The sequence below is a fragment of the Streptomyces sp. NPDC050423 genome, from assembly GCF_040655445.1.
In the GTDB taxonomy this organism is placed as follows: Bacteria; Actinomycetota; Actinomycetes; order Streptomycetales; family Streptomycetaceae; genus Streptomyces.
In genome coordinates, this window is sequence record NZ_JBFAJY010000021.1 from 18,812 (window position 1) to 122,331 (window position 103,520).

86 protein-coding genes, 1 tRNA gene and 1 other RNA gene are annotated in these 103,520 nt (G+C 71.4%); 38 read left to right on the forward strand and 50 right to left on the reverse strand.

From position 1 onward, the window contains the following. Positions 1-341, reverse strand: a 341-nt coding sequence (locus AB0I52_RS17385) for a hypothetical protein (protein ID WP_363073411.1), incomplete at its 3' end; no start/stop codon positions are given. Further along, a complete protein-coding gene (locus AB0I52_RS17390; RefSeq protein WP_363073413.1) occupies positions 338-949 on the reverse strand; it encodes a SigE family RNA polymerase sigma factor in 612 nt (203 codons plus the stop codon). The genes AB0I52_RS17390 and AB0I52_RS17385, both read right to left, overlap by 4 nt. A gap of 224 nt (positions 950-1,173) precedes the next feature. Between AB0I52_RS17390 and AB0I52_RS17395 the strand changes: the two genes are divergently transcribed. Next, complete coding sequence (locus tag AB0I52_RS17395) at positions 1,174-1,686, forward strand: hypothetical protein (protein ID WP_363073415.1); 513 nt, start codon at positions 1,174-1,176, stop codon at positions 1,684-1,686. 32 nt (positions 1,687-1,718) lie between these two features. Here AB0I52_RS17395 and AB0I52_RS17400 read toward each other — a convergent pair whose 3' ends face one another. Further along, positions 1,719-2,150, reverse strand: a complete 432-nt coding sequence (locus tag AB0I52_RS17400; protein ID WP_363073417.1) for a hypothetical protein — start codon at positions 2,148-2,150, stop codon at positions 1,719-1,721. 291 nt (positions 2,151-2,441) lie between these two features. On the opposite strand from AB0I52_RS17400, the gene AB0I52_RS17405 reads away from it, so the two are divergent. From AB0I52_RS17405 to AB0I52_RS17430, 6 genes are all read left to right on the forward strand, one after another. Next, entirely contained in the window at positions 2,442-2,777 is a 336-nt protein-coding gene (locus AB0I52_RS17405; protein ID WP_363073419.1) for a DUF5753 domain-containing protein, read from the forward strand. A 79-nt stretch (positions 2,778-2,856) separates the two neighbouring features. Next, positions 2,857-3,054, forward strand: coding sequence for a DUF397 domain-containing protein (locus tag AB0I52_RS17410; protein ID WP_363073421.1), 198 nt, complete (start codon positions 2,857-2,859; stop codon positions 3,052-3,054). 677 nt (positions 3,055-3,731) lie between these two features. Beyond that, entirely contained in the window at positions 3,732-4,196 is a 465-nt protein-coding gene (locus AB0I52_RS17415) for a phosphotransferase (protein WP_363073423.1), read from the forward strand. A 258-nt stretch (positions 4,197-4,454) separates the two neighbouring features. Then, on the forward strand, positions 4,455-5,075 hold the full coding sequence (locus AB0I52_RS17420; protein ID WP_363073425.1) for an RICIN domain-containing protein: 621 nt from the start codon (positions 4,455-4,457) through the stop codon (positions 5,073-5,075). A gap of 309 nt (positions 5,076-5,384) precedes the next feature. Beyond that, positions 5,385-5,672: a hypothetical protein gene (locus AB0I52_RS17425; protein WP_363073427.1), complete on the forward strand. Its 288-nt coding sequence runs from the start codon at positions 5,385-5,387 to the stop codon at positions 5,670-5,672. Positions 5,673-6,098: 426 nt separating this feature from the next. Then, positions 6,099-6,548, forward strand: a complete 450-nt coding sequence (locus AB0I52_RS17430; protein WP_363073429.1) for a transposase family protein — start codon at positions 6,099-6,101, stop codon at positions 6,546-6,548. A gap of 77 nt (positions 6,549-6,625) precedes the next feature. Here AB0I52_RS17430 and AB0I52_RS17435 read toward each other — a convergent pair whose 3' ends face one another. The 3 genes from AB0I52_RS17435 to hppD form a co-directional block, all read right to left on the reverse strand. Next, on the reverse strand, positions 6,626-7,495 hold the full coding sequence (locus AB0I52_RS17435) for an RNA polymerase sigma-70 factor (RefSeq protein WP_363073431.1): 870 nt from the start codon (positions 7,493-7,495) through the stop codon (positions 6,626-6,628). Next, positions 7,492-8,070, reverse strand: a complete 579-nt coding sequence (locus AB0I52_RS17440) for a carboxymuconolactone decarboxylase family protein (RefSeq protein WP_363073433.1) — start codon at positions 8,068-8,070, stop codon at positions 7,492-7,494. The genes AB0I52_RS17435 and AB0I52_RS17440 overlap by 4 nt, the downstream gene beginning before the upstream one ends. Before the next feature lie 138 nt (positions 8,071-8,208). Then, complete coding sequence (gene hppD / locus AB0I52_RS17445) at positions 8,209-9,354, reverse strand: 4-hydroxyphenylpyruvate dioxygenase (RefSeq protein ID WP_363073435.1); 1,146 nt, start codon at positions 9,352-9,354, stop codon at positions 8,209-8,211. Between the two features lie 133 nt (positions 9,355-9,487). Here hppD and AB0I52_RS17450 point away from each other — a divergent pair, with 133 nt between their 5' ends. The 8 genes from AB0I52_RS17450 (at position 9,488) to AB0I52_RS17485 (ending at position 16,082) form a co-directional block, all read left to right on the forward strand. After that, positions 9,488-9,961 carry an Lrp/AsnC family transcriptional regulator gene (locus AB0I52_RS17450; RefSeq protein WP_362966574.1) on the forward strand — a complete coding sequence of 158 codons (474 nt, stop codon included), beginning with the start codon at positions 9,488-9,490 and terminating at the stop codon, positions 9,959-9,961. A gap of 15 nt (positions 9,962-9,976) precedes the next feature. After that, positions 9,977-10,624 (forward strand): ABC transporter permease, encoded by a 648-nt coding sequence (locus tag AB0I52_RS17455; RefSeq protein ID WP_362966572.1) that lies wholly within the window; start codon positions 9,977-9,979, stop codon positions 10,622-10,624. After that, positions 10,617-11,879, forward strand: a complete 1,263-nt coding sequence (locus AB0I52_RS17460; RefSeq protein ID WP_363073437.1) for a betaine/proline/choline family ABC transporter ATP-binding protein — start codon at positions 10,617-10,619, stop codon at positions 11,877-11,879. The genes AB0I52_RS17455 and AB0I52_RS17460 overlap by 8 nt, the downstream gene beginning before the upstream one ends. Beyond that, positions 11,876-12,757 (forward strand): ABC transporter permease, encoded by an 882-nt coding sequence (locus AB0I52_RS17465; protein ID WP_363073439.1) that lies wholly within the window; start codon positions 11,876-11,878, stop codon positions 12,755-12,757. Before AB0I52_RS17460 ends, AB0I52_RS17465 begins: the two co-directional genes overlap by 4 nt. Continuing rightward, entirely contained in the window at positions 12,757-13,770 is a 1,014-nt protein-coding gene (locus AB0I52_RS17470; RefSeq protein WP_363073441.1) for a glycine betaine ABC transporter substrate-binding protein, read from the forward strand. Before AB0I52_RS17465 ends, AB0I52_RS17470 begins: the two co-directional genes overlap by 1 nt. A gap of 86 nt (positions 13,771-13,856) precedes the next feature. Then, complete coding sequence (locus tag AB0I52_RS17475; protein ID WP_363073443.1) at positions 13,857-14,495, forward strand: helix-turn-helix domain-containing protein; 639 nt, start codon at positions 13,857-13,859, stop codon at positions 14,493-14,495. Positions 14,496-14,510: 15 nt separating this feature from the next. Further along, positions 14,511-14,723: a hypothetical protein gene (locus tag AB0I52_RS17480; protein WP_363073445.1), complete on the forward strand. Its 213-nt coding sequence runs from the start codon at positions 14,511-14,513 to the stop codon at positions 14,721-14,723. A gap of 3 nt (positions 14,724-14,726) precedes the next feature. Then, positions 14,727-16,082: an MFS transporter gene (locus AB0I52_RS17485; RefSeq protein ID WP_363073447.1), complete on the forward strand. Its 1,356-nt coding sequence runs from the start codon at positions 14,727-14,729 to the stop codon at positions 16,080-16,082. Here the strand turns inward: AB0I52_RS17485 and AB0I52_RS17490 are convergent. The 4 genes from AB0I52_RS17490 to AB0I52_RS17505 form a co-directional block, all read right to left on the reverse strand. Continuing rightward, positions 16,012-16,800 (reverse strand): S16 family serine protease, encoded by a 789-nt coding sequence (locus tag AB0I52_RS17490; RefSeq protein ID WP_363073449.1) that lies wholly within the window; start codon positions 16,798-16,800, stop codon positions 16,012-16,014. The genes AB0I52_RS17485 and AB0I52_RS17490 overlap by 71 nt on opposite strands. 519 nt (positions 16,801-17,319) lie before the next feature. Further along, positions 17,320-17,961, reverse strand: a complete 642-nt coding sequence (locus tag AB0I52_RS17495) for a helix-turn-helix domain-containing protein (protein ID WP_363073451.1) — start codon at positions 17,959-17,961, stop codon at positions 17,320-17,322. Positions 17,962-18,298: 337 nt separating this feature from the next. Continuing rightward, entirely contained in the window at positions 18,299-20,317 is a 2,019-nt protein-coding gene (locus AB0I52_RS17500; RefSeq protein WP_363073453.1) for a hypothetical protein, read from the reverse strand. Positions 20,318-20,511: 194 nt separating this feature from the next. Continuing rightward, on the reverse strand, positions 20,512-22,158 hold the full coding sequence (locus AB0I52_RS17505; RefSeq protein ID WP_363073455.1) for a WxL domain-containing protein: 1,647 nt from the start codon (positions 22,156-22,158) through the stop codon (positions 20,512-20,514). A gap of 251 nt (positions 22,159-22,409) precedes the next feature. Here AB0I52_RS17505 and AB0I52_RS17510 point away from each other — a divergent pair, with 251 nt between their 5' ends. Then, on the forward strand, positions 22,410-22,961 hold the full coding sequence (locus AB0I52_RS17510) for a hypothetical protein (RefSeq protein ID WP_363073457.1): 552 nt from the start codon (positions 22,410-22,412) through the stop codon (positions 22,959-22,961). 118 nt (positions 22,962-23,079) lie between these two features. On the opposite strand, the gene AB0I52_RS17515 is transcribed toward AB0I52_RS17510, so the two are convergent. The 4 genes from AB0I52_RS17515 to AB0I52_RS17530 form a co-directional block, all read right to left on the reverse strand. Then, entirely contained in the window at positions 23,080-24,861 is a 1,782-nt protein-coding gene (locus tag AB0I52_RS17515; RefSeq protein WP_363073459.1) for a DEAD/DEAH box helicase, read from the reverse strand. Between the two features lie 151 nt (positions 24,862-25,012). Next, the gene (locus tag AB0I52_RS17520; protein ID WP_363073461.1) at positions 25,013-25,402 is read right to left on the reverse strand and encodes a Fic family protein; all 390 of its coding nucleotides are present in this window, start codon (positions 25,400-25,402) and stop codon (positions 25,013-25,015) included. Beyond that, the gene (locus AB0I52_RS17525; RefSeq protein ID WP_073738190.1) at positions 25,399-25,599 is read right to left on the reverse strand and encodes a ribbon-helix-helix protein, CopG family; all 201 of its coding nucleotides are present in this window, start codon (positions 25,597-25,599) and stop codon (positions 25,399-25,401) included. Before AB0I52_RS17525 ends, AB0I52_RS17520 begins: the two co-directional genes overlap by 4 nt. 40 nt (positions 25,600-25,639) lie before the next feature. After that, positions 25,640-27,118 (reverse strand): MFS transporter, encoded by a 1,479-nt coding sequence (locus AB0I52_RS17530; protein ID WP_363073463.1) that lies wholly within the window; start codon positions 27,116-27,118, stop codon positions 25,640-25,642. A 182-nt stretch (positions 27,119-27,300) separates the two neighbouring features. Between AB0I52_RS17530 and AB0I52_RS17535 the strand changes: the two genes are divergently transcribed. Further along, positions 27,301-27,372: transfer RNA gene (locus tag AB0I52_RS17535), tRNA-Cys, on the forward strand. A gap of 64 nt (positions 27,373-27,436) precedes the next feature. On the opposite strand, the gene AB0I52_RS17540 is transcribed toward AB0I52_RS17535, so the two are convergent. From AB0I52_RS17540 to AB0I52_RS17600, 13 genes are all read right to left on the reverse strand, one after another. Next, positions 27,437-28,876 carry an amino acid permease gene (locus tag AB0I52_RS17540; RefSeq protein ID WP_363073465.1) on the reverse strand — a complete coding sequence of 480 codons (1,440 nt, stop codon included), beginning with the start codon at positions 28,874-28,876 and terminating at the stop codon, positions 27,437-27,439. Positions 28,877-28,991: 115 nt separating this feature from the next. Next, positions 28,992-29,825 carry a M55 family metallopeptidase gene (locus AB0I52_RS17545; RefSeq protein WP_363073467.1) on the reverse strand — a complete coding sequence of 278 codons (834 nt, stop codon included), beginning with the start codon at positions 29,823-29,825 and terminating at the stop codon, positions 28,992-28,994. Then, positions 29,822-31,201 carry a diaminopimelate decarboxylase gene (locus tag AB0I52_RS17550; RefSeq protein ID WP_363073469.1) on the reverse strand — a complete coding sequence of 460 codons (1,380 nt, stop codon included), beginning with the start codon at positions 31,199-31,201 and terminating at the stop codon, positions 29,822-29,824. The genes AB0I52_RS17545 and AB0I52_RS17550 overlap by 4 nt, the downstream gene beginning before the upstream one ends. A 183-nt stretch (positions 31,202-31,384) precedes the next feature. Continuing rightward, the gene (locus AB0I52_RS17555) at positions 31,385-33,031 is read right to left on the reverse strand and encodes a helix-turn-helix domain-containing protein (protein ID WP_363073471.1); all 1,647 of its coding nucleotides are present in this window, start codon (positions 33,029-33,031) and stop codon (positions 31,385-31,387) included. 64 nt (positions 33,032-33,095) lie between these two features. After that, positions 33,096-35,441 (reverse strand): molybdopterin cofactor-binding domain-containing protein, encoded by a 2,346-nt coding sequence (locus tag AB0I52_RS17560; protein WP_363073473.1) that lies wholly within the window; start codon positions 35,439-35,441, stop codon positions 33,096-33,098. Continuing rightward, the gene (locus AB0I52_RS17565) at positions 35,438-37,105 is read right to left on the reverse strand and encodes a 2Fe-2S iron-sulfur cluster-binding protein (RefSeq protein WP_363073475.1); all 1,668 of its coding nucleotides are present in this window, start codon (positions 37,103-37,105) and stop codon (positions 35,438-35,440) included. Before AB0I52_RS17565 ends, AB0I52_RS17560 begins: the two co-directional genes overlap by 4 nt. Then, positions 37,102-37,998: an FAD binding domain-containing protein gene (locus AB0I52_RS17570; RefSeq protein ID WP_073738181.1), complete on the reverse strand. Its 897-nt coding sequence runs from the start codon at positions 37,996-37,998 to the stop codon at positions 37,102-37,104. Before AB0I52_RS17570 ends, AB0I52_RS17565 begins: the two co-directional genes overlap by 4 nt. 349 nt (positions 37,999-38,347) lie before the next feature. After that, entirely contained in the window at positions 38,348-39,991 is a 1,644-nt protein-coding gene (locus AB0I52_RS17575; RefSeq protein WP_363073477.1) for a beta-N-acetylhexosaminidase, read from the reverse strand. 1 nt (position 39,992) lies between these two features. Beyond that, positions 39,993-40,841 (reverse strand): carbohydrate ABC transporter permease, encoded by an 849-nt coding sequence (locus tag AB0I52_RS17580; RefSeq protein WP_362961337.1) that lies wholly within the window; start codon positions 40,839-40,841, stop codon positions 39,993-39,995. Continuing rightward, positions 40,838-41,812, reverse strand: coding sequence for a sugar ABC transporter permease (locus tag AB0I52_RS17585; protein WP_363073479.1), 975 nt, complete (start codon positions 41,810-41,812; stop codon positions 40,838-40,840). The genes AB0I52_RS17580 and AB0I52_RS17585 overlap by 4 nt, the downstream gene beginning before the upstream one ends. Positions 41,813-41,814: 2 nt before the next feature. After that, entirely contained in the window at positions 41,815-43,119 is a 1,305-nt protein-coding gene (locus AB0I52_RS17590; RefSeq protein WP_363073481.1) for an extracellular solute-binding protein, read from the reverse strand. Between the two features lie 229 nt (positions 43,120-43,348). Next, a complete protein-coding gene (locus AB0I52_RS17595; protein WP_073723799.1) occupies positions 43,349-43,642 on the reverse strand; it encodes a DUF3039 domain-containing protein in 294 nt (97 codons plus the stop codon). 30 nt (positions 43,643-43,672) lie between these two features. Beyond that, the gene (locus AB0I52_RS17600) at positions 43,673-44,233 is read right to left on the reverse strand and encodes a YqgE/AlgH family protein (RefSeq protein WP_363073483.1); all 561 of its coding nucleotides are present in this window, start codon (positions 44,231-44,233) and stop codon (positions 43,673-43,675) included. 274 nt (positions 44,234-44,507) lie between these two features. Between AB0I52_RS17600 and murA the strand changes: the two genes are divergently transcribed. Continuing rightward, the gene (murA, locus tag AB0I52_RS17605; protein ID WP_350996665.1) at positions 44,508-45,848 is read left to right on the forward strand and encodes a UDP-N-acetylglucosamine 1-carboxyvinyltransferase; all 1,341 of its coding nucleotides are present in this window, start codon (positions 44,508-44,510) and stop codon (positions 45,846-45,848) included. A gap of 183 nt (positions 45,849-46,031) precedes the next feature. Here murA and AB0I52_RS17610 read toward each other — a convergent pair whose 3' ends face one another. The 15 genes from AB0I52_RS17610 to ftsE form a co-directional block, all read right to left on the reverse strand. Next, a complete protein-coding gene (locus AB0I52_RS17610; protein ID WP_003968811.1) occupies positions 46,032-46,313 on the reverse strand; it encodes an HU family DNA-binding protein in 282 nt (93 codons plus the stop codon). Positions 46,314-46,654: 341 nt separating this feature from the next. Continuing rightward, entirely contained in the window at positions 46,655-48,088 is a 1,434-nt protein-coding gene (locus tag AB0I52_RS17615; protein ID WP_363073486.1) for an NAD-dependent malic enzyme, read from the reverse strand. 495 nt (positions 48,089-48,583) lie between these two features. Then, a complete protein-coding gene (locus AB0I52_RS17620; RefSeq protein WP_363073556.1) occupies positions 48,584-50,890 on the reverse strand; it encodes a UvrD-helicase domain-containing protein in 2,307 nt (768 codons plus the stop codon). A gap of 207 nt (positions 50,891-51,097) precedes the next feature. Beyond that, the gene (locus AB0I52_RS17625) at positions 51,098-51,706 is read right to left on the reverse strand and encodes a CGNR zinc finger domain-containing protein (RefSeq protein ID WP_363073558.1); all 609 of its coding nucleotides are present in this window, start codon (positions 51,704-51,706) and stop codon (positions 51,098-51,100) included. 103 nt (positions 51,707-51,809) lie between these two features. Next, a complete protein-coding gene (locus AB0I52_RS17630; RefSeq protein ID WP_363073488.1) occupies positions 51,810-52,394 on the reverse strand; it encodes a GNAT family protein in 585 nt (194 codons plus the stop codon). 155 nt (positions 52,395-52,549) lie between these two features. Beyond that, on the reverse strand, positions 52,550-53,692 hold the full coding sequence (locus AB0I52_RS17635; protein ID WP_363073490.1) for a uroporphyrinogen-III synthase: 1,143 nt from the start codon (positions 53,690-53,692) through the stop codon (positions 52,550-52,552). A gap of 129 nt (positions 53,693-53,821) precedes the next feature. After that, on the reverse strand, positions 53,822-55,153 hold the full coding sequence (locus AB0I52_RS17640) for a nitrate/nitrite transporter (RefSeq protein WP_363073492.1): 1,332 nt from the start codon (positions 55,151-55,153) through the stop codon (positions 53,822-53,824). Positions 55,154-55,281: 128 nt separating this feature from the next. Further along, a complete protein-coding gene (locus tag AB0I52_RS17645; protein WP_363073494.1) occupies positions 55,282-56,727 on the reverse strand; it encodes an acyltransferase family protein in 1,446 nt (481 codons plus the stop codon). Next, on the reverse strand, positions 56,724-58,919 hold the full coding sequence (locus AB0I52_RS17650) for a glycosyltransferase (RefSeq protein WP_363073496.1): 2,196 nt from the start codon (positions 58,917-58,919) through the stop codon (positions 56,724-56,726). The genes AB0I52_RS17645 and AB0I52_RS17650 overlap by 4 nt, the downstream gene beginning before the upstream one ends. Continuing rightward, entirely contained in the window at positions 58,920-59,597 is a 678-nt protein-coding gene (locus tag AB0I52_RS17655; protein WP_363073498.1) for a hypothetical protein, read from the reverse strand. Between the two features lie 324 nt (positions 59,598-59,921). Then, positions 59,922-60,309, reverse strand: a transfer-messenger RNA (tmRNA) gene (ssrA, locus tag AB0I52_RS17660). 122 nt (positions 60,310-60,431) lie between these two features. Beyond that, on the reverse strand, positions 60,432-60,920 hold the full coding sequence (smpB, locus tag AB0I52_RS17665) for an SsrA-binding protein SmpB (RefSeq protein ID WP_362961363.1): 489 nt from the start codon (positions 60,918-60,920) through the stop codon (positions 60,432-60,434). Between the two features lie 18 nt (positions 60,921-60,938). Beyond that, entirely contained in the window at positions 60,939-62,126 is a 1,188-nt protein-coding gene (locus tag AB0I52_RS17670) for a S41 family peptidase (RefSeq protein WP_363073500.1), read from the reverse strand. 68 nt (positions 62,127-62,194) lie between these two features. Next, positions 62,195-63,112, reverse strand: a complete 918-nt coding sequence (gene ftsX, locus AB0I52_RS17675) for a permease-like cell division protein FtsX (RefSeq protein WP_363073502.1) — start codon at positions 63,110-63,112, stop codon at positions 62,195-62,197. A gap of 23 nt (positions 63,113-63,135) precedes the next feature. Beyond that, positions 63,136-63,825, reverse strand: coding sequence for a cell division ATP-binding protein FtsE (gene ftsE, locus AB0I52_RS17680; protein WP_327337139.1), 690 nt, complete (start codon positions 63,823-63,825; stop codon positions 63,136-63,138). Positions 63,826-64,083: 258 nt separating this feature from the next. Between ftsE and AB0I52_RS17685 the strand changes: the two genes are divergently transcribed. Further along, positions 64,084-64,281 carry a hypothetical protein gene (locus AB0I52_RS17685; protein WP_363073505.1) on the forward strand — a complete coding sequence of 66 codons (198 nt, stop codon included), beginning with the start codon at positions 64,084-64,086 and terminating at the stop codon, positions 64,279-64,281. A 36-nt stretch (positions 64,282-64,317) separates the two neighbouring features. On the opposite strand, the gene AB0I52_RS17690 is transcribed toward AB0I52_RS17685, so the two are convergent. Beyond that, the gene (locus AB0I52_RS17690; RefSeq protein ID WP_363073507.1) at positions 64,318-65,898 is read right to left on the reverse strand and encodes a class I adenylate-forming enzyme family protein; all 1,581 of its coding nucleotides are present in this window, start codon (positions 65,896-65,898) and stop codon (positions 64,318-64,320) included. 4 nt (positions 65,899-65,902) lie between these two features. Beyond that, the gene (locus AB0I52_RS17695) at positions 65,903-67,438 is read right to left on the reverse strand and encodes an arginine decarboxylase (protein ID WP_363073509.1); all 1,536 of its coding nucleotides are present in this window, start codon (positions 67,436-67,438) and stop codon (positions 65,903-65,905) included. A gap of 312 nt (positions 67,439-67,750) precedes the next feature. Between AB0I52_RS17695 and AB0I52_RS17700 the strand changes: the two genes are divergently transcribed. After that, positions 67,751-69,079 (forward strand): transposase, encoded by a 1,329-nt coding sequence (locus AB0I52_RS17700; RefSeq protein WP_363073511.1) that lies wholly within the window; start codon positions 67,751-67,753, stop codon positions 69,077-69,079. Here the strand turns inward: AB0I52_RS17700 and AB0I52_RS17705 are convergent. After that, positions 69,055-71,007 (reverse strand): GAF domain-containing protein, encoded by a 1,953-nt coding sequence (locus AB0I52_RS17705; protein WP_363073513.1) that lies wholly within the window; start codon positions 71,005-71,007, stop codon positions 69,055-69,057. The genes AB0I52_RS17700 and AB0I52_RS17705 overlap by 25 nt on opposite strands. A gap of 278 nt (positions 71,008-71,285) precedes the next feature. Between AB0I52_RS17705 and AB0I52_RS17710 the strand changes: the two genes are divergently transcribed. After that, on the forward strand, positions 71,286-72,002 hold the full coding sequence (locus AB0I52_RS17710; protein WP_363073560.1) for a methyltransferase domain-containing protein: 717 nt from the start codon (positions 71,286-71,288) through the stop codon (positions 72,000-72,002). Between the two features lie 9 nt (positions 72,003-72,011). Then, complete coding sequence (gene pabB / locus AB0I52_RS17715) at positions 72,012-74,099, forward strand: aminodeoxychorismate synthase component I (RefSeq protein ID WP_363073515.1); 2,088 nt, start codon at positions 72,012-72,014, stop codon at positions 74,097-74,099. 73 nt (positions 74,100-74,172) lie between these two features. Here pabB and AB0I52_RS17720 read toward each other — a convergent pair whose 3' ends face one another. Then, positions 74,173-75,087, reverse strand: a complete 915-nt coding sequence (locus AB0I52_RS17720; RefSeq protein ID WP_363073517.1) for a hypothetical protein — start codon at positions 75,085-75,087, stop codon at positions 74,173-74,175. Positions 75,088-75,318: 231 nt separating this feature from the next. Here AB0I52_RS17720 and AB0I52_RS17725 point away from each other — a divergent pair, with 231 nt between their 5' ends. The 11 genes from AB0I52_RS17725 to AB0I52_RS17775 are packed head-to-tail and all read left to right on the forward strand — an operon-like array spanning position 75,319 to position 86,949. Continuing rightward, on the forward strand, positions 75,319-75,507 hold the full coding sequence (locus tag AB0I52_RS17725) for a lysine biosynthesis protein LysW (RefSeq protein WP_362961380.1): 189 nt from the start codon (positions 75,319-75,321) through the stop codon (positions 75,505-75,507). Further along, positions 75,504-76,385: a RimK family alpha-L-glutamate ligase gene (locus AB0I52_RS17730; protein WP_363073519.1), complete on the forward strand. Its 882-nt coding sequence runs from the start codon at positions 75,504-75,506 to the stop codon at positions 76,383-76,385. The genes AB0I52_RS17725 and AB0I52_RS17730 overlap by 4 nt, the downstream gene beginning before the upstream one ends. A 20-nt stretch (positions 76,386-76,405) precedes the next feature. Further along, positions 76,406-77,035, forward strand: coding sequence for a degT/DnrJ/EryC1/StrS aminotransferase (locus AB0I52_RS17735; RefSeq protein ID WP_362961384.1), 630 nt, complete (start codon positions 76,406-76,408; stop codon positions 77,033-77,035). Further along, the gene (locus AB0I52_RS17740; protein WP_363073522.1) at positions 77,032-78,351 is read left to right on the forward strand and encodes a DegT/DnrJ/EryC1/StrS family aminotransferase; all 1,320 of its coding nucleotides are present in this window, start codon (positions 77,032-77,034) and stop codon (positions 78,349-78,351) included. The genes AB0I52_RS17735 and AB0I52_RS17740 overlap by 4 nt, the downstream gene beginning before the upstream one ends. Then, positions 78,344-79,417 carry an N-acetyl-gamma-glutamyl-phosphate reductase gene (gene argC, locus AB0I52_RS17745; protein ID WP_363073524.1) on the forward strand — a complete coding sequence of 358 codons (1,074 nt, stop codon included), beginning with the start codon at positions 78,344-78,346 and terminating at the stop codon, positions 79,415-79,417. Before AB0I52_RS17740 ends, argC begins: the two co-directional genes overlap by 8 nt. Next, positions 79,414-81,267, forward strand: coding sequence for a M20/M25/M40 family metallo-hydrolase (locus tag AB0I52_RS17750; protein ID WP_363073526.1), 1,854 nt, complete (start codon positions 79,414-79,416; stop codon positions 81,265-81,267). Before argC ends, AB0I52_RS17750 begins: the two co-directional genes overlap by 4 nt. Further along, entirely contained in the window at positions 81,267-82,109 is an 843-nt protein-coding gene (locus AB0I52_RS17755; protein ID WP_363073528.1) for a thiamine pyrophosphate-dependent enzyme, read from the forward strand. Before AB0I52_RS17750 ends, AB0I52_RS17755 begins: the two co-directional genes overlap by 1 nt. Beyond that, the gene (locus AB0I52_RS17760; protein ID WP_363073530.1) at positions 82,106-83,050 is read left to right on the forward strand and encodes a transketolase; all 945 of its coding nucleotides are present in this window, start codon (positions 82,106-82,108) and stop codon (positions 83,048-83,050) included. The genes AB0I52_RS17755 and AB0I52_RS17760 overlap by 4 nt, the downstream gene beginning before the upstream one ends. 49 nt (positions 83,051-83,099) lie before the next feature. Continuing rightward, the gene (locus tag AB0I52_RS17765; protein WP_363073532.1) at positions 83,100-84,353 is read left to right on the forward strand and encodes an ATP-grasp domain-containing protein; all 1,254 of its coding nucleotides are present in this window, start codon (positions 83,100-83,102) and stop codon (positions 84,351-84,353) included. Further along, a complete protein-coding gene (locus AB0I52_RS17770) occupies positions 84,353-85,663 on the forward strand; it encodes a hydrolase (protein WP_363073534.1) in 1,311 nt (436 codons plus the stop codon). Before AB0I52_RS17765 ends, AB0I52_RS17770 begins: the two co-directional genes overlap by 1 nt. Continuing rightward, a complete protein-coding gene (locus AB0I52_RS17775) occupies positions 85,660-86,949 on the forward strand; it encodes an MFS transporter (RefSeq protein ID WP_363073536.1) in 1,290 nt (429 codons plus the stop codon). The genes AB0I52_RS17770 and AB0I52_RS17775 overlap by 4 nt, the downstream gene beginning before the upstream one ends. 94 nt (positions 86,950-87,043) lie before the next feature. On the opposite strand, the gene AB0I52_RS17780 is transcribed toward AB0I52_RS17775, so the two are convergent. The 4 genes from AB0I52_RS17780 to AB0I52_RS17795 form a co-directional block, all read right to left on the reverse strand. Further along, on the reverse strand, positions 87,044-87,910 hold the full coding sequence (locus AB0I52_RS17780) for a hypothetical protein (RefSeq protein ID WP_363073538.1): 867 nt from the start codon (positions 87,908-87,910) through the stop codon (positions 87,044-87,046). Between the two features lie 348 nt (positions 87,911-88,258). Next, entirely contained in the window at positions 88,259-89,365 is a 1,107-nt protein-coding gene (prfB, locus tag AB0I52_RS17785) for a peptide chain release factor 2 (RefSeq protein WP_363073540.1), read from the reverse strand. 103 nt (positions 89,366-89,468) lie between these two features. Then, positions 89,469-90,719: a serine/threonine-protein kinase gene (locus AB0I52_RS17790; RefSeq protein WP_363073542.1), complete on the reverse strand. Its 1,251-nt coding sequence runs from the start codon at positions 90,717-90,719 to the stop codon at positions 89,469-89,471. 203 nt (positions 90,720-90,922) lie between these two features. Next, a complete protein-coding gene (locus tag AB0I52_RS17795; RefSeq protein ID WP_363073544.1) occupies positions 90,923-92,566 on the reverse strand; it encodes a protein kinase in 1,644 nt (547 codons plus the stop codon). 498 nt (positions 92,567-93,064) lie between these two features. On the opposite strand from AB0I52_RS17795, the gene AB0I52_RS17800 reads away from it, so the two are divergent. The 5 genes from AB0I52_RS17800 (at position 93,065) to AB0I52_RS17820 (ending at position 103,383) form a co-directional block, all read left to right on the forward strand. After that, positions 93,065-96,820: an FHA domain-containing protein gene (locus tag AB0I52_RS17800; RefSeq protein WP_363073546.1), complete on the forward strand. Its 3,756-nt coding sequence runs from the start codon at positions 93,065-93,067 to the stop codon at positions 96,818-96,820. 252 nt (positions 96,821-97,072) lie between these two features. Then, positions 97,073-98,443, forward strand: a complete 1,371-nt coding sequence (locus AB0I52_RS17805; protein WP_363073548.1) for an ABC transporter substrate-binding protein — start codon at positions 97,073-97,075, stop codon at positions 98,441-98,443. Positions 98,444-98,447: 4 nt separating this feature from the next. Beyond that, the gene (locus tag AB0I52_RS17810) at positions 98,448-99,872 is read left to right on the forward strand and encodes a sugar ABC transporter permease (protein ID WP_363073550.1); all 1,425 of its coding nucleotides are present in this window, start codon (positions 98,448-98,450) and stop codon (positions 99,870-99,872) included. Next, on the forward strand, positions 99,869-100,804 hold the full coding sequence (locus tag AB0I52_RS17815) for a carbohydrate ABC transporter permease (RefSeq protein WP_363073552.1): 936 nt from the start codon (positions 99,869-99,871) through the stop codon (positions 100,802-100,804). The genes AB0I52_RS17810 and AB0I52_RS17815 overlap by 4 nt, the downstream gene beginning before the upstream one ends. A 404-nt stretch (positions 100,805-101,208) precedes the next feature. Continuing rightward, entirely contained in the window at positions 101,209-103,383 is a 2,175-nt protein-coding gene (locus AB0I52_RS17820; RefSeq protein ID WP_363073554.1) for a bifunctional glycosyltransferase family 2 protein/CDP-glycerol:glycerophosphate glycerophosphotransferase, read from the forward strand. Positions 103,384-103,520 lie beyond the last annotated feature (137 nt).

Genomic DNA, 103,520 nt, shown 5'->3' on the forward strand with positions numbered 1-103,520 from the left:
TTCGCGGAACCCGAATCCCAGCCCGTCATATCGATCTTCTTGCCCGAGATCATCACGGTCGTCGCGTCCGTGCTGCTCGCGGCGGCGGCGCTCGATGTGTTCGGGCTGCTGCTGGTGGTGATGGCGGCCAGGGCGGTGCCGCCTCCGGCGACGGCCACTGCGGCGGCCACACCGGCGATGAGCCCGGCACGCTTGCGGCGGGAGCGGCGCTGGATGCCGGTGGCGTCGAAGTGCGGTGCGGGCGAGTTGTTCGCGAAGTCGTTCAAGGCGGATACCAGTTCCTGCTCGAAGGAGGTGTCACCGGCGCAGCCGTCCAGGGGCCGCGGTCCGTAACCGTTCATCGGGTTCCCTTCCGGAGCTGCGGTGACGAAGGTTCGGAGAGTGCGGGCGCCTGGGCCCGGAGTTTTTCGAGGCCACGGGTGATCTGGGACCGGACGGCGCTCGGCGAGATCCTGAGGTCCTCGGCTATCTCGGCATCCGACAGGTCGTGGAAGTAACGCAGCACCACGACGGTGCGCATTCCTATCGGCAGACCTTGCAGAGCCCGGACGAGCTGGTCCCGGCTGTCGATACGCCCGTAGTCGTCACCAGGGTCCGGCCGGTCGTCGCCCGTGTCGTGCCGGGGCACGACACGGCGGAACCGCCGCCATCTGTCGTTGGCCAGATTGACCATGATGCGCCGCACGTACGCGTCCGGAGCATCCTTTTCGGCGATGGTGCGCCAGCGACGGCAGGTACGTTCCAGAGTCTCCTGGACCAGATCCTCGGCCGCCTCACGGCTCCCGGTCAGGACCAGCGCACCCCGGAACAACGCGCCGGAGCGGGCGGCGACGAAGGCGTGAAACCCCGTCCCCGGATCCGTGGACGCCTGCGCCGGAGCCGACCGGTCAGGCACGTCGGGCCGGGCCGCCTCGGACCGCAGCGAGCTCCATTGGGTTGCCAGATCCACAGCGCTCCTCCCTTCCTGTCCCCCTCTTGACGGCGCGGGCACCTGGTCTGCTGCACGCCCCCATGGAGACCTACGTCACAGAGCCGACGGAAGGGAGGAGCGACAGCGCAGGCCCGAGGCCGCTCACCGGTAGGCCGTGACACACTTCTGCCTCGAACGCGGGGGCCGATCGATCCCCGCGACTTGGCGATTGGACGACTGTGAGCAGGACGAAGTGGGCTGCCATGGCGATAGCGGTCATCGCGCTCGGGGTCACGGGCTGCGGCACGAGCGACGCCGACACCGGGGCAGCCGCCTCTTCGGCGCCGGCACCGCCCCGGCCCAAGGGCACGGGACCTCTCACGGAGAAGGTCGTGCGCGCGGACCTCGACTCCTCGGCCGCGAACGCGGGCGTTCCGGACAACGCTCCGGATTACGCCCGCTCGGCCGAGGAACGGACGGACGACTCGCTGGCGTCGTGCGGCGTCGCGTTCAAGGGCTTCGGTACCAAAACCACGCCCGTTGACCTCACCCGATTCGAAAAGGTGGTGAGCGAGCTCCGCGAGCGCGACTGGCGGCCGCCCCGGAAGGACCTCAAAGGCGCGGACGCCGTCGGCGAGACCCGGGTGGTCCTCAAACAGCGCGGCTGGTCCATGGTGGCGTCGCACATGGACATCCAGAAGGGCGTGGTCACCCTGCTGGCCACCGAAGACGCGTGCGTGAAAAGGATCGGCATCGACGCGGGTGTGCTCGGCTGACCAGCCGCCCTCATGGCTTGGCAAACGGCGCGTCAGTGGCGGACCTCGTGCACCGCGACCGCCCGCAGCAGCCCCACGCGCAGGGCCAGGAACCCGGTGTGCCCCGTACGGACCACGTGCTCGGCACACCACAGGTGCCGCACACCAACGTCCTGCGACGCGGCGGGCTCCGGGCCCTCGCCGCACGTGGTGCACTCCGTTTCGTGCACCGCCGGGCTGTCGGACGCGTCCTCGACGAGCACCCGGCCCGGCGGCCTCGGCGGCTCCGGTAGCGGCACCGTGACCAGGTGATCGACAGGCACCCGCAGCGGACGGCCTCCTCCGGCGAAGGTCAGTACCACCGCCATGCCGCCGGTCGCGTACCGGTCCAGCCGCACGGCACACACCTCACGCCACTCCCCCTGTACGTGTACGAGATCGCCGCGCCTCATCCGTACCGCGCACCGGAGCTGTTCAGACGGCATCCACCACACCCCCGTCCCCCAGGGGAAGCGCGCACTCCGCCCAGACGACCTTCCCCGGGCCGTTGCGGTCAGCTCTCCCCCACCGGTCCGCCAGCGCGGCCACGAGAAACAGCCCGCGCCCGTCACACGCGTCCAGCGCGGGTTCGCGGCCGGCCGGGCGGACGGACGAGGCGTCGTGCACCTCGATCCGCACCCCCGTCCGGCAGCCGGACGAAGCGGGTCTCGATACCTCGGACTACGCCCATGCCGTCATTTCCGCACCGCCAACAGACATGGACCAGGCCGGGGTTGATGCCATGGTCAAACCGCCCCCGGCCACCACAGTTCTGCGTCGTTCTGAGCGAAGCGGCTCTTCGCCTTCAGGTAGGAGGCGCTGCTGTCATGCGCAGGCAGCTTGAGCACCTGGCGAAGATGACGGAGCATCCGAGCGTGGAGGTACGAGTCGTCCCTGACCGTGCTGGAGCACACGCCGGCCTGACCGGATCGTTTGTACTCTTCAGCTTTCCGCACTCATCGATCACGGATGTCGTCCGTCTGGAGCATCGGGCTGGGACCTCTACCTGGAGAGTCCCAACGAGACAGAGACCTACAGGCGCGCCTATGGCTCCTTCCAAGCCACCGCACTGAGCCTCAAGGACAGCAAGGACTTGATCGCCAAGGTGCGACGAGACATGTAACAGCCACTCAAGATCAGAGGACGACCAATGTGATCAACCCCGCTGCGATCGAGACCACTCGGTGGCGCAAGAGCAGCTACAGCAACCAGGGCGGCGACTGCGTAGAGATCGCTTGGTTCACCACCCGCACCGCCGTCCGCGACAGCAAGAACCCCACCGGCCCCGCCCTCATCCTCGGCGACCGGGCCTGGGCCGCCTTCGTCGCGGACGCCAAGCAGCTTCCCTGAGCGCGCGACAACCACCACAACCAGGATGGGAGGGGACCCCTGGAGCCGCGCGGGCCCTGGGCCGGGGCTGTGCCACCAGGACGGACTCGTATCCGCCGTGTCGCTGTACGCGATGGATGTGACGAACGGCCGTCGAGCGCGGCATTCTGAGCGGCATGGAATTCCAGCCGGTTGAGCGCACCTCGGAGGCGTTCCAGCAGTCACTGACCACCCAGGAGATTGGGAAGATCGCCGCCGGGCCTTCGGACCTGCGGCCGTGCCCACCTCTGCAGTCGAGCTGAGCACGGGGGATGTACACAACAATGTCTACTGCGTGACGCTGGCCGGGCGGGCGGAACCGGTGGTCCTGCGGGTCGCCCCGGAGGAAGGCCGCCAGTTCCGCAGCGAGCGCCACCTGATGCGAAACGAGTACGCGAGCCAGCCCTGGCTTGCGGTGATCGCGCCGCTGATGCCGCAGGTGCTCGCCACGGATTGGTCGCACGAGGTGATCGGCCGGGACTGGATGATCCAGACCTGCCTGGACGGCGTCCCGGCGCCGGAGCAGTTGGGGCGTATCCGCGTACGACGCGGTCGGCGTTCTTCCGGCAGATGGGTGCTATCGCCCGTTCCGTTCACGGTGTGGCGGTCCGCACTTCGGCCCCGTCGACGGTCCGGGGCACGGAACGTGGAGCGAGGCCGTGCTCGCGTCGCTGGAGGAGATCGTCACAGACCTGGACGGTGCCGGTCTTGACTCGGACGACGTACGGAAGGTCGCCGCGGTGGCCTCGCGCGGCCGGGCCGCGCTCGACGAGGTCACGGAACCAAGGCTGCTGACCGGCGATCTGTGGACCGTCAACGCACTGCTGGACCCGAAGGCCCCACAGCCGGTGATCACCGGGGTGCTGGACTTCGATCGCGCCTGGTTCGGTGACCCGGCGGCCGACTGGACCATCCGCATGGCGACGGCCAAGGAGGACGGGCGGACCGCGTTCTGGGAGTCCTACGGCGCTTTGGACCGCTCGCCCGCCGCTGTGTGGCGCGCGAGGATCTATGAGGCCCGGCACCTGAGCGCGATCCGGCTTGAACGGCACCGGCTGGGCAAGGCGGACGCGGTCCGCGAGAGTTACGACAACCTGGCCGGAGTGCTTGGCGGCCTGGCCTGACTGGCCGGTGTGCGGATCAGATCCGCTGCCCGACGGAGGTTTCGTCAAAATACCGGCAGCCCTCGATCTCGCCCCCAACCAGCCCGAGCAGCGCCACCCGCACTCACACCAGCGCCGCTGACCATCAACCTTCAGGATGGTGGATCTTCATGGACATTGGCCTAACGGGCCGTCACAATAGCTATCGCTTCGTACCGCTGGGAATGCGGTGCGTAGCGACCAGAAGTACAGGAAACGCTAAAACAGGAGGTTTTGCACATGCGGAAGGCCTTTGCCCTTGCCATCGCCGGCATCAGCTTGATAGGGGCGTTCGCTGCTGCACCCAACGCCGCAGCCTCAGCCCCGAGCCCGGGCGCCCCGGCCCCCGTAGTGACGACATTCGACACCACAGCGCCTGTCCCTGAGTGGGCGCACAGCCTGTCGGACAAAGCAGGTACAACAAGAGCCACGGCCGGAATCGTCGCCGTGTGGGACAAGAACTTCCTCAATAAAAGGGACAACACCAAGTGCCTGGACGACAGCACCGGAAACGGGCTGCGGGTGCACACATGTAACACACCGAGCTTCAACAATGGCTTCCAGAAGTTTACGGCGGTCATGTACGACGACAGCTACATCAACTTCCAGAACGCGGCCACGGGGGAATGCCTCGACGGCAGCACTGCGCACGGTGTGCGCACTCACACATGCAGCAGCGCCAGCTACGTCAACGGTTACCAGCGTTGGTTTGTCAACGATCAGATGGATGTCTACGGATGGGTTTCCTATAGGAACGTGGCTACCGGAAAGTGCCTGGACTACAGTCCTGCCCACGGCCTGCGCCTCCACGACTGCAGCCGCGCCGCCCTCGAGAACGGCTACCAGGGGTGGAACTTCTGAGCCAACGGGGATGCCGCATTCGATCCGGGCGGTAGGGCACTCGCCCGGTGAATAGCGGATTCCGGCGATCATCTGCCGCGCAGTTCGATCCCGTCAGGAACGCCTGGTCCTCCATTGAAGATCCACCATCCTGAAGGTTGATGGTCAGCGGCGCCGGTGTGAGTGCGGGTGGCGCTGCTCGGGCTGGTCGGGGGCGAGATCATTACCAGGTGATCGTCCGTCATGGGTCTGTTTCCCCGAGCGCCCGGTGCCGACGGCCGCTTCTTCGTACGCTCCGTCTCGGAGAGCCGGTACGGGAGGGGAACAGGGATGGCGGACGTGTTGACGTGGACGATGGAACAGCGGTTTCAGCTGGAGGAGCGTGCTGAGCTGCTGCGCATGGAGCTGGCAGAGATCGAGGCGCAGGTGGCCCGGCTGGAGGCCGCCCAGGCGGTGTTCGGACAGTGGGCCGAGGAGACCGACTGCGGCGGCGGTCGTCGGCCACCACCCTCACCGGCTCCGGACCCGGACCCGGTGAGGGTGGTGGCCGGTCCGGGTACGGGTGAGATGCGGCTGGTCCCGGACCGGCCACTGAGGGTATGGGGGTGGAGGCCCTGACCTCGGAGTATCGGCGGATCATGGAGATCGTGGCCGGCGCGGACGGGCCGGTGATGGCCAAGGACGTTGCGAGGGCGCTGGGTCGTGAGCTCACGCCGGGGACGGTCGAGCGGTCCGAGGGCAGTTGCGTGAACTCGCTGACCGGGGCTGGCCGGCCCGCACCGGAGTGGGCCGCTACCTTCCCCGCTGACCGGCCGGTACGACGGCGGACCGGCTGATTCCTGCCATAACACGAGGGCCCCCGGCGGAGGTTGGTGAATCTGTGACGAAAAACCAGCCCGCCGAGGGCTCTCAGTATGCTGTCTACCGGGTTCAGCTTCCGGTGTCGAAGCGGACCCTCGACCTCGTCGGTGACCTGATACGCCGTGAACGTAATCGGCTGGGCACCCGCTGGCGCAAGGTCCCTGCGGCGCCCAGCCGTTGATCGTGCTCGCCGTCCTCCGCCATGACCAGCAGCTTTCCGACATGGCCGGCGGCAACCAGTTCTCCTCCTCCACCGTGCGCCGCTGGGTCTGGGAGGTCCTGCGTCTGCCGGCCGCCCGCGCCCCGCGCCTGGACCGAGCGTGTAAGAAGATCGCCAAGAAGGGCAGGGTCGTCGTCCTGCTCGACGGCACCCTGATCCGCACCCGACGCCGCACCGGGACGGAGAACCGCAAGAACTACAGCGGCAAGCACAAGTCCCATGGCCTGCTGTTTCTCACGCTGACCGACGAGAAGGGCAACCTGATCTGGATCTCCTCCGCCCGGCCCGGCCGGTCCAGCGAGATCACCACCGCCCGCCACGACAAGATCACCGCACACCTCCGCGAGGCCGGCTTCGTCGGCCTGGACGACGACCCCGACGACCACCCCGTGATCATCACCGGCCCCCGCTGACCGCCCGGCCACCGATCACGCGCCACGACAGCGACCCCATCGCCCGGAACACCCACGCTGCCGCCCCAGCAGCACGCTCACCTGCTGATGTCGGCCAGTTCATCGAGCCGCGTCAGCTTCCGGGGGTTCCGCACCACGTAGATCCGGGTGATCCGCCCGTCCTCCACCACGAGGCTCACCGCGGAGGATTCGCCGTCGAACTCGATCCGGCCCGCGGGTGCGCCGTTGAGCCACACGGTCGTCGTCCTGAGCACGCCCACCTTCTGGTTCAAGCCCGCGAGCAACCGCGCCACCACATCGGCCCCGTGGATCGGAGCCAGCGCGGCGGGCACGATCCCGCCGCCGTCGGCGATCATGACCACGTCCGGCGCCATCACCTCCAGCAGCTCCTGCAACTGCCCCGTCCGCAGCGCGAGCAGGAACCGCTCCACCACAGCCCGCTGCTCCGACCGGCCCACTCGCACCCGCGGCCGACGGGCCGCGACGTGCTCGCGGGCCCGGCGCGCGATCTGCCGCACCGCGGCCGCGGACTTCCCGATGGCCTCGGCGATCTCGCCGTACGGCATCTCGAAGACCTCGCGGAGCACGAACACCGCGCGCTCGGTCGGCCCGAGCGTTTCGAGGACGGTCAGCATCGCGATCGAGACGCTCTCCGCGAGTTCGACGTCCTCGGCGACATCCGGGCTGGTCAGCAGCGGTTCCGGCAGCCACTCGCCCACGTAGTCCTCACGGCTGCGCGACAGGGCTCGCAGGCGGTTGAGCGCTTGCCTCGTGACGGTCCGGACGAGGTACGCCCGCGGCTCGCGCACCTGCGACCGGTCGACATCGGCCCACCGCAGCCAGGACTCCTGCAGCACGTCCTCCGCGTCGGCCGCCGACCCGAGCATCTCGTAGGCGACGGTGAACAGGAGGCCGCGGTGGGTGACGAACGGATCCTCGGTCGTCATGACGTCGACGCCGCGCCGGAGTCCTGGGGGCGTGCGGCGAGGGGGATCTCGCAGGCTTCGGAGAGGCCCTGCGACGAGATCCCGTTCGCGTTGTTGTTCCTGGTCGCCATGTTCACGAAGGCGATGTACGCGGTGAGTTCGACCATCGCCGCCGCGCCGAGCCGGTCGAGCAGGCTCGCGTGCAGTTCGTCGGTGACGGTCGGGGGCGTGTTCGTCATGGCCTCGGCATACTCCAGGACGTCCCGCTCCAGCGGCGTGAACACCTCCGACTCCCGCCAGCGCGGCACCTGGCTCGCCTTGGTCAGGTCCAGGTTCTGATTCTGTGCCTGGAAGTAGCCGACGTCGAGACACCAGGCGCAGCCGACCTGCGACGCGACGGCCATGTGCGCGAACGACTTGAGGCTCGCGTCGGCCGCTTTCCACTCGCCCAGCCTGGCCGAGAACTCCAGGTTGGACATGGCGACCTCGGGGTTGTGCCACACCACTTCGACGGGCTCGGCCACAACGCCGAGCTGCTTGATCATGTTCTCGCTCATCTCGGTGCTGAGCTCGGCCTTCGGAACGCGGGGCGCCATGGTGTTCTCCTCAGTCGATTCGCCTGTCCGGCTGTTCGGCATGAAGACACCGCCGGGCCCGCGGATGTGACAGCCACCATGACGGCAAACGGGCGGGCCGGAAGCTCCGGCCCGCCCGCCTTCGTACCCCCGCACCGCTCAGAGGTTGCCGCGGCGCTCCTGCTCGCGCTCGATCGCCTCGAACAGGGCCTTGAAGTTGCCCTTGCCGAAGCCCATCGAGCCGTGGCGCTCGATCATCTCGAAGAACACCGTCGGCCGGTCCTGGACCGGCTTGGTGAAGATCTGGAGCAGGTAGCCGTCCTCGTCGCGGTCCACGAGGATCTTCTGCTCGCGCAGGGTCTCCACCGGTACCCGGGTCTCGCCCGCCCACTCGCCCAGCGTGTCGTAGTACGAGTCCGGGGTGTCCAGGAACTGGACGCCGGCCGCGCGCATCGCGCGCACGGAGGCGACGATGTCGTTCGTGGCGAGCGCGATGTGCTGGACGCCCGCGCTGCCGTAGAACTCCAGGTACTCGTCGATCTGGGACTTCTTCTTGGCGACGGCCGGCTCGTTGATCGGGAACTTGACCTTCAGTGTGCCGTCCGCGACCACCTTGGACATGAGCGCGGAGTACTCGGTGGCGATGTCGTCGCCCACGAACTCCTTCATGTTGGTGAAGCCCATGACCTTGTTGTAGAAGCCGACCCACTCGTTCATCCGGCCGAGCTCGACGTTGCCGACACAGTGGTCGATGGCCTGGAAGGTCCGCTTGGCGGGCGTCTCGACGATCGGCGCGGCCGCGGTGTAGCCGGGGAGGTAGGGGCCGTCGTAGCCGGTGCGCTCGACGAGGGTGTGGCGGGTCTTGCCGTACGTGGCGATGGCGGCCAGGACGACGGTGCCGTGCTCGTCCTTCACCTCGTGCGGCTCGGTGAGGCCGAGGGCGCCGTGCTCGACCGCGTAGGCGTACGCGGCACGCGCGTCCGGGACCTCGATGGCCAGGTCGACGACGCCGTCGCCGTGCTCGGCGACGTGGTCGGCGAGGAAGCGGCCGTGGTCCGTGGCCGCCTTGATGACGGAGGTGAGGACGAAGCGGGCGGAGCCGTTGGTCAGGACGTAACTGGCCGTCTCGCGGCTGCCGTTCTCCGGTCCGGAGTAGGCGACCAGCTTCATGCCGAAGGCGGTCGAGTAGTAGTGCGCGGCCTGCTTGGCGTTGCCGACGGCGAAGACGACGGCGTCCATTCCCTTGACCGGGAAGGGGTCGGCCTGCCGTGCACTGTCGGGGATGCTGTGCGTCGTCTCAGTCATGTCCGAAGGTTCTCGCCGCTTTGCAAGGTGCGCAACAGTTCGCGAAATCGCTGGGCAGTCTGTGCAGTGGATGGCCATGATGGTCGGGCTATCTGTACATGCTGACCATCGCAGGACTTCCCGGAGGCCGACCGTGGCGATCGATCATCTGGACGGGCGGCTCATCGTGCTGCTGGCGCGTGAGCCCAGGATCGGGGTACTGGAGGCTTCGCGCCGGCTCGGCGTGGCGCGCGGGACCGTGCAGGCGCGTCTCGACCGCCTTCAGTCGAATGGCGTCATTCGCGGATTCGGCCCGGACGTGGACCCGGCGGCCCTCGGCTACCCGGTCACCGCTTTCGCGACGCTGGAGATCAAACAGGGCCAAGGAGCCGATGTACGGGCGCACTTGGGCGGCGTACCGGAGGTGCTTGAACTGCACACCACCACCGGGCAGGGCGACATGTTCTGCCGGCTCGTGGCCCGTTCCAACGCGGATCTTCAGCGGGTGATCGACCTGGTTGTCGGATTTGATGGCATTGTCCGGGCCTCCACGGCCATCGTCATGGAGAACCCCGTACCCCTGCGCATCATCCCGCTCGTCGAGCAGGCGGCGCGGGACACCGACTGAGCCGAGGAGTGCCGTGTGAGCTTCTGGGAGTATCTGGGCAATCGGCACCAGCAGCTGCTCACCGACGCGTTCCAGCACGTCAGCGCCGTGTTCCAGTGCATGGTCATCGCGACCGTGCTGGGCGTCCTGATCGGCGTCCTCAGCTATCGCAGCGGCTGGGGCGGCTCGCTGGCGATCACCTCGACGGCGGCGATCCTGACCATTCCGTCCCTCGCCGCGATCGGTCTGCTGATCCCGCTGGTCGGGCTCGGTGTGGCGCCGACCGTGATCACCCTGACGCTGTACGGGCTGCTGCCCATCGTCCGTAACTCCATCGTCGGTCTGCGCGGCGTCGATCCGGCGCTCGTGGACGCGGCGAAGGGCATCGGGATGTCGCGGATCGCCCGGCTCTGCAAGGTGGAACTGCCGCTCGCCTGGCCGCCGATCCTCACCGGCATCCGGGTCTCCACCCAGATGCTGATGGGCATCGCCGCCATTGCCGCGTACGCCTCGGGGCCGGGGCTCGGCAACGAGATCTTCCGCGGTATCGCCTCGCTGGGCAGTGCCAACGCGATCAATCAGGTGCTCGCGGGCACGCTCGGCATCGTCGTACTCGCCCTGCTCTTCGACGCCGCGTACGTCCTGCTGGGGCGGCTCACCATCCCGAGGGGGATCCGTGTCTGAGACCGCGGCGGAAGCCGGACAGAAGCCCGCCGTGAACGCCACCTCCGGTGCCACCATCCAGCTGGAGAACCTGACCAAGCTCTACCCGGGCAACCCGAACCCGGCCGTGGACAACGTCTCGATGGACATCAAGGCCGGCGAGACCGTGATCCTCGTCGGCCCGTCCGGCTGCGGGAAGTCGACCACCCTGAAGATGATCAACCGGCTGATCGAGCCGACCTCCGGCCGCATCCGGATCGGCGACGAGGACGTCACCGACATGGACCCGGTGAAGCTGCGCCGGAAGATCGGGTACGCGATCCAGTCGTCCGGGCTCTTCCCGCACATGACGGTCGCGGAGAACATCGCCCTGGTCCCGAAGATGATCGGCTGGTCGAAGACGAAGGTGAAGGACCGGGTCGAGGAGATGCTCGATCTGGTCGGGCTCGACCCGCGCGAGTACCACGGCCGCTATCCGCGCGGCCTCTCCGGCGGTCAGCAGCAGCGGGTGGGCGTGGCACGGGCGCTGGCCGCCGATCCGCCGGTGCTGCTGATGGACGAGCCGTTCGGCGCGGTCGACCCGATCACCCGCGACCACCTCCAGGACGAGCTGATCCGGCTCCAGCACGAACTGCACAAGACGATCGTCTTCGTCACCCACGACTTCGACGAGGCCATCAAGCTGGGCGACCGGATCGCCGTGCTGCGCGAGCGCTCGCACATCGCGCAGTTCGACACCCCGGAGGCCATCCTCACCAACCCGACGGACGACTTCGTCTCGGGCTTCGTCGGGGCCGGTGCGGCGCTGAAGCGGCTCAACCTCACCCGGGTGCGGGACGTGGAGATCGCCGAGTTCCCGACGGTGACGGTCGACGACCCGCTCCAGTCGATCTTCAACAAGCTGCGCAGCGGCCCGCACAACGAGCTGCTGATGCTGGACCGCCGCAACCGCCCCTACAAGTGGCTGCGGCGCGGCGACCTGATGCGGGCCCGCGGTTCGCTGGCGCGGGCCGGGCAGCTGGTGCACGACACGGTGACCAGGGACGCGACGCTGCACGACGCGCTGGAGGCGGTGCTGACCGACAGCGGCGGGCGGGTCGCGGTGACCGGGCGGCGCGGCGAGTTCATCGGGGTCGTCGACATGCACACCCTGATGAACTCCGTGCACGAACTGCTGGAGGCCGACCGGCTCACCGCCATCGAGCACCAGCACGAACTCCAGGAGCTGCGCAGCCATCAGACCGTGCAGGAGCTGGAGGGCGGTGCGGACGTATGACTCCCAGCTCCCAGTCCGGCCGCCGGCCCACCGGTCCGGTCCCCGCGTCCGACCGGGACCGTCCGCCGGGCGAGCACGACGTCAAGGGCCATGCCTTCCGTGACGAGGAGGCGGAGCCCTCGCCTCCCCCGGCCCGGCCGGCCCGCCGGATCACCTGGCGCAAGCTGGTGGTGACGCCGGCGGTACTCGCGGTGGTCCTGATCCTCACGTACGTGTGGATCAACACCATCCACCTCGACGCGATCGCGCGGAACTCGCTCGCGGGCGACACGGTTGAGCTGCGCTGGTGGCAGCACGTCAGACTGACCGCCATCTCGACCTTCTGGGTGCTGATCATCGCCATTCCGCTGGGCATCGCGCTGACCCGGCCTGGGCTGCGCAAGGGCGCCCCGGTGGTCACGTCGATCGCCAACATCGGGCAGGCGACCCCGGCGATCGGTCTGCTGGCGCTGCTGGTGATCTGGCTGGGCATCGGCCCGTCGACCGCGATCACGGGCATGGTGATCTACGCGGTGCTGCCCGTGCTCTCCAACACGGTCGCCGGCCTCAAGGCGATCGAGCCGACCCTGGTGGAGGCCTCGCGCGGGATCGGGATGTCGGCGATGGGGACGCTCACCAAGGTCGAACTGCCGCTCGCGGTGCCGCTGATCCTGGCCGGGGTACGCACCGCGCTGGTGCTCAACGTGGGCACGGCGACCCTGGCCACGTTCGGGGGCGGCGGCGGGCTCGGGGACCTGATCACCTCGGGCATCCAGACCCAGCGGATGCCGGTGCTGGTGCTCGGTTCCGTACTGACGGTGGTGCTGGCGCTGCTGGTGGACTGGCTGGCCTCGCTGGTCGAGGTGGCGCTGACGCCGCGCGGACTGGAGGTGGGGTGATGGGCCCGGCGGGGAAGCGTACGAGGCGCGGGGCGCGGACCGGCGGGCCGCGGACCTGGCTGGTGGGCGCGGTGGCTCTGGCACTGGCGCTCTCCGGGTGCGGCCTGAAGAGCGGGTCGCCGATGGTCGACGACGTGACGCCGGGGTCCGTGGGGAAGGGCAAGCCGCTGAAGGGTGCCTCGCTGACCGTCACCTCGAAGAACTTCAGCGAGAACATCATCCTGGGCCAGATGATCGGCCTGATCTTCAAGGCCGCCGGGGCCGAGGTGCTCGACCGGACCAACCTGCCCGGGTCGATCAGCGCACGCGAGGCGATCATCCAGGGCGACGCCGACGCGATGTACGAGTACACGGGAACCGCCTGGATCACGTATCTGGGCCATTCGAAGCCGATCACCAACCCGCTGAAGCAGTGGGAGGCGGTGCGCGACGCGGACCGGAAGAACGGGGTGACGTGGCTGCCGCAGTCCACCCTCAACAACACGTACGCGCTCGCCATCAGCAAGAAGAACAACGCGAAGTACCACCTGAAGACGCTCTCCGACGTCGCCGCGCTGTCGAAGAAGAACCCCTCGGCGGTGACGATCTGCGTGGAGAACGAGTTCGCCTCCCGCAACGACGGGCTGCTGGGCATGGAGAAGGCGTACGGGATGTCGGTCCCGGCCGGCAACATCAAGAAGATGGACGCCGGGATCGTCTACACCCAGGTCTCCAAGTCCAACTCCTGCCTGCTGGGTGAGGTGTTCACCACCGACGGCCGGATCAAGGCGATGAAGCTCGACGTGCTGACGGACAACAAGCACTTCTTCCCCAACTACAACGCGGCGCCCGTCATCCACACCCCGACCTTCGACAAGTACCCCGTGATCGCTTCCCTGTTGGACCCGCTCAGCGCGCGGCTGACCACGGAGGTCGCGCAGGAGCTGAACGCCAAGGTGGACGTCGACGGGGACGACCCGCACGAGGTGGCGAAGGACTGGCTGGTGGCTGAGGGGTTCATCAAGGTGGGGTGAGGGGGCGGGGGCCCCGGCCGGAGTTCCAAAGAAACTGATGCAAAGAACATGTTGCAAAGAGTTCTTTGTAACTCTATGGTTGGGGCATGGCAGAGAACGAGGCCGGCCCGGACGACAGCCCGGACAGCACGCCGGCAGACGCCCCGAACATCCACATGGTGAACGCCCGCACCCTGCGCGGGCTGGCCCACCCGCTGCGGCTGCGGCTGATGAACACCCTCCGGGAGTTCGGGCCGGCCACCGCGTCCGGACTCGCCGACCGGCTCGGCGAGTCGAGCGGCGCCACCAGCTACCACCTGCGACAGCTCGCCTCGTACGGCTTCGTGGAGGACGACCCGGAGCGCGGCAAGGGCCGCGAGCGGTGGTGGAAGGCGGTCCACATGGGCACTGCCTTCGACAGCACCGCGGACTTCCTCCGCGACCCGGACCCGGAGATCCGCGGCGCCATGGGCGTCGTGCTGCACGAGATCGCCACCCTGCACACCCAGGAGCTGAACACCTGGCTCGGCACCATGCACGACTGGCCCGAGGAGTGGGTCCGCTCCTCCGACCTCAGCGACTTCAAGGTGCGCCTCACGCCCGAACTCTCCCTGGAACTGGCGGAGAAGGTCCACGAACTCATCGAGAGCTACCGGGACCGGGTCCCGGAGGGCACCGAGGGCTCCGCCCTGGTCCGCACCCATCTCCACGTCTTCCCCCGCCCCACCGACCGACCCACCGACTGAAGGGACCACCACGCCATGCATCCCGAGACGCACCTTCAGCTGCACGTCATCCGCTCCGCCGAACTGCGGCGCCAGGCCGACGACTTCCGCCTCGCCCACCCCCGCACCGCCACCCGCGCCCCGCGCACGGGCATGCGGACCCGGCTGGGCTGGACCATGGTCGAGCTGGGCCTGCGGGTGCTACCGGACCGGTCCGCCGCGCCGTCCGGCGCCCCTCGTACGGCCTAGTCCGTGGGCGGGGGGAAGAGCACGCCGGACCGGGTACCGCTCGTAGCCGTACTGGCCGCCAACTCCATATCGACAGCCGGTACTTCACTCACCCTCATCGGCGTTCCGTGGTTCGTCCTGGAGACCACCGGCAGTGCCGGCCGGGCCGGGTTCGTCGCCTTCTGCGCGACCCTCCCGATCGTCGTCTCCGCACTGATCGGCGGGCCACTCATCGACCGGATCGGCCGGCGCCGGGTCTCCGTCGCCTCCGACACGGTGTGCGGACTCGCCGTCGCCGCGGTCCCGTTGCTGTACTACGCCGACGCACTCGCCTTCTGGATGCTTTGCGTCCTGATGGCCGTCAACGGCCTGTTCCACACGCCCGGCAACACCGCGCGCTACGTCCTGGTCCCCGACCTCGCCGACCACGCCGGCACCACCCTCCCCCGCGCCGCCAGCCTCTTCGACGCGGTCTCGCGCGGGGCCAGGATGGTCGGGGCGGCGCTGGCCGGGGTACTGATCGCCCTGGTCGGCGCGGAGACCGTGCTGCTGCTGGACGCGGCGACCTTCCTCACCTCGGCCGCGCTCATCGCGGCAGGCCTGCGGGGCGTACGCGCGGCCGAGCCCGTCAAGGCCGGGGCACCCGTCTCGCTGCCCGCCTACAAGCGTGAACTGCGCGAGGGATACGCCTACTTGCTCGGCAACCGGCTGCTGCTGGGCGTCGTCGTGATGGTCCTGTTCATGAACGGCACCGACCAGGGCTGGAACGCCGTGCTGCTGCCGGTGCACGCGTCGGCCGAGCTGGGCGGGGCGCGGGATCTCGGGCTGCTCACCGCACTGTTCGGCGCGGGCGGGCTGACCGGGGCCCTGCTGTACGGGGCGGTGGGGCACCGCTACTCGCGGCGGGCCGTGTTCAGCGTCTGCGTGATCCTGTGCGGGGCGCCGAGGTTCCTGGTCGCGGCGCTGACCGGGACGACGCTGCCGCTGGCCGTGACGATGGTGCTGAGCGGGATCGCGGGCGGCGTCCTGAACCCGATCCTGGCGACGGTGATCTACGGGAGCGTCCCCGACGCGCTGCGCAGCCGGGTCTCCGGAGCGATCACCGCCGGGTGCGAGCTGGCCATGCCGGTGGGCGGGCTGGCGGCCGGGCTGCTGGTGGAGAGCGCGGGCGCCTCGGGGGCACTGCTGGCGATGGGCGGGGTCTACCTGCTCGCGACGCTGAGCCCGCTGGTCTTCCCGGCCTGGCGGACGATGGACGACGAGCCGTGCACCGGTCCGGATGAGCCCTCGGGCCCTGTGGAGCAGCCGGTCAGCAGCTCGGGACCTTGCCCCCGTGATCCAGCGCCCGCAGCGAGGAGACCGCGCCCTTCAGGGTCGTGACCGGGATCAGCCGGAGCCCGCCGGGAAGCTCGGCGTGCGCCTCCTTGCACTCGGCCTTCGGTACGAGGAAGACGCTCGCCCCGTCCCGGCGGGCCGCCTGCGTCTTGAGCGAGACACCGCCGACCGCGCCGACCTTGCCGTCCGCCTGGATGGTGCCGGTGCCGGCGATGGTGCGGCCGCCGGTGAGATCGCCCCCGGAGCCGTCGCCGTCCAGCTTGTCGACGATGCCGAGCGCGAAGAACAGGCCCGCGCTGGGGCCACCCACGTCGGCGAGGTGCAGGGTGACGTCGACCGAGCCGGGCTTCCTGCCGAGGTAGTTCAGGGCGGCGTCCACCGCCGAGTCCTGCGACTTCACCATGTCGTCGAGGTTGTGCTTCTCGATCTGCTTCTCGGAACCGCCGGTCGGGTAGACGGAGTCGCGGGGCATGACCGCCCGGTCCGTACGGAACCAGCTGTCGAGCACGTCACCGATCCCCACATCGGCGGTGGGCCCGGTCGCCACGATCGTCGTCATCCGCAGCTGGCCCTTGGTGGGCCGGGTGGGGGTGCCCTCGATGGTGATCACCGGTGTGCCGTGGTCGTCCCCGAGCACATTCGCCGTCGTACCGGGCTGCGCCAGCGTGAACGGCAACGGCGCGAAGGCGGCCACACCGAAGAGGGCGAGCACGGGGAGGGCGCAGAGGGCGAGGGTGCGGGGGCGCGAGAGACGTGTGAGCACCCGCCCAATCTATCCGGGGTTCCTTGGTGCGGGGTTCCTTGGTGCGGGGTTCCGGTCCGGGGTGCGGGGTTCCGTCCTCAATCGCCGGACGGGCTTGGGTGGCGTCGGGTGCCCCGCAGGGTGCACCTGCCCGGTGGGCGGGGGGCGGTGCCCCTCCGGGGCGTCTCCTCAAAAATGGCGTGTTCACCCGGGTCCGAGAGGGACCCGGGCCGTACGCCATTTCCTGCGGGGACTCCCCTGCACGTCCCCACCCCTGCATCACACGCGTCTGCACACCGGCCCGATGACTGCCGCAGACGCGGGACGGCCGGGTCCGGGGCCGTGCAGGGGAGTCCCCGCAGGACGACGAACAGATACCCGGGTCCGTTTGCGTACCCGCCGCACGTTCGTCGTCCGAGGAGACGCCCCGGAGGGGCACCGGACCCCCACCCACGGGTAACGCGCACCCTGCGGGGGCACCCGCACACACCAAGCCCGTCCGGCGATTGAGGACGGAACCCCGAGCCCAGGGAACCCGCGCTAACGCAGCGCGTCCGCGACCTCGCGGGCCGCGTCCACGACCCGGGGGCCGACCCGTTCCGGGACCGCGTCCGCGAGCATCACCACGCCCACGCTTCCCTCGACCCCCGTCACCCCCATCAGCGCGGCCGCCGCGCCGCTCGCCCCGGCTTCGAGCTCGCCGTGGGTGAGGGTGAACGCGGTCTCGCCCACCGGCTGCTGCCGTGCGGCGAGGATCGCCCTGCCCGCCGCACCCCGGTCGAGCGGGTGGCGGAAGCCGGCCCGGTACGCCACGTGGTAGTCCGTCCAGGTCGGTTCGACGACCGCGACCGCCAGCGCGTCCGTGCCGTCGACGAGCGTGAGGTGGGCCGTGGCACCGATGTCCTCGGCCAGGGAGCGCAGCGCGGGCAGCGCGGCCTCCCGGACGAGGGGATGCACCTGACGGCCCAGGCGCAGCACGCCCAGGCCGACTCTGGCCCGGCCGCCCAAGTCACGCCGGATCAGGGTGTGTTGTTCCAGGGTCGCGAGCAGACGGTAGACCACTGTGCGGTTGACGCCGAGTTTGTTGGACAACTCGGTGACCGTCAGTCCGTGGTCGGTGTCGGCAAGCAGCTTGAGGACACGCAGTCCTCGGTCGAGCGTCTGCGAGGTCTCCGCGGTCACGACGCCCTCTCCTCTTTGGTGAGCGGCAGCGGCTGATTCCCACGGATTGTGCGTCACCGGTCCCAGCGGCGACGCACGGAGAGGCCGCCGGCCTGGCCAAGGCACCGGCTGCGCTCCGCGGCGGCGTTGCCACGGGGCGTTCACATTTTTGGGACAGTAGCGAGCCAGTCCGCTCAGCGGAAGACCTCGTCCAGAATCCGGGCGCTCCCGGAAAAGCGTTTGTGCCGGACGAGCATAAGTGCCGGTCAGCGGGGCGTCGGCCGAATGGCGCACATCTACGCGCGTCCATGTCGGCCGACTCCCTCGCGACGCTCCGTACACCGGAGGTGAACCAGCGTTAACTCACGGTGAACAATTGCTGGACGGTTTTTCCGTTCACCAGTACTTCGCAGGCCCGGATCGACTTCGTCGCGGGGTCCCGGACGGTGAAGTTGAGGGCGAAGGTGCTGTCGAGTCCGATGATCCGGGTGACGTAGGAGTCGGCGGTCTGCTTCCCGTCCGCGGTGCGTCCGGTCACGGAGACCGTGGCGACGGGCGCGAAGCCGCGGCCCGTCACCTGGACCACCGTGCCGACCGGCCCTTCGGGCGGCGAGAGCGCGAAGGACGCCCCGGCCGGGACCGTGCCGTCCTGGACGGTGAAGGCGGCTGTCTCGGTGCGCGGGTTGACGAGGACCTCCCGGACCCGGATCGCGACGGTGTCGGCCGCGTTGACGGTGAAGGTCTGCGAGAACGCCCCGTCGAGGCCGACCACCTTGGTCCGCACCGAATCGGAGGTCTGTGAGCCGTCCGCCCGCAGCCCGACGATCGACACGGTCGCCACCTTCGCGAAGCCCTGTCCGAGAACGGTGACCGCGGTGCCCTTCGGCCCGGCCGCCGGGGTGAGGACGACGAAGGTCGGGGAGACCGTCAGCTGGGTGAGCGCCTCCGAGCCGCCCGCGGTGACGCGGAGCGCGTACACGTCGCGCGGGGTGGATCCGGCGACGGTGACCGTACCCGTGAGGGTGCCGTCGGCGGTGATCTTGAGGGTGGAGCCGCTGACGCGGGCCGCGTCGCAGCCGCTGCCGTCGGCTGCGCACAGCGCGGCGGCCGGGGTGACGCCGGACGGCCAGCCGTCACCGGAGACGCCGATGGCCCCGCCCGGTTTGACCTTGGCCGTGCCCGCCGAGAGTGTCGCGGTGGTCTCGGTCACGGTGAACGGCGCGGTCAGTACGGTCGCCGGGTCATTGCCCTCGTCGACCTGGATCGCGGCGATCGCCGGGTCCGAGACGGTGAGCTCGACGCTGAACTTCCCGTCGGACCCGCTCTTCACGTAGACAGCGGTGTCGTCGAGGGTCGCCCCGCTCGCGTCGAGGGCGACGGTGTTGATCCACCGGTCCTGGAGGTAGTTGCTCCCGGTGACGGTGATGACGCCGCCGACCGGCCCGCTGCCGCGGGACAGCGCGATCGCACGCGGCCCGTCGGGGACGAAGGCCCGGACGGTGAGGGGCGCGGTCGCCTCCTTGGTACCGTCGCCGACCTTCAGGAGGTACGAGCCGTCCGGCACGGCGCCCGCCTCGGCGAGCACAGCGTTGCCGGTCAGCTGGCCGGAGGCGTCGATCACGAGGGTGGAGGCGGCGAACTTGGCGGGGTCGCAGCCGCCGCCGTCCGCCGAGCAGAGCGACGGTACGGGACTTGCGGACGGTGTCCACCGGCTGCCCGCCAGGGTCACCGCGGTGGACGGCCGCACCGGGGTGGTGGGGGCGATCAGCGTGGGCGGCTGCCCGGCGCTGCCCTCCGCGGTGACGGTGCCGATGGACCCGCCGCCGGCGGTCACGACGCACGGTGTCTCGTAGTTGGAGCCGAGGACCTTCGTACGGGTCAGATTGCGCAGCGGGGTGAAGGAGATCGGCCCGCTCGCGTCGGCCGGGATGAGGAAGTCCCCTTCGTACGGCGGGATCTCGATCGGCTTCCCGGACGGGACGTCCAGGGAGACCTGGGGTCCGGTGACGGTCACCGTGCCGGTGGCGCCGCCGGACATCGCGAGGTCGAGGCTCGGGGTGGTGGGTACGTCGCTGAGGCTGAGCCCGCTGGTGGCGGGGGACGGGCCGAGCGTCACCTTCGCGTGGACCTTGCCGCCCGGGTCGACGACGTCGGGCGTGAGCTCGACGTTCATCTCCTGCGGCCCGGTCGCCTCGCCCTGGCCGGCCGGCAGGGTGCAGTGGACGGTCGGGGTGACCGTACCGGCGTGTGCGAGAGGTGCCAGGGCGGCGGATCCGCCGGTCCAGACGAGCAGGGTCGTGGCGCCGAGGGCGACGGCGCGGCGTAATGCCGAGCCGCCCGGCCTTCTCGGGACGGCGGGTCTGCGATGCGCGAACATACTGCTCCTCCAAAGGAAGCGGAATGCGAATGATCCGAATACGAGTGATCCGAACGCGGGTGATCCGAATGTGGACGGCCCGAACTCGGAAGGTCCGAACGCGGAAGGTCCGAACGCGGAATGGGAAACGCCCGTCCGCTCCATTGCCGTATGGAGCAGACGGGCGTCCGGACGGGCTTACCCCAGCGACCCCGTTACAGCAGGGTCAGGGTCAGAGTGGCGCTGTAATCTCCGGGCCGGGTGAATTCGGGAACCGTGAGCGTGAGACCGGCATCGGCGTCGAACCGGCCACCGGTGAACGGACGTGATCCGTCCGGATCCATCCGGCACAGGCTCGCCGCCCCGCTCCCGAGCGCGGCGGGCGATCCGGCGACCGGCGCCCCCGTGCTCCCGGACTGCGCGGTGCAGGCCGGTGTCCACCGCACGGCGTCGGCCGCGATGGTGTTCCCGTCGGCGCTCCTGAAGCCGGTGAGGGTGGCGGTCAGCGACCATCCGCTGTTGACGCCGCGGGCGTCCTCCACCTCGACCCGGTTGAGCCTGGCCTTCTGCACACCGGTGTCCGTGCCGAGCACCGTGGTGCCGAAGTCGACGGTGTCACCGGCCTGGGTCATGGACAGCGTCCCGGCCCTGACCTCGGTGGTCAGCCGCTGTTCGCTCTCGCCGCCGCCCCCGCCGCCACCCTCGGTGGTGACGGTGAACGGCGCCGTGCGTACGGTCGCCGGGTCGTTGCCCTCGTCGGCCTGGACGGCGACGACCGCATCGGAGATGACGGTGAACTCGACGGCGAAGGTGCCGTCCGGACCGCTCTTGACGTAGACCGCGCTGTCGTCGAGCCCGCTGCCCGCGGCGTCGAGGCCGATGATGTTGATCCAGCGGTCCGGGTTGTAGTTCCGCCCGCTGACGGTGACCACGCTGCCGACCGGCCCGCTGTCCGCGGACAGCGCTATCTCCCGGTTGCCGGCGGCGACGGCCTTGACGGTGAGGGGTGCGGTCGCCTCCTTCGTGCCGTCGTTGACCTTCACCTCGTAACTGCCGTCGGGCACCGCCCCGGCCTCGCCGAGGGTCGCGGTGCCGGTGAGCGTGCCGTAGGAGTCGATCCTCAGGGTGTGCGAGGCGAACTTCAGCGGATCGCAGCCGCCACCGCCCACCGCGCAGAGCGACGGTACGGGGGCGGCGTCCGGCGTCCACTGCGAACCGCGCAGCTTGACCGCGGTGTTCGGGCGCACCGGATCGGCGGGAGCGGTCAGGGTGGCGGGCTCGGAAGCGGAACCCTCCGCCGTGACGGTGCCGACGCTGCCCACGTCGCCGACGACGTCGCACGGTGTCTCGAAGACCGAACCGAGCACCTTGGTCTGGGTCAGGGTGCGGACCGGAGCAAGTGAGATCTCACCGGAGGCGTCCGCCGGAACCAGGAAGTCGCCCTCGTACGCGGGGATCTCGATCGGTTCCCCGGCCGGGACGTCCATGGTGAACTCGGCGCCCCGCACGGTGACGGTACCGGTGGCCCCGCCGGACATCGCGAGGTCGAGGCTGGGGATGGTCGGCACGTCCTCCAGGGCGATGGCGCTGGTGGCGGGGGACGCCCCGAGCGTCACCTCGGCGTGCACCTTGCCGCCCGGGGCGACGACCGCGGGCGACAGCACGACGGTCATCTCCTGCGGCCCGGTCGCCTCTCCCTGGCCCGCGGGCAGGGTGCAGTGGACGGTCGGGGCGACCGTGCCGGCCGCGGCCGCCGCGGCGTGGTATGGCGGGAGCGGCGCGGCGGCCCCGACACAGCCCAGCGACAGTACGAAGCAGGCTGCGAGCAGACCGGTCACCCCGGGTCTTCGACGTCGGATCACCTGACACCCTTTCATGGCCCATTGATTGCGCATATTGAGGAGGTCACGCGCAGAGAAGTCAAGAGAGACCGAATTGATCCTTTCGGAAATGCCCGAAAAGCATTTCAGCACGCGTTTCCTGCACATCTGTTGACATCTTCGAAGATCACCGTTTCACTGCACCCGACATGCCGGGCCCGGCACGCAGATCCGCAGGCTGGTGCAGCTACAGCGAATCTGCGGAATTCAAACCGGAAGGAGTTCCACCCGTCATGTCGATCTCTTCAGGCCACACCCCGAGCCGAAGACGCCTGCCGCTGGTGCTGGGCGCGGCGTGTTCCGTCGGCGCACTGCTCGCGCTGTCGTCCCCGACGGCCTCGGCCGTCACCCCGCTCACCGCGACGGCGAGCTACGACTGCGGCTCCTGGGGCAAGGGTCTCGCCACCCTGACCGCCGCCGACTCGGGCACGAGCAAGACCATCAAGATCACCTCCACGGCGATCACCATGCCGACCGGCACGAGCGCCGACCCGAACAGCATCACCACGACGCTGACCCTGGCCAAGACCTCGGGCGGCGTCACCAGTCAGGTCCAGTTCTCCGCGAAGACCAACCCCGGTCTGAGCGGCGGCAACCCCATCACCCTCGGCCCGCTGAAGCTCAGCTCCGGCACCCTCGCGGCCGGGGACAGCACCGACTCCGTGGTGCTGCCCACTCCCCCGACCACCTCCAACTGGTCGCTGCGGATCGTGGCCTCGTCCCCGACGTCGGCCACCGTGCCGTGCGTGGCGACGACCGCACAGTCCGCCGCGTTCCTCTGGTAGCGGCGGCCCCCTCATGACACCGGCCTCAGCCCCATGAAGCCGGCCCGCTCATGACACCGGCCCGGGGCGAGGACTGCTGTCCTGTACCCCGGGCCGGTGCCCGCGTGCTCCGGTGGGCTCACGTCATACGGGTGGCCCACTCCTGGACCTTCTTGATCCGCTGCTCGATCTGCCCGGCCGTGGCCTCCGCGCTCGGCGGCCCGCCGCACACCCGCCGCAGCTCGGTGTGGATGACCCCGTGCGGCTTGCCGCTCTGGTGCGTGTAGGCCGACACCATGGTGTTCAGCTGCTTGCGCAGCCCCAGCAGCTGCTTGTGCGTGACCACCGGCCGGTCCTCGGCCGGCTTCTCCAGCAGATCGGCCTCGGAGGCCGGCTTCTGGCGGCTGTGCGCGATCTGCCGGGTCTGCCGCTTCTGGAGCAGCAGCTGCACCTGGTCGGGTTCGAGCAGCCCCGGGATCCCGAGGTAGTCCTGCTCCTCCTCGCTGCCCGGGTGCGCCTGCATGCCGAACTCGGCACCGTCGTACAGCACCCGGTCGAAGACCGCGTCGGATTCGAGGGCCTCGAAGGGCAGCTGCTCCTCGGTCTCCTCGTCCTCCAGCTTCTCCGCGTCGGCGAGGAGCTTGTCCTCCTCGGCGAACGGGTTCTCCTCGTCACCGCCCTTCTTGGGCTTGTCGAGGACGTGGTCCCGTTCGACCTCCATCTCGTTGGCGAAGTCGAGGAGCATCGGGATCGTCGGCACGAAGACCGAGGCGGTCTCGCCGCGCCTGCGCGAGCGCACGAAGCGGCCGACGGCCTGGGCGAAGAAGAGCGGCGTCGAGATGGTGGTGGCGTACACACCGACCGCGAGGCGCGGCACGTCGACGCCCTCCGACACCATGCGGACGGCGACCATCCAGCGCGATCCGTCGTCGGTGAACTGGTCGATCCTCTTCGACGCGGCCTTCTCGTCGGAGAGGACGACGGTGGCCTTCTCGCCGGTGACCCTCTTGAGGATCTTGGCGTACTCGCGGGCGGACTCCTGGTCGGTCGCGATGACCAGACCGCCCGCGTCGGGAATGCCCTTGCGGACCTCGGTCAGCCGCTTGTCGGCGGCGCTGAGCACATTGGGGATCCAGTCGCCGGTGGGCGCCAGCGCGGTGCGCCAGGCCTGCCCGATGGCGTCCTTGGTCATCGGCTCGCCGAGCCGGGCGGCGATCTCGTCACCGGCCTTGGTGCGCCAGCGCATGTTGCCGCTGTAGCTGAGGAAGATCACCGGGCGGACGACGCCGTCGGCGAGCGCGTTGCCGTAGCCGTAGGTGTAGTCGGCCGAGGAGCGCCGGATCCCGTCGTTGCCCTCCTCGTACACGACGAAGGGGATCGGGTTGGTGTCGGAGCGGAACGGCGTACCGGTGAGCGAGAGCCGGCGGGTCGCCGGGTCGAACGCCTCCTGGCACGCCTCGCCCCAGGACTTCGAGTCACCGGCGTGGTGGATCTCGTCGAGGATCACCAGGGTCTTGCGCTGCTCGCACCGGTTGCGGTGCAGCATCGGGCGGACCCCGACACCCGCGTACGTGACCGCGACCCCGTGGTAGTCCTTGCTCACGGGGCCGGCGCTGTAGTCCGGGTCGAGCTTGATCCCTATCCGGGCGGCGGCCTCCGCCCACTGCTTCTTGAGGTGCTCGGTCGGCGCGACGACGGTGATCTGCTGCACGACGTGGTGGTGCAGCAGCCATGACGCGAGGGTCAGCGCGAAGGTGGTCTTGCCGGCGCCGGGGGTCGCGACCGCGAGGAAGTCGCGCGGCTGCTCCTGGATGTACCTCTCCATGGCGCCCTGCTGCCAGGCTCGCAGCTTCCCGGCCGTACCCCAGGGGGCGCGGCCGGGAAAGGCGGGTGAGAGGTGGTGGGAGGCGGTAGTAGTCACGGTCTCCGGTTCGGGTCTCTCGGGTACGTGGGGCGCTGTCCGCACGGGCCGGGACGGGCACCCACGCGATACGACAACCGGGCCACCCTACCGGGGGGCGGGGTGCGATCCGCCCTGGACTCCGCCACCCCGGGGCGAATTGCGACGGCTCTCACACGTGGTCGGCGACCAGGTCGCGCAGCCCCTGGGAGATGACCTTCACCTCGTCCGCCTCCCCCGTGGCAACGGCGATGACCAGGCGTTCCGCCGCGTCGATGTCCGGGCGGAGATCGACCCCGTTCATCGCGAGGAAGGTCACACAGGACAGCCAGGCGGTGCGTTTGTTGCCGTCGAAGAGCGGACGGTTGATCGCCAGGGACTGGAGCAGCGCGGCCGCCTTGTCCACGACGTCCGGATACGCCTCCTCGCCGAACATGGCCGCGGACGGCCGATGGGCCGCCGATTCGAGGAGCCCGGCGTCGCGGACCACGATCTGCATGTCAGGGCAGGCGTGTTCGGCGATGACGAGGATGTCTTCGGAGGACAGGTAGATACAGCTCACTTGAGCCGCTCCATGAGCTCGCCCCACTTGGCCGCCTGCTCCTTCGCCGTCTTGCGGACGATGGCCTGCTGGGCGGTCCTGGCCAGGTAGTCGTCCACGGCCTGGAGCAATATGGCGTGCATACTCGTCCCCTCCTGCTCGGCACGCTGCTTGAGGGCTTCGGTCTGGTCGTCACGAAGACGCAGGTTCATGGCCATACCAGAACGGTACCACCACGTGGGGCCAGACTGGTACCACTCACGGCTCCCGCACCCGCGTCGCCACCCACGCCCCCACCAGCGCGACCCCCGCCATCGGCAGGAACACCACCGCGAACGCCCCCGGATGCGAGCCGGACGCCCCCGCCTCGACGGCCTCGTGCACGGCCCCCACCGCTCCCCCGCCGAGCGCGCCGAACGCCGCGCCGCCCGCGGCCAGGAGCAGGGCGTTGGAGAGCCCGTCGGAGATCTGCAGGGCCGCGGAGTTCGCCCCCGCCTCCTGCGGCGCGGACAGCTTCAGCAGCAGCACGCTCGTCGACGCGATCACCGCGCCCATGCCGAGGCAGCCGACCGCCCAGGCCGCGGCGACCGTCCAGACCGGCACCCCGTCGATCAGCACGGTGGGCGCGGCCGCGATCGCCAGGGCGACCAGCACCATGCCGCCCACCATCAGCCGCTCGCGGTGCGGCTCCAGGCGCGGCCGGGACTGCAGGAACGAACCCAGCGCCCAGGTCGCGCCGCCGGCCGCGAGCGACAGCCCGGCCATCGTCGGGGACAGGCCGCGCTGGGTGACCAGCATCAGGGGCACGAACGACTCGGCGGCGATGAACGACCCGGCCGCCACCCCGCGCAGCAGCACCACCGAGGGCAGTCCGCGCGCCGCGCGGCCGGTGCCCGGGGGCAGCAGTCCGCGGACCGCGGGGACGAGCAGGGCGATCCCGGCGGCGGCCGGCAGCAGCGAGAACCAGTTCCGCTCCTGCCCGGCGTACTGGAGCAGCCCCGCACCCAGCGAGATGGCCAGCGCGAGCACGATGCGCCGGCGGTCGAACGGCTCGACGGGCGCCGCCGGATCGGCGGACCCGGACGCCATCCGCCGGATCGCGGGGAGCGCGAGCGCCAGCGGGAAGACCACCAGGACCGGAATGCCGACGAAGACCCAGCGCCAGCCCAGGTGCTCGGTCACGCTTCCGGAGGCCAGCGGCCCGACGACGGACGGGATCACCCAGCTCGCCGCGAACCCGGCCATGATCGCCGGCCGCAGCCGCTCCGGGTAGGCCCGGCTGACCACCACGTACAGCGCGACGATCACCAGCCCGCCGCCGAGTCCCTGCACGGCCCGCCCCGCGATGAACATCCACATGGTGCCCGCGGTCCCGGACAGCAGCAGGCCCACCCCGAAGGCGGTGATCCCGGCGGCGAGCGGCCCCAGCGGACCGCGCCGGTCGGCCCACTGGCCGGAGAGCACCATGGCGAAGAGGCTGGTGGTGAAGTACGCCGAGAACGCGAACGCGTACAGCGGGATGCCGTGCAGCTCGCGGGCGGCGACCGGCATCGCGGTCCCCACCGCGGTCGCCTCGAAGGCGATCAGGAACACGACGGAGACGATGCCGATGCTGAGCGCCCGATAGGTCCGCCCGAGCACCCCTTCCGGTACCGCGGCGACGACGGTCTCATGCAGGTCATCGGTGTCATCGGTGCGGGCCGAGACCTCGGCGTCACGCGGTTCCAGGGCGGTCATGAACCCTAGAGTAAGGGGCAAAACCCACCATGGCCCCTGTCCCGGGTCGGTCCGGTTCTGGTTCCTTGGTCGTAGGACCGGACGGCCGGGCGTGAACGGCGTGTGGCAGTCGCGTTGCGGGGCCGTCCGCACTCTTGGCGCCGGGACCCCCGGAGCATACGGTCGGGAACAGAACAACGCACGGCCGTGTGCCCGAGAGGCTTAGGGGCTCGACTGCAACTCGAGTTACACCGGTTCGATTCCGGTCACGGCCTCGGTGGAGACGCAGACCGCCCGCCCCTCATCCGTGAGGGGCGGGCGGTCTGCGTTCGGCGGGGGTCAGCGGGTGGACACCGAGTCCGGCTCGGGGGCGCCCTCGACCGCGGTCACGGCCGGCGCCGGACGGCTGCCGCGCGCCTTGCGCACCGCGTAAGCGACGAGAACGACGGCCAGACTGCCGACGCTGGTGAGCAGTTGGGTGCGCTGGTCGGCGATGACGGCCATGGCCACCAGCACCGCGGCGAAGCCGGCCATCACCACCCAGGTGAGATACGGGAAGAGCCACATGCGCAGGGTCAGCCGCTCGGGCTCCTCGCGCTCCAGCCGGCGGCGCATGCGCAGCTGGGACACGCCGATCATGAGGTACATGAAGATGGCGATCGCGCCCGAGGAGTTCACCAGGTAGGTGAAGACGGTGTCCGGGGACAGGTAGGCCAGCAGCACCGAGAACCAGCCGACCGCGGTCCCGGCGAGGATCGCGCGGACCGGGACCTGGCGCTTGTTCGTCGTCACCAGCCAGGTGGGGGCGTCGCCGTGGGTGGCCAGCGCCCGGAGCATCCGCGAGGAGACGTAGACCGAGGAGTTGAGCACGCTCAGCACGGCCGTCAGGATCACGACGTCCATCACGACACCCGCGCCCGGCAGCCCGATGATGTTCCAGGCCGCGACGTACGGACTGGTCAGGACCTTGGCGCTGTCCCACGGCACGATGGTGACCACCAGGACGATGGAGCCGACGTAGAAGAGGATGATCCGCCAGATGATCCCGGTGGTGGCACGGGCCACCGAGCGCTCGGGCTCCTTGCTCTCGGCGGCGGCGATGGTGACGATCTCGGCTCCGCCGAACGCGAAGATGACCACGACGATCGCGGAGAAGATCGCGGTGAAGCCGTTCGGTGTGAAGCCGCCGTGCGCGGTCAGGTTGGAGAAGTCGAAGGACGAGCCGGGCCAGCCTCCGAAGACGTAGAGGCCGCCGACGATCAGGAAGGCCACGATCGCGGCGACCTTGACGGAGGAGAACCAGAACTCGAACTCGCCGAACGACTTCACGGAGAGCAGGTTGGTCGCGGTCATCACGACCATCAGGCCCATGGCCAGCACCCAGAGCGGCAGCCCGATCCACGCGTGCAGGATCGCCGCTCCCGCGACGGCCTCCACGGCCACGATGATGACGTAGTAGTACCAGTACAGCCAGCCGATGGTGAAGCCCGCCCACGGCCCGATGGCGGTGCGGGCGTAGTCGGCGAAGGAGCCCGCGGACGGCTTCGCCACGACCATCTCGCCGAGCATCCGCATGGTGCACAGCACCAGCGCGCCGGCCAGGCAGTAGGACACGATCGCGGCGGGCCCGGCGGTCTTGATCACCGAGCCGCTGCCGACGAACAGTCCGGCGCCGATCGCGCCGCCGATCGCGATCATCGACATGTGGCGGTTGCGCAGGGAGCGGCTGAGTTCCGGTTGCGGGCTCTGCGGCTCTCTCTGCGGTGCGGATGAAGTCATGGCAGCTCCAGTCGTGGGCAACGTCGTACGGGGGCGCGGGACACCCCTCGGGGCAGGGGCGCGCCGTCGAAGCGGCGCGGCCGGGCGGCCTGTTCCGGGCCCGGCCGCGGTGTTCTCAGGTCCAGTCGCCCTCGCGACCGCCGCCGATCACCCAGCTGAGCGCCCGGAAGCGGCGCAGCGCCGTGACGGCGTCGGGGGTCTCCATGCGGATGGTCCGGGGGCCGGACAGTTCGACCCCGGACAGTGCGCCCGCACGGTCCGCGAGGTGCGGGCTGTCCACGTCGACCTCCACCACGTGCGGTGCGGGGCGCGGGGTGGGACGGGGCGGGGGCGCCGAGAGGGCCGCCGCGGCCTCGCGGCGGATGTCGGCCGCCGTGACGGCGGGGGTGCGGCAGACGGCCGAGTGCCGGGAGATCGCCTTCTTCACGGTGACGGTCCGGCAGCCGGGCGCGTACCCGGCGGCTTCGCGGCAGGTCACGTCGTCACCGGTGACCAGGACGACGGGGACGCCCGCCTCGGCGGCGACAAGGGCGTTGAAGTGCCCCTCGCCGGCCGGCTCGCCGTCGATGCGGACACCGAGGATGCTGTGCGAGAGATAGGTGTGCGCGAGGACACCCTGTTCGCCGGCACCGGTGTGGTAGCCGACGAACGCCACCGCGTCGATGCCCTCCTCCAGTCCTTCCATCATGCCGAGCGGCTTGTGGCGGCCGACGATCAGGACCGCACGCGGGTCGAGTTCCTCGATGAGCACGTTGTCCATGCCGCAGTGGGCGTCATTGACGACGATCTCTTCCGCGCCCGCGTCGGCGAACCCGGCGACCGCGGCGTTGACGTCCCGGGTGAGCAGCCGGCGGAAGCGTTCGTAGCGCGGTGTCCCCGCTGCGACGTCCGCCGGGGAGACGGTGCCCGTCGCCCCTTCCATGTCGGCGGATATGAGAACACGCTTCACCCCGCCACCTCCTTGTTCGTTCCTTGCTCCGGACCGTCCGCGCACAGCGCCACGAGGGCGTCCGCGTGGGAGAGGCCGCTCTCTTCGACGACTTCGCGCACGCTCTGGGCCTCACGGACCAGGGCGAGACGGACCTTCCCGGCGAAATCCATGCGATATCCGTACACAGCCGGTCTGGGCAGGGAATTGTATGAGAAGTGCGAAGAGAAGTAATACGCCCCTGTGTCGTACAGCGCCACCACGTCCCCGGGGTCGACCGCCGGGAGTTCGCGGGCGGTCGCGGTCAGGTCCCCGGCGAAGCAGCACGGTCCCGCGATGTCCACGACCTGGAGCGGCCCCTCCTTGGGGCGGCCCGCGGCGTCGAACACGCCGACGCGCAGGGGCCATGCCTCGGGCATGAACACGGTGCGGGTGGCCACCTGGGCTCCGGCGTGGGTGACCGCGATCCGCCGGCCGCCGGCGGACTTGGTGTACTCGACGACCGAGCCGATGGTGCCGCTCTTCGCCAGCAGCGAGCGGCCGAACTCGGTGACGAGGGTGTAGCGGCCGTCGAAGAGCCCGGGGGCAGCGGCGCGCAGTTCGGCCACGTAGTCGGTGTAGGTGGGGCGGTCGTCCTCGCTGTCGAAGTTGACGGGCAGGCCGCCACCGATGTCCAGGCCGGTGATCCGGGCGTGCCCCAGCTGTTCGTTGATCCGCTCCGCGAGCTCGTACGCGGCACCGACCCCCTGGGCGATCAGCGGCAGCGGGCAGCCCTGGGAGCCGACGTGCGCGTGCAGGCGGTTGAGCCAGGGCCGCCGGGCGAAGGCGTCGATCACCGCGTCGACAGCTCCCGGGTCGCGCAGCGCGACACCGAATTTGGACGTCGCGGTCGCGGTGCTCATCGCCCCGATGGCGCCGGCACCGACCTGGGGATTCACCCGCAGGCCGATGGGTCCGGCCGGCTCGCGTCCGGCCAGCAGCCGGTCGACGCGCGCCAGCTCCTGGAAGTTGTCCAGGTTGATCGCGATGCCGTGCTCCAGCGCGAACTCCAGCTCCTCGACCGTCTTCGCGGGGCTGTCGAAGACCAGCCGGTCCGGGCTGAAGCCGGCGGCGAGGGCCTGTTCCAGCTCGCCCGGCGAGGCCACTTCGCAGCCCATGCCGGCCTCGGCGAGCAGCCGCAGTACCGGCACCAGTCCGCAGGCCTTGGCCGCGAAGGTGTGGTGGACCGTGGCCGGCCCCTCGAACGCCTCGTTCAGCGCGTCCACCGCGGCCAGCACCCCGTCGACGTCGAGCAGGCCGACCAGGGGCGAGCCGGGGCCGAGCAGCCCCTCCTCGACGGCACGGGCGAGCGCCGCCTCTCGGGCGCGCTTGCGCTGGGGGGCCGGACCGGATGTCACCTGAACCACACTCCTACGTGATGGACCGCTCGTGCGCCGCGCTCAACAGGCCGCGGGCCGTTGTGCCCAGCTTCGGTGCGCGGAGCCCGGCATGTCTTCGTCGTTCACGACCAGGACCGGCCGGATCGCCTGTCCGGCCCAACAACTTAATGATCATGAAATACGTCATCGGGCCCGGCGTCCTCAGCCGTCGCGGCGGCCCAGCCGCAGCCCGACGTCCGCCAGGAGCCGCACGGCCGGGTCGGCCAGGTCCACGCCGAACAGCTCCCGGGCCCGGCGCAGCCGGTACCTCAGGGTGTTGGGGTGCACGTTGAGGCGACGCGCGGCGGCGGCCGTGTCGCCGAAGGCGTCGAGGTACCCGGCGACCGATTCGCCGTACCGCGCGCCGTGCGCCCGGTCGTGCTCCAGCATCGCGTGCACCGGCCCCGACAGCGTCTCCCACAGCGGCTCCACCCGGTCGAGCAGTCGCAGCACCGCGGCCTCGGCCGCCACCTCCGCGTACGAGGCCACTTCCGAACCGGCCCCGGCCGCGGGCAGCCGCGCGGCCCGCTCCGCCAGCACCCGTACCACCAGCTCCGCCGCCTCACGGGAGGCGGGCAGGTGCGCCAGGTCCGTCACCACGGGCCCGGCACCGGCGAAGACCACGCCACGGGGTACCGAACGGGCCGTCGCCAGCAGTGTGCGGGCGGGGTCCGTCTCGCCGTCCGCGGCCGGCACCAGGGTGTACAGCCGCTGTCCCGACCGTGCGGTCACACACCCCGGGCGGTAGGCGGCGGCCTGCAGCGCGAGGACGTCGAGCACCCGTTGCACGACGTCCCCGGGCGCGGGCTCCCGGCCTTCGTACACCTCCGCCACCATCACGGCGTACGGCCGGCCCCGTACGATCCCGACGTCGTGCGCCGCCTGGGTGCTGCCCGCCAGGAGCGCGTGCACCGCCCCCTCGCGCGCCCGGGTGGCGGCCCGGCCCCACGTCCGGTGGTGCGACAGATGCGGGACCGCCGCGCGGCCCGCCGTCCGCAGCGCCGCCACCGCGTCCTCGGCCAGCGGACGCCCGTCGGCGGCGGCCCAGATCGAGCCGAGCACTTCGGATCCGTGCCGCACCGCGACGGCCAGCCGTTCGGCGTACCGGTCGTCGGCGGGGCGCCGCACTACGTCGTCGGTGTTCCACAGGGTCTGGAAGAAGCCGCTCTCCCGCAGTTCGACGACCCGCCAGCGCGGTACCTCCTGGCCGAGGATGGTGAGGCGGCGCATCGGATCGGGCTCGTGGTCCATGCGCGAGTACGCCAGCACCCGCGACTGCGGGTCCTCGATCGTGATCGCGCCGCCGACCAGGTCCGCCACGGTGTTGGCCAGGCCCGACAGATCTCCCAGCCGCAGCCCGTCGACACCGCCCGCGCCCCCGGCCCCGTCCGCGACGCTGTGCACCAACGCGGTCCGCAGCCCGCCGAGCACCTCGGTCCAGCCCTGTCCGGGCCGCCGGGTCAGCAACGCCGTACGCCCCCGCTCCGCCGCCTCCAGCAGCGCCGCCCCCGGCCCCCGGACGCCGCGCCGCATCACCACGGCCACCGCGCCGGCCCGGTCCGCGGCGCGCAGCACGTCGACCGCCTCGGACGAGGCGACTTCCACACCGACGGCGAGCAGCACCAGCCCGGTGGCCGCCCAGACCTCCTCGTCCCGCTCCTCGCCCGGGTCGTGCAGCACCACGTCGGACACGGGTACGCCGGTGCCGCGGGGTGCCACGACCACGTCGAGCGTCCCGGCGGCGATCAGCGCGAGGAGCTGCGCGAGCGTGGGGCCGGGTTCGGGGCGGTCCGTCGCGGAGAGGTGCATCGGCCCATACTCGCCGCACGTCCCCGCGGCCCGCCATGTCCCCCGTCACGCACGGGGGACCGGATCAGGACCTGGCTGCCGCGACCGCTGCCTGGGGCCGGATCGGGAGCCGGTTGATGGGGCGGCCGGTGGCCGCGCGGACCGCGGCGGCCACGGCGGCCGGGGACGTCACCACGGGGGCCGCGGAAGCCGGCTTGGCGCCGAAGGGGGCCACAACGTCGCGTTCCTCGACGAGTCGGACGATGCGGATGTCCGGCGCGTCGAGGGAGGTCGGCAGGGCGTAACCGGTCAGGTCGGGGTGGCGGATCAGACCGCGTGCGGTGCGGAGGTTCTCCGTCAGGGCGGTGCCGATGCCCTGGGTGACACCCGCCTCGATCCGGGTCGCCAGCTGGGACGGGTTGAGGACCCGGCCGACGTCCTGGGCGACGGCCATCTCCACGACACGGACCGAGCCGAGCTCGATGTCGACGTCCACCACCGCGCGGATCGCACAGAACGCGAGGCCCACGAAGGCGTCGCCCTGCCCGGACTCGTCGAGCGGCTCGGTGGGGTGCGGGCGGCACTGGGCGGTGGCCCAGAGCTCCTTGCCGTCCATCGCCTCGGTGACGGTCGTGGACAGCACCCCGTCGTACGAGGTGATCTTGCCGTCGGCGATCTGGAGCAGCTCGGTGGACATGCCGAACTTGTGGGCCAGCGGCTGGAGCAGCTGGGTGCGGACCATCTTCGCGGCGCGTTCGACCGCTCCGGCGGAGACCCAGGTGTGACGGCCGTGCGTGGCCGGGCCCGCCGGGGGCTGGTCGGTGTCGACGGAGGCCACGTGGACCTCCTCGATGCCCAGGGTCTCCTGGACGACCTGGCGGGCCAGCGTCGAGAAGCCCTGGCCCGTCTCGACCGCGGCGCAGATGACGGTGGCGACCCCGTCGTGGACCCGGACCGTGGCCGTGGAGACCTCGTCGGCGCCCTCGGCGCCGAGCATGTGGACCATGCCGAGCGCGTATCCGACCCCGCGCCGCACCGCGCCGGGCTCGCCCGCGCCCTCCGGGCCGCCGGGCAGCAGCCAGTCGTCCTCCGGGGAGTCCTTGGGGAGCGAGGGGAGCGGGAAGTCCCGTACCGAACCCAGGAGTTCGGCGACGGGGGCGGGGCAGGTCACGGTCTGTCCGGTGGGCAGGATGTCGCCGGTGGACAGGACGTTGCGCAGCCGCAGCTCGGCCGGGTCGATGGAGAGCTTGGCGGCCAGCTTGTCCATCTGGCCCTCGTACGCGGCACAGACCTGCATCGCGCCCTCGCCCCGGACGTGGCCGGACGGCGGGTTGTTCGTACGGACGGCCCAGCCCTCGATGAAGGCGTGCGGGACGACGTAGGGCCCGCAGGCGAACGCGACGGCGGCGGCCAGCGACTCGGACGAGGCGTCGGCGTACGCGCCCGCGTCGAGGAGGATCTGCGCCTCGACCTTCACCAGCCGGCCCTCGGCGTCCGCGTGGTGGCGGTAGCGGAGCAGGGTCGGGTGGCGGTGCGCGTGGCCGAGGAAGGACTCCTCGCGGGTGGCGGCCAGTTTGACCGGGCAGCCGGTGCGCAGGGCGAGCAGGCCCAGTGGGAGCTGGAATCCGGGGTCTTCGCGGTCGCCGGTCGCGCCGGGGACTCCGGTGACGACGACCTTCACCCGGTCCGGCTCCAGGCCGAAGCAGGCGGCGGCGAGGTCGCGGTCGGCGTGCGGGTCGGTGGAGGCGGTGTAGATCTCGACGCCGCCGTCGGGGCGGGGCACGGCGAGCCCGGCCTCGGCACCGATCGGCGCCGGGTCCTGGCGGCCGATGCGGTACAGGCCCTCGACGATGACCTCGCCAACGACCTCCGGGTCGCCGTAGCGCAGCGGGATGTGGCGGATCAGGTTGCCGTCGGGGTGCAGCGGTTCGGCGGCGAAGGCCTTCTCCGGGTCGGTGACCGGTTCCAGCACCTCGTACTCGACGGCGATGGCGGCGGCGGCCAGCCGGGCCGTGTCGGGGTGGTCGGCGGCGACCGCGGCGATCGGCTCGCCGTGGTGGCGGACCAGTTCGGAGGCGAAGACGGGGCGGTCCACGACGCGGCGTCCGTACGCGCCCTCGCCGGGGACGTCCTCGTGGGTGACGACCGCGCGTACGCCCGGCATCTCGACCGCGGCCGAGGTGTCGATCGACAGGATGCGGGCATGAGGGTGCGGAGAGCGGAGCACGGCCGCCCAGAGCAGTCCCTCGGCCCACAGGTCGGCGGCGTAGGGGAAGGTGCCCTCGGTCTTGGCGCGGGCGTCGGCCGGCGGCAGCGAGGCGCCCAGGCCGAGCAGCGGCTGCTCGGTTCCGGGCCCGTCGGGGCCGTCCAGTGAAGGAATGCTGATCGCCGTGTGGGTCGCGCCGGCCGCGGTGGCTGCGTCGTTGCTCACGCCATGCCTCCGTCCTGCAGATGGGCCTGCACACTACCCGCGCCGGGGGCCGCCTGGTGCGGGATGCGGGCCTCGTCCTGTTCAGCGGATTCCGTCGCGGGTGCCGAGGCCGCCTCGGAGGCGGCCTCGCGGCCCGCGATGACCTCGTTCACGGCGTCGAGCACGCCTCGGTAGCCGGAACAGCGGCAGAGGTTGCCGCAGAGCGCCTGGCGGGTCTCCAGCTCGCTGGGAGCGTGGTTGCCCTCCAGCAGGTCGTGGACGGTCATCGCCATTCCGGGGATGCAGAAGCCGCACTGCACGGCGCCGCAGTCGGCCAGCGCCCGCTGTACGTCGGACGGCTCGCCGTCGACGGCCAGACCTTCGACGGTACGGACCTCGCTGCCCGCCGCGGTGGCCGCGGGGACCAGGCAGGAGGCGACGAGACGGCCGTCCACCTGGACGTTGCAGGCACCGCACTCACCCTGCGAGCAGCCGTCCTTGGCCCCGGCGAGGCCGAGGCGCTCGCGCAGCACGTAGAGCAGCGACTCGCCGATCCAGGCGTCGGTGACGGGGCGGTCGGCGCCGTTCACATGCAGCAGGTACGAGGCGGAGGGGTGTTCGCTGGGCAGGTCGAGCGGGGCGGCGGGGGCGGCGTCGGGGTCGAGGTCGGGGTCCGTGGCCTCGGCGTCTATGGCGTCGGGGTCTATGGCGTCGGCTTCCGTGGCCCCGGTTTCCGGTGCCGTCTCGACGTCCGTGACCTCGGCGTCCGGTGCCGTCCCGGTGTCAAGTGCCGCTTCGACGACCGGTTCGGCGACCGGTTCGACGGTGCCGGGGGGCTCCGTGCCGGGGGGCTCCGTGCCGGGGGGCGGCGCGTCCTGGAGGGCTGCCTCCGGCGGGACTTCGTGTCCGGTGTCGTGTCCGGCCCCGTGCGTGCCGGTGGTCGGCTCCGGGGGCGGAGCGTCGGCGTTCCCGGCTCCGTCCGCGGTGTCGTCCGGCGCGTCCGGTGTTGCGAGGTCCGTCCCCTGCGGCGGGGTGTCGTCCCCGGCCGCGGGCTCCGGCACCTGTGTCGCCCAGGGCGCGGGCGCGCCGCCGGGCAGGGTGGCCGGCGGGGGCCGGTCCGCGTACCAGCCGGCGGCCAGCGCGGAGGCCGAGAACTCGCCGGACTCCTCCGGGAGATCGCCGTCGGCGACCGGGATCTGCCACTGACCGGTGTGCCCAGCCGGCTCGGCGGACTCGGCGGACTCGGCGAAGTTCCACTGGCCGGTGTCGGCCCGGTTGTCGCGGTACCGGTCCGGATACTGCTCCCCGGGCGCCTGCGGCTGATGCGGGGCCTGCTGCTGGTGCGGGGGCTGCGGGTATCCGTACGGCGTCTGCTGCTGGTTCGGGTCCGGCCAGTGCACCGCCTCGGGAGCCGGCTGGTCCGCCGCCGTGCGGCGGTCCGGCACGTCCTGCTGGTCCGGTGTCCGGACGGCCCAGCTGCCGGTGGCTGCCGGGTCGGTTCCGGCGGCCGGGGTCAGCGGAAGGATCATCGGCGGCACGTAGCCCTGACCGGGCGCGGCCAGCGGGATGTTCGCCAGGTCCTCCGGCGGCAGGTGGACGAAGGCGGTCGCCTCGGCGTCGTACTCGCCGCTCTGGGGGGTCGGCTCCCATCCCCCGTGCTGTTCGGTGTGGTCCTCGTTGCTCACGACAGTGCCCTCCCCAGTGCGCGTCGGGCCAGCGCGGCGACGGTGCGCCGCAGGTGCAGTACGGCGGGGGACAGCGGTGGCGCCTCTCCCCCGTCGGCGGGCGGTGGCTCGTCCGGGATGCAGGCGGCGGCGACGTACTCGCCGAAGGCGGCCAGCGCGTCGGGCGCCAGGCCCCGTTCGCCGTCCCAGTCGATGAGTGAGGCGATCCAGCGTTCGGCCTCCAGCGGCCGCAGCGGCATCGGCGCGATGGCGCCGACCGCGCAGCGCACTCCGCGCCGGGCCGGGTCCAGGACGATCGCGACGGAGGCGGTGGCACGGCCGGGGCCGGTGCGTCCGGTCGCCTTGAGGAAGACCTGCGGGGCGTGCAGCAGCGGAACGCGGACGAACCCGATCAGTTCGGCGGGCTCCAGCATCTCGCGGCCTGCCAGCAGGTGCGAGACCGGGATCTCGCGGCGGGCGCCGCCGGGGCCCGCGATGACCAGCTCGGCCTCCAGCGCGGCGAGCACCGGCAGGGCGTCGCCGGTCGGGGCGGCGGTGGCGATGTTGCCGCCGAGCGTTCCGGCGTTGCGGATCTGGGGCGGGCCCGCGGCGCGCGCGGAGGCGGCCAGGGCCGGAATGAGGGCGGCGAAGTCGGGGCGCCCCATGCGGGCGTGGGTGAGTCCGGCGCCGAGCAGGGCGTGGCCGTCCTGGTAGTGCCAGCCCCGGAGTTCGCTGATCCGGCCGAGGCCGACCAGCCCGGAGGGGCGCAGGAGGCCCTTGTTGACAGCCGACATCAGGTCCGTGCCGCCTGCCACGGGGACGGCGGCCGGCATGGCGCCGAGTGCCGCGACGGCCTCGTCCAGCGAGGCCGGCAGCGTGACGGACTGCGTCGCCTGCGGTGCTTGCGTGGTCAACCCAGCTGCCCCTTCCCGGTGTCCCGGCTGTCCCGTCTGTTTCGCCGTACGGTACGTGCTCAAAGCCTGGACGTGGCAACTCTGGCACATCTTCGGACCGGCCCGACGCGAGGGTCCGCGAAGGGAGTATCCGTCCCCGGCCAGGGAGATGATCCCGATTCGCACCTCTTCGGCGTGGAGTGCGAATTGCCACTATTCAGCGAGCTTGTACGACTTGCTCCGTGCCGAGGGAGAGCCACGGCAGAGCCACGGGAGCGCGCGGGAGGACGGGCAGGAAGCGGTCCCGGAACAGCGCGAAGGGGGCGCTTCCCGCTGCCGCGGCAGCGGGAAGCGCCCCCTTCGCGCGGGCTCACACGCGCGGGGGCGCTCCCTCGATCGGGCGTCCCAGGATGCCGGGCCGCCGCTGCCAGGGCAGCGGACCGCCCGGCGGCCGGTAGTCGACGCCGAGCGCGTCAAGTCGCGCGTAGTGCGTGGCCATCCGCCGCTCGAAGCCGGCGAAGTCCCGGTCATCGGAGGCGGGCAGGGCCGACCAGGCGACCTCGGCGAAGGCGGCGAGGCGCGGGAAGACCTGGTAGTCGACGCGGGCCCGGTTCTGCATGACCTCGGTCCAGACGTTGGCCTGGGTGCCGAGGATGTGCCGGGACGCCTCCTCGGAGAGGCCCGGCGGAACGGGTTCGAACCGGTACACGTCCTCCAGGGTGCGGACGTAGCCGATCGGCATCGGCTCGTCGGGGCCGCCGTCCTGACGGTGGTCCAGATAGACCTGCTGCTCCGGGCACATCACGACGTCGTGCCCGGCCTCGGCGGCGGCGATGCCGCCCGCGTAGCCGCGCCACGAGGAGACGGCCGCCCCCTCGGCGAGCCCGCCCTCCAGGATCTCGTCCCAGCCGATGAGGCGGCGGCCCCGTGCGGTGAGCCAGCTGTCGAAGTGCCGGATGAACCAGGACTGCAGCTCGTCCTCGTCGGCCAGCCCGAGCTCCTTGATGCGCGCCTGGGCCGTCGGCGACTGCTTCCACTGGTCCTTGGGGCACTCGTCGCCGCCGACGTGGATGAACGGCGAGGTGGCGGCGGGGAAGAGTTCGAGGACCTCCTCGAAGACGCCCTCGAAGAAGCGCAGGGTGGTCTCGGTGGGGGCGAGTACGTTCGGGGCGACGCCCCAGTCGTCCCAGACGGAGAGGGCGGTGGTGTCGATGACGTCGGTGTTGCCGAGTTCCGGGTAGGCGGTGATGGTCGCCTGCGAGTGGCCCGGAATGTCGATCTCGGGGACGACACGGATGTGCCGGGCGGCGGCGTACGCCACGATCTCGCGGATGTCGTCCTGCGTGTAGAAACCCCCGTGCGGGGTGTCGTCCCAGAGTTCGGAGGCCCGGTGGCCGTGCTTCGTGCGCGAGCGCCAGGAGCCGGCCTCGGTCAGGCGCGGGTAGCGCTTGATCTCGATGCGCCAGCCCTGGTCGTCGGTGAGGTGGAAGTGGAAGACGTTCAGCTTGTGGGCGGCGAGGAGGTCGAGGTAGCGCAGGACGTCGGTCTTGGGCATGAAGTGCCGTGACACGTCGAGCATCATGCCGCGCCAGGGGAAGCGCGGGCGGTCCCGGACGGTGCAGCTCGGTACGGTCCAGACCCGGTCAGGGTTCACCGGCGCCTGCCGGTAGGCCTCCGGGCCGAGCAGCTGGCGCAGCGTCTGGATGCCCCGGTGCAGCCCGGCCGGGGCCGCGGCCCGCAGGGTGACGGCGTCGGCGTCCACGGCGAGCAGGTAGCCCTCGGGCCCCTGTTCGTCCGCTGCCCCGGGGTCGAGCCGCAGCCGGATCGCCCGCCCGGCCTCGCCCCGGCCCGGTGCGAGCGGCAGCCCGGTCGCGGCGCCCAGGGTGGCACGCAGCAGGCGCGCGACCCCCTCGGTGCCCGACGGCGCGTCGATCACGGTGTCCTGATCCAGAACGAAGCCGGCCGCATCGGTGAGGTATTCGGCGCTCAGGGGCGCCGGGATCAGATTGACCACGTCAGTCCTTAACCGCTCCGCCCAGTCCCGAGACCAGGCGTCGCTGTACGAGTACGAAGAAGACCAGCACGGGAACGGTCATCACCGTCGAGGCTGCCATGATCCCGCCCCAGTCGTTCTCGTCGGGTTTGAAGAAGACCAGCAGCGCCATCGGAAGCGTCGACTGGGAGGTGTCGCTGATGATGAACGACTTCGCGAAAAGGAAGTCGTTCCAGGTCGAGATGAACGAGAAGACGCTGGTCGCCACGAGCCCGGGGAAGACCAGCGGGAAGAGGATCTGCCACAGGAAGCGGGCCCGGCTCGCCCCGTCGATGTACGCCGCCTCCTCCAGTGCGTCCGGGACGGCCTTGACGAAGCCGCGCAGCATCCAGATCGCGAACGGCAGCGAGAAGGCGAGGTGCGGCAGGATCAGCGAGCCGAGTGTGTTCAGCTGGCCGAAGTCCCGCATCAGGAAGAACAGCGGGATCGTCAGCGCCTCGACCGGCACCATCTGCGCGACCAGGAACATGATCAGCAGTGTGGTGCGGAAGCGGAATCTGAACCGGGTCACCGCCGTCGCCGCCAGGAAGGCGATCAGTGCGGAGACGATGACGACCGTGCCGGCGACGAGCAGGCTGTTGAGGAAGTAGCGCCCGAAGTCCTGCTGCTGGAAGACCCGGCGGAAGGAGTCCAGGGACGGCGAGAGCGTCCACGGCCTGGGGTGCGCGGACTGGATCTCGCCGGCCGGCTTGAGGGCCGAGAGCACCATCCAGTACAGCGGGAAGGCCACGGCGGCGGCGATCAGCAGGGCCGCGGCCTCGGCGGCGAGCCGGCCGGGCCGGCGGACGCGCGACAGGGACGGCAGGCTCACAGTTCCTCCCCCTGGCGCCTCACCAGGCGCAGATAGACCAGCGTGACCGCCAGCAGGATGACCAGCATCACGACGCCGATCGCCGAGCCGAGGCTGTACTGCGAGGACGCGAACGCCTTCTGGTACGCGTACACGTTGAGCACCAGGTTCTGGCCGGCGATGCCGCCGCCGTTGGTCATGACGTAGATCTGGGTGAAGACCTTGAAGTCCCAGATGATCGACTGGATGGTGACGACGATCAGGATCGGCCGCAGCATCGGCGCCATGACCGACCGCCAGATCCGCCACTGCGAGGCCCCGTCCAGCGCCGCCGCCTCCAGCACCTCGGTGGGGATCGCCCGGATGCCCGCGTACACGGTGACCATCACGAACGGGAACGAGCACCACAGGACTTCCAGGAGCACCAGCGCGAAGGCGCTGTAGCGCCCGTACGTCCAGGAGAAGTCGCCGAGCCCCAGCACCCGGTTGACCGGCCCGAAGTCGGCGTCGAAGAGGAAGACCCAGACGGTCGACCCGGTGATCGCGGGGGTCGCCCAGGCGCCGAGCGCGGCCATCATCAGCGCGAGCCGCGGCACGGCCCGCACCCGGGTCAGCAGGACGGCCAGCGCGCAGCCGACGAGCAGGGTGGCCAGCACGCAGAGCGCCGCGAAGACCACGGTGGCCAGCAGCACCTGCCAGAACTGGCTGTCGTGGAAGAGCGTCGCGTAGTTGCCGAACCCCTGGAAGGTGGCCGGCTCACCGCCGCTCACCTGGGCCTGGGTGTACTCCAGGAAGGAGATCAGGCCGAGCTGGTAGATCGGGTAGACCAGCAGCCCGCCGAGGAGGACGAGCGCGGGCAGCAGGTAGAGCCAGGGGGTCCAGCCGGACCGCCGGGCCGGGGAGGCCGGGGGGCGGCTCCGGAGCGGGCGGGGGGCGCCGCTGCCCGCTCCGGGTGCGCGGGGCGTCTTGTACGCCGTGCTGTTCGCCGTCATCGTCAGCCCGCGTCGGCGAACGCGGCGTCCATCTTCTTCGCGGCGTCGTCCGAGGCTGCGGCCACGCCCTTACGGCCGCTGACGATCTCCTGGAACATCGTCGGCAGGATCAGCGAGGAGTCGATCTGGCCCCAGGCGGGCGAAGCCGGGACGAACTTGGCGCCCGCACCGAGTGTCCTGACGAACGGTTCGACGAACGGCTCCTTCTTCGCGGCCGCGGCCAGCACGTCCGTGTACGTGGGCAGGAAGCCCATCGCGTCGAACATCTTCGCCTGGGTCTCCTTGCCGGTCAGCGACTTCATCAGGTCGACGGCGAGGGTGCGGTGCCCGCTGCTCTTCAGTACGCCGATGTTGTTGCCGCCCGCGAACGCCGGGGCGACGGAGTTCTCGGCCACGCCCGGCAGCGGCACGACCGCGTACTTGCCCTTCACCGTGCCGGCCTCGACGGCGGCGTGGCTGAAGTCGCCGCCGATGGCCATGGCGGCCTTGCCGGAGGCGAAGGCGGTGACGGTCGCGTTGCCGCCCATGGCGGCGCACTTGGCGGCCGGGCAGTTGGCGTCGCCGAAGAGCGAGGTGTAGGCGGCGATGCCCTTGCGGGCCTTCGCGCTGTTGATGGCCGCCTTGTACGAGGCTCCGCTCCCGTCGGCCAGTTCGCCGCCGTTGGCCCAGATGAACGGCATCGCGCCGTAGGTGTACGCGCCGCCGACGGCGAGTCCGTACAGGCCGGGCTTCTCGCGGTGGATCTTCTTCGCGGTGGAGATCAGTTCCGCCTGGGACTTGGGCGCCTCGATGCCCAGGTCCTCGAAGACGTCGGTGCGGTAGTACAGCGCCCTGACGCCGACGAAGAGCGGGGCCCCGTAGACCTTGCCGTCCACGGTCACGGACTGCTTGGCGGTCGGGTCGGTGTCCTCGGCGTCCGCCCAGGCACCGAACTCGGCGCTGACATCGGCCAGTCCGCCGTCCTTCACGTAGCCGGCGGTGTCGGTGTTGCCGTACTCGATCAGGTCGGGCGCGCTCTTGGGGTCGTTGAACGCGGCCTTGACGCGCTGGGCGCGGGTCTCGACGGGGATGTACTCGATCTCGACCTTCGCGCCCTTGTGGGCCTTCCCGAAGTCCGCGACCGCGGCGTCGACGACCTTCTCCTTGGGCTTGTTGGCCACCTCCTGGAACAGCCAGACACGCAGCGTTCCGGTCTTCTCGTCCCCCTTGGCGCCGGTGTCGGAGGTCTGCGGCGCGCAGGCGGTGACGGTGAGACCCGCCAGCACAAGCGCCGCAGCCGGGGCGGCGATTCGGGCAGAAAGCTTCATCCGGGACCCCTACCGGTAAGCGTTGCAACATATGCAACGCGCGTTTCGTTCTGCACAACTTGCAGGAGGGTAGGTCCAGACGAAGTCGCCGACAAGTGGTCTCAACCACTCTGTGACCCGCGGAAGCAGCCCGTGCAACGCCGCGGGCCCGGAACGGCGAAGAACCCCCGGGGCACGCGGCTGCGTGCCCCGGGGGTTCTCCCGGACAGGTCGGTTCTGCTGCTGCGGACTACTTCTTGTCCTTGCCGCCCTTGCCCTTGTCCTTGTCGCCGCCGGCGCCCATGGACTCGTAGATCTCCTTGCACATGGGACACACCGGGTACTTCTTCGGGTCGCGCCCCGGCACCCAGACCTTGCCGCACAGCGCCACCACGGGAGTGCCCTCCAGGGCACTCGCCATGATCTTGTCCTTCTGGACGTAATGGGCGTAGCGCTCGTGGTCGCCGTCGCCGTTCGACACCTGTGGCGTCGGCTCCACGAGGGTTCCCGTACCTGCCCCGCGATCGGGCTCAAGAGTGCTCATAACCGCCAAGCGTACTGAAAGCCCGGGGGATCAGTTCAGCGAAGGGTCGTCCGGGTACGTGGCGACCATGGCCAGTTCGCTGCGCTGACGGCGCAGGACGGCCCTCCAGAGGCCCTCCGGGCGCGGCGACGAGACGTCCCCCGGCTCCGACTCCACGACGTACCAGGCACCCTCGGAGAGTTCCGCCTCCAGCTGTCCGGGCCCCCAGCCGGCGTAACCGGCGAAGATCCGCAGCGAGCCGAGGGCCGCGGCCAGCAGCTCGGGCGGCGCCTCCAGGTCCACCAGGCCGATCGCCCCGTACACCCGGCGCCAGCCGAGAGGGCCCTCGTCCCCGGGGATCACCGCCACCCCGAGCGCGGAGTCGAGGGAGACCGGGCCGCCCTGGAAGACCACATCGGGTTCACCGGTCAGACCGGCCCAGGACGCCAGGATGTCGGCGACCCCGACCGGGGTCGGGCGGTTCAGGACCACGCCGAGCGAGCCCTCCTCGTCGTGGTCGAGGAGCAGCACCACCGCGCGGTCGAAATTCGGGTCCGCCAGGGCGGGTGCGGCCACGAGCAGCCGCCCTGTGAGCGAGGACACCTCGGTCATGCCAGAAATGATCCCGCATCTTCGGCTTTCGCGGGGCCCAAGTGACCCGGTCGTCGCCCTGGGTGCCCGAGCGCAGCTCAGGGCGCACGGGTGCACAAGGAGCGCACGGCCGGGCACCCATCCGGACGGTCACCCTCCGCAAGATCCAGGACGCGGAGCGTGTTGTGGCGGATTCATGACGTTCGTACACCCCCCGCTTTCTTACGGAAGGGGGGCGCACGGCCATTACCCTTTCGATTGGCCCCCCGCCCGACCACTCCGGAACGCGAGATTCATGACCGGCACAGACGATGTCCTGCTTGTCCACGGCGGAACCCCGCTGGAGGGCGAGATCCGCGTCCGAGGCGCCAAGAACCTGGTGCCGAAGGCAATGGTCGCCGCGCTGCTCGGCAGCGGGCCCAGCCGACTCCGCAACGTGCCCGACATCCGCGATGTGCGGGTGGTCCGCGGGCTCCTCCAGCTGCACGGCGTGACGGTCCGTCCGGGTGACGAACCGGGCGAGCTGATCCTCGATCCCACGCACGTCGAGAGCGCGAACGTCGCCGACATCGACGCCCACGCGGGCTCGTCGCGCATCCCGATCCTCTTCTGCGGCCCGCTGCTGCACCGGCTGGGCCACGCGTTCATCCCGGGGCTCGGCGGCTGCGACATCGGCGGCCGGCCGATCGACTTCCACTTCGACGTGCTGCGCCAGTTCGGCGCGACGATCGAGAAGCGGGCGGACGGCCAGTACCTGGAGGCCCCGCAGCGGCTGCGCGGCACCAAGATCCGGCTGCCGTACCCGTCGGTGGGCTCCACCGAGCAGGTGCTGCTGACGGCCGTGCTCGCCGAGGGCGTCACCGAGCTGTCCAACGCGGCCGTGGAGCCGGAGATCGAGGACCTCATCTGCGTACTGCAGAAGATGGGCGCGATCATCTCCATGGACACCGACCGGACCATCCGGATCACCGGTGTCGACCGTCTCGACGGCTACACCCACCGGGCCATCCCGGACCGCCTGGAGGCCGCCTCCTGGGCGTCCGCGGCACTGGCGACCGAGGGCAACATCTACGTCCACGGGGCGCAGCAGCGCTCGATGATGACGTTCCTGAACACCTTCCGGCGGGTCGGCGGTGCCTTCGAGATCGACGACGAGGGCATCCGCTTCTGGCATCCGGGCGGCGCGCTGAACGCCATCGCGCTGGAGACGGACGTGCACCCCGGCTTCCAGACGGACTGGCAGCAGCCGCTGGTCGTGGCGCTGACGCAGGCCGCGGGCCTGTCGATCGTCCACGAGACGGTGTACGAGTCCCGGCTCGGCTTCACCTCTGCGCTCAACCAGATGGGTGCGCACATCCAGCTCTACCGCGAGTGCCTGGGCGGCTCCGACTGCCGCTTCGGACAGCGCAACTTCCTGCACTCCGCGGTCGTCTCCGGGCCGACGAAGCTTCAGGGCGCGGATCTGGTCATCCCGGACCTGCGCGGCGGTTTCTCGTACCTGATCGCCGCTCTGGCGGCGCAGGGGACGTCCCGGGTGCACGGGATCGACCTGATCAACCGCGGCTACGAGAACTTCATGGACAAGCTGGAGAAGCTCGGCGCGAAGGTGGAGCTGCCGGGCGGTTCACTCGTCTGACAGGCTCGGGCGGACAGACGGGCGGGGGTTCGGGGCACTGCCCCGGGCCCCCGCTCGTCTGTCGCCGGGGGCCCGCAACGGCGCGCAGGGCCCTCAGAGGCCCGGAACGGCGTTCTGCGGCCCGTATGCCGAAGGGCGGCCACCCTGGTCGGGGTGACCGCCCTTCGTCGTGCCCAGGGGGTGTTACTTACCCTTGGCGGCTTCCTTGAGCTTCGAGCCCGCGGAGACCTTCACGCTGTAGCCGGCCGGGATGTTGATCGGGTCGCCGGTCTGCGGGTTACGCGCGGTGCGAGCGGCACGGTGGGTGCGCTCGAAGGTCAGGAAACCGGGGATGGTGACCTTCTCGTCGCCCTTGGCGACGATCTCACCGACGGTCTCGGCGAGCGCGGCCAGCACGGCGTCGGCGTCCTTGCGAGTCACCTCGGCGCGGTCGGCCAGGGCGGCCACCAGCTCACTGCGGTTCATGTTGTTACTCCCGTGTTCTTCTTGCCTGTGAGGCGTGAGATCGAAGCCGATGCTGCCAGGGCCCTCGGACAGTCCCCGGACTCGGGTCCGTGTTAGACCCTCGCGCCCCGTGGGGTCTCCCCCCGGACGAAGTCCTTGGGAAAGCATCCTGCCCCCACCTGCGGCGGGAAAGCCAATCCGGCACCCTCCGGAGTCACACGAAAAGCGCCACTGCCTCGTCGTGGTGACGTTCCGTCGACTCCCCGAAAACGATCCGCAGCGGGTGCGGGGCTCCGCGGGACGCGTCGCCCGCCCACCCTAAAGGGGCGTTTGGGGCGCCGCGACCCGCGACGCGCCAAACATCAGACGGACGTGGGACCCGTCACAACCGAGCCGGTCGACTTGGCGGCGTCCCGGACCGCTCCGGCGACCGCTCCGGCGACCTTGTCGTTGAAGACCGACGGGATGATGTAGTTCGCGTTCACCTCGTCCGGGGCGACGACATCCGCGAGGGCGTGCGCGGCGGCGAGCATCATCTCCGTGTTGACGGCGCGGGACTGGGCGTCCAGAAGTCCGCGGAAGACGCCGGGGAAGACCAGGACGTTGTTGATCTGGTTGGGGAAGTCGGAACGGCCGGTGGCCACGACCGCCGCCGTCTCGCGAGCCACCGCGGGGTCGACCTCGGGGTCCGGGTTCGCGAGCGCGAACACGATCGCACCGTCCGCCATGGCCGCGACATCGCTCCCGTCCAGCACGTTCGGGGCCGAGACGCCGATGAAGACGTCGGCGCCCACGACAGCCTGCTTGAGGGTGCCGGTGACGGATTCCGGGTTGGTGTTTTCGGCGATCCAGCGCAGCGGCGAGTCGGGCGCGGCGGAGACCAGGTCCTCGCGGCCGGCGTGCACCACACCGTGGATGTCGGCGACGACCGCGTGCTTGACGCCCGCGGCGATGAGGAGCTTCAGGATGGCCGTACCGGCCGCCCCGGCGCCGGACATGACGACCCGCACGTCCCCGATGGCCTTTTCCACCACGCGCAGCGCGTTGGTCAGCGAGGCCAGCACGACGATGGCGGTGCCGTGCTGGTCGTCGTGGAAGACGGGGATGTCCAGGGCCTCGCGCAGCCGGGCCTCGATCTCGAAGCAGCGCGGCGCGGAGATGTCCTCCAGGTTGATGCCCGCGAAGCCGGGTGCGATCGCCTTGACGATCGCGACGATCTCGTCGGTGTTCTGGGTGTCCAGGCAGAGCGGCCAGGCGTCGATGCCGGCGAACCGCTTGAAGAGGGCCGCCTTGCCCTCCATCACCGGGAGGGCGGCCATCGGGCCGATGTTGCCGAGGCCGAGCACCGCGGAACCGTCCGTCACGACTGCGACGGAGTTGCGCTTGATGGTGAGGCGGCGGGCGTCCTCGGGGTTCTCGGCGATCGCCATGCAGACCCGGGCCACACCGGGGGTGTAGATCATCGAGAGGTCGTCACGGTTGCGGATGGGGTGCTTCGACTGCATCTCGATCTTGCCGCCGAGGTGCATCAGGAACGTACGGTCGGACACCTTGCCGAGGACGACGCCCTCGATGTCGCGCAGGCCTTCGACGATCTCGTCGGCGTGCGAGGTGGAGGAGGCCGCGATCGTGACGTCGATCCGAAGCTTGTCGTGGCCGGAAGCGGTCACGTCGAGGCCGGTGACCGAACCACCGGAGGACTCCACGGCCGTGGTGAGCTGGGAGACCGCTGTGCCGCTCGCGGGCACCTCCAGCCTGACCGTCATCGAGTACGAGACGCTGGGCGCCGTTGCCATGGCCGAGTCCTTCGCTTTCCTTAGCTTCATTGCTACGCGGCCGGGGCTGCAAACAACGACAGACCCCGCACACGTCTTCAGATATTCGCACCTACCGGTGGGTAGCCGGTAATGACTGCCGCACTTCGGAAAGGGTTTTCCACCATACGAGATACGAGGGCTCCAGCGGAACCCCCCGACGGGCCCGCGTCCCACCCTGCACCCCCGCCTCGTCCGAGCCGCATCCGGGCCCCGTCCGGGCGGCGTCCGGCCCCGTGAACGGAAACAGACCCGCGCCACCGGGAGGTGACGCGGGTCTGTCTTCTTCGGTTGAACGGCACCGGCCCGCCATGCTCGCCTCGCGGCAAGTGGTCGCTCGAAGCGACTAAGGTTGGGCCCGGGGGCTTGGATCGAGCCGATGCCGACTCCAGGCTAACAAACACCCCGGAGAAGTGATTCCCACGGCGCGGGACGACCCGGAAAAGGCTCCTCGGCCCGCTGCCGTACCGGTGCGCGTCAGTCCCTCAGCAGGTCCGGCACCCCGTCCTCGTCGGGCAGATCCCGCTCCCCCGCCACGACCGTGAGCTGCTGCGTGGCCCGCGTCAACGCGACGTACAGCACCCGCAGCCCCGCCGGGGACTCGTCCGCGATCTCCGCGGGCGAGACGACCACCGTGGCGTCGTACTCCAGGCCCTTCGCCTCCAGGCTGCCCAGCGCGACCACCCGTTCGCCGAGCTCCGCGAGCCACGTGCGGGCCTGGGCCCGCCGGTTCATCGCGACGACGACACCGACCGTGCCGTCGACCTCGCCGAGCAGCCGCCGTGCCTCCTCGCGCACGGTCGCGGCCAGATCACCGTCCCGCACGGTCTCGAAGCGCGGCCGGACGCCCGTGGAGCGGACGGCGGCCGGTGACTCCATGCCGGGCATCGCGAGCGCGAGGACCTTGGCGGCGAGTTCGGCGATCTCCGCCGGGTTGCGGTAGTTGACGGTCAGGGTGAACCGGCGGCGCGGGCGGCTGCCGAGGGCCTCGTCGCGCGCCGCGGCCGCCTCGTCCGGGTCGGACCAGGAGGACTGCGCCGGGTCCCCGACGATCGTCCAGGTGGCGTGCCGGCCGCGGCGGCCGACCATCCGCCACTGCATGGGCGTGAGGTCCTGCGCCTCGTCCACGATGACGTGCGCGTACTCCGTGCGCTCCGCCGCGAGCCGTTCGGCCCGCTCCCACTGGGTCTCCTCCCGCTGCGGCATCAGCTCCTCCAGACCGGTGAGGTGGTCCAGCGGATCGAACTCGCGTTTGCGCTTCGGCCTGTTCGGGGTGCCGATCAGGTACTGCAACTCGTCCAGCATCGCCACGTCGTGGACGGACAGCGGCCCCTGCCCCGCGCTGTCGAGGCGCTTCAGGGAGCGCGCGAGCCGGCGCACCTCGCCCTGGTTGAGGATCCGGCGCGCCCATCGGGCGAGCCGCTTCTCGTCCGCCATCGCGGCGAGCACCCCGCGCGGGGTGAGCTCGGGCCACCACGCGTTCAGGAACTGGATGAACGGCGTCTCGGTGGAGACGTCCTCGTCGAACGACGAGCGCAGTTCGGCGGCCAGCTCCTGATCGGTGTAGCGGCCCCGGCCGGACGACCTGCTCCACAGCGCGTCCAGCAGCAGTTTGCGGGCGCGCGGGCGCAGCAGGTTGACCGGTGCGGTGCCGCTGAGGACGTTGTTCCGGATGCGCCGGAGCTCGTCCTCGTTCAGCTCGACCCGGGCGCCGAAGGCCACCACCCGCAGCCGGGCGGGCGTGACGGCCCCCTGCGGGGCTTCCTCGGGCTCCCCGAACGCCAGCTGGCCGTCGTCCCCGGCGGCCGGCCGGACCGTGGGCTGTTCCAGCGCCCCGCGGGCCGCCTTGCGCAGCACATGGAGAATCCGTGACGAGCCCTTGATCCGGGCGACGGCCGGTTCGTCGTAGGTGGTGGCGCCCGCCGTGCCCGCCGCCTCGTCCGACAGCGAGCCGACCGCACGGATCGCGACCTGGCCCTCCTCACCGAGCGAGGGCAGCACCCCTTCGGTGTACGCGACCAGCAGCGGGGTCGGCGAGACGACGAGGATGCCGCCCGCGTACCGCCGCCGGTCCTGGTAGAGCAGGTACGCGGCACGGTGCAGGGCGACCGCGGTCTTGCCGGTGCCGGGACCGCCCGAGACCTCGGTGACCGAGGCGGCGGGCGCCCGGATCACCAGGTCCTGCTCGGCCTGGATGGAGGAGACGATGTCCCGCATGGTGTGGCTGCGGGCCTGCCCGAGCGCCGCCATCAGCGCTCCGTCCCCGATGACGGGGAGCTTCTCGCCCTCCTGGTACGCGGTCAGCTCGGGACGCATCAGGTCGTCCTCGACCCCGAGGACCCTGCGGCCCTTGGAGCGGATGACCCGGCGGCGTACCACCCTGCCCGGTTCCTTCGGCGTCGACCGGTAGAAGGGCGCGGCTGCCGGCGCCCGCCAGTCGATGACCAGGGGCGCGTAGTCGGAGTCGAGGACCCCGATCCGGCCGATGTGCAGCGTCTCCGCGATGTCGGCGGTGCTGTCCTCCCGTACTGCGTCGTCGGCCGGCTCCACGGAGGTGAAGGCTCCGTCGGGGCCGCGCTCACCGTCCTTGCCGAGCAGCAGGTCGATCCTTCCGAAGAGGAAGTCCTCGAACTCGCTGTTCAGCCGGTTGAGGTGGATTCCGGCCCGGAACACCTGGGCGTCGCGCTCGGCGAGCGCTCCGGGTGTCCCGACCTGGCCGCGTTTGACGGCATCACTCATGAGAAATTCCGCCTCGTGGATCTTCTCCTCGAGGCGGCGGTACACATGGTCGAGATGTTCCTGCTCGACACCGATTTCCCGGTCCCGCAACGAATCGACAGCGGCATCCTGCGCGGCCACTGAGACCCCCTTCTGACGTGCATTGGGCAGCCGTCAACCCTATGCGACGCGGGGCCCGTCGCGCACCTGCCACGAGCATGTGATCTCGCCGGCCGGAACAGCGGCCGGCCCGAAGTGCCTACGCCGCCGGGGTCACGGACTCGCGGACCGGCCGGCCGGGTCCGCGTTGCGCCGCCGGTGCCGGGCGACCCGTTCGCGGTTCCCGCACACCTCGCTGGAGCACCAGCGCCGGCGCCGGCCGCGCGAGGTGTCCAGGTAGATCCGGCGGCAGTTGTCGCCCTCGCAGCGGCGCAGCCCGCCCAGGGCCACCGGGTCGGTGAGCAGCTCCACGGCGTCGCGTGCCACGGTGGCGAGCAGCGCCCGGCAGTCGGGTTCGGTGCTGAGCCCGCGTACCAGGGCGCCGTTCCCGGTACGCACGGCGCGCACCGCGGGCGGCGCTCCGGCGGCGAGGGAGTTGACGCGCTCCAGGGCGCCCTCGGCTCCGCGGCCGCCGAGCTGCGCGGTCAGCAGCCGGTCGACGGCGGTCCTCAACTGGCGGAAGAGCACGAGCCAGTTGTGGTCCAGGGCCGTGAGCCGGGTGCCCTGCGGCACGGCCCCGGAGGCCACCAGCCAGTGGGCGAGCCGCTCGGGCCCCTCCAGCGGATCGGGGGCGTCGGCGCTGCCCTCCCCCGTCGCCACCAGGTCGAGACAGAGCCGCCCGGCGTCGAACCGCCAGTCGCACGAGCCCTTGCGCGTTGCCATGCGCATGTCACCGCCTTGGGTCCGTCCGACGTCCACACCAGAGTGCCCCTCCCGAACCCCGCCCGTAACCCCTGCCGCCGCGCGGACCCCGGCAGCCGGGCTCTCAGACGCCGCGCGCGACCGGTTCCCCGGTCACCGGGCCGTCGTGCAGGACGCGCTGGAAGAGGCGGTGATCGCGCCATTCGCCGTCGATGTGGAGATAGCGCGGGGCGAAGCCGAACTGCTCGAAGCCGCATTTGGCGAGCACCCGCTGCGAGGCGGTGTTGTCCGGCACCGTGCCCGCCTCGACCCGGTGCAGCCGCAGTTCGTCCCGGGCCAGGTCGCAGATGAGCCGCACCGCCGCGGTGGCCAGCCCGCGGCCCGCGCACTCGACGTCCACCCAGTAGCCGAGCGTGGCGCTGCGGAACGGCCCGAGCGCGATGGCGTTGAGGTTGACCCCGCCGATCGCCCGGTCCTCCCCGTCCGCCAGCACCCACGGCATCAGGCGCCCGGCCTCGCGTTCGGCCAGCAGCCCGGCCACCCGCTCCCGCTGCCCCCGCTCGGTGTAGAAGGCGTCGGGCCGCCGGGGTTCCCAGGGGCTCATGTACGTCCGGCTGCGGGTCATCGATGCGGCGAGGGAGGCGGCGTCGGCCTCGGTGACGGGACGGAGCCGTACCTCCGCGTCGAGCCGGTGGGTGTCGTTGATCATCCCCGCACGGTATCCCGGCGGTCCCGGGCGCCCCTTGGACGCCCGCGTACGCGGGCGCGCCCGCGCACGCGAAGCACGGGACGGCCCCGCCGCGGTACGGGCGGTCCTGCGCACCGCCGCGCTCGGGCCTCCCGCCCGGTGGCGCGACAGCTCCCTCAGGAGTCCGCGTACTTGGCGTCCGACGCCGGGTCCAGGGCCAGCCGGTAACCGCGTTTGACGACCGTCTGGACGATCCGGGGCACGCCGAGCGCGGCACGCAGCCGGGCCATGGCCGTCTCCACCGCGTGCTCGTCCGTACCGCTGCCGGGCAGGGCGCGCAGCAGATCGGCGCGGGCCACCACCCAGCCCGGCCTGCGGGCCAGGGTGTGCAACAGGGTCATCCCGGCCGGCGGCACCGGGCGCAGCTCGTCGTCGACCAGGACCGCGTGGCCGCGGATCTCGACCCGGTGCCCGGCGACCGGCAGCGTACGTGCCCGGGTCGGCAGTTCACGGCAGAGCACCTGGACGAGCGGGCCGAGCCGGAAGCGCTCCGGCTGGATGGTGTCGAGCCCGTGGGCCTGCAGCGGCAGTGCGGTGACCGGTCCGACGCAGGCCGACACGACGTCGTCCCGCAGGGCGCCCAGGAGCTCGGGAAGCATGCCGCGTTCCCCGGCGCGGCGCAGCAGCGAGGCGGCGGCCGGGGCGCTGGTGAAGGTGAGGGCGTCCAGGCCGCGGGCGGTGGTGAGGTCGAGGAGCCGGTCGAGCGGGCCGATGTCCTCGGGCGGCATCCAGCGGTAGACCGGGACGCCGATGACCTCGGCGCCGGCCGCCCGCAGTGACTCCACGAAGCCGGGGAGCGGTTCGCCGTGCAGCTGGAGGGCGATGCGGCGGCCCTCGACGCCCTGCGCCAGGAGCCGTTCCAGCACTTCCGCCATGGACTCGGAGGCGGGTGACCACGTCTCCGTCAGCCCGGCGGCCCGGACCGCGCCCTTGACCTTGGGGCCGCGGGCCAGCAGCTCGACGCCGCGCAGCCGGTCCAGCAGCCGGGCCCCGACGCCCCAGCCGTCGGCGGCCTCGATCCAGCCCCGGAAGCCGATCGCGGTGGTCGCGATGACCACGTCGGGAACGCTGTCGATGAGTTCCTCGGTGGCGGCGAGGAGTTCGCTGTCGTCGGCGAGCGGCACGATCCGCAGGGCGGGCGCGTGCACCACGGCGGCACCCCGCCGCCGCAGCAGCGTGGCGAGTTCGTCCGCCCGGCGCGCGGCGGTGACCCCGACCGTGAAACCCGCGAGGGGCCCGTGCTGTCCGTCGTCGTGCATATGGTCTACCCGGCTCTCGTCCCGCTGCTGCTCGATGGTGCTGAGGACCGACCCTGCCAACGATGCGTGACAGGCTCGGTTCGCCCGTATTTCCCGCCCGTTACGTCGCCCGGCACCGTGCGGCCATCATCACACCTCGGCATGGCTGAGCCGGGGCTCCGCCGGGACCGCCGCGGGGCGGCGAAGGTATACCGCCCAGGTGAGTACGGAACACGCCCCGTAGAGGACGAGGAAGGTCCAGAAGGCCGCCGTTCCGGTGCCCGAGGTCCGGAAGGACTGCCGGAGGGCGAGGTTGATGCCGAGCCCGCCGAGTGCGCCGACCGCGCCGATGAACCCCATGGCCGCCCCGGACAGCCGCCGCCCGTGCGCCGCCGCCCGCTCGCCGCGCAGGCCGAGGGCGATCGCCCTGGTGTGGAAGATGCCCGGGATCATCTTGTACGTCGATCCGTTGCCGAGCCCGGTCAGCACGAACAGCGCGGTGAAGCCGACGAGGAACACGGGGAGCGACTCGGTGCCGGAGGCGTACACGACGACTCCGGCCGCGACGGCCATCGCGGCGAAGTTCACCAGGGTGACGCGGGCGCCGCCGTACCGGTCGGCCAGCCGGCCGCCGACGGGCCGGACCAGCGAGCCCAGCAGCGGTCCGGCGAAGGTGAGCGAGGCGGCCTCCAGCGGGGTCCGGCCGAACTGGGTCTGGAGCACCAGGCCGAAGGCGAAGCCGTAGCCGATGAAGGAGCCGAAGGTCCCGATGTAGAGCACCGACATGATCCAGGTGTGCGGGTCGCGGACGGCGTCCCACGCGGCCCCGGTGTCGTTCCGCACGGGCGCCAGGTTGTCCATGAAGCACGCGGCGCACAGCGCGGCGACGACGATCAGCGGGATGTACGCGCCGAGCACGATCCGCGGGTGCGCGGCGCCCGCCGTCCCGATCACCAGCAGCCCCACGAGCTGTACGACGGGCACCCCGGCATTGCCGCCGCCCGCGTTGAGCCCGAGCGCCCAGCCCTTCTCGCGCAGCGGGAAGAAGGCGTTGATGTTCGTCATCGAGGAGGCGAAGTTGCCGCCGCCGATGCCGGTGAGCGCGGCCACGGCCACGAAGGTGCTGTACGAGGTCCCCGGTTCCGTCACCGCGTAGGCGGCGACGGTCGGCACCAGCAGGGTGAACGTGCTGAACACGGTCCAGTTCCGCCCGCCGAACCGGGCCACGGCGAAGGTGTACGGCACCCGCACGATCGCACCGGCCAGCGTCGCGGTGGAGATCAGGAAGAACTTCCCGGCCGGGTCCACCCCGTACTCCGGTCCCATGAACAGGACCATCACCGACCACAGCGTCCAGACCGAGAATCCGATGTGCTCGGAGAGGACGGAGAACCACAGATTCCGGCGGGCGATCCGCTCGCCCTTCTCCCGCCAGAACGTCTCGTCCTCCGGTTCCCACTGCTCGATCCAACGGCCGGCCATCACGCGCCTCCACAAGGGGTCGGGGTGTTGTTCCCGACGCTAGGGAGCACGCGTTTCGGCGTGGTGCCGTGAGGTGACCGGTGGGCAACCTTGCTCTCACCGGGCCGGTGCCGGCCCGGTGAGGGCGCTCATCGCCGGCGCGGTCCCGGGGGCCGGGCCGGTTCGGGTTCCGGTGTGCCGCGTCCCGCGGCCCGCTTCCCGGTCCGCTTCGGCGCTCCGTTGGGCCAGAGCCGCGGCCGCCGTTTGGCCGCCACGTCCTCGACCCAGCCGACCGCGACGATCATCACCCCTATCAGGGGCCAGATCAGGATCAGCATGAGCGCGTCGTACGAGGCGTCGATGTACGTACCGAGGTGGTCACCGACCCACGGGACGTTCCACAGCTGGTCGATGATCGGCATCGTCGCCATGATCATCATGTTGTGCCAGAGGTAGATCGTCACGGCCCGGTTGTTGGCCAGGGTGATCGGGCTGTCCCAGCCGGCCAGCCGGCCCGGCAGTTCCTTCCACGAGGGCGCGTACTGGAGCAGGATCGCGCAGAAGCCCAGTGACCAGGTGGCCTGGGCGAGCGGGATCTCGTCCAGGTTCCACCCCTCGTCGGTGAGGTGCCCGGACGCCCACCAGAGGCCGAAGGCCATGATGATCGCGGCCGAGGAGACCGAGATGTAGCGCGGGATCCTGCGCAGCAGCCCGTCGTTGTGGGCGAAGCCCAGGATCCAGCAGGAGCCGAACGTCGCGAAGTCGACGAGCGCCTCGCCCGTCGCCCCGGGAACGGTCACCAGACCGGTGCCGATGACGGCCGTGAGGCCGATCGGCGCGAGCAGCGTCGCCCAGGGCAGTCTGCGGAACGCCTTCAGCAGCAGCGGGGAGGCCAGGACGAACCACAGGTAGGCGCGGATGTACCAGAGCGGGCCCGCCGCCTGTTCGGCCCACGACTGCTCCAGCAACCCGCTTTCGGAACCGCTCACCCACGGGTACGGCGGTGAGCCGACCGGCAGGATGTAGCAGCCCAGCTTCAGGAACCACCAGATGCCCTCCTCCCGCACCGGCTTCAGGCCCATCACGAACATCATGGGCACGATGAGGGCGGCGAACGCCCACATCGGCGGCAGCAGCCTGCGCAGCCGGCCGCGCAGGACGCTCCGGGCGGGGCGGGCCAGCGACCGGGCCATCAGTGAGCCGGCCAGCGCGAACATCACGCCCATGGACGGGAACAGGATGGTCAGCCAGGCCCAGCCGAACAGGTGGTAGACGACGACGCGGACCAGCGCGACGGCACGGAGCAGGTCGAGATAGCGGTCGCGGCCGCCCGCCTTCGGCGCGCCGGCCGCCGGCTCCTTCGCGGGGGCGGGCACCGCAGCCCCGGCCCCGGGGGGCGGGGCGTACCGGGCGTCGGCGGGCGGGTACGGCCCCTGTCCGGCGGGCGGGGGCGGGTGCTGGCCCTGTCCGGCTGCCGGGGGCGGGTACTGGCCCTGTCCGGCGGGCGCCCACTGCTGCTGCACCGGGAAGGGCACCGTGTGCGGCTCCCCGTGCGGCTGCTGCGGGTAGGCCGAGGGGTGGCTCGGGTGGGTCATGCGACGGGCCTCCGGTCATTGCTGCTGCCGCGCCGCCGGCTCGGCATCGAGCCGGGCGCCTCCACGACTCCGGTGCGGCGCAGCTTCTGCCACCGCAGCCGGCCGCCGGTGAGAGCGGTGATCCAGGACTGGAGCAGCACCACGTACATGAGCTGCCGGTAGAGGATCTGCTGGAGGGGCAGCGAGATCAGATGCGTCATGCGTTCCCGGTCGAGCCGGAAGGCGTACGCGGCGCAGACGGCCTGCACCGCCAGGACGCCGAGCCAGGCGACGACCGTCTTCTGAGTGGGGCCGAAGACGAGTCCGTACAGCAGGAAGACATCGATGAGGGGCGCGAGCAGCGGGGCGACGACCATGAACAGGGCGACGAACGGCAGCCCGACGCGCCCGAAGCGGCCGGAGGGCCCGCGCTCGACGACCGCGCGGCGGTGCTTCCAGATGGCCTGCATCGTGCCGTACGACCACCGGTAGCGCTGCGACCAGAGCTGTTGCACGGTCTCCGGCGCCTCGGTCCAGGCGCGGGCGTTCTCCGCATACACGACGCGCCAGCCGTCCCGGTGCAGGGCCATCGTCACGTCGGTGTCCTCGGCGAGGGTGTCCTCGCTCATGCCGCCGATCCGGTCCAGCGCGCCACGGCGGAACGCCCCGACCGCGCCGGGAATGGTGGGCATGCAGCGCAGCAGGTCGTACATCCTGCGGTCGAGGTTGAAGCCCATCACGTACTCGATGTGCTGCCAGGCCCCGATCATCGAGTCCCGGTTGCCGACCTTGGCGTTGCCCGCGACGGCCCCGACCCGGGGGTCGGCGAAGGGCTGCACGAGCTCGCGGACGGTGGCCGGCTCGAAGACCGTGTCGCCGTCCATCATCACGATGATGTCGTGGCGGGCGTGCGCGATGCCGTTGTTGAGGGCCGCGGGCTTCCCGGCGTTGCGCTGGCGCACCACCCGTACGTTCGGCAGCCACATCGCCTCGACGATGTCCGCGGTGCCGTCCGTGGAGCCGTCGTCGATCACGATGACTTCGACCGGATAGTCACTTGCCACCAGGGAGCGCACCGTGTTGGCGATGCACTCGCGTTCGTTGTACGCGGGCACCAGGACGGTCACCGGGCGGGTGACCGGCTCGCCCCAGCTGAAGTCCCGTTTCCGGACCCGGCGCGCGTGCGCGAAGGAGAGCAGCAGCATCAGTCCGAAGCGGCTGATGACGAGCACCCCGATGACGGCGAGGCCGGCCGCCATCACATCGGTGATGTGCTCCGAGACGGCGACGGCGTGGACGAACGCCTTGCCCTTCCAGAGCGCGAGGCCGGTGACCGGGGTGTGCGCGCTGGGGGCGCCGAGGGCGGTGGTGAGGTTGGCGAATTCGTACCCCTCGTCCTGCATCCTGGGCAGGAAGCGGTCGAGCGCGGCCACGGACTGGGACCGGTCGCCTCCGGAGTCGTGCATCAGGACGATGGCGCCCTTGCCGTACTTCGGGGTGGCGTTCTTGATGATGGTGCGGACACCGGGGCGCTTCCAGTCCTCGCTGTCGGTGTTGTTGACGACGGTGAGGTAGCCGTGGCTGCCGATGTACTGGGTGACCGGCCAGGACTTGTCGTCCATGGCGTCGGCGAACGAGGAGTACGGCGGGCGGAACAGCGACGTACGGATTCCGGCCGCGCCCGCCAGCACCAGCTGGTTCTGCGAGAGCTCCCAGTCGATGCGCGCGTCGGACTGGTAGGAGAGGTCGGGGTGGTTGAAGGTGTGCAGCCCGACCTCGTGCCCCTCGTCGACCATGCGCTTCACCAGCTCGGGATAGCGCGAGGCCATGGTGCCGGTGACGAAGAAGACGGCGTGCGCGTCGTACTCCTTGAGCTTGTCGAGCACCCGCGGGGTCCACACCGGGTCGGGGCCGTCGTCGAAGGTCAGCACGATGCGGTGATCGGGGATGCGCAGGGTCTTGGCGGGCTCGGTCGCGCTGCGCGCGTCGATGACCGGTCCGCCTTCGAGGACCTGCTGGGGCACCTTGTCGGTGGCCGCCGGTGGCTGGATCCGGTGGTCGGCGAGGATTTCGCTGTGCACGTAGCCGCGCAGCATCAGCATGGCGAGCAGGGCGACGAGGAGCAGGAACGGCAGCAGATAGCGCATGGGGAGCCTGCGCCGCCGGGTCTGCTTCTTGCGGTTGTGCCTGCCCCGCGTAACGGGGGTGGTCATTTACTTGGCGCCTTCTTGCTCTTGCACCGGAGGTTCCGTGGACTCGACGGGCGGTGTCACGGTGTCCGGCGGCGGCGTCTCAGGGTCGGCGGGAGGCGTCACAGTGCTGATGGGCGGGGCGGAGACCGGGGTGTCGTCGGTCGGCGCGGTGCCACCGCCGCCGCTGATCTCGGTCCGGTCCGCGGCCGGCACGATGGGGGCCGGTGCCGAGGAGCCGGCGCCGGGCGCCGGGGAACCGGCGGCGGAGCTGCCCTGCACTACCGGGGCGCTGCGCCCGTTCACCGGGGCGGACGGCGAGGAGCCGGCCGACGCACCGGGCGCCACCGGGGCGCCCGCGCTCTCGCCCGGCGTCGGAGGCACCTGCACCTCTTCCGCCTTCTTGTGCTCGTCCTGGCCGGAAAGCGGCAGAAACGGGGCGCTGGAGTTGCCGCCGAGGACGGCGCCGACGAGCGTCACCGCGAAGCAGACGCAGACCGCCGCGATCACCCAGCCGAACCGCCGGAGCGTCTTGCTCCGCCGCCCGCTCTCGTCGACGAAAACAGGGCCGTCGGAGCCTTCCGGAGCGCCGGGTTCCGGGAGCAGCTCGGAGAGCTGCCGTCCCAGACCGTCGAGTTGGATGGTGACTTCGTTCGGCTCGTGTGTGTGCCCCGCATGGGCACCTTCGCGCCAAGTTTCCACTGTTGTACGCACTTCCCCCACTCAGGATCGGGTGCGCGCGAATGACCGGTTGTGTGTCGCCGGACCGGGCCCCCACCCTGTCCAAGCGCCCCCCCTACCACAGCGCACCCGGACGATGAATGTAGCGCACGCCGAGGATGCTCCGACCCTACTGTCCGGTGTTGTCCATGATGAGACATACATCTGTTCCGACCAACGGTGCGACCCCTGCCCCGGGCGCCGGTGCGCGCTCCCGCACGCCCCCTCATGGTCGGCCGGCCTGCGGGACAGAAAAAAACGAGGACCCCGTTGCCAGCGGCAACGGGGTCCTCGTTCACATGGGAATTGTGGAGATGGCGGGAATCGAACCCGCGTCCAACGGTGCGGAATCAGGGCTTCTCCGAGTGCAGTTCGCTGCGCTTTTCTCGGCCCCGGAGGTCACGCGAACAAGCCTCCGACAGGCCCAGCCACTGTTTGATTTCCTTCAGGGCCCCGTGACCGGGCCTAGAAGTTTAGATCCCTTAATGATGCCAGGATCCGGGTCGGGATCACCCCCGGGCTGACACTCCGCAGAGTCTTCGCTTAGCTGCTAATTAGGCAGCGAGGGCGAAGGCGGAGGAATCGCGCTTGGAATTGGCGATTATTGGTTGCGACATATGGTTAACGAGATCATTGCCGCTTCCTCGACTCGCTTCCCCTGCTTCGACATCCGCTGTCGAAACCGATCATCCCCATGTTGATTTTTCAAAGGTGGTACACACCCCGTGGGGTGCAGTGCCATCGTACGTGACCAACGCACGCCGATGCCAGCGTATTCCTGGCGGACCGGCCGCCGGCCGGTCCCCGCGGGTCCGGTCAGGCGCTCCGCTGGCGCCGGCGGGCCGCCGAGACCGCCCGGTTCGTCTCCCTCGTGTCCTGCTTCTCGCGCAGCGTCTGCCGCTTGTCGTACTCCTTCTTGCCCTTCGCCAGCGCGATCTCGACCTTGACGCGACCGTTGAGGAAGTACAGGGCGAGCGGCACGATCGTGTGGCCGGTCTCCTGCGACTTCGACTCCAGCTTGTCGATCTCGGCCCGGTGCATCAGCAGCTTGCGCTTGCGCTTGGCCGAGTGGTTGGTCCAGGTGCCCTGGACGTACTCCGGGACGTGGATGTTGTGCAGCCACGCCTCGCCGCCGTCGATCTGCACGAAGCCGTCCACCAGCGAGGCCCGGCCCATGCGCAGCGATTTGACCTCGGTGCCCATGAGCGCGAGGCCGCACTCGTAGGTGTCGAGGATGGTGTAGTCGTGACGCGCCTTCTTGTTCTGCGCGATGATCTTGCGCCCGGTGTCCTTTTCCTTAGCCATAGTGCGGCCATTTTCGCACTACGACCCACCCCCGAGGCCACTCAATACCGTCTCGGCCCGTTCCTGGGCCCGTGAGCTCACCGCGAGGTCCGGTGTGATGCCCCGGTCGTCGACGCTCCGGCCCGCCGGAGTCCGGTAGTGGCCCACGGTCAGCTCGGCCACCGATCCGCCCGCGAGCTTGCTCGGCATCTGGACGGAGCCCTTGCCGAAGGTGCGCGAGCCGACCGTGACCGCGCGCCCCCGGTCCTGGAGTGCGCCGGTCAGCAGCTCGGCCGCGCTCATCGTGCCGCCGTCGATGAGGACGACGACGGGGCGCACGGTGTCGCCGCCCCCGTCCGCGTACAGGGCGCGCTGCTCGCCGTGCACGTCGTAGGTGGCGACCAGGCCGCCGTCCAGGAAGGCGGAGGCCGCGGTGACGGCCTCGGTGACCAGCCCGCCGGAGTTGCCGCGCAGGTCCAGCAGGACACCGGCGCCCGCCGGTGCCTCCCGGACGGCGTCACGGACCTCGGCGCCCGAACCCCTGGTGAACGAGCCGACCTCGATCAGTACAGCTGCGGAGGAATCGGAACGGTCCGGTCCGAGCCGTCGCACGGTGACGGCCTCGGTGGTGAGACGGGCCCGGTGCAGCGTCTCGGTCCGGTCGGCGGAGCCCCGCTGCACCCCCAGGACCACGGCGCTCCCCGCGGCCGCGCCGGTACGGTCACCGCGCAGCAGGGCCACCACGTCGGAGACCGGGCGGCGGTCGACCCGGCGGCCGTCGACCGTGCGGATCAGGTCGCCCGCGCGGATACCGGCCCGGCCGGCGGGGCTGCCCGGCTGGACCCGGGCGACCGCGACCAGCCCGTCGGCGGAGCGTCTGGCGGCGATCCCGACCCCCGTGTACGAGCCGTCGAGGGCCTGCTCGAACTCCTGGTACTCCCGCTCGTCGTACACCGCGCCCCAGCGGTCCCCGCTGCGGCTGACGACCTCCTCGGCCGCCTCGGTGCCGGACTTGCCGTCCGCCACGGCGTCGGCGGCGGCCTCGGCCACCGCGTCCCGGTCCGTGGAGGAGGCGACGGGCCGGGTCTTCGTCTCGGTACCGCGCCCGTCGCCGCGCGGCAGCGAACCGGTGGCGGCGCCGGTGGCGAGAACGCTCGCGAAGACCAATGTCAGGGCCGCCCCGCGGCAGAGTCCGCGGGGCCCGACACGATGAACGGGGCCAGACATGGCGTTGAGTCTAGAGGTACGGCTCCCCGGCGCGCGGTCTGTTGGCCGCGCGCCTCAGGAGGTGATCGTCATACCTTGAGGTACTTGCGCAGCGCGAAGAGAGCGGCGACCGCGGGCATCAGCAGACCGATGGCCAGGACCAGCGGGAGCTTGGTGAGGACCGCGTCCCAGCCGATGAAGTCGATCAGATTCAGCTTGTCCTGGAGCGCCAGGCCACCGTCGATCAGGAAGTAGCGGCCCGCCAGCAGCATGACGCAGGCCAGTACGCCGCCGATGAGACCGGCGAACGCGGCCTCCATGATGAACGGCATCTGGATGTAGAAGCCGGAGGCACCGACGAGCCGCATGATGCCCGTCTCGCGCCGTCGGCTGAACGCGGACACCCGGACCGTGTTCACGATCAGCATCAGCGCGATGACCAGCATCAGCGCCATCACGAAGAGCGCGGCGACGTTCATGCCGTTCATCAGCCCGAACAGGTTGTCCAGGATGCTTCTCTGGTCCTGGACCGACTGCACCCCGTTGCGGCCGGCGAAGGCGGTGGCGACGACCTTGTACTTCGTCGGGTCGTGGAGTTTGACGCGGAACGACTCCGGCATCTGGTCCGGCGTGATGTTGCCGGCCATCGGGGAGTCGCCGAACTCCTCCTGGTAGTGCTTGTACGCCTGGTCCGACGACTCGTACGTCACCGTCTCGACGACGTCCATCTTCTTGAGATCGCCCTCGATCTCCTTCTTCTGCTCCCCGGTGACCGCACCCTTGGCGCACTGGACCACCGTCTCCGAATCCCCCTTGCCGCAGAGGTAGATGGAGACGTTGACCTTGTCGTACCAGTAGTCCTTCATCGTGCTGACCTGCTCGCGCATGAGCAGCGCGCCACCGAACAGGGCGAGCGAGAGGGCGACGGAGACGACGACGGCGAAGGTCATCGTGAGGTTGCGACGGAGGCCGACGCCGATCTCCGACAGGACGAACTGGGCGCGCATGGCGTCCTTTCAGTGCTGGGTGCTCAGTGCTGGTAGCCGTAGACGCCGCGCGCCTGGTCGCGTACGAGACGGCCCTGCTCGAGCTCGATGACGCGTTTGCGCATCTGGTCGACGATGTTCTGGTCGTGGGTCGCCATGATCACGGTGGTCCCGGTCCGGTTGATCCGGTCCAGCAGCTTCATGATGCCGACCGAGGTCTGCGGGTCGAGGTTGCCGGTCGGCTCGTCCGCGATCAGCAGCATGGGCCGGTTCACGAAGGCCCGCGCGATCGCCACGCGCTGCTGCTCACCACCGGAGAGCTCACCGGGCATCCGGTCCTCCTTGCCGCCGAGGCCGACGAGGTCGAGGACCTGCGGAACGGCCTTGCGGATCTCACCGCGCGGCTTGCCGATCACTTCCTGGGCGAACGCCACGTTCTCCGCGACGGTCTTGTTGGGAAGCAGCCGGAAGTCCTGGAAGACGGTGCCCAACTGGCGGCGCATGTGCGGCACCTTCCAGTTGGACATGCGCGCGAGGTCCTTGCCCAGGACGTGGACCATGCCCTGGCTGGCGCGCTCCTCACGGAGGATGAGTCGCATGAAGGTGGACTTCCCGGAGCCGGAGGAGCCCACCAGGAAGACGAACTCGCCCTTCTCGATATCGAGAGACACATCCCGTAGAGCGGGACGGCTCTGCCTGGGGTAAGTCTTGGAGACGTTGTCGAATCGGATCACGGATGCACCACGGTCGGCCGGGAGTAGGTGAGCGTGACCATACGCGAACCGGACTGACGCGTGCAGGCGCGCGTACCGGGATGGGTGATTTATGACGGAACGCAAGCGGGAGCGAATCGGGAGCTTCCGTGACCTGTCCGGCGGGCCGCGCCGAAATCCGCGCGAGCTGGCACAGTGGTAGGGGAACGGTGGCGTTTCCGTGAGCGTTGTGCGGAGTGAAGGCTTGTGCGGCTCCGCCGCGCGGGAGGAGGAAAGCGCATGACCTACGACCGATTGGTGTGCGCGAACTGTGCGGCGCCCGTGGCCGAGGGGCGCTGCCCCGTGTGCCGGGCCAGCCGTGCGCGGCTGGAGCAGCAGGGACAGGGCCCCTTCGGCGGGATGAACCCGATGATGCTGATCGCCCTGCTGGTGGTGCTGTTGTGCGCGCTGGCACTGCTCGCCCACCAGGCGGCGTGACCGACCGGAGCCACTCGGTCACCCGAAACGGCCCGGTCACCTGACCGCTCGGGCCACCGGCTCCCCCGCGAGCACGCGCGGGAGCACCCGCGCCAGCAGCTCCCCCGCCCGTGCCTTGCCGGTCGGGCTGTACGGGATCGAGGCGACCCGCACCACATGGGCGGGCAGGCACGGGACCCTGCTCGCGCAGGCGGCCCGGACCGCGCTCTCGCCCTCGGCCCCGCGCTCCGGGGAGACCGGGACGAAGGGCACGATCAGGGCGTCGCCGACGCCCGGCAGGCCGACGCGCAGGACCGCGGTGTCCCGTACGCAGTCGAGGTCCATCAGGTCGTATTCGAGCCCGAAGACATTGACGTCCAGCGGCGCCGTCCCGTCCACCTTGGAGACGCCGTCCGTGCGGCCGGTGAGTTCCAGGCGCCCCTCCTCGTCGAGCACGCCGCTGTCGCCGGTGAGCAGGAACCGCCGGGTGCCCTCGCCGTCGCCCGTGTCGAGGTCCAGGAAGACCGGCACGCCGGTCGCGTAGTCGTCCATCAGCTGGAAGCTCGCGACGGCGACGCGGCCCCGGACGCCCGGCGGCACGAGGTGCCCGTGCGCGTCGACCACCGCGACGGCGCTGCCCTCCATGGCCCGGCCCGCGCGGCTGGGGGCGGTGTGCAGGTCGTCGGGGGTGATGAGGGTGTTCAGGCCGGTCTCGGTGGTGCCGTAGTACAGGTGCAGAACGGGTCCGAGCCGCTTCCAGGCAGTGTCGATCAGCCATCGGTTGAGGTGCCGGCCGCCGGAGAGCACGAAGCGCAGCCGGGAGCAGGCGGCCAGGTCCGCGGAGGCGGGGTGCGAGACCAGGGACGCCAGGTCGGGCGGTACCACCAGGGTGGTGGAGACGCCCTCCGTACGGATCAGCCGGGCCATCTGCTCCGGATCGCCCGGCGGGCACAGGACGAGCCGGCCGCCGACGGCGAGGAACACCCGCGCCCAGCCGGGGCCCGAGGAGTGGTGGAGCGGAACGGTCAACAGGTGCACGTCGTCCCGGCCGAACGCGAACCGCTCGACCAGCAGGGCCAGTCGGCGTGCCTCGAACGACGTGTGCCGGATCACCATGCGGGGCGTGCCGCTGGTCCCGGAGGTGAAGCAGTACATCGCGAAGGGCTGCTCGACCGGGTCCACGTCGCGGGGTTCGGCGGCCGCCAGCGCGGCGTAGCTCCGGGCGCTCGCGGCGGGGCCGTCGAGGTGGACGGCGAGCGCGTCGCCGCCCGGTCCGGCCCCGGCCCGGGTCGCGGCCGCCAGCAGGGCGCGGTGCGGAGCGGTGCTGAACAGCACGGTGGGGCGCAGCTGTTCCAGGGCGCGGGCGGTGGCTTCGGGCGTCGCGGTGAAGTCCAGGCCGACGCACGGGATGCCGAGGGTCGAGCAGGCGGCCATCACGACGACGAGCTGCCAGCTGTTCCCGGCGGCGAACGCAGCGCGGGCCGGGCGGCCGGGCGGCAGGAGCGCGTGCAGTCCGGCCGTCACCCGGCTCACCTGGTCCTCGAACTGCCGCCAGGTCAGCCGCGCCGGGCCGTCGACGAGGGCTGTGTGTACGGGCCGGTCGGCCGCATGCCTGCGGATGTCGACGAGTTTGAGCATCTGGTCACTCCGTATCTGCCGTTCCACTGAGGAGGGAGGATGCCGGAGCCGGATGGGCCGCTGTGCCCCCCTGGCGCAGCGTGTAGATCTCGACCCCGCTGGTGCGCAGCGCGTCGAGTTCCTCGCGGGTCCGGGCGGAGAGCTTCTCGCCGGGCACGGTGATCGGGATGCCGGGCGGGTAGGCGATGATGAAGTGTTCGGCGGTGTCCCCGGCCAGCGCCTCGGACGTGGCCCGGTAGGTGCGCTGAATGGTGCGCAGCGCGTCGAGCAGCCGCAGCAGGGTTCCCTCGTCGACGCCGATGTGGACGTGGAAGACGACGGCGTCGCCGCTCTCCCTGGCGACGTACAGGGCGTACTCGTCGAACAGGATGCGGCGGAACTCGGCCGCGGTGATACCGAGTGCGCCGATGTCCACCAGGACCCGGGTGGGGTCCTCGTGGACCAGCAGCGCCGGGTCGGTCAGGTGCCCCTCCGGCCCGAGCACCCGGAAGGCCGACAGCCTGGGGTCGGAGCGGATCTCGGCGCGCAGGGTCCTGGCCAGGTTCAACGAGCGCTCCAGCAGCGCCTCCCCCTCGGTCTCGGCCTGCAGCCTGGCCAGGTCGAGACTGGCCAGCACGGGCCAGCTCGGCGAGGTGGTGTGGTGCTGGAACAGGGACTGCGCGACGCGCTCCCGCAGCTCACCGTCGCCCATCAGATGCAGATAGGACCCCTGCCGCAGGGCCGACATGGACTTGTGGGCGGAGTGGGTCACCGCGACCGTCATCGGCAGTCCCGGCTCGGTCTCGCGCAGCCTGCGCACCGCCTCCAGCGCGGTCAGCGACCGCAGCCTGGGGTGGTAGTGGTGGACGGCGCCCCACGCCTCGTCGACCAGGACGGATACGGACGGGTGCAGTTCGGCCAGGGCGCGGAGCAGTGACGGCAGGTCGTAGCGGACCCCGTCGTAGGAGACGGCGGAGAGCACCACGGTGTCGTAGGGCACGCCTTCCGCGACGGCGAGGGCGAACATGTCGAGCAGTTGCCGGAGGTCGGCGAAGGTCCGCGGGCAGTCCGCGCAGCAGCGGCGCATCGGCGCGTACTCGGTCACCGCGTCGAGGTCACCGAGTGCGAAGTGGACGGACTGGTGGCAGCTCCGGTCGGCCAGCACCCTGCCACCGGCCGGTACCAGGGCGCCGAGCGCGACCCGGTTGGCGGTGCTGGTGCCGGCGGAGAGGAAGACGGTCGCGTCCGCGCCGAAGCTGCTCGCCGCCAGCCGCTGTGCGGCGCGCAGCGGTCCGCGCGGGCGGAAGAACGAGTCGAGCATCGTGCCGCTGTAGGACACCTCGGCGGCGAGCTGCGCCTGCCCGAACAGCGCCTCGTAGACGTCGCGGACCTTCGAGTTCCTGATGGAACCCCCGTGCGAGAGGGGCAGGGCGTGGAAGGAGGCGATGTCCCGCCGGGCCACGGCGAGCACCGCCTCGGCCAGCGGGGCGCCGCTCCGGCCGGGAGCGGTCTGGGCCCCGGGCCCCGGACGTACAGCAGAACCGCTACCGGGTTCAAGCATGTCTGTGCACTCCAGAAGGTGAGGGAACACCCGGTCAGGGGTGCCGGGGTGCCACTCTGCGCAGCCGCGTGCGCATGCGTCAGCGGCTCCTCCCGGCCCTGTCAGTTGCGGGTGACTTCGTCAGGTGTTCCGTCACGTGTTCCGTCACCTCCGGGGTACCGGGGTGGTGACCCCACCACACCCGCCACGGCCCCGCACCGGGTGATCCGGGCTTCCGGACCGGCCTGATGGTGGCCGGAGCACCATGACGCGGGGGGATCTGGTGCCCGGCGCACCTCGTCCGGCACGGGTTGCCGGGGTCACCGTTGGCGTATGAGTGGAGCCCTGAACCAAGTCCGGGACGTATTCGCCGGTTTCCCGGACGCAGACGAACCGTCCGATGTGGTCTCCGAGCTGGCCGCCACGGTGTTCTCCGCGTCCCTGCGCCGGAGGGACCAGCGCCTGAAGGGGGAGCAGTACCTGCGCGGACTGCTGACCGTGGGCGGTCGCAAGACGATGCGCAACATCGCCTCCCTCACCGGGGGTTCAGCCGTCGAGCAGAGTCTTCAGCACTTCATCTCCAGTTCCACCTGGGACTGGGCGCCGGTCCGGGAGGCCCTGGCCGGCTATGTGCAGCGGACGGTTCCGCCGCAGGCCTGGGTGCTCCAGCAGATGTCGATCCCCAAGGCCGGTGACCAGTCGGTGGGTGTGGCTCCGGGTACGCCCGGGGGCGGCGGGACGGCCGGGCAGCGGGCCTTCGGGCTGTGGTTCGCCTCGGAGGAGATGAGCGTGCCGGTCAACTGGCGGCTGCATCTGCCCGAGTTCTGGCTCCAGGACGCCGTGCGGCGGCGTGCGGACATTCCGGCGGAGACGGTGGCGGAGTCCCCTGACGAATGCGCGGTGGCCGTGGTCCTGGAGACGATGAACCGCTGGCCGGTGCCGCCCAGGCCGCTGCTTCTCAATGCCTGCGGGCACGATCTCCCCCTGCTGATGCGGGAGTTCGGGGCAGCCGGAATGCCCGTGCTGGCCCGGATCGGCCCGTCGAGCCGGCTGGCGGTGGCCGATCCGGCACTGCCGGGGTACGGCGCCGGAGTGGTGTCCGCGCAGCAGATCGTCGAGACGGTCAAGGGGCTGCGCCACCAGGTGCGCTGGGGCGCGTCGAGCGCGCTGGTCGTCGCGGTGCGGGTGGTGTTCGGGCAGCGGGTCCCGTACGCGCGGGCCGGGGCGCCGAACCGGGGGCAGCGCAGTCTGCTGCTGCTCGGGGTGTGGAACGATCCGCTGCGCCCGGCGGGGGAGCTGTTCCTCACCGACATGACGCAGGCCCCGCTGCCCGCGCTGCTGCGGATGAGCCGGCTGAGCCGCGGGGTCGCACGGGACTTCACCGAGGTCGGCGAGCGGGTCGGGCTACGGGACTTCGAGGGCCGCTCCTTCCGCGGCTGGCACCGGCACATCACGCTGGCGTCCGTGGCGCACGCGGCGGCGCTGCTCGGCGGGACGAGCCGGGGCGGACCGGCTCCGCGGCAGCCCTTCCCGGTCGCCGTGCCCGGTCCGGGGGCGCAGCCGCAGCCCTGGGAGCACCTGCGCGCGGCGGGCCCGGAGCCGGAGCGCGTGGTCCGGTCCGTGCGGGTGCCCAGCCCCTATGTGGCCGGCGCCTCGGTCTGAGGCGGCGCGGTGCCCGTCCGGCGCAGCGTGTGCCGGGCGCGCTGGAGCCGCAGCGCGAGCTGCACCTCCAGCGCGCGTACGGGCTCCTGCCAGCCGGCGCCCAGGAGGTCGGTGATGCGCTCCAGCCGTCGCGAGACGGTGTTGGGGTGCACATGCAGGCTCTCCGCCGCACGCGTGGGGCTGTTCCCGGCGGCGAAGTACGCCTCCAGGGTGCGCACCAGCTCGGTGAACTGCTGGGTGTCGTAGTCCAGTACGGGCCCGATGGTGGAGCCGATGAAGGACGCCGTGTCCGGCCGGTCGGAGAGCAGCATGCCGAGGAATCCGAGCTCATCGGGCGACGCGGTGGCGCCGGTGCTCCCGAGCGCGGTCAGCGCGTCCAGGCAGCGCCGTGCCTCGCGGTAGGTGAGGATGATGGAGACGGGGTCGGTGATCGGTCCGGCCGCGCCCACGGTCACCGGATGGCCGAGCACCGAGGACAGTTCGCGCGAGACGTCGCGGGCCCGGGACCCCGGGTCGGTGCCGGGCAGCAGCAGGACGATGCAGCCTCCCTCGGTGGTCTTCAGGCCGGAGAGCCGGTGGGCGTACGACGACGCCCAGACGACGGCCTTTCCCTGCACGCCGCCCTCCGGCCGTGCCACCACCGTTACATGAGGTTCCGTCAGGTCGACCGCGAGCCTGCGGGCCCGCTCCGCGAGCTGCCCGGCGGTGTACTGCGAGGTGCTGAGGAGTTCGTGGAAGAGCTGGTCGCGCATGTGCCCCTCGGCCGCGGCGGCGCTGCGCTGGACCTGGAGCAGGACCGCGGTGGTCTGGGCGGCCGTCCGCAGCAGCTGGAGGGTGTGGTCGGTGGCCGGTTCGTCCGGTGCGAGCACCAGGGTGGCGAGGATCTCGTCGCCCGCGGCGGCCGGGCAGCACCACAGGCCGGCGGCCGACCGGGTGGGGGCGCGCTCGGTGTGGGCGTCCAGGACCGTCTTGAGCAGTTCGCCCTCGTCGAGCTCCGGCGCTGCGCCGGAGGCCGCCATCGGTCTCCCGGCCACGTCGCGGATCAGCAGGGTGCCGCCGAGCGCGTCGCCCGCGGCCACGGCCAGCTCGTGCAGGTCCCGGCCGCACAGCACCAGGTCGGTCAGCCGGCTCTGGGTCTCGCGCAGGTGACGGGAGGCGGAGGAGGAGTCCAGGGCGCGGGAGGAGTCGAGCTCCAGCTCGGATATCTCCTCCCTGGCCCGCGCGAGCAGCCGGGCCTTCTTGATCGCCACGGAGACCAGGTCGCCGAGCGAGGACATCTGGGTGATCTCGTCGGGTGTGAAGTGCCGGACGTTCCGGTCGGCGACGTACAGGGAGCCGAAGACCTGGTTCCCGTCGTGCAGCGGAACCGACATGAGGGCGTGGAGCCCTTCGGCGCGCACCACTTCGTCGATGACGGCGGAGTGCGGAAAGCGATCGTCCGTGAGGTAGTTGGGGGACCAGAAGGGGCCCGCGAGCGATCTCGACCGGTTGCCAACCCCGCCGGAGCCGGGGATGCGGAACCCGACGGTGATCGCGGAGGCGTGCCCGTCGGCCGCGCGGACGTACGAGCAGTCCTCGGCGGGGTCGTGAAAGCTGATCCAGGACATGTCGAGGTTGAGCAGGAGCCGGGCGCGGCGGGTGATGACCTTGAGCAGCGCGTCCAGGTCGTAGGGCAGGGTGAGTTCCCTGGCCGTGTCGACGAGGGCGGCGAGTCCGGCCTCGCGCTGATGGCGTCGGGCGAACAGGCTGTGGATGTCCAGGGCGAGGCCGCGGGCACGCTCCAGCAGCGCGGCGGACTCGGCGTCGTCACCGCCTTCGGACCGGGCGGTGCGCAGTAAGTCCTCGAAGCGGTCGGGCGGCGCCTCGGCCGCGAGCAGTTCGAGCAGGCCGAACAGGGCACTGCTCACCGGATCGGCATCGCGTGACATTGCTGGTTCCCTCCCCCAGGGCCGCCCCAGCTGTTCCGGGACGCGGGACCACGAAGTCCTGCCGCGAACCTAAAACCTGCGAGCGGACCGAGTCAACCAGTGGCTTGTTTTGTGAAGTTGCTGGTCAGAGCAGGTGAGGGTGGCCGGAGCACCACATCGCTGCCGGAGGCTGTGGCCGGGACACCTTCCTGCGGGCACGGCCCCGAAGGCATCGTCAGGGCCGGAGCGCCGCTCTGGGTACTCACCCGATGACACACCGAAACGGGGATCCACACGTGATGCGAGTCCAGTGCTACGAACGTTCTCTGCAACGCAGCCACGCCTCCCTCACCCGGGACGACCGGCCGCCCGTCTTCGCCATGGCCGGCCGGGAATGGGATCTGCTGGACGAGGTCTTCGCCCCCGTCTACTCGCCGTCGACCGAGGCCGCGATCGGTTTCCTGGGGCTGGCCGGCGGGCCGGCGAAGGCCCCGCGCGGATCGTTCCTGGAGATCGGCTGCGGCACCGGTGTCATCGCCGTGCTCAGCGCGCTGAACGGCTGCCCCCGGGTGGTGGCCGCCGACATCAGCCGTCCCGCCGTACGGAACGCGGAGCTGAACGCCGAGCGCCACGGCGTGCGCGACCGGCTGGACGCGGTGCACAGCGATCTGTTCTCGGGACTCCCCGGCGAACGCTTCGACACCGTCTTCTGGAGCTCCAACTATGTTCGCGCACCCGACACATACACGTACGGCTCCATTCACGAGGCGGCCTACGTGGACCCCGGCTACCGCACCCATCGCCGCTTCCTGACCCAGGCGCCGGACGCCGTCACCGGGAACGGCCGGGTGCTGCTGCACTTCAGCGACCGCGGCGACCTGGACCGCCTGCACGAGATCGCCGCCGAGTGCGGGCGCACGCTGCGCACCGTCGCGAGCGAGCTGACGGTCGAGGGCGAGTACAGCAGCGACCTGGTCGAGCACATGCTGCTCGAAGTCGCCGTGGCGAGCGGCTGAGGTGGCGTCGTGCGGACCCTGCTCGTCGACAACCATGACTCCTTCACCCACAACCTCTTCCACCACCTCGCCGAGGTGAACGGCGAGGAGCCCGAGATCGTGCTCAACGACTCCCCGCACTGGCACGCCGGGCGGCTGGCGGAGTTCGACAACGTGGTCATCTCCCCGGGCCCCGGACACCCCTCCCGCCCGGCGGACTTCGGTATCTGCCACGACATCGTCCGGCGGACCGCGATACCGCTGCTCGGGATCTGCCTGGGCCACCAGGGCATCGGGCTGCTGGGCGGTGCGGACGTCGTCCGGGCCCCCGAGCCGCGCCACGGCAGGACCTCCCCCGTACTGCACAACGGCACGGACCTCTTCGCCGGGCTGCCCTCGCCGTTCGACGCGGTGCGCTACCACTCGCTCGCGGTGACCGGCCTCACCGACGACCTGGAGGCCACCGCCTGGACGCCCGACGGTGTCCTGATGGGGCTGCGCCACCGGGAACGGCCGCTGTGGGGCGTGCAGTTCCACCCCGAGTCGATCCGTACGCGGTACGGGCACGAGCTGCTGCGCAACTTCGCACGGCTGACCCGGGAACACCGCGCCCCGCGCCGCCGGCCCCGCACACCGGCCCCGGCGGTTGCGGCCCCCGCCGCCCCGGCCCCCGTCCGGCGGCTGAAGGTCCTCAGCCGTGAGGTGCCCCTCGTCCGGGACCCGGAGGCGGCGTACGCCGCGCTCTTCCGCGGCAACGACCACGCGTACTGGCTGGACAGCAGCCGGCCCGGCGCCGACGACGGCCGGTTCTCCGTCATGGGCGACGCCACCGGCCCCCTCGCCCGGGTCGCCGAGGCCGATGTCTGGAGCGGCACGGTGACCGTGCGCGAACCGTCCGGCACCCGCATCGTCTCGGGCCCGTTCCTGGGCTGGATCGAGCAGGACCTGCGCGCCACCACCGTCGAACTCCCGCCCCTGCCCGGCGGATTCGCCCTGGGCTGGGTCGGCTACCTCGGCTACGAGCTCAAGGCCGAGTGCGGCGGCGACCTCGTGCACCGCTCCGAGGAACCCGACGCCACCATGGTGTTCGCGGACCGCGCGCTGGTCGTGGACCACCAGGAGGGCACCACCCGGCTCCTCGCCCTGGCCGAGGACGGCGACGAGGAACCCGCCCTGCGATGGCTCACCGCGACCGCCGGCCGGCTGGCCGCGAACGGCCCGCCGCCGGCCGGGCCCGCGCCGAGGCCGCCCGCGCCCCGGGGCGGGATCAGGCTGCGCCACGACCGCGAGGCCTATCTCCGGCTGATCGACGACTGCCAGGAGGAGATCGGCGCGGGCGAGAGCTACGAGATCTGCCTCACCAACCAGGCCGAGTGGCACGGCGACCTCGACGTCTGGGAGAGCTACCGGACGCTGCGCCGGCTGAGCCCGGCACCGTTCGCCGCACTGCTCCAGTTCGGGGAGGTGTCCGTACTCAGCACCTCGCCCGAACGCTTCGTGAGCGTGTCCGCCGACGGACTCGTCGAGTCCAGGCCCATCAAGGGCACCCGGCCCCGCGGCGCCACCCCCGAGGAGGACACGGCACTCGTCGAGGACCTGCTGTCCAGCGAGAAGGACCGCGCCGAGAACCTGATGATCGTCGATCTGGTCCGCAACGACCTCGGCCGCTGCGCGGTCACCGGGTCCGTCCGGGCCGACGAGATCTTCCGGGTGCGCAGCTACGCGACGGTGCACCAGCTGGTGAGCACGGTACGGGCCCGGCTCCGCCCGGACACCGGCAGTGTGGCGTGTGTGCGGGCGGCGTTCCCCGGCGGATCGATGACCGGGGCACCCAAGGCCCGCACGATGCGGATCATCGACCGGCTGGAGGGCGGGGCGCGGGGGATCTACTCGGGGGCGATCGGCTACTTCTCGCTCTCGGGCGCCGCCGACTTCAGCATCGTGATCCGTACCGCGGTCCTCACCCCGGGCCGGGTCCGCTACGGGGTGGGCGGGGCGATCGTGGCGCTGTCCGACGCGGACGAGGAGTTCGAGGAGACCGCGGTGAAGGCGGCTCCGCTGCTGGCGCTGACGGGCAGCCCCTTCCCGGGCCGGGTCCGCGCGACGGCCACCGCCTGACAGCGCCTCCGGGCCGGGCCCCGGGCGGCCGCGCCCGGGGCCCGGCCCGGTCCGGCGCCCGCGGGTCCCGCGCTCAGGACCGGGCCGGCCGGCCCGCTCCGCCGTGAGCGCCCTCCAGCGCCCGCGACACCTCCACCATGTCGATGCCCAGCTCGTCCAGCCCCGCCAGCGCGGCGCGCCCGGCCGCGTCCCGCTTCAGCAGCGTGTCGCCGTTCGGGGCGCCATGGGCGGTCGCCTCCTCCAGCACCTCGGCGGACACCGCCTGCCCGGTCCGCCAGCCCACCAGCGCGGTCAGCTGGTGCGGCCGGGGCTCGGTCCACAGCAGGCGCGGGGGCCTGGCGCCGGCGGCCCGGAGCACCCGCCACCACTCCTCGCCCAGCTTCTCCTCACGTATCCGGAACACCAGCCTGGCCACCGCCAGTGCCGCCGTGCCGCGGTGGTCCAGGGCCTTCTTCGAGGCCAGCCGGTCCAGCCGGGCGTCGACCTCCGCGTCGAGCTGTCCCACCGGCACCGAGATGACGGCGGTGAGCCGTTCCAGGGAGAGCCCGGCGGCCAGCGCCTGTTCGAGCCCGGTGAAGTACGCGTCCATGGCCTCGACGCAGTCGTCCAGGGAGCAGACGTGCGCGATGTCGACGCCGAGCCCGGCGGCGAGCGCGGAGGTCGCCGCCCGCAGGCCCGGCCCGTCCGGCGTGGTGCGCAGCAGCAGGTTGGGCCGGTCCACGGCCCGGCAGGTGTCCCGGTCGACCGCGGCGGAGACCAGTCCGTCGTCGCCGTCCCCCGCCTCGTACATCCGCAGCAGCGCGTCGCAGGCGTCGCGCACGGAGTCGGCCGTACCGGCGGCGGAGAGCAGACCGCGGAAGATGCCCTTCGCCGTGAGCCGGCGGAGCCGGGCCCGGCTGAAGGGCGAGGCCGCGTTCTCCGCGAGCCAGCCTGCCACGCCTTCTGCGGCCAGTTGCCGCAGCAGCGCGGCGGCCGGGGGACTGATCATGGGAGCCGAGATTAGAGGAGCCCGCAGACGCGCGGAAGTCCCGCTCCGGTTCTCCGTCAAGTCGGCCGACGCGGCGTCATATTCCGGGCTCTCCGTCAGTCTCCGGGGCCCTAGTTGACTTATTCCGGAGCAGTTGACGGAATGCCCCGACACCCTTTGCCCGCCTCCCGGCGAGAGCGCGATATTCGGTGAGGTCGCCGAGCCGGTGACCGCCGAGACGGGAGGAACGCAATGCCTGCAACCATTTCCGCGCCGCAGTGCCTGGTGTGCGACACGGACTTCGTTATCCAGGACGACTGGGAGAAGGGCGAGATAACCGAGTGCGGTGCCTGCGGGCAGGAGCACGAGGTCGTCGAGAAGGACGACGCCGTCGTCCGCGTCGCGCTGGCCCCCGAGGTGGAAGAGGACTGGGGCGAGTGACCTCGGCCCCCGAGGTCCTGCTCTCGGTCACCATGCTGCGGCCGGACGAGAAGCTCCTTCTCAACGCACTGCGCGAAGAGGGACTGAACGCCCGGCCGCTGCTGGCGGCGGATCTCGCGGAGGTGGTCTCGGGCGTGCAGCCCCCGCCCGCCTTCGCCATGATCCGCAACCTCTCCCACCGTGACGCCGTCGGCGTCGCCCGCCGCCTCGAATGCACCGGCGTCACGACGCTCAACCGGGCCGACGCCATCGAGACCTGCAACGACAAGGGCCTGCAGGCCCTGCTGTTCGCCCGGCACTCCATCGCGCACCCGGTCTCCCGCCACGCCTTCAGCTACGACCAGGTGCGCGACACGGTGGCGGAACTCGGCCTGCCGGCCGTCATCAAGCCCGTCAGCGGGTCGTGGGGGCGGGGTGTCACCAAGGTGACCGGCTCGGACTCGGTCGAGGCATGGGTCGGCGGCCGCGAATCGGCGGACGCCGGGGGAAAGCTGTTCCCCGTCCTGGTGCAGGAGTACATAGACAAGCCCGGCCACGATCTGCGGGTCGTGGTGGTGGGACGTACCCCGGTCGTCGCCATCCAGCGGGTGTCGGACCACTGGCGCACCAACACGCATCTGGGCGCCCGGGTCGAGCGCCTGGAGATCACCGGCCGGATCGAGAAGCTCTGCGGGCAGGTCGTGGACGCGCTCGGCGAGGGCTTTTACGGAATCGACCTCATCGAGGACCTCGCCACCGGCGAACTGCTGGTTCTCGAAGTGAACGCGAATCCCGAGTTCGCCCGTTCCTCCGCCGTGCACGGCGTGAATGTGGCAGGCCATCTGGCCGCCTACATCGCGCAAATGTGCACCGACACCCCGCTGCCCGCGGCCGCGTGACACGAAGGAAGACAGATCTCATGGAACTGTTCGACACCGCGACCGTACTCACCCGGGTGATGACCTCGGGTGTGGTCATGAGCATCGAGAAGAGCGACCGCGAACTACCGGGCCTGGAGCGCCTGCTGACCAAGCGGACCGGGCGTTCCCACGCCGTTCTGCTCAACAGCCGCAGCGCCGCTGTGCACGCGGCTCTCGCCGGCCAGGGCATCGGCCACGGCGACACCGTCCACGCGCCGGATCTGTCCGCCAAGGACACCGCGTTCCTGAGCTGGCTGGGCATCGCCGCGACGAGCGACCCGGGACCGGCCGCCTTCGACCACATCTCGCTGGACGCCGGCCGGGACCAGCTGTTCGACGACCGGGCCCGCGACCGGTCCGCCCCCGCCCTGGTGGTGGACCTCACCGGTCTCGGTTTCGGCCCCGCCGCCGCGATGCTCACCGACGACCGCGCGGTCTGGGCCCGCGCCGAACGGCTGAAGATCTTCGGCGCCCACGACCTGCGCACCATGTGGACGCAGGAGGAGGCCGACCCGGACCTGATCCCCGGCGTGCAGTTCAACTACCGGCTGAGCCCGCTCGTCGCGGCCTGTGTCCGGATGGCACTCAGCCAGGCCGCGCGCCCCCTGACCACCGGAGCACCGTCATGATCACCGACTTTCCCTCCGCCCCGCTTCCGCTGCCCTCCGCCGAGGAACTCACCGCCGAACTGGCCGCCTTCGGCGGCGAGGCGCTGATCCCCAAGGAACTGCGCCGCACGCTCTTCCCGGTCATCACCAAGGAAGACGTCTTCAACATGCTGCTCTCGCAGCGCCGTTCGCCCGAGAAGGTCGTCGCCGACTTCGCCGAGGCGTACCGCGGCTATGTCGGTGCAAAGTACGCGCTGCCCACCGCGAGCGGCACCTCCAGCCTGCACCTCGCCCTGATCGGCGCCGGTGTGCAGCCGGGCGACGAGGTCATCGTGCCCGCGTTCACCTTCATCGCCACCGCCCAGGCCGTCGTCGCCGCGCACGCGATCCCGGTGTTCGTCGACATCGACCCGCGTACCTACTGCATGGACCCGGCGGCCGCGGCCGCCGCCGTCACCGACCGGACCCGGGCCCTGATGCCGGTGCACGTGCACGGCCTCCCGGCCGATGTGCCCGCGCTGCGGGCGCTGGCCGACCGGCACGGCATCGCGCTCGTCGAGGACGCCTCGCACGCCCACTCGGCCCGGATCGGGGACCGGGTCGCCGGCTCGTTCGGCGACGCCGCCGGCCAGAGCCTGATGGCCGACAAGAACTTCCCGCTCGGCGGCGAGGGCGGCATCGCCTTCTTCGCGACCGAGGAGGCCCACCGGCGCGCCGCCGACCACACCCGGCTCAACGGCATCGACTACGAGATGTCCTGGGTCGCCGCCGCGTTCGGCGCGAGCCAGCTGGAGCGGCTGCCGTACTACGACGAGGTGCGGGCCCGTAACTCCCGGCTGATCGCGGACACGCTGAACGCCACCGGGTTCTTCCGCGCCCCGTACGTGCCCGAGGGCCACGTCCACGCGTACAACATGTACCGGATCTCGCTGCGGCCCGAGGCCGTCGGCCTGGACGACCTCCCGGTGTGGGCGGTCAAGGACGCGGTGCACGACCTGCTGGTCGCCGAGGGCGTACCGGCGCGGGAGTGGCAGAACACCCCGATCCCCTGCCACCTGCCGTTCGTGCACCGGGCGGGATTCGGCAACGGCTACCCGTTCACCCTCAACCCCGGGGCGGTGCGCGACCACCGGCCGGAGGACTTCCCGGCGACCCTCGCCATGCTCGACTCCACGCTGGTCCTCTGCCGCGAGCTGCGCTCACCGGTCGAGTACGAGCGGGCGCTGCGGTACGCGGACGCCTTCACCAAGGTCGCCCGCCGCCCGGACGCCATCCGCAAGCTCGTCAAGGACGGCGACTACCGCCGGCCCTACGAGAAGGCGGCACGCCTTGGCTGAGCAGACGACACTCCAGAACCCCCCGTCCGAACGCAAGACCCGCGTCGCGGTGATCGGCGCGAGCGGCTACACCGGTGGCGAGGTCATCCGGCTGCTGCTCAACCACCCCCACGTGGAGCTCGCCTTCCTGTCCGCCGAGCGCGGTGCCGGGAAGCAGGTGGGCGCCGTCCATCCGTGGCTCCGCAACCACCCCCGGCTGGCCGGGATCAAGCTGCGGCCGCTGGACCAGCTCGGTGAGGTCGACGTGGCCATCACCTGCCTGCCCACCGGGGCGCTGCCCGAGCGGCTCCCGCGGATCGCGGACCGCGCCAAGTACGTACTCAACCTGGCCGGGGACTTCCGGCTGACCAACCCGCAGGAACAGGCCAAGCACTACCCGGCGTCGGTGGCCCACCCGCCGGCCGACGAGTTCCTCTACTACGTACCGGATCTGTCGGAGTCACTGCCGGAGGGCAGGTTCATCAACCTGCCCGGCTGCATGGCCGCGGCGACGATCTACGCGCTCTACCCGCTCTTCGCCGACGGACTGGTCGAGCGGGACGTGGTGGTCGACGCCAAGACCGGTTCCACCGGTGGCGGCCGCGGCGGCTCCGAGCAGCCGGCCGAGCGCTCGGGGAACTTCCGGGTGCACAAGCTGCACGGCCACCGCCATCTGCCGGAGATCACCCAGGCGTTGACGCACTTCACCGGCAGCGCCCCCGATCTGCGCTTCTCCACGCACAGCCTGGACGTGCCGCGCGGCATCCTGATCTCCGCGTACAGCAGGCTGAAGGACGGCGTCTCCCCACTGGACGTCAAGCGGGCCTACGCCAAGGCCTACGCCGGCAAGGCGTTCCTGCGGGTGCGGCCCTCCCCCAAGGCCCCGCAGGACTTCCCGATGCTGAAGGCCGTCGTCGGTTCGAACATCGCCGAGGTCGCGGTCTCCGTGGAGGGCGACGCGTGCGTGTCCATCGCCGCGATCGACAACCTCATCAAGGGAGCGGCGGGCCAGGCGGTCCAGGCGATGAACCTGGCCCTCGGGTACGCCGAGTGGACCGGTCTCAGCTGCGCGGCGGTGGCACCGTGAACCGTCCCCTGTACGTGGTCAAGGTCGGCAGCGCCACCCTGGACCGCGGCTCCGTGTACGCGGAACTGGCCTCGCTCGTCGCACGCGGCGCCCGGGTCCTGCTGGTCGCCGGGGGCGCCGCCGGTATCGAGCGGCACTACGGCGCCATCGGCCGGGCCATGCCCGAACTGCGGCTCGCCAACGGGGACGCGGTGCGCTACTGCCCGCCCGAGGAGATGACGCATCTGGTCGACGCCTACGAGCGGGTCACCCTGCCCGCGGTCGAGGACGGTCTGCGCGCGCTGGGTGTCGATGTGTTCACCGCGGTCGCCGCACGCGGCGGCCTGGTCACCGGACGCGCCAACCGGCCGCTGAAGACGGTGAGTTCGCAGGGCCGCAGCCGGGTGGTGCGCGACCACCGGGCCGGGGTGCCGGCCGGGATCGACACGGCCCGGCTACGGGCCCTGCTGGACGCGTACGACGTGGTGTGCCTCTCCGCGCCGGTACGCGACCGGGAGGGCGGCGCCCCGCTGAACGTGGACGCCGACGTGCTCGCCGCCGCGCTCTCCAACGCGCTGGGCGCCGACCACCTCCGGCTGGTCACCGGCACCGCCGGACTCCTCACCGACCCCGCCGACCCGGCGTCGACGCTGCGCCACGCCCACCCGGGCGAGGCGGCGAAGTACGCCGGCGGCAGGATGCGGCAGAAGGTGCGTGCCGCCGAGATGGCGCTGGAGGGCGGCAGCGCCGACATCGCCATCACCGGTCCGCACACGCTGGCCGACCCGTTCGGCTGGACCCGGTTCTGGCGGGGCGGCCGGCCCGACGAGGACCTGACCCTGCTCGGGCGGGCGGTCGGGGTCCCCTCGGTCTCCGGCGACGAGCACGAGCTCGCGGCGTACCTGCTGGACTGGTGCGCCGAACGCGGCATCGACGCCAAGATCGACGCCGCCGGGAACCTGGTGGCCACCAAGGGCACCGGGGACCGCGGCCTGCTGCTGCTCGGCCATCTGGACACCGTCCCGCACCACTGGCCCGCCGAGTGGCGCGAGGGCGAACTGCACGGCCGGGGCAGCGTGGACGCCAAGGGCAGCCTCGCCGCCTTCCTGGAGGTGCTGGCCGCCGCCGACGTACCGGCCGACGGCCGGCTGCGGGTGGTGGGCGCGGTCGAGGAGGAGATCTCGTCCTCCAAGGGCGCCTTCCACGCCCGGGACCACTATCCGGCCGACGCCGTCGTGATCGGTGAGCCCAGCGGCAGCGACAAGCTGACACTCGGCTACTACGGCCTGTTCAAGCTCCGCGTCACGGCCTCCGTGGACAGCGGGCACTCGGCGGGAATGGACGCGGTCTCCGCGCCCGACACGCTGATCCGGGCCGTGGACGCCATCAGGACGTCGGTGACCGAACAGGCCCCGGACGCCCTCAGCGCCGTCATCGACGTCCGCTGCGAGACCGGCCGGGAACGTCACCGTGCCGTCGCCATCCTCAACTTCCGGGTGCCGCCGGGCGCGGACCTCGACGCGCTGCGCACCGCCGCCCTGGCGCACGAGGGCGACGGCGTCGAAATCGTGATGGAGCGGGCCACCCCCGGCCACAGCGGAGGCCGCACCAGCTCGCTGGTGAAGGTCTTCACCCGCGCCTTCGGGCAGACGGGCGTGCGGCCCCGGTTCGTCGTCAAGAAGGGCACCTCGGACATGAACACGCTCGCCACCACCTGGCGCGGCGTGCCGATGGTCGCCTACGGCCCCGGTGACTCAGCACTCGACCACACGGACCAGGAGCACATCGGCGCCGAGGAGTACCGCACCGCGCGGTCGCTGCTGGGCGACGCGGTGGCCCGCTGGTTCGCACTGCCGGAAGGGAGCAGGTGATGACCGTACTGACCGACACGATCAGCACACAGGATCCCGCGGCCCCCGGCTCCGCCGACGCGGACCACGCCCTGCTTGCGGAGCGGGCGCTGCGGGCCCGCAGGCTCGTCGTCGACATGGCCGCGAGCCCGCGCGGCTGCCACCTCGGGGGCAGCCTGTCCGTGCTGGACATCCTGATCGCGGCACTGCACCGGGCCGCGTCCGGTGACGGCACGGAGGTGGTCCTCAGCAAGGGCCATGCCGCCGCCGGTCTGTACGCGGCCCTCTACGTGAACGGCACCCTGCCGGAGAACCCGGCCCCGCTGTACGGCATGGCGGGCCATCCCTACACCGGCCATCCGGGCCCCAAGGTGCCCGGGGTGCGCTTCCCGACCGGCAGTCTCGGGCACGGTGTGCCGTACGCGGCCGGCTGGGCGATGTCCCGCCGGCTCGCCCGTCAGCCGGGCCTCGGCATCGCCGTGACGGGCGACGGCGAACTCCAGGAGGGCCTCGTCTGGGAGACCTGCCAGGTCGCCGCCGCCCAGCGGCTGGGCAACTTCGTGCTGGTGGTCGACCGCAACGGCGGCCAGAACGACGGGATGGTCGCGGACGTCTCACCGCTGCCGCACCTGGCCGGCCGCTTCGCCGCTTTCGGGTTCGAGACGGCCGAGGTGGACGGACACGACCTCGGCGCCCTCACCGAGGTGCTGTCCGGCGACCGTTCGGCGGCCACCCGGCCGCTCGCGGTCGTCGCCGACACGGTCAAGGGCAAGGGCGTCCCCGCCGTGGAGGGCAGGGCCGCCTCCCACTACGTCACGATCGACGCGGCGCGCGCCGCCAAGTGGAAGCGAGCGATCCGATGACGGCGACCGTGACGGAGGCGCAGACCCTGCAGGCGGCGCCGAAGGCCCTCTCGGGCCGGGACGCCTACCGCGACGAGCTGACCGCGATCGCCGCGCGGGACTCCCGGGTGCTCTGCCTGGAGGCCGACCTCGGCGGCAAGAACCACCCCTTCCAACTGGCCCACCCGGAGCGGTTCTTCAACCTGGGCATCGCCGAGGGCGCCATGGTGGACATGGCCGCGGGGCTCGCGGTGGGCGGCTACCGCCCGTTCGTGTCGACCTTCGCCCCGTTCGCCGCACTCAGGGCGGCCGAGAGCCTCAAGCTCACGCTGGGCTACCTGGGCGCCGGGGTCACCGTCGTCGCACCCTACGCCGGTGTCTCCGGGGCCTGGTTCGGGACCACCCACCACTGCCTGGAGGACCTCGCGGTCCTGCGCAGCGTGCCCGGCGTGACGATCGCGGCACCGTACGGGGAGGCCGAGATGCGGGCCGTCGTGCGTGCCGCGGCCCGGTCGGGCAAGCCGTATTACATCCGTACCGGGCGCAACGCCTCGTACACGTCGCTGCCGGCGGACGGCCCCGAACCGCCCCTGGTGAACTGGGACGCCGAGGGCCGCGCCGGTGAACCCTGCCTCGTCTCCGTGGGCGAGGAGGGCACCCGGCTGGCGCTCGAAGCACGCGAGCGGCGCCCGGAGCTCGGCCACGCGCACCTCGTCCATCTGGACCACGCCCACCTCGCCCGTGCGGCCGACGAACTGGCCGGGAAGCACCGGCGGTTCGTGGTCGTCGAGGAGCACCGGCGCGAGGGCGGTGCCGCCGAGGCCCTGGCGCTCCTGATGCCCCGGTGCGAGGTCGTGGGCGTGAACGCGGGCCACACCTGGCCCGCCGAGGGCGGCGACCACCGAGAGGTGATGGCCGGGCTCGGATTCGATCTGCCCGCCGTGCTCGCCGCAGCCGCCTGAACACCGCACCCCTGAACTCCCCCGATCCTGCCGAGAAAAGGAATCTCCCATGCACATCCTCATGGTCGAATGCAACCCGAACGGCATCGCCGGCATCGCCAACGCCCTCCAGCTGGGGCACGACGTCACCTTCGTCTCCGCCGACCCCGACTTCTACCTCGGCGCCTCGCCGCTGGCCGAGGCGGCGTTCGCGCACCCCAAGTGCGATGTGATCAAGAGCGTCGAGGCCTTCTCCATCGATGAGCTGGAGCGGCTCGCCAAGGAGATCCACGCCGCCAAGCCGGTGCACGGCGTCACGACCTACAGCGAGTACCACACGGTGCACGCCGCGTCGGTGGCCCGCTCGCTGGGCCTGCCCGGGATGAGCGTGGAGGGTGCGCTCAACGCCCGCCACAAGCACCGCACCCGCCTCACCCTGGAGCACACGGACGTGCGCCAGCCGCGCTTCGTGGCCGTCGCGGACCCGAAGGACATGGTGGCGGCGGTCCGCGAGATCGGCTTCCCCTGCGTGGTGAAGCCGTCCGACGGCACGGCGAGCCTGCACGTGCTCCTGCTCCGCGACGACCAGGAGCTCACCGACTACCTGGCCGACCTGGCGAAGGTGGACGACTACGGCCGCGGGGTCACCCGCATCCCGGAGATCGTCGTCGAGGAGTTCGTCGAGGGCGAGCTGGTCTCGGTCGAGGCCTGCGTGCTCCAGGGCGGCGAAATCGTCAACCTCGGTATCACCGACCGCAACCTCAGCGGCTTCCCGTACTTCATCGAAATGGGTCTGACCTACTTCCGCGGCCACCCGCTGGAAGCCGAGCTGTTCACGATGAACGAGAAGGTGCTCAAGGGCCTCGGCGTCGACTTCGGCTTCATCCACGCCGAGTACATCCTCGCCGCCGACGGCCCGGTGCTCTGCGAGGTCAACGGCCGGCTCACCGGCGGCATCGTGCCGCAGCTGATGGAGCTGTCCAGCGGCGTCAACCCCTACCTGGAGGTCATCCGCCAGGCCCTGGGCGAGCGGCCCGAACTCCCCGTCCCCGGCGAGGTCATCGCCGGCGGCCACTGGTTCGGCTCGCCCGTCGACGGCGAGATCGTCTCCATCGGCTTCGACCGCCTCAAGGGCACCCCGGGCTTCGAGGAGGCGCTGGCGTACGCCAAGCCCGGCCGCACGGTCTCCCGGCTCTCCAAGAGCAACTTCGACTGGCTCGGCCACCTGATCTACACCGGCAAGGACCGCGACGAGGCGGCCGGCCGGGTGCGGGCGGCCCTCGACGACATCGAGTTCACCATCACGGCGAAGGTGGCCCGCTGATGCGCGTCGCCATCCCGGAGCTCGATCCGGGCTCACTGTACGAAGTCGCGGTGGAGGACGGGCACTTCGCCTCCGTCCGGGCCGTCGCGGACCGGGACGCGGACGACCGCGTCACGCCCGAGCTGTGGCCCGGCTTCACCGAGGCCCACGCCCACCTCGGGCTGCCCGCAAACTTCGACGACTCGCTGGACGACCCGCGCATCTGTGCGATGCAGTACCTCTACCACGGGGTCACGCACGTCGTGGACATGTTCGGCTTCCCCCTGGTCAAGGACGGCTGGGAGCAGGGCAGGCAGGAGTCGGGGCTGCCCTGGCCCGAGTTGGCCCACTGCGGTTACGCGGCCACGGCCACCAAGGACATCGACGGCCACTACGGCCACGGGGTCGAATTCCCGGCCCCCGTCTTCATGCTGGGTGTCCAGGACGACCTGGCCACGGTGCTGGCGGCCAACGCGGTGCGCGGCGCCACCTTCCTGAAGGTCATGTTCACCGAGGGCGCCGAACAGCCGGAGAGCGCCAAGCGCTTCTCCCGGCTGCCGGCCGACATCCTCGCCCACGTACCGAGGCTGGCCGCCGAGGCCGGTCTGAGGACGGTCATCGACTGCAACACCCGCGACGAGGTGATGCAGGCCTACTCCTTCGGCTTCCGGATCTTCGCCCACCCGGTGCGGGACGTCGGCCTGTCGGCCGCCGACTGGCAGCAGCTGGAGGGCGCCCGGTTCGTCTCCACCCTCAGCGGGCTGCGCCCCATGATCATGGAACGCGAGGACTTCCTGCGCGAGTACGAGCGGCCCGGCTTCCGCGAGACGCAGGATCTCGCCAACCTCACGTACGTGTCGGAGATCGAGGAGCCGTTCGGCATCCAGTTCCAGGTCCAGGACACCCGGACCGCGGCGCTGGTCAACATGCGCGACAACAGCCTGGCGGCGCTGGAGCGCGGCAAGCTGCTGATCGGCACGGACTGCGGCAACACCGGTGCCTTCCACGGCGACGCGCTCAAGGGCGAGCTGGATCTGCTGGCCGGTGACGACCTGGGCAAGCCGGGGCTGCGCGAGGCGCTGCTGCGTACGGCGACCAGCACGGCCCGCGGCTTCTTCGACGAGCTGTCGGGGCGTGAGCCGGTCACGGACCTGATCGCGCAGGGCCGTCCGGCCACCTTCAACCTGATCGCCCCGGCCGCCGCCGGCCGTCCCCTGTCGGAGCTTCCGCAGGCCACGTACGTCCAGGGCAGAACTGTCGACCGCGACGCGATCGTGGCGGCGATCCGCGGCCTGCGCGCCACCCCCACTCGAGGAAAGGTCACCGCATGAGCCGCCAGGAACGCCATGTCCTGAGCCCGGAGACCCGCAAGGTCCTGCTCGGCGTCAACTCCGGTATCGCGCTCGCCCATATCGGTAACTACATCTGGTTCCCGCATCTGATCTCGACGCTCGGCGTGGAGTACAGCGGCTTCTGGGCCGGGTTCGTGATGTTCCTGACGTACGTGGGCCGGCTGAGCGCCACCTTCTTCTACGAGGGGGTCGCCGCCCGGTTCGGTACGCGTTCGAGCATCATCGTCGGCATCGCCGTGGAGGCCGTCGCGCTGGGCGGCATGGCCTTCGCGCACGGGGTGCTGTTCTACAGCCTGCTCGCCTTCTTCGTGGGCTTCGGCTCCGGGGTGTCCTTCCCCGGCCTGAAGAACATCCTGGGCACGCTGCCGGAGAAGGACCGCCCCAAGGCCTTCTCCTCGTTCCAGATGTCCTGCCAGCTCGGGGTCATCGCGGGCTCGGTGATCGGCGGGATCTTCCTCGGCTCGTCCATGGCGATCCTGTTCCTGGTGGTGTTCGTCCTGTTCGCCGGGTACTGCGCCGCCGCGGCCTCGTTCATCCCCGCCGACGCGGGCGCGAAGGCCGACCCGTCGGCCGCGAGGGCGCCCCTGGTCAACGTGGCGATCCTCAAGGGCCTCCAGCTCGGCGGTGGCGGCAGCTACTTCCTGCTCTCCAGTGTCTTCTGGGTCCTGTCGATCACCTTCCTGGTCGGCATGCCGCTGCACATGGAGGAGTTCGTCGCCGAGATGCCGGTCTCCACCCCGTTCTGGATCACCGGCCTCGCCCTCCTCGTCCTCCAGTACCCAGCGTTCCGATACATGTCCAAGCGGCTGCGCCCCGGCCAGGTCATGGGCGTCGCGTTCCTGGCGATGGCGGTGGCGTACACGCTGTTCGGCGCGGGCCAGACGGCGACGTGGGTGGTCGTGGGCTGCCTGGTCGTGGTCTTCGGCGACATCCTGTTCACCCCGTCCTTCGACCTCTGGGTCGCCAACCGGATGCCGGCGGACCGGCTCGCGCGGGCGATGGGCGCCATGCACTTCTTCCGCAGCTTCGGCAACATGATCGGCACCCTGTCCGCCGGGGCGCTCTACGACCTCTCGCGCTCCACCGACACCCCGGGCCTCAACTGGTACGTGGTCGGGGCGATCGCGCTGGTCTGCGCGGGCGTCAGCTTCCTCTCCGCACGGCGGGAGGGCACTCCCGCCACGAGCGAGCCGGCACAGGCCGCGCAATCCGCGCAGGTGCCGCCCGCTCCGGAGCCCCGGAAGACGGCCGGGACCACGGCTTGATCCCGCTTCCCCCCACGTACGGCGTACGAACAGAGGGACCCGGTCCGCTTCCGCGGACCGGGTCCCTCTGTTCGTACAGGTACCGCTACCGGAATCAGGCGGCCGTGCGGCCGTTCACCAGGCGCGGGAGGATCCGGAAGCCGATTCCTCCGGCGATCATCGTCGCGGCGCCGACCAGCAGGAACGTGGTCTCGGCGGCACCGGTCTCGGCGAGCTCGTCCTTGCCCTTGCCCTGCTCGGCCGGCTGGTTGCCGACCGAGTCGGTGTCGGTGTTGTCGGCGCACTCGGCACCGTCGAGGTCGACGGTGCAGGTGCCCGCGTTGCCGCCGTCGCTCCCGGAGCCGGAGCCACCGGTCGCAGCGTCGCCACCACCGGTGGCATCTCCGCCACCGGCCGCCGCGTCGCCGCCACCAGCAGCAGCGTCACCTCCACCGGCCGTAGCGTCCCCGCCACCAGCGGCGGCATCGCCACCACCCACCGCAGCGTCCCCGCCACCAGCGGCAGCGTCGCCGCCACCGGCGGCAGCGTCGCCACCACCAGCAGCATCGTCACCACCGGCCGCAGCGTCGCCACCACCAGCAGCGTCCTCACCACCGGCCGCAGCGTCGCCACCACCAGCAGCGTCCTCACCACCAGCGGCAGCGTCGCCACCACCAGCAGCATCGTCACCACCGGCCGCAGCGTCGCCACCACCGGCCACGTCGGCGCCACCAGCGACATCGGCGCCTCCGGCCACGTCGCCACCACCAGCGGTGTCCTCGCCACCCGTGGCGTCACCGCCGCCGGCCGCGTCGTCGTCGCCGGAGACACCGATGTTCACGGCGTCCTGGTTGGCCTCGGCACTGATGCCGATACCGATTCCGACGGCCTGCGCCGCACCGGCGGCGGTGAGCGAGGCGCCTGCGGCGATGACCGCACCCGCGGCGATCCGCGCGACGCGTACTCGCGTCTTCTTCGTCATGTGCTGCTACCCCCAGTAGCTGTTCTCGTCAGTGGAGCAGCCATATGCGGGCCACGGCCCTGCGGGGTTTGCTCCGAACGCCGGCCGACGTCGTGCCGTGGCCGTGCCGCCCGCCCCCGATCACACCCGTCCCAGACATACGCATGCTGCTCCAGCAGCCTGTCCAGAGATAAGGACTACGTCAAGGCCGTTCCGCGCAATGTGCCCCGGTTTGACGGTCGTTGCCCTTCATTCGGAACCACGACTGTGACGCATTCACCACGGCGTCCCCTCAACTCGCCCGTTCCGGAACGAGAAGGGCCCCGGGCGGTGGTGACTGCCCGGGGCTCAACTGCTGTATGGACGAGACTACTTCTCGTTCTGCTTGCGCCAGCGGATGCCCGCCTCGACGAAGCCGTCGATCTCGCCGTTGAAGACCGCTTCCGGGTTGCCCATCTCGAACTCCGTACGCAGGTCCTTGACCATCTGGTACGGGTGCAGGACGTACGACCGCATCTGGTTGCCCCAGGAGTTGCCGCCGTCGCCCTTGAGGGCGTTCATCTTCGCCTGCTCCTCCTGGCGGCGGCGCTCAAGGAGCTTCGCCTGGAGGACGTTCATCGCGGATGCCTTGTTCTGGATCTGCGAGCGCTCGTTCTGGCAGGAGACGACGATGCCGGTCGGCAGGTGGGTCAGCCGGACCGCGGAGTCCGTGGTGTTGACGCCCTGGCCGCCGGGGCCCGAGGAGCGGTACACGTCGATGCGGAGCTCGGACTCGTCGATCTCGACGTGGTCCGTCTGCTCGACCACCGGCAGCACCTCGACGCCCGCGAAGGACGTCTGGCGGCGGCCCTGGTTGTCGAAGGGCGAGATCCGCACGAGCCGGTGGGTGCCCTGCTCGACGGAGAGCGTGCCGTAGGCGTACGGCACCTCCACGGCGAAGGTGGTCGACTTGATGCCGGCCTCTTCGGCGTAGGCCGTCTCGTAGACCTCGGTCTTGTAGTTGTGCCGCTCGGCCCAGCGCAGGTACATGCGCTGGAGCTTCTCGGCGAAGTCCGCGGCGTCGACGCCGCCGGCCTCGGCCCGGATGGTGACCAGGGCCTCGCGCGCGTCGTACTCGCCGGACAGGAGGGTGCGGACCTCCATCTCGTCGAGCGCCTTCTTGACGGAGGCCAGCTCCGACTCGGCCTCGGCGAGCGCGTCGGCGTCGCCCTCGTCCTCGGCGAGCTCGAAGAGGACTTCGAGATCGTCGATCCTGCTGCGCAGGGCCTCGGTCTTGCGGACCTCGGCCTGGATGTGCGAAAGCTTGCTGGTGATCTTCTGCGCCGCGTCCGGGTCATCCCAGAGGGACGGCGCTGCCGCCTGCTCCTCGAGCGCGGCGATGTCCGCCCTCAGCGCATCCAGGTCCAGGACGGCCTCGATCGACCCCATGGTCGAGGAGAGGGACTTCAGCTCTTCGGAAATATCGACGACTGCCACGGGTCCAGCGTAACGGCTGTCGGCGCGGACGTTCCTCGGGCCGGGCGATCGCCGTTCCGCGGCCCCGCCGCGCACGGCCCGGCGGGGGCGGGTTCCGCCGCGCTCAGGGGGTACCGGGGGCGGAGTTCCCGGAGTCCTGCGGGGTCGCGCCCGCGTCGTCGCCGCTCATCGCCAGCCAGCCGCCGAAGCCGAGCCCGGCGACCAGCACCAGCGCCGCCGCGCCCAGCGTGATGCGGCGCTTGCGGATGGCCGCCGACTTGTTGCGCGCCGAGCCGGGCCGGGGCCGGCCGGGGGCGCGCGGGGCGCGGGCGGTGCCCCGGGGGCCGCCGGACAGCTCGTCGGGTGCCGGGACGCGCATGCTCGTGTGGGTGTCCCGGTTGGAGTCGGGGGACGAGCCGGGGACCAGCGGCACCGCGCCGCGGCGGCGGGGCTCCTCGGCCGCCGGGGTGTACTGCTGCTCGTCGTAGCTCTGCCCGTGCGGCTGGGGCTCCGGTTCGTCGTCCGGCTCGTCCACGTCCAGCGGCGGGATGCCGGCCAGCTGCGGGAGCTGCTCGCGCAGCCGGGCCGCCAGCTCGGAGGCGCGCAGCCGGGAGGCCGGGGCCTTGGCCAGGCACTGGACCAGCAGCTGCCAGAGCTCCTCGGGGATGCCGGGGAGCGGGACGACCGTCTCGGTGACATGGCGGCGCAGGACGGCGCCGGGGTGGCCACCGCCGAAGGGCGTGAACCCCGCGAGGAGCTCGTACAGCACCGTCGCGAGGGCGTAGATGTCGACGGCGGCGCGCGGCGGGAGGCCCTCGACGATCTCGGGGGCCAGATAGTCCGGCGTCCCGATGATCTTGGTGGCCTTGGTGCGGCGCGGGGTGTCGATCAGCTTGGCCACGCCGAAGTCGGTGAGGAGCGCGGGGTGGGAGTTGCCGGGGCCGAGCGGACCCTCCATGTCGAGCAGGATGTTCTCCGGCTTGACGTCGCGGTGGACCACCCCGGCGGCGTGCGCGGCGGCGAGGCCGTCGGCCACGTCCGCGACTATCGCGACGGCCGCCTCGGGCGCCAGCCTGCGTTCGCGGTCGAGCCGGGTGCGCAGGTCCGTGCCGCGGACCAGGTCCATGACCAGGGCCAGGTCGTTGCCGTCCACCACGAGGTCGCGGACGGCGACGATGTGCGGATGGTCGAGTCCGAGCAGGGCGGTGCGCTCCTGGACGAACCGCCCGACGAGTTCCTGGTCCGCCGCGAGGTCCTCGCGGAGCAGTTTGATGGCGACGGGCCCCTCGGGGCCGTCGCCGAGCCACACCGTGCCGGCGCTGCCACGCCCCAGGATCTGGTGGGCGGTGTACCGGCTGCCGATATTCCGTGCCAAGACTGCTCCCTCAGCGGCTGGCGATTGGGCCTTCGCGCAACAACCCCCGGTCGACAAAGTTACGCGGCGATCGGGGGGTTGCGTGCCCTGGATGGCACCAACCTTCACTTCTGCGTACGAATTGCCAGGGAATTGGTACGCGGAAGTCGATATAGCTACAGAATTGACGGGGCGTCCGGCTGGATCGGCGGCGCCCCGCTCCGTCAGTTGCCGCTGCCGCCCAGCTTCGAGATCCAGTCGGAGACGGTACCGGCGGCGTGGCTGATCGCGTGCCAGTAGCTCTCGCCCTGGCCGATCCAGTCCTTCAGCGGGGTGAGCTCCCAGATCAGCCAGCTCGCGACGACGAGCAGGACCACCGTGAACAGGCAGCCCTTCAGGCAGCCGAGGCCGGGGATCTTCATCGGGTTCGCGCCGCGCTGCCTGGGCTCGCGGGGCGGGCGCTGAACGGGCTGCTGAGGCTGCTGGGGCTGCTGCTGCGGCGCGTACTGCTGGCGCTGCTGCTGCGGCTGATACTGCTGCTGTTGCTGCTGAGGCTGGTACTGCTGCTGTTGCTGCTGGTACTGCTGCTGCCGGTTCTGCGGCGGGTACTGCTGCTGCCTGCGCGGCTGCTGCGGTTGCTGGGGCGGCTGCTGGCGCTGGGGGCGGCGGCGCAACGGGTCCTGGCTCGGGTCGAGGTACTGGACCTGCGTCTGGTCGTTGCGGTCGCGGGCGGCCTGGAGCTGGGACTGCCAGGGGTGCGGCCCGTCGGGCTGCGGGGCCCCCTCGGGCTGCGGCGGGACGGGCGGCAGGACCGCGGTCGGGTCGGCGTGGCCGCCGCCCGGTCCGGCGTTCTGCTGCATGACACCGGTGACCGCGTTCGGGTCGTACGAACCGGCGTTGCTCGGCAGCACCTGTGTCGGGTCGGCCGCTCCGGGCGTCTCCGGGACGGCCGTCGGAGCCGGGTCGGGGGCGAGCAGGGCGGCCACCCCGTCGGCTGCCGCGATCTGCGCGGAGTTCGCGTGCACGCCGATGCCGTCGGCGACGGTACGCAGCGCGCGGGCCAGGTTCTCGGCGCTGGGCCGCCGGTCGGGGTCCTTGCTCAGGCAGCGCTCGATGACCGTCCACAGCGGCGCGGGGACGTTGCCGGGGCGGCGGGGCTCCTCGCTGAGGTGCCGTTGCAGGACTTCGAGCGCGGTGCCGCCGGCGAACGGCGGCCGGCCGGTGAGCAGCTCGTACAGCAGGATTCCGGCGCCGTAGATGTCGACGGCCGAGGTCTGCGGGCGGCCCTCGGCCGACTCGGGCGCCACATAGGCCGGCGTACCGACGAACTCGTGCGTCCGGGTCAGCCCCGGGGAGTCCGCGAGCCGGGCGATGCCGAAGTCGGTGAGCATCGGGTGCATCACGCCGTCGCGCTCGGAGACCAGCACGTTGGCGGGCTTCAGGTCGCGGTGGACGACGCCGTCGGCGTGGCTGGCGGCGAGCGCGTCGGCGATCTGCGCGGTGAGCAGCGAGGCGGCGACCGGGGTGAGCGGGCCGTTGTCGCGCAGGTAGCGGTGCAGGTCCGGGCCGTCGATCAGGTCCATCACCAGGGCGAGGAGGTCTCCCTCGACGACCAGGTCCCGGGTGCGCACGATGTTCTCGTGGGTCAGCCGCAGCAGCACGGAGCGCTCGCGCAGGAACCGCATCACGACGTCCGCGTCGTTGGCGAGCTCCTCCTTGAGGACCTTGATCGCGACGAGTTCGCCGGGCTGGCCCGTGACGGCCGCCTCGGCTCCCGCGGCCTCACGCTGGCGGGCGCGCCAGACGGTGCCCGTGGCGCCGCGTCCCAGCGGCTCCTCGAGCAGGTACTTGCTGCCTACCGGCCGCACGTCATGCGCTCCCTGCTGATCGTGGTGCTTGCGGTCCCCCGGATTCCTCCAGGAGTTTCCGGCCCACTCTAGAGCCTGTCCGGCGGTGGGTGGCCTGCTCCGCCCGGTTGCCGCTTTGTCCGGAATTCCGCCGGGGCCGGATCTGTTCGCCCCGGGCGCACCGGTTGCGGAGGAAGACGTTCACTTCGGACGGATGGTTGCCGCACCCGGCCGCACTCCAGGCCCCCGGGGGCCGGTTCCGGCCATATCGGCACCGCCGAAGAACGGGCCAAGCAGGCACTTTTGGGCGCACAGCAGACCTTTCAAGATCACTTAGCGGTGACCCGCGGGCGGGTTGTCAGAGGCAGGTGCGAGGATGCCTCCAGCACGGAACTGTGGGGTGGGGAGCCCTGCGATACGTGACGAACCTGTACCGGACGACGCGTCCGTGCCGGGTGGGGGGAATCACAGGGCGTTTCCCCTGCCGGGCACCCCGCGCAGAAGGGACCGCTGACGGCGATGCAGATCCGGCTGACCGTCCTCGCGCCGCGCAGCGGCCAGACCCCGGCGCGCGCCTGCGATGTGCTGGTCACCGCCCCCGCGGGGACGGCGCTGGCCACCGTTGCGTCCGGCCTGGCCGCGGCCGTCTCCGGGCCCGACGGCTCCCTCGGCAGCGGTGCGGTGGTGCTGTTCGCCGGGCGGGAGCGGCTCGACGCACAGCGCAGCGCCCTCGGTGAACCGCCCCTGGTCGACGGGGCGGTGCTCTCGCTCCAGGTCCCGGGGGAGGACGAGTCGACGGACGACGCCGTTCCGGCGCAGCTGCACGTGATCGCCGGACCGGACGCGGGCGGGGTCCATCTCCTGCACGGCGGGCGGATCCGGATCGGCCGCTCGGCCGAGGCCGATGTCCCGCTCGACGACCCCGACGTCTCGCGGCTGCACTGCGCGGTGACCGTCTCCGACGACGGCCGGGTCGCGGTGGCCGACCTGGGCTCCACCAACGGCACCTCGCTGGACGGCACGGAGGTGCGCGACCGTCCGGTCCGGCTGAAACCGGGTGCGCTGCTGCGGCTCGGCGAGTCGACGCTCCGGCTGACCTCGGGGGCGCGTACGCCGACGCTGAGCACGGCTCCGGACGGCGAGGGACATCTGCGGGTGGCCAGGGCGCCGGCCGACCCGGACCCCGGCTGGGACCCGGACCCGGATTCGGGACACGGTTACGGGGACGGCTCCGCCCACGGGTACGACGCCCACGAGGAGGCCGCCTTCCACGGCCATGAGCGCGGCGCCCAGGACGACGAGCGGGACGGGCCCGCCGCGGCCCGGCCGAGGCCCGGCTCCGGGCGCCCCGCCCACTCCCCGGACGAGGAGGCACCCCGGCGTGGGATAGGCGCCTGGGCCCGCCGGCTCGCGGGCGGCAAGGGCGATCCGGTGCACGAGAGCGCGCCCGACGAGACGACCGCGCCCGCCCCGGACCCCGCCACCTTCACCGCGCTGCCCACCGCTCCGGAGGGCACCTGGCCCGATCCGGCGTCCGTACTGCTGACCGCGATCGGACCGGGCCCCCGGCTGTGGGAGCGCGACACCGCGCATCCGGAGGCGCTGGTGGTCCGGCTGGGCACGACCGAGCGGGCCGAGCTGCCGGCCGTGCCGGTGACCGTGGGGCTGCGGGAGGCGGGCTCGCTGGGGCTCGCCGGGCCGCGGGACCGGCTGACGGGGCTCGCCCGCTCGGCGGTGGCACAGCTGGCCGCCCTGCACTCCCCCGCCGATCTGGAGATCGTGCTGATCAGCACGGACCGGGCGCGCGGGGTGGACGAGCGCAGACGCGAGTGGGCCTGGCTCGGCTGGCTGCCGCATCTGCGCCCGATGCACGGCCAGGACTGCCGGCTGCTGCTCGCGTACGACCGCGAGCAGGCCGCCGCCCGGACCACGGAACTGGTGCGCCGGCTGGACGAGGGGCCGCTGGGCCCCGGCTGGGCGAGTCTGGACCGCGCGACGGTCGCCGAGGCCGCCCGGCACTACGAGGGCCCGTTCACCGTGGTGATCGTGGACGGCGACCCCGGCTCCTCGGCACTGCGCGAGAACACCGCCCGGCTGGCCGGGGCGGGCGCGGCGGCGGGCATCCATCTGATCTGTCTGGCCGAGACCCCGGCCGCCACCCCCACCTCCCCGGTCGCCGCGACCTACGAGGCGGCGTGCCATGCCTCGATCGCGTTCCGGGAGTGCGGGGCGGTGGCGATGCTCAGCGGCGACGTGGCGACGGCGCTGCGACTGCTGCGCACGGCGGGCGGCCGGGCAGCCGGCCACGGCACGGTCGCCGCGGTGGACGCGGTGTCGGCGCACTGGGCGGAACGGTTCGGCCGGGCCCTGGCCCCGCTGCGGGCGGAGGGACAGGGCGGGCTGCCCGGCCGGCCGGCCGCGGTGGCGCTCCCGCCCTCCGCCCGCCTCCTGGACGAGCTGGGCCTCGCCCGCGCCACCCCGGCCTCCCTGATGGCCCGCTGGGCCTCGACGGCGGACGACCAGCCTGGCGCGACGGTCCGCGGCTCGGGCGGCACCGGCGGCGCGGCCCCCCGCGTGGGGGCCCAGCGCACCAGCGCCGGGACAGCCCGCCCGTCCGGAGCCCGGGGCACGGACGCGCCGGGCTCCGGACGCACGCCGTACCCGCAGGACGCGACCGGCCGGGGCTCGGGCCGCACCCCGTACCCGAACGCCGTGGAGAACCAGGGCTCGGGCCGCACCCCGTACCCCCGCGGCCTCGACGGTCGTGGCGGCTCCAACGAGACCCACACGGGCGTACCGCGCGGCGCCTCCGGCCGCGGCGAGGCGTACGACCGCACGGGCTCGGGCCGCACCCCGTACCCCGGCCGCCCGGACGCGTACGACCGCACGGGCTCGGGCCGCACCCCGTACCCCGAGCGCACCGACACCCCCGCGTCCGGCCGTACCCCCCACCCCCGTGGGGGCGGGCAGCGGTACGACGGGGGGCCCGGGGACACCCCGAGTTCGCGCACCCTGTCCGGCTCCGACACCCGCGCCTGGGACGGGTCCGCGGACGGGTCCGCTGATGTGAGGGACGACGACGGCCTTCGCTCCGCCGGTTCGGGGCGTTCCCCGAACCGGGTCAGCGGGCCGCGTCAGGGCGACGCCCCCCGGATCGCCGCACGCGGCTCCGGTCCTGCCGGCGGCACGGCGGACACCGGTTCCCGTCCGGCCGCCTCCGCCGCCGGGGGCGCCGCCTTCGCCGGGCGGCCCGTCGTGGTGCTGGGGGCCGGTCCGCGGGGACCGGTGAGTGTGGATCTCGCCGACGAGGGGCCGCACCTCCTCATCGAGGGGCCGGGCGGCAGCGGACGCACCGAGCTGCTGAGGGCCGTCGCCGCGTCGCTGGCGGCCGCCGCCCGGCCCGACCGGCTCGGCATCCTGCTGGTCGACGGGGCCGGGGGCGAGCGCGGCGAGAGTCTGCGCCCCTGTACCGAACTCCCGCACGTGTTCACGCACTTGGTGGCCTCCGACCCGGTCAGGATGCGGGAGTTCGCACAGGCACTGGGCGCCGAGGTGAAGCGGCGGGCCGAACTGCTCGGCGGGCTCGACTTCGCCGAGTGGCACAGCCGCCCCGGGGCGGCGCGGCGGCCGGACGGCCAGTGGCCGCCGAGCGCGTCCGAGCAGCGCGGCGACGTGGACTCCCAGATGAGCGGCACCCTGCAACTGCGGCCCGCCGCGGCCCGGCCGCCGGAGCCGGGACCTCCGCCGCTGCCCAGGCTCGTCGTGCTCGTGGACGACTTCGACGCGCTGATCGCCCCGGCGCTCGGCAGTCCGGGCCGGCCGGCCGCGGGTTCGGTCGTCAGGGCGCTGGAGACCGTCGCCAGGGAAGGCGGCAGGCTCGGCGTCCACCTGGTCGCGACGTCCGCCCGCCCGGACCGCACGGAGGACACCGACCTGGCCCGTGGGGCCCGGCTGCGGGTGGTGCTCGATCCGCCCGTCGTCCCGCCCTCGCCGGACGGCCCGGCGCCGGGCCGGGGACGGCTGGGCCATCCGGACGGGCGGGTGACGCCGTTCCAGGGCGGGCGGGTCACGGGCCGCATTCCGCGTACGGCGACGCTGCGTCCCACGGTCGTACCGCTGGAGTGGGAGCGGATGGGCGACCCGCCCACCCGCCGCCCGGTGCGCGAACTGGGCAACGGGCCGACGGACCTGGCGCTGCTGGCCAGTGCGCTGGAGCGCGCGGCGCGTTCGGTGAACGCCGCGCCGCTGGCGCCGCTCGCGCCCGCTCACCTCTGAGAGCCGGCCGGCCGGGGCTCCGAGGGGCGACGGGCCCGGGGGTTCGGGCCTGTCGTCCCCAATCTCCGGATACCGTCACTGACTTGACGTCACGAGCCCATTACGATCATCGAGTTGGGCCCGATATCGGTATTGCGGCACCCGGATGCCGGGCGTAGGACTGTGCGCACACGACCACATGATGAATGACCGGCACCGTCGGAAGTCCGACGGTGCCGGTCGGTGCAAGCGCACAGGAGAGACGGGGCAGGAATGCGCACAACGCTTCGGATTCGCAGAGCCGCCATGGTTTTCACAGCCATCGGCGCACTGGCCCTCACCGGCTGCGGCGACGGCGGTGACGGCGGAAAGAGCAAGACCGACGGGGGCGGCTCCGAAGGAAGCAAGGACAAGGCGTCGAGCGTCGTACTGCCGAAACTGGACGGCGAGAAGATCTCCGTCGCGGCGGTGTGGACCGGCCCGGAACAGGCCAACTTCGTCAAGGTGCTGAAGGAGTTCGAGAAGCGCACGGGGGCGACGGTCACCTTCGTCCCGGCGCAGGACCCGATCGTCAACTTCCTCGGTACGAAGATCGCCGGCGGCCAGCCGCCGGACGTGGCGATGATCCCGCAGGTCGGCGCGATCCAGCAGGCCGTCGCGAAGAAGTGGGCGAAGCCGGCCGGCGCCGAGGCGAAGGCCCAGCTGACCAAGAACTACTCCAAGGTCTGGCAGGACCTGGGCGCGGTGGACGGCACCCAGTACGGCGTGTACTTCAAGGCCGCCAACAAGTCCCTGATCTGGTACAACGCCAAGGCGTTCGAGAACGCGGGCGCGTCGGAGCCGAAGACCTGGAAGGACTTCCTGGCGACCGCCGAGACGGTGTCCGCCTCCGGCGTCACCCCGGTCTCGGTCGCCGGCGCGGACGGCTGGACGCTCACCGACTGGTTCGAGAACATCTACCTGTCCCAGGCGGGTCCCGAGAAGTACGACCAGCTGGCCCAGCACAAGATCAAGTGGACGGACGGGTCGGTCAAGGACGCGCTGACCACGCTCGGGCAGCTCTTCGGGAAGCCCGCCCTGATCGCGGGCGGCGCCGACGGCGCGCTCCAGACGGAGTTCCCGGCCTCGGTCACCCAGACGTTCACCGGCGGTGACCAGCCCAAGGGCGCGATGGTCTTCGAGGGCGACTTCGTCGGCGTCAACATCGCGCAGACCAAGGCCAAGATCGGTACGGACGCCAAGGTGTTCCCGTTCCCCGCGGTCGGCGCCGAGTCGCCCGTGGTGACCGGCGGGGACGCGGCGGTGGCCCTGAAGGACAGCAAGGGCGCCCAGGCCCTGCTGACCTGGCTGGCCTCCACCGACGCCGCGAAGATCTGGGCCGAGCAGGGCGGGTTCATCTCGCCCAACAAGGCCCTGGACGCCACCGCGTACCCGAACGAGGTGCAGCGCACGATGGCCAAGGCGCTGATCTCGGCCGGGGACGCCGTCCGGTTCGACATGTCCGACCAGGCCCCGCAGTCGTTCGGCGGGACGCCCGGCAAGGGTGAGTGGAAGACCCTCCAGGACTTCCTGAAGAGCCCGAAGGACATCGCGGGGACCCAGGCCAAACTGGAGTCCGACGCGGCCAAGGCGTACAAGAGCTGACGGGATGACGACAGCCGCAGCGGGGGGCGCCGACGAGGCGCCCCCCGCCGACACCCAAGCCCGCGGCGGGACCTCGGTACCCGCCCCCAGAGAGCCCGGCCCCGGGCAGCTGCCCACTCGCAAGGTGCCCAGCCGCAAGAGCGTCACCGGCACCCGCAGGGTCATCGCGGCGCTCTTCCTGCTGCCCGCGCTGGTGCTGCTCGGCGCGCTCGTCGTGTATCCGATCGTGTACTCCGTCTACCGGTCGTTCTTCGACCAGGCGGGGACCGGGTTCGCCGGACTCGACAACTACAAGGCGCTGTTCTCCGACGACACCATCCGTACCGCGATCAAGAACAACGCGATCTGGGTCGTCCTCGCACCGACCGTCTCCACCGTCCTCGGCCTGATCTTCGCCGTGCTGACCGAACGGATCCGCTGGGGCACGGCGTTCAAGCTGATCGTCTTCATGCCGATGGCGATCTCGATGCTCGCCGCGGGCATCATCTTCCGGCTGGTGTACGACCAGGCACCGGAGCGCGGGGTCGCCAACGCCGTATGGGTGGGCGTGCACGACACGTTCTCCGAATCGGCGGGCTTCCCCAAGGCGCATCCGCTGCCCGTCCACCCGCTCAAGGCGGCCGGCGGCGGGTCCTTCGTGACCAAGGTGCCGGTCCGGGCCGGGGAGCCGGTCCAACTGCCCCTGGTCGGGGTACTGCCCGCGAAGATGCCCACCGACGCGAAGCCCGCACGGGTCCCCGCGGCGGTGAACGACGGGAGGATCACCGGCACCGCCTGGCTGGACTTCACCCAGGGCGGCGGCGGCAAGCCCAACGTCATCGACCCCAAGGAGCTCGGCCTCAAGGGCATCAAGGTCGAGGCCGTCAAGGACGGCGAGGTGGTCGCCTCGGCCACCGCGGGCGCCGACGGCACGTTCACCCTGCCCGCCGCGGCGGACGGGGCCGAACTCCGGCTCCCTGAGTCCAACTTCAAGGAGCCGTACAACGGGGTCGACTGGCTCGGGCCGACCCTGGTGACCCCCGGCATCATCGGCAGCTACGTCTGGATGTGGGCGGGCTTCGCCATGGTGCTGATCGCGGCCGGGCTGGCGGGCCTGCCGCGTGAACTCCTCGAAGCGGCGCGGGTCGACGGGGCCAACGAGTGGCAGGTGTTCCGCCGGATCACGGTGCCGATGCTCGCCCCGGTCCTCGCGGTGGTGCTGGTGACGCTGATGATCAACGTCCTGAAGGTCTTCGACCTGGTCTTCATCATCGCGCCGGGCTCCTCGCAGGACGACGCGAACGTACTGGCGCTCCAGCTCTACCGGTCCTCGTTCGGCACGGACGCGGACCTGGGGATCGGCAGCGCCATCGCCGTACTCCTGCTGCTGCTGGTGGTCCCGGTGATGCTCTTCAACATCAGGCGGATAAGGAAGGAGGGGCGCCGATGACGACACCCTCGGCCACGGCCCCGCCCGCCGGGGCGGACGACGCCCCGGACACCGGCACGGACACCGGCACGCCGAAGGCCCGGCGCTCGCTCAGCGCCCGGATCGCGGCACGGGCCGGCGGCGGCGTGATGCGGGTCGTCCTGGTCCTGGTGGCCCTGTTCTGGCTGATGCCCACCATCGGGCTGCTGCTGTCCTCGCTGCGCAGCCCGGACAGGATCGCGGCGACCGGCTGGTGGAAGGTCTTCACCGTCCCGTCCCAGCTGACCTTCGACAACTACTCCCGGCTGCTGCACAATTCGACGATCACCGATTCGCTGTTCAGCACCATCATGATCACCGTCCCGTCGACCGTCCTGGTCGTGGTGATCGGCTCGCTCGCCGGATACGCCTTCGCCTGGATGGAGTTCCCCGGCCGCGACTGGTGGTTCCTGGTGGTGGTGGGGCTCCTGGTGGTCCCGGTGCAGGTCGCGCTGATCCCGGTCTCCAAGCTGTTCGGCACGGTCGGCATCTTCGAGACGACCTTCGGCGTGATCATCTTCCACACCGCGTTCGGCCTGCCCTTCGCGATCTTCCTGTTGCGCAACTTCTTCGCGGAGATCCCGCGGGAGCTGCTGGAGGCCGCCCGGCTCGACGGGGCGGGTGAGATCCGGCTCTTCACCCGGGTCGTGATGCCGCTCGGCGGTCCCGCGATCGCCTCGCTCGGGATCTTCCAGTTCCTCTGGGTGTGGAACGACATGCTGGTCGCACTGATCTTCGCGGACTCCGGTTCGCCGCCGATCACGGTCGCACTCCAGCAGCAGGTACGGCAGTTCGGCAACAACATCGACGTCCTGGCGCCCGGCGCCTTCGTCTCGATGGTGATCCCGCTCGCGGTGTTCTTCGCCTTCCAGCGCCAGTTCGTCTCCGGCGTCATGGCGGGCGCGGTCAAGTAGCCGCCGGGGCGCGATCCACGCCCTCCCGGCTCATGCGCGTCAATGCGGGGCAGTCCGGTCGACGACCATGGGCTGCCCCGTCCGCGTGCCCGGGGGTGTCACGGTCCCGGCGCCCCCGGGATGTCCAAGGTTCGCTTAAGAGCGTGGGTAGTATGATAAGTGGGGCCTTCATCAGCCGCGCGGTCGACCACATCGACGGCAGAGTGTTGTGTCTGCCGGTTCCGGCCGGAATATCCGCGTCCGTGTCCATCGATCGGATGGCTCGGCCGACCGGCCGCCCCACCGGGGCCCGACCTGCCCGCCTCCCCGACCGTCGCACCGTTGTCAGCCCCCTGCCCGTCCTGCTGAGCGCTCCGCAGTAATCTGTGTGCGCCCCAGTACGCACAGTCCGAGAAAGAGTCTGTATGCCCCGGCTGAGTGTCATCATCCCCGTCCGCCGCGCCCGGGGAAGTCTGCGCGAGTGCCTGGAGTCGGTGCTCTCGCAGTCGTTCACGGACATCGAGGTCATCGGTGTGGATGACGGCGCTCCGGACGGTTCGGGACTGGTGCTGGACGAGTTCGCCGCCCGCGACAGCCGGGTCCAGGCGATCCACCTGCCCGAGGGCTCGGGAGCCCACGGCCGGCGCAACGCCGGGGCGGAGCGGGCCACCGGGGACTACCTCCTCTTCCTCGAGGGGCACTACATCCACCTGCCCGGCGCGCTGCAGGACATCGCGGACCGGCTGGACTCCACCGACGAACCCGATGTGCTGGTGTTCGGCCACCGCAAGCGCCCGTTCCGCGGCAAGACCCGGATGACCCGGTCGCTGGAGCTGCTCAGCGCCATGCCCGCGGGCCCGCACACCCTCGCCGCCCGCCCCGGCCTCCTCGACATCGCGCCGGTGTCCTGGAACCGGGCGGTGCGCCGCACCCTCGCCGAGAGCGAGAGCCTGTCCTTCGGCCCCGGCCAGCACGGTGAGCGCATGTACGCGCTGAAGACACTCGCCGTCGCCGGTTCGGTCGCCACGCTGGGCACCGCCTGTGTCGAGCACCGCCAGCAGCGCTATCTGCCCGGCCTCGCGGACGAGGCCGAGCCGACGACCGGCACGACGCCGCTGGAGCTGGTCGACGCCTACGCGGACCTGATGACCTTCGTCGAGGCGCGCCCGGCCCTGAACCCCGTGCGCGAGCTGCTCTTCGACCGCGCCGTCCAGGAGCTCCTGGCCGCGTACCCGATGGTGACGAAGCGCCGCAGGCAGTACGTCAGCGCCGTCGCCTCGTTCCACAGCGCCCACCGCCCCGACGGCTTCACGTTCCCGGGCGGCGCCAAGGGGCTCCGGCCGCAGCTGATGGGCGGCGGGAAGTACGCCGCGCTGGGCGCCCTGGACACCGCGCTCGCCACCCGGCGGGGCCTGCGCACGGCCCCCGGCACGGCGCGCGCCAAGGCGAAGAAGTCGTTCACCGCGCGTTACTACAAGGCGCAGCGCAAGCTTCCGCTGGACCCGAAGCTCGCCGTCTACGCGGCCTACTGGAACCGCGGCGTGAGCTGCAACCCCGAGGCGATCTACCGCAAGGCCCAGGAGCTGGCCCCCGATGTGCACGGGGTCTGGGTGGTGTCGAAGAACCAGGTGGACACACTGCCGAAGGGCATCGACTACGTGGTGCCCGGCACCCGCCGCTACTGGTCGGTGCTGGCCCGTGCCACGTACTTCTTCAACAACGTCAACTTCGCCGACCACCTGGTCAAGCGCCCCGGCCAGATCCACGTGATGACCCACCACGGCACCCCGCTGAAGATCATGGGGATGGACCAGCAGAACTATCCGGCGGCCGCGCAGGGGCTCAACTTCGACCGGCTGCTGAAGCGGGTCGACCGGTGGGACTGGAGCGTCTCCGCCAACCCGCACTCGACCGAGGTGTGGTCCCGCGCCTACCCGAGCGCCGCGCGCTCGCTGGAGACGGGCTACCCCCGCAACGACGTCTTCGCGACGGCGACGCGGGAGCAGATCGACAAGATCCGCGAGGGACTCGGTATCCGTCCCGGACAGCGCGCCCTGCTGTACGCGCCCACCCACCGCGACTACGAGGCCGGCTTCACCAGCCGCCTCGACCTGGCGCGGTTCTGCGCGACCGTGGGCCCGGACACCGTGGTCATGGTGCGCGCGCACTACTTCTACGGCGGCGCCGGACTCCCCGAGGACCCGTCGGTCATCGACGTCAGCGACCACCCGCGGATCGAGGACCTCTGCCTGGCCGCCGACGCGCTGATCACGGACTACTCGTCGGTGATGTTCGACTACGCCCACCTGAACCGCCCGATCGTGGTGCACGCCCCGGACTGGGAGACGTACCGCACGGTCCGCGGTGTGGTCTTCGACCTGCTCTCCGGCAAGCCCGGCGAGACCCCGGGTGCCGTCGCGACGACCACGGACGAGCTGGCGCGGGCGTTCACCGACGGCGGCTGGGACAGCCCCGCGAACGAGGCGCTGCTGAAGGCGTTCCGCGAGCGGTTCTGCCCGTACGACGACGGCCGCGCCGCGGAGCGCGTGGTGCGCCGGGTCCTGCTGGGCGAGGAGCCCCAGGCCTCCGGAACGGCCTGATCCGCCTGTTCATGCCGAGGGGCCCGTCACCGGAACGTTCCGGTGACGCCGCGTCCGCCTCCTCGTTGCGCCAGTAGCCCTCGACCGGGGTCCGGCCGAGGTTGACCAACTCCCCTATCGCGGCCGCGCCGTTGAGC

Bases quoted from the DNA above. Each gene is read 5' to 3' on its own strand.
- AB0I52_RS17395 (WP_363073415.1), top strand. From the start codon at position 1,174: ATGGCGATAGCGGTCATCGCGCTCGGGGTCACGGGCTGCGGCACGAGC.
- AB0I52_RS17400 (WP_363073417.1), bottom strand. From the start codon at position 2,150: ATGCCGTCTGAACAGCTCCGGTGCGCGGTACGGATGAGGCGCGGCGAT.
- AB0I52_RS17405 (WP_363073419.1), top strand. From the start codon at position 2,442: ATGCCATGGTCAAACCGCCCCCGGCCACCACAGTTCTGCGTCGTTCTG.
- AB0I52_RS17420 (WP_363073425.1), top strand. From the start codon at position 4,455: ATGCGGAAGGCCTTTGCCCTTGCCATCGCCGGCATCAGCTTGATAGGG.
- AB0I52_RS17425 (WP_363073427.1), top strand. From the start codon at position 5,385: ATGGCGGACGTGTTGACGTGGACGATGGAACAGCGGTTTCAGCTGGAG.
- AB0I52_RS17435 (WP_363073431.1), bottom strand. From the start codon at position 7,495: ATGACGACCGAGGATCCGTTCGTCACCCACCGCGGCCTCCTGTTCACC.
- AB0I52_RS17440 (WP_363073433.1), bottom strand. From the start codon at position 8,070: ATGGCGCCCCGCGTTCCGAAGGCCGAGCTCAGCACCGAGATGAGCGAG.
- hppD (WP_363073435.1), bottom strand. From the start codon at position 9,354: ATGACTGAGACGACGCACAGCATCCCCGACAGTGCACGGCAGGCCGAC.
- AB0I52_RS17465 (WP_363073439.1), top strand. From the start codon at position 11,876: ATGACTCCCAGCTCCCAGTCCGGCCGCCGGCCCACCGGTCCGGTCCCC.
- AB0I52_RS17470 (WP_363073441.1), top strand. From the start codon at position 12,757: ATGGGCCCGGCGGGGAAGCGTACGAGGCGCGGGGCGCGGACCGGCGGG.
- AB0I52_RS17475 (WP_363073443.1), top strand. From the start codon at position 13,857: ATGGCAGAGAACGAGGCCGGCCCGGACGACAGCCCGGACAGCACGCCG.
- AB0I52_RS17480 (WP_363073445.1), top strand. From the start codon at position 14,511: ATGCATCCCGAGACGCACCTTCAGCTGCACGTCATCCGCTCCGCCGAA.
- AB0I52_RS17500 (WP_363073453.1), bottom strand. From the start codon at position 20,317: ATGTTCGCGCATCGCAGACCCGCCGTCCCGAGAAGGCCGGGCGGCTCG.
- AB0I52_RS17510 (WP_363073457.1), top strand. From the start codon at position 22,410: ATGTCGATCTCTTCAGGCCACACCCCGAGCCGAAGACGCCTGCCGCTG.
- AB0I52_RS17525 (WP_073738190.1), bottom strand. From the start codon at position 25,599: ATGGCCATGAACCTGCGTCTTCGTGACGACCAGACCGAAGCCCTCAAG.
- AB0I52_RS17530 (WP_363073463.1), bottom strand. From the start codon at position 27,118: ATGACCGCCCTGGAACCGCGTGACGCCGAGGTCTCGGCCCGCACCGAT.
- AB0I52_RS17540 (WP_363073465.1), bottom strand. From the start codon at position 28,876: ATGACTTCATCCGCACCGCAGAGAGAGCCGCAGAGCCCGCAACCGGAA.
- AB0I52_RS17555 (WP_363073471.1), bottom strand. From the start codon at position 33,031: ATGCACCTCTCCGCGACGGACCGCCCCGAACCCGGCCCCACGCTCGCG.
- AB0I52_RS17585 (WP_363073479.1), bottom strand. From the start codon at position 41,812: ATGACGGCGAACAGCACGGCGTACAAGACGCCCCGCGCACCCGGAGCG.
- AB0I52_RS17590 (WP_363073481.1), bottom strand. From the start codon at position 43,119: ATGAAGCTTTCTGCCCGAATCGCCGCCCCGGCTGCGGCGCTTGTGCTG.
- AB0I52_RS17595 (WP_073723799.1), bottom strand. From the start codon at position 43,642: ATGAGCACTCTTGAGCCCGATCGCGGGGCAGGTACGGGAACCCTCGTG.
- AB0I52_RS17600 (WP_363073483.1), bottom strand. From the start codon at position 44,233: ATGACCGAGGTGTCCTCGCTCACAGGGCGGCTGCTCGTGGCCGCACCC.
- murA (WP_350996665.1), top strand. From the start codon at position 44,508: ATGACCGGCACAGACGATGTCCTGCTTGTCCACGGCGGAACCCCGCTG.
- AB0I52_RS17610 (WP_003968811.1), bottom strand. From the start codon at position 46,313: ATGAACCGCAGTGAGCTGGTGGCCGCCCTGGCCGACCGCGCCGAGGTG.
- AB0I52_RS17615 (WP_363073486.1), bottom strand. From the start codon at position 48,088: ATGGCAACGGCGCCCAGCGTCTCGTACTCGATGACGGTCAGGCTGGAG.
- AB0I52_RS17625 (WP_363073558.1), bottom strand. From the start codon at position 51,706: ATGGCAACGCGCAAGGGCTCGTGCGACTGGCGGTTCGACGCCGGGCGG.
- AB0I52_RS17630 (WP_363073488.1), bottom strand. From the start codon at position 52,394: ATGATCAACGACACCCACCGGCTCGACGCGGAGGTACGGCTCCGTCCC.
- AB0I52_RS17635 (WP_363073490.1), bottom strand. From the start codon at position 53,692: ATGCACGACGACGGACAGCACGGGCCCCTCGCGGGTTTCACGGTCGGG.
- AB0I52_RS17640 (WP_363073492.1), bottom strand. From the start codon at position 55,153: ATGGCCGGCCGTTGGATCGAGCAGTGGGAACCGGAGGACGAGACGTTC.
- AB0I52_RS17645 (WP_363073494.1), bottom strand. From the start codon at position 56,727: ATGACCCACCCGAGCCACCCCTCGGCCTACCCGCAGCAGCCGCACGGG.
- AB0I52_RS17650 (WP_363073496.1), bottom strand. From the start codon at position 58,919: ATGACCACCCCCGTTACGCGGGGCAGGCACAACCGCAAGAAGCAGACC.
- smpB (WP_362961363.1), bottom strand. From the start codon at position 60,920: ATGGCTAAGGAAAAGGACACCGGGCGCAAGATCATCGCGCAGAACAAG.
- AB0I52_RS17670 (WP_363073500.1), bottom strand. From the start codon at position 62,126: ATGTCTGGCCCCGTTCATCGTGTCGGGCCCCGCGGACTCTGCCGCGGG.
- ftsX (WP_363073502.1), bottom strand. From the start codon at position 63,112: ATGCGCGCCCAGTTCGTCCTGTCGGAGATCGGCGTCGGCCTCCGTCGC.
- AB0I52_RS17685 (WP_363073505.1), top strand. From the start codon at position 64,084: ATGACCTACGACCGATTGGTGTGCGCGAACTGTGCGGCGCCCGTGGCC.
- AB0I52_RS17690 (WP_363073507.1), bottom strand. From the start codon at position 65,898: ATGCTCAAACTCGTCGACATCCGCAGGCATGCGGCCGACCGGCCCGTA.
- AB0I52_RS17695 (WP_363073509.1), bottom strand. From the start codon at position 67,438: ATGCTTGAACCCGGTAGCGGTTCTGCTGTACGTCCGGGGCCCGGGGCC.
- AB0I52_RS17700 (WP_363073511.1), top strand. From the start codon at position 67,751: ATGAGTGGAGCCCTGAACCAAGTCCGGGACGTATTCGCCGGTTTCCCG.
- AB0I52_RS17705 (WP_363073513.1), bottom strand. From the start codon at position 71,007: ATGTCACGCGATGCCGATCCGGTGAGCAGTGCCCTGTTCGGCCTGCTC.
- AB0I52_RS17710 (WP_363073560.1), top strand. From the start codon at position 71,286: ATGCGAGTCCAGTGCTACGAACGTTCTCTGCAACGCAGCCACGCCTCC.
- AB0I52_RS17720 (WP_363073517.1), bottom strand. From the start codon at position 75,087: ATGATCAGTCCCCCGGCCGCCGCGCTGCTGCGGCAACTGGCCGCAGAA.
- AB0I52_RS17725 (WP_362961380.1), top strand. From the start codon at position 75,319: ATGCCTGCAACCATTTCCGCGCCGCAGTGCCTGGTGTGCGACACGGAC.
- AB0I52_RS17735 (WP_362961384.1), top strand. From the start codon at position 76,406: ATGGAACTGTTCGACACCGCGACCGTACTCACCCGGGTGATGACCTCG.
- AB0I52_RS17740 (WP_363073522.1), top strand. From the start codon at position 77,032: ATGATCACCGACTTTCCCTCCGCCCCGCTTCCGCTGCCCTCCGCCGAG.
- AB0I52_RS17755 (WP_363073528.1), top strand. From the start codon at position 81,267: ATGACCGTACTGACCGACACGATCAGCACACAGGATCCCGCGGCCCCC.
- AB0I52_RS17760 (WP_363073530.1), top strand. From the start codon at position 82,106: ATGACGGCGACCGTGACGGAGGCGCAGACCCTGCAGGCGGCGCCGAAG.
- AB0I52_RS17765 (WP_363073532.1), top strand. From the start codon at position 83,100: ATGCACATCCTCATGGTCGAATGCAACCCGAACGGCATCGCCGGCATC.
- AB0I52_RS17770 (WP_363073534.1), top strand. From the start codon at position 84,353: ATGCGCGTCGCCATCCCGGAGCTCGATCCGGGCTCACTGTACGAAGTC.
- AB0I52_RS17775 (WP_363073536.1), top strand. From the start codon at position 85,660: ATGAGCCGCCAGGAACGCCATGTCCTGAGCCCGGAGACCCGCAAGGTC.
- AB0I52_RS17780 (WP_363073538.1), bottom strand. From the start codon at position 87,910: ATGACGAAGAAGACGCGAGTACGCGTCGCGCGGATCGCCGCGGGTGCG.
- AB0I52_RS17800 (WP_363073546.1), top strand. From the start codon at position 93,065: ATGCAGATCCGGCTGACCGTCCTCGCGCCGCGCAGCGGCCAGACCCCG.
- AB0I52_RS17805 (WP_363073548.1), top strand. From the start codon at position 97,073: ATGCGCACAACGCTTCGGATTCGCAGAGCCGCCATGGTTTTCACAGCC.
- AB0I52_RS17810 (WP_363073550.1), top strand. From the start codon at position 98,448: ATGACGACAGCCGCAGCGGGGGGCGCCGACGAGGCGCCCCCCGCCGAC.
- AB0I52_RS17815 (WP_363073552.1), top strand. From the start codon at position 99,869: ATGACGACACCCTCGGCCACGGCCCCGCCCGCCGGGGCGGACGACGCC.
- AB0I52_RS17820 (WP_363073554.1), top strand. From the start codon at position 101,209: ATGCCCCGGCTGAGTGTCATCATCCCCGTCCGCCGCGCCCGGGGAAGT.